General features: G+C 57.0%; 104 protein-coding genes, 1 tRNA gene, 2 other RNA genes and 1 pseudogene (2 of these 108 cut by a window edge). 56 read left to right on the forward strand and 52 right to left on the reverse strand.

Annotation, left to right across the window (positions count from 1 at the left end; genetic code table 11):
- The 3 genes in view from spoT to gmk are tightly spaced (at most 54 nt apart) and all read right to left on the reverse strand, a layout consistent with a single transcriptional unit that may run on beyond the window.
- A protein-coding gene (gene spoT, locus SP68_RS00515; RefSeq protein WP_008806818.1) for a bifunctional GTP diphosphokinase/guanosine-3',5'-bis pyrophosphate 3'-pyrophosphohydrolase crosses the window boundary here: on the reverse strand, positions 1–1,935 show its 5' portion. It extends 186 nt beyond the left edge of the window; only the first 1,935 of its 2,121 coding nucleotides appear in the window; it begins with the start codon at positions 1,933–1,935; its stop codon lies beyond the left edge, outside the window.
- 18 nt (positions 1,936–1,953) lie between these two features.
- Positions 1,954–2,229, reverse strand: coding sequence for a DNA-directed RNA polymerase subunit omega (gene rpoZ / locus SP68_RS00520; protein WP_000135058.1), 276 nt, complete (start codon positions 2,227–2,229; stop codon positions 1,954–1,956).
- A 54-nt stretch (positions 2,230–2,283) separates the two neighbouring features.
- Entirely contained in the window at positions 2,284–2,907 is a 624-nt protein-coding gene (gene gmk / locus SP68_RS00525; RefSeq protein ID WP_002922664.1) for a guanylate kinase, read from the reverse strand.
- 257 nt (positions 2,908–3,164) lie between these two features.
- Between gmk and ligB the strand changes: the two genes are divergently transcribed.
- Positions 3,165–4,841, forward strand: coding sequence for an NAD-dependent DNA ligase LigB (gene ligB / locus SP68_RS00535; protein ID WP_040969250.1), 1,677 nt, complete (start codon positions 3,165–3,167; stop codon positions 4,839–4,841).
- Positions 4,842–4,846: 5 nt separating this feature from the next.
- Here the strand turns inward: ligB and SP68_RS00540 are convergent, their stop codons facing one another.
- On the reverse strand, positions 4,847–5,464 hold the full coding sequence (locus SP68_RS00540; protein ID WP_012540300.1) for a trimeric intracellular cation channel family protein: 618 nt from the start codon (positions 5,462–5,464) through the stop codon (positions 4,847–4,849).
- A 275-nt stretch (positions 5,465–5,739) separates the two neighbouring features.
- Here SP68_RS00540 and SP68_RS00545 point away from each other — a divergent pair, with 275 nt between their 5' ends.
- Positions 5,740–6,990 (forward strand): chloride channel protein, encoded by a 1,251-nt coding sequence (locus tag SP68_RS00545; protein ID WP_032756021.1) that lies wholly within the window; start codon positions 5,740–5,742, stop codon positions 6,988–6,990.
- A 57-nt stretch (positions 6,991–7,047) separates the two neighbouring features.
- On the opposite strand, the gene SP68_RS00550 is transcribed toward SP68_RS00545, so the two are convergent.
- The 3 genes from SP68_RS00550 to SP68_RS00560 all read right to left on the reverse strand — a co-directional run bounded on the left by SP68_RS00550 (position 7,048) and on the right by SP68_RS00560 (position 9,901).
- A complete protein-coding gene (locus SP68_RS00550; protein WP_012967052.1) occupies positions 7,048–8,106 on the reverse strand; it encodes a bifunctional transcriptional activator/DNA repair enzyme AdaA in 1,059 nt (352 codons plus the stop codon).
- A gap of 2 nt (positions 8,107–8,108) precedes the next feature.
- Entirely contained in the window at positions 8,109–8,855 is a 747-nt protein-coding gene (locus SP68_RS00555; protein WP_012967053.1) for an isocitrate lyase/PEP mutase family protein, read from the reverse strand.
- Positions 8,856–9,037: 182 nt separating this feature from the next.
- The gene (locus SP68_RS00560) at positions 9,038–9,901 is read right to left on the reverse strand and encodes a YicC/YloC family endoribonuclease (RefSeq protein WP_008806823.1); all 864 of its coding nucleotides are present in this window, start codon (positions 9,899–9,901) and stop codon (positions 9,038–9,040) included.
- Positions 9,902–10,544: 643 nt separating this feature from the next.
- Between SP68_RS00560 and SP68_RS00565 the strand changes: the two genes are divergently transcribed.
- The 6 genes from SP68_RS00565 (at position 10,545) to pyrE (ending at position 16,898) form a co-directional block, all read left to right on the forward strand.
- Positions 10,545–12,245, forward strand: a complete 1,701-nt coding sequence (locus SP68_RS00565; protein ID WP_040969248.1) for a lysophospholipid acyltransferase family protein — start codon at positions 10,545–10,547, stop codon at positions 12,243–12,245.
- Between the two features lie 86 nt (positions 12,246–12,331).
- The gene (locus tag SP68_RS00570; RefSeq protein ID WP_012967055.1) at positions 12,332–13,297 is read left to right on the forward strand and encodes an HlyD family secretion protein; all 966 of its coding nucleotides are present in this window, start codon (positions 12,332–12,334) and stop codon (positions 13,295–13,297) included.
- The gene (locus SP68_RS00575; protein WP_016161962.1) at positions 13,290–14,207 is read left to right on the forward strand and encodes an ABC transporter ATP-binding protein; all 918 of its coding nucleotides are present in this window, start codon (positions 13,290–13,292) and stop codon (positions 14,205–14,207) included. Before SP68_RS00570 ends, SP68_RS00575 begins: the two co-directional genes overlap by 8 nt.
- On the forward strand, positions 14,194–15,333 hold the full coding sequence (locus tag SP68_RS00580) for an ABC transporter permease (protein WP_023340831.1): 1,140 nt from the start codon (positions 14,194–14,196) through the stop codon (positions 15,331–15,333). Before SP68_RS00575 ends, SP68_RS00580 begins: the two co-directional genes overlap by 14 nt.
- Before the next feature lie 95 nt (positions 15,334–15,428).
- The gene (gene rph / locus SP68_RS00585) at positions 15,429–16,145 is read left to right on the forward strand and encodes a ribonuclease PH (protein ID WP_002922602.1); all 717 of its coding nucleotides are present in this window, start codon (positions 15,429–15,431) and stop codon (positions 16,143–16,145) included.
- Between the two features lie 111 nt (positions 16,146–16,256).
- Positions 16,257–16,898, forward strand: a complete 642-nt coding sequence (gene pyrE / locus SP68_RS00590) for an orotate phosphoribosyltransferase (protein ID WP_008806829.1) — start codon at positions 16,257–16,259, stop codon at positions 16,896–16,898.
- A gap of 37 nt (positions 16,899–16,935) precedes the next feature.
- On the opposite strand, the gene SP68_RS00595 is transcribed toward pyrE, so the two are convergent.
- From SP68_RS00595 to coaBC, 4 genes are all read right to left on the reverse strand, one after another.
- Positions 16,936–17,952 carry an SMP-30/gluconolactonase/LRE family protein gene (locus SP68_RS00595; protein WP_040969240.1) on the reverse strand — a complete coding sequence of 339 codons (1,017 nt, stop codon included), beginning with the start codon at positions 17,950–17,952 and terminating at the stop codon, positions 16,936–16,938.
- Between the two features lie 175 nt (positions 17,953–18,127).
- On the reverse strand, positions 18,128–18,724 hold the full coding sequence (gene slmA / locus SP68_RS00600; protein WP_008806831.1) for a nucleoid occlusion factor SlmA: 597 nt from the start codon (positions 18,722–18,724) through the stop codon (positions 18,128–18,130).
- 124 nt (positions 18,725–18,848) lie between these two features.
- Positions 18,849–19,307 carry a dUTP diphosphatase gene (gene dut / locus SP68_RS00605; RefSeq protein ID WP_012540306.1) on the reverse strand — a complete coding sequence of 153 codons (459 nt, stop codon included), beginning with the start codon at positions 19,305–19,307 and terminating at the stop codon, positions 18,849–18,851.
- Complete coding sequence (coaBC, locus tag SP68_RS00610) at positions 19,285–20,499, reverse strand: bifunctional phosphopantothenoylcysteine decarboxylase/phosphopantothenate--cysteine ligase CoaBC (protein ID WP_032740382.1); 1,215 nt, start codon at positions 20,497–20,499, stop codon at positions 19,285–19,287. The genes dut and coaBC overlap by 23 nt, the downstream gene beginning before the upstream one ends.
- A gap of 172 nt (positions 20,500–20,671) precedes the next feature.
- Between coaBC and radC the strand changes: the two genes are divergently transcribed.
- From radC to mutM, 8 genes are all read left to right on the forward strand, one after another.
- The gene (gene radC / locus SP68_RS00615; protein WP_008806834.1) at positions 20,672–21,337 is read left to right on the forward strand and encodes a RadC family protein; all 666 of its coding nucleotides are present in this window, start codon (positions 20,672–20,674) and stop codon (positions 21,335–21,337) included.
- Positions 21,338–21,553: 216 nt separating this feature from the next.
- Positions 21,554–21,790, forward strand: a complete 237-nt coding sequence (rpmB, locus tag SP68_RS00620; RefSeq protein WP_002436699.1) for a 50S ribosomal protein L28 — start codon at positions 21,554–21,556, stop codon at positions 21,788–21,790.
- A 20-nt stretch (positions 21,791–21,810) separates the two neighbouring features.
- Positions 21,811–21,978, forward strand: coding sequence for a 50S ribosomal protein L33 (gene rpmG, locus SP68_RS00625; RefSeq protein WP_002922510.1), 168 nt, complete (start codon positions 21,811–21,813; stop codon positions 21,976–21,978).
- Positions 21,979–22,184: 206 nt separating this feature from the next.
- Entirely contained in the window at positions 22,185–22,862 is a 678-nt protein-coding gene (locus tag SP68_RS00630) for a vWA domain-containing protein (protein WP_032740337.1), read from the forward strand.
- A 4-nt stretch (positions 22,863–22,866) separates the two neighbouring features.
- Positions 22,867–23,592, forward strand: coding sequence for a PP2C family serine/threonine-protein phosphatase (locus SP68_RS00635; protein ID WP_032740336.1), 726 nt, complete (start codon positions 22,867–22,869; stop codon positions 23,590–23,592).
- Positions 23,582–24,955 carry a DNA-binding protein gene (locus tag SP68_RS00640; protein ID WP_040969187.1) on the forward strand — a complete coding sequence of 458 codons (1,374 nt, stop codon included), beginning with the start codon at positions 23,582–23,584 and terminating at the stop codon, positions 24,953–24,955. The genes SP68_RS00635 and SP68_RS00640 overlap by 11 nt, the downstream gene beginning before the upstream one ends.
- Positions 24,956–27,289, forward strand: a complete 2,334-nt coding sequence (locus tag SP68_RS00645) for an energy transducer TonB (RefSeq protein ID WP_040969185.1) — start codon at positions 24,956–24,958, stop codon at positions 27,287–27,289.
- A gap of 63 nt (positions 27,290–27,352) precedes the next feature.
- Entirely contained in the window at positions 27,353–28,162 is an 810-nt protein-coding gene (gene mutM, locus SP68_RS00650; protein ID WP_039102646.1) for a bifunctional DNA-formamidopyrimidine glycosylase/DNA-(apurinic or apyrimidinic site) lyase, read from the forward strand.
- A gap of 135 nt (positions 28,163–28,297) precedes the next feature.
- Here mutM and coaD read toward each other — a convergent pair whose 3' ends face one another.
- From coaD to rfaQ, 7 genes are all read right to left on the reverse strand, one after another.
- The gene (gene coaD, locus SP68_RS00655; RefSeq protein ID WP_032733942.1) at positions 28,298–28,777 is read right to left on the reverse strand and encodes a pantetheine-phosphate adenylyltransferase; all 480 of its coding nucleotides are present in this window, start codon (positions 28,775–28,777) and stop codon (positions 28,298–28,300) included.
- A 2-nt stretch (positions 28,778–28,779) separates the two neighbouring features.
- Positions 28,780–29,550 (reverse strand): glycosyltransferase family 2 protein, encoded by a 771-nt coding sequence (locus SP68_RS00660; RefSeq protein ID WP_008806837.1) that lies wholly within the window; start codon positions 29,548–29,550, stop codon positions 28,780–28,782.
- Complete coding sequence (gene waaA / locus SP68_RS00665) at positions 29,550–30,824, reverse strand: lipid IV(A) 3-deoxy-D-manno-octulosonic acid transferase (protein ID WP_008806838.1); 1,275 nt, start codon at positions 30,822–30,824, stop codon at positions 29,550–29,552. The genes SP68_RS00660 and waaA overlap by 1 nt, the downstream gene beginning before the upstream one ends.
- A 91-nt stretch (positions 30,825–30,915) precedes the next feature.
- Positions 30,916–31,905 (reverse strand): glycosyltransferase, encoded by a 990-nt coding sequence (locus SP68_RS00670; RefSeq protein WP_008806839.1) that lies wholly within the window; start codon positions 31,903–31,905, stop codon positions 30,916–30,918.
- Positions 31,906–31,934: 29 nt separating this feature from the next.
- A complete protein-coding gene (locus SP68_RS00675; RefSeq protein ID WP_012967059.1) occupies positions 31,935–33,029 on the reverse strand; it encodes a glycosyltransferase in 1,095 nt (364 codons plus the stop codon).
- A gap of 2 nt (positions 33,030–33,031) precedes the next feature.
- Positions 33,032–34,159: a glycosyltransferase family 4 protein gene (locus tag SP68_RS00680; RefSeq protein ID WP_040969183.1), complete on the reverse strand. Its 1,128-nt coding sequence runs from the start codon at positions 34,157–34,159 to the stop codon at positions 33,032–33,034.
- The gene (gene rfaQ, locus SP68_RS00685; protein WP_016161955.1) at positions 34,156–35,232 is read right to left on the reverse strand and encodes a putative lipopolysaccharide heptosyltransferase III; all 1,077 of its coding nucleotides are present in this window, start codon (positions 35,230–35,232) and stop codon (positions 34,156–34,158) included. The genes SP68_RS00680 and rfaQ overlap by 4 nt, the downstream gene beginning before the upstream one ends.
- Positions 35,233–35,343: 111 nt before the next feature.
- On the opposite strand from rfaQ, the gene SP68_RS00690 reads away from it, so the two are divergent.
- Together SP68_RS00690 and SP68_RS00695 are read left to right on the forward strand one after the other, a co-directional pair.
- On the forward strand, positions 35,344–36,306 hold the full coding sequence (locus SP68_RS00690; protein WP_012540311.1) for a polysaccharide deacetylase family protein: 963 nt from the start codon (positions 35,344–35,346) through the stop codon (positions 36,304–36,306).
- An 18-nt stretch (positions 36,307–36,324) separates the two neighbouring features.
- Positions 36,325–37,404, forward strand: coding sequence for a glycosyltransferase family 9 protein (locus SP68_RS00695; RefSeq protein WP_008806844.1), 1,080 nt, complete (start codon positions 36,325–36,327; stop codon positions 37,402–37,404).
- A gap of 43 nt (positions 37,405–37,447) precedes the next feature.
- Here SP68_RS00695 and SP68_RS00700 read toward each other — a convergent pair whose 3' ends face one another.
- From SP68_RS00700 to rfaD, 5 genes are read right to left on the reverse strand one after another with little or no spacing between them, the layout of a single operon-like run.
- Positions 37,448–38,617 carry an O-antigen ligase family protein gene (locus tag SP68_RS00700; protein ID WP_039102644.1) on the reverse strand — a complete coding sequence of 390 codons (1,170 nt, stop codon included), beginning with the start codon at positions 38,615–38,617 and terminating at the stop codon, positions 37,448–37,450.
- The gene (locus SP68_RS00705; RefSeq protein WP_012540313.1) at positions 38,595–39,503 is read right to left on the reverse strand and encodes a sugar glycosyltransferase; all 909 of its coding nucleotides are present in this window, start codon (positions 39,501–39,503) and stop codon (positions 38,595–38,597) included. The genes SP68_RS00700 and SP68_RS00705 overlap by 23 nt, the downstream gene beginning before the upstream one ends.
- Positions 39,503–40,474: a lipopolysaccharide heptosyltransferase RfaC gene (gene rfaC / locus SP68_RS00710; protein ID WP_040969181.1), complete on the reverse strand. Its 972-nt coding sequence runs from the start codon at positions 40,472–40,474 to the stop codon at positions 39,503–39,505. Before rfaC ends, SP68_RS00705 begins: the two co-directional genes overlap by 1 nt.
- 3 nt (positions 40,475–40,477) lie before the next feature.
- Positions 40,478–41,536 (reverse strand): ADP-heptose--LPS heptosyltransferase RfaF, encoded by a 1,059-nt coding sequence (gene rfaF / locus SP68_RS00715; protein ID WP_008806848.1) that lies wholly within the window; start codon positions 41,534–41,536, stop codon positions 40,478–40,480.
- 8 nt (positions 41,537–41,544) lie between these two features.
- Entirely contained in the window at positions 41,545–42,477 is a 933-nt protein-coding gene (rfaD, locus tag SP68_RS00720; protein WP_008806849.1) for an ADP-glyceromanno-heptose 6-epimerase, read from the reverse strand.
- A 213-nt stretch (positions 42,478–42,690) separates the two neighbouring features.
- Between rfaD and kbl the strand changes: the two genes are divergently transcribed.
- The 3 genes from kbl (at position 42,691) to SP68_RS00735 (ending at position 45,880) form a co-directional block, all read left to right on the forward strand.
- Positions 42,691–43,884, forward strand: coding sequence for a glycine C-acetyltransferase (gene kbl / locus SP68_RS00725; RefSeq protein ID WP_008806850.1), 1,194 nt, complete (start codon positions 42,691–42,693; stop codon positions 43,882–43,884).
- A gap of 12 nt (positions 43,885–43,896) precedes the next feature.
- The gene (gene tdh, locus SP68_RS00730; protein ID WP_004205051.1) at positions 43,897–44,922 is read left to right on the forward strand and encodes an L-threonine 3-dehydrogenase; all 1,026 of its coding nucleotides are present in this window, start codon (positions 43,897–43,899) and stop codon (positions 44,920–44,922) included.
- A gap of 220 nt (positions 44,923–45,142) precedes the next feature.
- Positions 45,143–45,880 (forward strand): glycosyltransferase family 2 protein, encoded by a 738-nt coding sequence (locus SP68_RS00735; protein WP_230131485.1) that lies wholly within the window; start codon positions 45,143–45,145, stop codon positions 45,878–45,880.
- A gap of 5 nt (positions 45,881–45,885) precedes the next feature.
- Here SP68_RS00735 and SP68_RS00740 read toward each other — a convergent pair whose 3' ends face one another.
- From SP68_RS00740 to gpmM, 3 genes are read right to left on the reverse strand one after another with little or no spacing between them, the layout of a single operon-like run.
- A complete protein-coding gene (locus SP68_RS00740; protein ID WP_040969180.1) occupies positions 45,886–46,842 on the reverse strand; it encodes a divergent polysaccharide deacetylase family protein in 957 nt (318 codons plus the stop codon).
- Between the two features lie 3 nt (positions 46,843–46,845).
- Positions 46,846–48,117: a murein hydrolase activator EnvC gene (gene envC, locus SP68_RS00745; protein WP_008806853.1), complete on the reverse strand. Its 1,272-nt coding sequence runs from the start codon at positions 48,115–48,117 to the stop codon at positions 46,846–46,848.
- 9 nt (positions 48,118–48,126) lie between these two features.
- A complete protein-coding gene (gene gpmM / locus SP68_RS00750) occupies positions 48,127–49,671 on the reverse strand; it encodes a 2,3-bisphosphoglycerate-independent phosphoglycerate mutase (RefSeq protein WP_008806854.1) in 1,545 nt (514 codons plus the stop codon).
- Positions 49,672–49,916: 245 nt separating this feature from the next.
- Here gpmM and SP68_RS00755 point away from each other — a divergent pair, with 245 nt between their 5' ends.
- The 5 genes from SP68_RS00755 to cysE all read left to right on the forward strand — a co-directional run bounded on the left by SP68_RS00755 (position 49,917) and on the right by cysE (position 53,146).
- Positions 49,917–50,348, forward strand: coding sequence for a rhodanese-like domain-containing protein (locus tag SP68_RS00755; protein WP_008806855.1), 432 nt, complete (start codon positions 49,917–49,919; stop codon positions 50,346–50,348).
- Positions 50,349–50,452: 104 nt separating this feature from the next.
- Complete coding sequence (grxC, locus tag SP68_RS00760; protein ID WP_008806856.1) at positions 50,453–50,704, forward strand: glutaredoxin 3; 252 nt, start codon at positions 50,453–50,455, stop codon at positions 50,702–50,704.
- Between the two features lie 60 nt (positions 50,705–50,764).
- A complete protein-coding gene (gene secB / locus SP68_RS00765; protein WP_002922428.1) occupies positions 50,765–51,232 on the forward strand; it encodes a protein-export chaperone SecB in 468 nt (155 codons plus the stop codon).
- Positions 51,232–52,251 carry an NAD(P)H-dependent glycerol-3-phosphate dehydrogenase gene (gene gpsA, locus SP68_RS00770; protein ID WP_008806857.1) on the forward strand — a complete coding sequence of 340 codons (1,020 nt, stop codon included), beginning with the start codon at positions 51,232–51,234 and terminating at the stop codon, positions 52,249–52,251. Before secB ends, gpsA begins: the two co-directional genes overlap by 1 nt.
- 73 nt (positions 52,252–52,324) lie before the next feature.
- Entirely contained in the window at positions 52,325–53,146 is an 822-nt protein-coding gene (cysE, locus tag SP68_RS00775) for a serine O-acetyltransferase (protein ID WP_002922426.1), read from the forward strand.
- Positions 53,147–53,227: 81 nt separating this feature from the next.
- Here cysE and trmL read toward each other — a convergent pair whose 3' ends face one another.
- The 5 genes from trmL to SP68_RS00800 all read right to left on the reverse strand — a co-directional run bounded on the left by trmL (position 53,228) and on the right by SP68_RS00800 (position 58,209).
- Entirely contained in the window at positions 53,228–53,701 is a 474-nt protein-coding gene (gene trmL, locus SP68_RS00780) for a tRNA (uridine(34)/cytosine(34)/5-carboxymethylaminomethyluridine(34)-2'-O)-methyltransferase TrmL (RefSeq protein ID WP_004205043.1), read from the reverse strand.
- A 251-nt stretch (positions 53,702–53,952) separates the two neighbouring features.
- Positions 53,953–55,137: an FMN-dependent L-lactate dehydrogenase LldD gene (gene lldD / locus SP68_RS00785; protein WP_008806858.1), complete on the reverse strand. Its 1,185-nt coding sequence runs from the start codon at positions 55,135–55,137 to the stop codon at positions 53,953–53,955.
- Positions 55,137–55,910, reverse strand: coding sequence for a transcriptional regulator LldR (gene lldR / locus SP68_RS00790; protein ID WP_040969179.1), 774 nt, complete (start codon positions 55,908–55,910; stop codon positions 55,137–55,139). The genes lldD and lldR overlap by 1 nt, the downstream gene beginning before the upstream one ends.
- Positions 55,907–57,562: an L-lactate permease gene (gene lldP / locus SP68_RS00795; protein ID WP_008806860.1), complete on the reverse strand. Its 1,656-nt coding sequence runs from the start codon at positions 57,560–57,562 to the stop codon at positions 55,907–55,909. The genes lldR and lldP overlap by 4 nt, the downstream gene beginning before the upstream one ends.
- Positions 57,563–57,846: 284 nt before the next feature.
- The gene (locus SP68_RS00800; protein WP_008806861.1) at positions 57,847–58,209 is read right to left on the reverse strand and encodes a YibL family ribosome-associated protein; all 363 of its coding nucleotides are present in this window, start codon (positions 58,207–58,209) and stop codon (positions 57,847–57,849) included.
- 272 nt (positions 58,210–58,481) lie between these two features.
- Between SP68_RS00800 and SP68_RS00805 the strand changes: the two genes are divergently transcribed.
- Positions 58,482–58,706: a hypothetical protein gene (locus SP68_RS00805; RefSeq protein WP_012540317.1), complete on the forward strand. Its 225-nt coding sequence runs from the start codon at positions 58,482–58,484 to the stop codon at positions 58,704–58,706.
- Here the strand turns inward: SP68_RS00805 and mtlR are convergent.
- The 3 genes from mtlR to mtlA form a co-directional block, all read right to left on the reverse strand.
- Positions 58,695–59,291 (reverse strand): mannitol operon repressor MtlR, encoded by a 597-nt coding sequence (mtlR, locus tag SP68_RS00810; RefSeq protein WP_002922401.1) that lies wholly within the window; start codon positions 59,289–59,291, stop codon positions 58,695–58,697. The two genes, SP68_RS00805 and mtlR, sit on opposite strands and share 12 nt — an antisense overlap.
- On the reverse strand, positions 59,291–60,439 hold the full coding sequence (gene mtlD / locus SP68_RS00815; RefSeq protein ID WP_008806863.1) for a mannitol-1-phosphate 5-dehydrogenase: 1,149 nt from the start codon (positions 60,437–60,439) through the stop codon (positions 59,291–59,293). Before mtlD ends, mtlR begins: the two co-directional genes overlap by 1 nt.
- A gap of 102 nt (positions 60,440–60,541) precedes the next feature.
- Complete coding sequence (mtlA, locus tag SP68_RS00820; protein WP_004173919.1) at positions 60,542–62,449, reverse strand: PTS mannitol transporter subunit IICBA; 1,908 nt, start codon at positions 62,447–62,449, stop codon at positions 60,542–60,544.
- A gap of 538 nt (positions 62,450–62,987) precedes the next feature.
- Between mtlA and SP68_RS00825 the strand changes: the two genes are divergently transcribed.
- The 7 genes and pseudogenes from SP68_RS00825 to SP68_RS00850 all read left to right on the forward strand — a co-directional run bounded on the left by SP68_RS00825 (position 62,988) and on the right by SP68_RS00850 (position 69,273).
- The gene (locus SP68_RS00825; protein WP_040969177.1) at positions 62,988–63,356 is read left to right on the forward strand and encodes a DUF3302 domain-containing protein; all 369 of its coding nucleotides are present in this window, start codon (positions 62,988–62,990) and stop codon (positions 63,354–63,356) included.
- A 3-nt stretch (positions 63,357–63,359) separates the two neighbouring features.
- Positions 63,360–64,496 carry an HlyD family secretion protein gene (locus SP68_RS00830; protein ID WP_009484617.1) on the forward strand — a complete coding sequence of 379 codons (1,137 nt, stop codon included), beginning with the start codon at positions 63,360–63,362 and terminating at the stop codon, positions 64,494–64,496.
- Between the two features lie 106 nt (positions 64,497–64,602).
- Positions 64,603–65,211, forward strand: a complete 609-nt coding sequence (locus tag SP68_RS00835; protein WP_004145238.1) for a glutathione S-transferase — start codon at positions 64,603–64,605, stop codon at positions 65,209–65,211.
- A 105-nt stretch (positions 65,212–65,316) separates the two neighbouring features.
- The gene (gene selA / locus SP68_RS00840) at positions 65,317–66,705 is read left to right on the forward strand and encodes an L-seryl-tRNA(Sec) selenium transferase (protein ID WP_008806866.1); all 1,389 of its coding nucleotides are present in this window, start codon (positions 65,317–65,319) and stop codon (positions 66,703–66,705) included.
- The gene (gene selB / locus SP68_RS00845; RefSeq protein WP_040969169.1) at positions 66,702–68,543 is read left to right on the forward strand and encodes a selenocysteine-specific translation elongation factor; all 1,842 of its coding nucleotides are present in this window, start codon (positions 66,702–66,704) and stop codon (positions 68,541–68,543) included. The genes selA and selB overlap by 4 nt, the downstream gene beginning before the upstream one ends.
- 42 nt (positions 68,544–68,585) lie before the next feature.
- A pseudogene (locus SP68_RS27230) lies at positions 68,586–68,678 on the forward strand (IclR family transcriptional regulator); the annotation flags it as partial.
- A gap of 109 nt (positions 68,679–68,787) precedes the next feature.
- On the forward strand, positions 68,788–69,273 hold the full coding sequence (locus SP68_RS00850; RefSeq protein ID WP_008806868.1) for a 4Fe-4S dicluster domain-containing protein: 486 nt from the start codon (positions 68,788–68,790) through the stop codon (positions 69,271–69,273).
- A gap of 42 nt (positions 69,274–69,315) precedes the next feature.
- On the opposite strand, the gene avtA is transcribed toward SP68_RS00850, so the two are convergent.
- Entirely contained in the window at positions 69,316–70,572 is a 1,257-nt protein-coding gene (gene avtA / locus SP68_RS00855) for a valine--pyruvate transaminase (protein ID WP_008806869.1), read from the reverse strand.
- A 168-nt stretch (positions 70,573–70,740) separates the two neighbouring features.
- The gene (locus SP68_RS00860) at positions 70,741–72,774 is read right to left on the reverse strand and encodes an alpha-amylase (protein WP_008806870.1); all 2,034 of its coding nucleotides are present in this window, start codon (positions 72,772–72,774) and stop codon (positions 70,741–70,743) included.
- 314 nt (positions 72,775–73,088) lie between these two features.
- On the opposite strand from SP68_RS00860, the gene SP68_RS00865 reads away from it, so the two are divergent.
- Positions 73,089–73,907: a protein bax gene (locus SP68_RS00865; protein WP_008806871.1), complete on the forward strand. Its 819-nt coding sequence runs from the start codon at positions 73,089–73,091 to the stop codon at positions 73,905–73,907.
- A 38-nt stretch (positions 73,908–73,945) separates the two neighbouring features.
- Here the strand turns inward: SP68_RS00865 and xylR are convergent, their stop codons facing one another.
- The 4 genes from xylR to xylF form a co-directional block, all read right to left on the reverse strand.
- The gene (xylR, locus tag SP68_RS00870) at positions 73,946–75,124 is read right to left on the reverse strand and encodes a D-xylose utilization transcriptional activator XylR (protein WP_008806872.1); all 1,179 of its coding nucleotides are present in this window, start codon (positions 75,122–75,124) and stop codon (positions 73,946–73,948) included.
- A gap of 234 nt (positions 75,125–75,358) precedes the next feature.
- A complete protein-coding gene (gene xylH / locus SP68_RS00875) occupies positions 75,359–76,540 on the reverse strand; it encodes a xylose ABC transporter permease XylH (protein ID WP_008806873.1) in 1,182 nt (393 codons plus the stop codon).
- Complete coding sequence (locus SP68_RS00880) at positions 76,518–78,059, reverse strand: xylose ABC transporter ATP-binding protein (protein WP_040969166.1); 1,542 nt, start codon at positions 78,057–78,059, stop codon at positions 76,518–76,520. Before SP68_RS00880 ends, xylH begins: the two co-directional genes overlap by 23 nt.
- Before the next feature lie 64 nt (positions 78,060–78,123).
- Positions 78,124–79,119: a D-xylose ABC transporter substrate-binding protein gene (xylF, locus tag SP68_RS00885; RefSeq protein ID WP_004210164.1), complete on the reverse strand. Its 996-nt coding sequence runs from the start codon at positions 79,117–79,119 to the stop codon at positions 78,124–78,126.
- 506 nt (positions 79,120–79,625) lie between these two features.
- On the opposite strand from xylF, the gene xylA reads away from it, so the two are divergent.
- From xylA to yiaA, 4 genes are all read left to right on the forward strand, one after another.
- Positions 79,626–80,948: a xylose isomerase gene (xylA, locus tag SP68_RS00890; RefSeq protein WP_008806876.1), complete on the forward strand. Its 1,323-nt coding sequence runs from the start codon at positions 79,626–79,628 to the stop codon at positions 80,946–80,948.
- Between the two features lie 92 nt (positions 80,949–81,040).
- On the forward strand, positions 81,041–82,495 hold the full coding sequence (gene xylB / locus SP68_RS00895) for a xylulokinase (RefSeq protein ID WP_040969160.1): 1,455 nt from the start codon (positions 81,041–81,043) through the stop codon (positions 82,493–82,495).
- A 168-nt stretch (positions 82,496–82,663) separates the two neighbouring features.
- Positions 82,664–83,035: an inner membrane protein YiaB gene (yiaB, locus tag SP68_RS00900; RefSeq protein WP_008806878.1), complete on the forward strand. Its 372-nt coding sequence runs from the start codon at positions 82,664–82,666 to the stop codon at positions 83,033–83,035.
- Between the two features lie 31 nt (positions 83,036–83,066).
- The gene (gene yiaA, locus SP68_RS00905; protein ID WP_008806879.1) at positions 83,067–83,513 is read left to right on the forward strand and encodes an inner membrane protein YiaA; all 447 of its coding nucleotides are present in this window, start codon (positions 83,067–83,069) and stop codon (positions 83,511–83,513) included.
- 26 nt (positions 83,514–83,539) lie between these two features.
- Here the strand turns inward: yiaA and SP68_RS00910 are convergent, their stop codons facing one another.
- Positions 83,540–84,535, reverse strand: coding sequence for an acyltransferase (locus SP68_RS00910; RefSeq protein ID WP_040969158.1), 996 nt, complete (start codon positions 84,533–84,535; stop codon positions 83,540–83,542).
- Between the two features lie 179 nt (positions 84,536–84,714).
- Here SP68_RS00910 and SP68_RS00915 point away from each other — a divergent pair, with 179 nt between their 5' ends.
- The 5 genes from SP68_RS00915 to SP68_RS00935 all read left to right on the forward strand — a co-directional run bounded on the left by SP68_RS00915 (position 84,715) and on the right by SP68_RS00935 (position 90,531).
- The gene (locus SP68_RS00915; RefSeq protein WP_077598891.1) at positions 84,715–85,014 is read left to right on the forward strand and encodes a YsaB family lipoprotein; all 300 of its coding nucleotides are present in this window, start codon (positions 84,715–84,717) and stop codon (positions 85,012–85,014) included.
- Between the two features lie 127 nt (positions 85,015–85,141).
- Positions 85,142–86,053: a glycine--tRNA ligase subunit alpha gene (gene glyQ / locus SP68_RS00920; RefSeq protein WP_040969156.1), complete on the forward strand. Its 912-nt coding sequence runs from the start codon at positions 85,142–85,144 to the stop codon at positions 86,051–86,053.
- A 9-nt stretch (positions 86,054–86,062) separates the two neighbouring features.
- A complete protein-coding gene (gene glyS, locus SP68_RS00925) occupies positions 86,063–88,132 on the forward strand; it encodes a glycine--tRNA ligase subunit beta (protein WP_012967074.1) in 2,070 nt (689 codons plus the stop codon).
- A gap of 326 nt (positions 88,133–88,458) precedes the next feature.
- Positions 88,459–88,611 (forward strand): type I toxin-antitoxin system toxin HokA, encoded by a 153-nt coding sequence (hokA, locus tag SP68_RS00930; RefSeq protein ID WP_012967075.1) that lies wholly within the window; start codon positions 88,459–88,461, stop codon positions 88,609–88,611.
- Positions 88,612–88,911: 300 nt separating this feature from the next.
- Positions 88,912–90,531, forward strand: coding sequence for an ATP-binding cassette domain-containing protein (locus tag SP68_RS00935; RefSeq protein ID WP_040969155.1), 1,620 nt, complete (start codon positions 88,912–88,914; stop codon positions 90,529–90,531).
- Positions 90,532–90,629: 98 nt separating this feature from the next.
- Here the strand turns inward: SP68_RS00935 and cspE are convergent, their stop codons facing one another.
- The 3 genes from cspE to SP68_RS00950 form a co-directional block, all read right to left on the reverse strand.
- Complete coding sequence (gene cspE, locus SP68_RS00940; RefSeq protein ID WP_000014594.1) at positions 90,630–90,842, reverse strand: transcription antiterminator/RNA stability regulator CspE; 213 nt, start codon at positions 90,840–90,842, stop codon at positions 90,630–90,632.
- Between the two features lie 251 nt (positions 90,843–91,093).
- Positions 91,094–91,384 (reverse strand): HTH-type transcriptional regulator, encoded by a 291-nt coding sequence (locus SP68_RS00945; protein WP_002921931.1) that lies wholly within the window; start codon positions 91,382–91,384, stop codon positions 91,094–91,096.
- Between the two features lie 245 nt (positions 91,385–91,629).
- A complete protein-coding gene (locus tag SP68_RS00950) occupies positions 91,630–92,985 on the reverse strand; it encodes an MFS transporter (protein ID WP_008806885.1) in 1,356 nt (451 codons plus the stop codon).
- A 441-nt stretch (positions 92,986–93,426) separates the two neighbouring features.
- Here SP68_RS00950 and SP68_RS00955 point away from each other — a divergent pair, with 441 nt between their 5' ends.
- Complete coding sequence (locus tag SP68_RS00955) at positions 93,427–94,137, forward strand: DUF3053 domain-containing protein (protein ID WP_012540337.1); 711 nt, start codon at positions 93,427–93,429, stop codon at positions 94,135–94,137.
- Positions 94,138–94,245: 108 nt separating this feature from the next.
- On the opposite strand, the gene ghrB is transcribed toward SP68_RS00955, so the two are convergent.
- The 6 genes from ghrB to SP68_RS00985 form a co-directional block, all read right to left on the reverse strand.
- The gene (gene ghrB / locus SP68_RS00960; RefSeq protein ID WP_012540338.1) at positions 94,246–95,217 is read right to left on the reverse strand and encodes a glyoxylate/hydroxypyruvate reductase GhrB; all 972 of its coding nucleotides are present in this window, start codon (positions 95,215–95,217) and stop codon (positions 94,246–94,248) included.
- A gap of 24 nt (positions 95,218–95,241) precedes the next feature.
- A complete protein-coding gene (locus tag SP68_RS00965; protein WP_008806888.1) occupies positions 95,242–96,522 on the reverse strand; it encodes an MFS transporter in 1,281 nt (426 codons plus the stop codon).
- Between the two features lie 104 nt (positions 96,523–96,626).
- Entirely contained in the window at positions 96,627–97,562 is a 936-nt protein-coding gene (locus SP68_RS00970; RefSeq protein ID WP_008806889.1) for a sugar kinase, read from the reverse strand.
- A gap of 3 nt (positions 97,563–97,565) precedes the next feature.
- The gene (locus SP68_RS00975) at positions 97,566–98,315 is read right to left on the reverse strand and encodes a sugar phosphate isomerase/epimerase family protein (RefSeq protein WP_008806890.1); all 750 of its coding nucleotides are present in this window, start codon (positions 98,313–98,315) and stop codon (positions 97,566–97,568) included.
- Positions 98,316–98,426: 111 nt separating this feature from the next.
- Positions 98,427–99,443, reverse strand: coding sequence for a LacI family DNA-binding transcriptional regulator (locus SP68_RS00980; protein ID WP_008806891.1), 1,017 nt, complete (start codon positions 99,441–99,443; stop codon positions 98,427–98,429).
- Between the two features lie 103 nt (positions 99,444–99,546).
- Entirely contained in the window at positions 99,547–100,209 is a 663-nt protein-coding gene (locus SP68_RS00985) for an OmpA family lipoprotein (RefSeq protein ID WP_002921917.1), read from the reverse strand.
- A 167-nt stretch (positions 100,210–100,376) separates the two neighbouring features.
- Between SP68_RS00985 and SP68_RS00990 the strand changes: the two genes are divergently transcribed.
- On the forward strand, positions 100,377–102,707 hold the full coding sequence (locus SP68_RS00990) for a molybdopterin guanine dinucleotide-containing S/N-oxide reductase (RefSeq protein WP_040968942.1): 2,331 nt from the start codon (positions 100,377–100,379) through the stop codon (positions 102,705–102,707).
- On the opposite strand, the gene SP68_RS00995 is transcribed toward SP68_RS00990, so the two are convergent.
- Both SP68_RS00995 and tag read right to left on the reverse strand, forming a co-directional pair.
- On the reverse strand, positions 102,676–103,116 hold the full coding sequence (locus tag SP68_RS00995) for an N-acetyltransferase (RefSeq protein ID WP_038421889.1): 441 nt from the start codon (positions 103,114–103,116) through the stop codon (positions 102,676–102,678). The genes SP68_RS00990 and SP68_RS00995 overlap by 32 nt on opposite strands.
- Entirely contained in the window at positions 103,094–103,675 is a 582-nt protein-coding gene (tag, locus tag SP68_RS01000) for a DNA-3-methyladenine glycosylase I (protein WP_012540342.1), read from the reverse strand. Before tag ends, SP68_RS00995 begins: the two co-directional genes overlap by 23 nt.
- Positions 103,676–103,881: 206 nt before the next feature.
- Between tag and SP68_RS01005 the strand changes: the two genes are divergently transcribed.
- From SP68_RS01005 to dppC, 10 genes are all read left to right on the forward strand, one after another.
- Positions 103,882–104,463 (forward strand): autotransporter outer membrane beta-barrel domain-containing protein, encoded by a 582-nt coding sequence (locus tag SP68_RS01005; protein WP_162499950.1) that lies wholly within the window; start codon positions 103,882–103,884, stop codon positions 104,461–104,463.
- A 239-nt stretch (positions 104,464–104,702) separates the two neighbouring features.
- Positions 104,703–105,908, forward strand: coding sequence for an L-lactate MFS transporter (locus SP68_RS01010; RefSeq protein ID WP_012540343.1), 1,206 nt, complete (start codon positions 104,703–104,705; stop codon positions 105,906–105,908).
- Between the two features lie 242 nt (positions 105,909–106,150).
- A complete protein-coding gene (eptB, locus tag SP68_RS01015) occupies positions 106,151–107,824 on the forward strand; it encodes a kdo(2)-lipid A phosphoethanolamine 7''-transferase (RefSeq protein WP_040968940.1) in 1,674 nt (557 codons plus the stop codon).
- Positions 107,825–108,020: 196 nt separating this feature from the next.
- Positions 108,021–109,415: an ankyrin repeat domain-containing protein gene (locus SP68_RS01020; RefSeq protein WP_040968939.1), complete on the forward strand. Its 1,395-nt coding sequence runs from the start codon at positions 108,021–108,023 to the stop codon at positions 109,413–109,415.
- Positions 109,416–109,534: 119 nt separating this feature from the next.
- Positions 109,535–109,611, forward strand: a tRNA-Pro gene (locus SP68_RS01025).
- Positions 109,612–109,645: 34 nt separating this feature from the next.
- Positions 109,646–109,778: non-coding RNA, RtT sRNA (locus tag SP68_RS01030), on the forward strand.
- A gap of 34 nt (positions 109,779–109,812) precedes the next feature.
- Positions 109,813–109,945, forward strand: a non-coding RNA gene (locus SP68_RS01035) — RtT sRNA.
- Positions 109,946–110,781: 836 nt separating this feature from the next.
- On the forward strand, positions 110,782–112,389 hold the full coding sequence (gene dppA, locus SP68_RS01045; RefSeq protein WP_012540345.1) for a dipeptide ABC transporter periplasmic-binding protein DppA: 1,608 nt from the start codon (positions 110,782–110,784) through the stop codon (positions 112,387–112,389).
- 134 nt (positions 112,390–112,523) lie between these two features.
- Positions 112,524–113,543 (forward strand): dipeptide ABC transporter permease DppB, encoded by a 1,020-nt coding sequence (gene dppB, locus SP68_RS01050; protein ID WP_008806900.1) that lies wholly within the window; start codon positions 112,524–112,526, stop codon positions 113,541–113,543.
- Positions 113,544–113,552: 9 nt separating this feature from the next.
- Positions 113,553–114,027 carry the 5' portion of a dipeptide ABC transporter permease DppC gene (gene dppC, locus SP68_RS01055; RefSeq protein ID WP_032733925.1) on the forward strand. 428 nt of this gene lie beyond the right edge of the window, so only the first 475 of its 903 coding nucleotides appear in the window; its start codon is at positions 113,553–113,555; its stop codon lies beyond the right edge, outside the window.

Here is a 114,027-nt window from a genome sequence, read left to right on the forward strand (position 1 = left end):
AGCCAGCGCGCCCTGGTGGTTAAACATGTCCACCTTAATTTCGGTGATGAACTCCTGAGCGGTCTCTTTATCCCACTCAACCGCCATAAATTTCTCCGGCTCTTTCTGGTAGCCGCGAATGTTACGACAGGATTCATGGTGGATAACCAGCCCTTTACCCGGACTGACGTGGGCGATAATCGGGTCACCTGGGATCGGGCGACAGCACTTGGCGAAGGTGATCAACACGCCATCGGCGCCTTTGATCGGCAGATGGCCGTGGTTCGACGCGTTAGCCGGTACCGGCGCCGCAGCGGCTTCGCCCTGCTGCAGGTTTTTCGCCACCACGACGCTCATGGCGTTGCCCAGACCGATTTCCGCCAGCAGATCGTCAAGCGTGGCCAGCTTCATGCGATCAAGTTCGCGCTGGATATTCTCCGGCGGGATCTCGGCGAGTTTGCGGCTTCCGCCCAGCGCGTGATTGAGCAGACGACGGCCAAGGCTGACCGAATCGTCGCGCTTAAGGTTTTTCAGCAGCTGACGGATCTTGGCGCGCGCTTTCGAGCTGACGACAAAGTTCAGCCAGGCGGCATTCGGGCGTGCGCCCGGCGCGGTGATAATTTCGACAGTCTGGCCGCTGGAGAGCGGCTGCGACAGCGGATAAGGCTGGCGATCGACGCGCGCGCCAACGCAGGCATGGCCGATATCGGTATGCACCGCGTAGGCGAAGTCCACCGGCGTGGCGCCAGCGGGCAGTTCGACAATGCGACCTTCCGGGGTGAAAACGTAAATCTCATCCGGGAACAGATCGGATTTTACGCTCTCGATAAATTCAAACGAGCTGCCGGCGCTCTGCTGCAGCTCCAGCAGGCTTTGCATCCAGCGCTGAGCGCGGATTTGCGCGGTGGTGCTGCTTTCGCCGCCGTGCTCTTTATAAGCCCAGTGCGCCGCAACCCCCATCTCCGCCATCTGGTCCATGTCTTCGGTACGAATTTGTACCTCGACCGGGACGCCGTGGGGGCCGATCATCGAGGTATGCAAAGACTGATAGCCGTTCGCTTTCGGAATGGCGATGTAATCTTTGAAACGACCTGGACGCGGTTTGTAGAGGCTGTGCATCTGGCCGAGCACGCGATAGCAGATATCGGCATCATGGACGATAACGCGGAAGGCGTAGATATCCATGATCGAGTGAAAACGCTGCTCTTTAAGCACCATTTTGCAGTAGATGGAGTACAGATGCTTTTCGCGACCGCTGACGCGGCAGGGGATCCCCGCTTCCTGCAAACGCCCTTCGATTTCAGAGAGGATCTTTTGGATCATCTCCTTACGGTTGCCGCGCGCCGCTTTGACCACCTCTTTAATGACGCGGTAGCGGTTAGGGTACAGCGCTTCAAAGCCCAGCTCTTCGAGCTCGGTCTTGATGTGATGGATACCTAAACGGTGCGCCAGCGGGCTGTAAATTTCCAGCGTTTCGCGGGCGATGCGGCGGCGTTTATCCGGGCGTAACGAGCCCAGAGTACGCATGTTGTGGGTGCGGTCGGCAAGCTTGATGAGGATGACGCGGATGTCCTGCACCATCGCCATGATCATTTTGCGAAAGTTTTCGGCCTGCGCCTCTTTCTTATCGCGAAACTTGAGCTTATCAAGTTTCGACACCCCCTCTACCAGTTCGGCAACGCTTTTACCAAAAAGCTGTTCCATGTCCTGGTAGGTGGCGGGGGTATCTTCAATCACATCATGCAGCAGCGCGGCCATCAGCGTTTCATAGTCGAGCTTCATCTCGGCCAGAATGCAGGCTACCGCGACCGGGTGCGTGATATAGGGTTCACCGCTTGAACGTGTCTGACCCTCGTGAGCGTCACGTGCAACGAGATACGCCTGCCGAAGGCGCTTGATTTGCTCTTCCGGCAGGTAGTTTTGAATCAGCTGATTCAGGCTTTCAAACAGATACAAGGGCGACCCGCTGTGTGATTAACGACGACCTTCAGCAATCGCGGTAACGGCTTGTAATTCAGCGGCTTCCTGCTCTTGCTGTTCCTGGCGCTCACGTACGTCGAGGATCTGGTTGTTGATCAGACCTTCTTCGATTTCGCGCAGTGCGATAACGGTGGTTTTATCGTTTTCTTCCGGTACCAGCGGATCCTTTCCGCCTACCTGCATCTGACGAGCGCGACGCGCGGCGACCAGTACCAGGTCAAAACGGTTACCAATTTTCTCTACAGCGTCCTGAACAGTTACGCGTGCCATACTTAAAATGCTCCACAGGTGAAGAAATGACTGGGCATGATACTGAATGTGGGTTCAGTCTGCCAATAGTTTGGTGATTAAAGCGCCATGTCGCTGCTTTTGGCGGCTCATGCGCAGACGTTCAGCGCGGATGATATTTTTCAGGTCGCTCAGGGCGGTGTCAAAATCATCGTTCACAATCAGGTAATCATATTCCGCGTAATGGCTCATTTCCGCAACGGCCTGGGCCATCCGTTTCGCGATCACCTCTTCGCTGTCCTGGCCGCGGCCGCGCAGGCGACGGTCCAGTTCATCTTTTGACGGCGGCAGAATAAAAATGCTGCGTGCGCCGGGCATGCTTTTACGGATCTGCTGCGCACCTTGCCAGTCGATATCGAGGAAGACATCGACGCCAGTCGCCAGCACCTGCTCGATCGCTTTACGCGACGTGCCGTAATAGTTGCCAAAGACCTCTGCATGTTCCAGAAACGCGTTTTCGCCAATCATCGAGCGGAATTCGTCGTGATTCACGAAGAAATAGTGTTCGCCGTGCACTTCACCCGGACGCGGCGCCCGCGTGGTATGGGAGACCGATACCTGGGTGTCATACAACGGTTGGGTTTTTAATAAAGCCTGAATCAGGCTGGATTTACCCGCGCCGCTAGGGGCGGAAACAATATAAAGCGTGCCTTGAGCCATGAGTGTCTTTTGTATGTGGTTATCGAAAGAGGTCCTACATACGAGCCTATTATACACGTCGCCGCGGCGTGACGCAGTCATTGTCACACTTTTTGCCGCTGTTTCTTTCATTTTGCCTGCCGTTTTCCTGAATTCGCTAGCCGTTGCTGCAATGAAGCGTAAATCCTGGAAGACGCTTCGCAAGGCGAAAAAGTACCCGTCGCGGCTCGCGGTGTTCTACAGCAGACTCTCCGCCAGGTGATGAAGGAGGGACTGCAATGCGTAAAGGAGGGTGGTGGCTGGCGCTAGGGATGTTCTCTGCCAGCGCGCTGGCGACGTGTCCGGACTGGCCGCCGGCCAGAGGAAGGCAGGAGATTTCACGCCTTCATCAGCAAATTGTCGCCTGGAAAGAGGACTACTGGCGACAAGGCGCCAGCGAAGTGAGCGATGAGGTTTACGACCAGCTCACCCTGCGCCTGACGCAGTGGCGACAATGCTTTCCGGGCGCGACGCCTGAAGATGACGATCTGCCTCCGCCCACCGGCGATGCGCGTCATCCGGTGGCCCATACCGGCGTGCGCAAGCTGGCGGATGAGGTCAGCGTGGCCCACTGGATTAAAAATAAAACCGACCTGTGGATACAGCCTAAAGTGGACGGCGTGGCGGTGACCCTGGTCTATCGCCAGGGGAGTTTGGTTCAGGCCATTAGCCGCGGCGATGGTCTGCGCGGTGAGGCATGGACCGCCCGAGCGCGGCAGATCCCGGCGCTGGCGAAAGTGACGACCGGTGAACTGGCCAACAGCGTGCTGCAGGGGGAGCTGTTTCTGCGCCGGGACGGCCATGTTCAGCAGCAGGCTGGGGGGATGAACGCGCGGGCGAAAGTCGCCGGGTTGATGATGCGAGCCGACGCGGCGGCGGCGCTCAGTCAACTGGACGTTTTTATCTGGGCCTGGCCAGACGGCCCGTCGGATATGCGCCGTCGACAGCAGCTGCTGACGCAGGCGGGGTTTAAGTACAGCGGGCAATATACCCACCCGGTGACGCGCGTCGAACAGGTGGCGCAGTGGCGCCAGCGCTGGTATCGCTCGCCGCTTCCCTTCGTCAGCGATGGCGTGATTGTGCGCGAAGGGCGCGAACCGCCGGGACGTGCCTGGTCTCCCGGAAAGGGAGAGTGGCTGGCGGCCTGGAAGTATCCTCCGGCCTCGCAAGTGATGGAGGTACGGGCGATCCATTTCAGCACTGGCCGCAGCGGCAGGCTCAACGTCGTGGCCCAGCTTGAGCCCCAGCGGCTGGATGATAAACGCGTGCAGCGGGTTAATGTTGGCTCTGTGGCCCGCTGGCAGGCGCTGGATATTGGGGTTGGCGATCAGCTGCAGATCAGTCTGGCAGGGCAGGGTATTCCTCGGATCGACGCCGTCGTCTGGCGGACGGCCGAGCGCCATAAACCGACGCCGCCGGCGGCGAAATTCAATGCGCTAACCTGCTATTTCGCCACCCCTGAGTGCAGCGAACAGTTTCTTTCCCGGCTGATCTGGCTGTCATCAAAGTCCGCGCTGGATGTCGATGGCGTGGGGGAAAATTTATGGCGCGCCATTCAGCAGCAAAACCCGATGACGCATATTTTTTCCTGGCTGGCGCTTACGGTGGAGCAGCTGCAGGCGGTGCCAGGGATCTCCGCCGCCCGCGGGCAGCACCTCTGGCATCAATTTGATCTCGTTCGCAAACGGCCTTTTATCCGCTGGGTGCTGGCGATGGGGCTCCCGGTGCCTCAGGGGGCGCTGGCGCAGCTCGAAAGCGAGAACTGGCATCTGCTGGCGGCAAAAAGTGAAGCGCAATGGCGTGCGCTGCCGGGCGTGGGGGAGATCAGAGCCCGCCAGTTGGTGGCCTTCCTGCACCATCCGGATGTGGTGGCGCTGGCGCAATGGCTCAGTGGGCAGCGCATCCCCGGATTTTGAGGCGGTTAGTGGCTATCATGGGTGTAGTGGAAGACCGGTAGCCCCAGTTTCCAGCGCAGTGCCAGCATGCGGGCGGTAAAGCCGAACAGCAGCGTAGCCAGCACCACCACATCGTGGCTGCTGACGTAATGTTGCAGGGCAATATAGAGTACGGCTGCGGCAAACGAGATCCCGGCGTACAGCTCTTTCTGGAAGACCAGCGGAATGCGTTTGCAGAACATATCGCGCAGTACGCCGCCAAAAACGCCGGTGATGACCGCGGCGATAGAGGCGATGATCGGACCTTCGCCCATATCCAGGGCGATCTGCGCGCCGATGATGGAAAACACGATCAGCCCCAGCGCGTCCAGCACCAGAAACAGCCGGCGAAGGTGAGGCATCACTGGAGCGGCAATGGTGGTGAGGACGGCGGCGACAGCGACAATAATGACATATTCCGGATGTTTCACCCAGCCGAGAGGATAATGTCCCAGCAGGATATCGCGAACGGAACCCCCGCCCAGCGCGGTCGCGGTGGCGATAATGATGACGCCAAACGTGTCCATCCGCCGGCGCCCGGCAGCCAGCGCGCCGGTCATGGCTTCCGCGGTGATACCGATTAAATACAGAACATGAAGCAGCATAGATCCCCCCAGATAATGGCGGGCAGGTTAACGATTTGTGCGCAGGATCACGATTGAGATTTTCTAAAGCGAATCATTTACGCCAGGAAAAATTAATGGAAGTAGTATCTGTGATGGCTTGATTTAAAGGTTTATTGATTTTTTAGGTGTTTTTATTGATTAGAAAAAGTAATGCTAAGTGAAGCGACGGGTATCACTATCGAAGACACTATGATTACGCAATGTTTAAGTCTCGTCCTTTATTCTTTTATTTTTCCTTTTCAAGGGCTGAGAAAATGAGCGTCGCCGCCGGGAATAAAAACAATCTGACCCGCCTGATAGCCGTGGTATTAACCGGGATTCTGGCTGGCCTGGCCGGCATGGTGCTGGCGCTGATTTTACATGCGATACAGCACCTGGCTTTTGGCTACAGTGCCGGGCAGATCGTCGGTTCGGTGTCATTTTTACAGGGCGTCACGGAGTCGTCCTGGCCACGCCGCATCGCGGCAATCGTGGCCGGCGGCGTCGTCGCCGGATTTGGCTGGTGGCTGCTTGGTCGCTATGGGCAGAAGCGGGTTTCCATTGCGGCGGCGGTGGCCAACCCTTCCGTACCCATGCCAGCAGGCACCACGACGATCCACGCCCTGCTGCAGATCGTCACCGTAGCGCTGGGTTCCCCGCTTGGCCGCGAAGTGGCGCCCCGGGAAATGGGCGCGCTGGGGGCGGGGATGGTGGCGCGTAAGCTGGGCCTGCTGGAAGATGAAACCCGCACCCTGATCGCCTGTGGGGCGGGCGCCGGTCTGGCGGCGGTCTATAACGTCCCGCTGGCAGGGGCGTTGTTCAGCCTTGAGGTCATGCTGCTGTCGTTTAGCTGGGAAAAAACGCTGGCGGCGATAATGACCTCGGCGATTGCCGCGTGGACGGCTACCCTGGGGTTAGGGGATGAATCGCAATACCATTTTGTTTCCAGCACGCTTCCGCATTCCTTTCTCTGGTGGGCGATTCTGGCGGGCCCGATTCTTGGCACCGGCGCCTGGCTCTTTCGTAAAGCGACCAGCGCAGCGCGTTCACGCGTCCGAAGTAACTGGCAGATGCCGGTGTTCTGTCTGCTGGGGTTTTCCCTTCTTGCCATCCTGAGCCTTTATTTCCCGGAACTTCCGGGCAACGGCAAGGGACCAATGCAGCTGGCGCTCAGCGACGGGCTGCCTCTCTCTATGGTCGCTATCCTGTTAGTGTTGAAGATGGTGGTGATCCTGGCGGTGCTGCGCGGCGGCGCGGAGGGTGGATTGTTAACCCCGGGGCTGGCGGTAGGCGGACTGGTCAGTCTGCTGCTCTGCGCGCTCTGGCAGCTCGGCTTCCCTGGCGGAGATAAAAGCAGCTTCGCTCTGGTGGGGGCGGCCGCGTTTCTCGCCGCCTCCATGCAGATGCCGCTGACTGCGGTGGTGCTGGTGATGGAGTTCACCCACATGGATCACAGCTATCTGGCTCCGGCGCTGCTGTGCGCGGCAGGGGCGTTTTTAACCTGCCGGGCGCTGGACAAAAAATAGGTTTACCGAGCCGCAGTGAAAGTGAACAGGGAGGGGCCCTTCATCCGGGAAGTAAAATCAGCCGCATTTTTCCCTGATGGTTGCCTCATGGTTAATAAGCCATTTTTTACGTGCAACGCCGCCGCCGTAACCGGTCATCGAACCATCTTTGCCGATAATTCGATGGCAGGGGATGATAATCGCGACGCGGTTAGCGCCGTTTGCTGCAGCCACCGCGCGCGTGGCCGTTGGTTTACCTATATCCATCGCAATCGATTGATAATGCGTCGTCTCACCGAAGCTAACGTACTGTAAATGGCGCCAGACCGCTCGCTGGAATTCGCTGCCTGGGGTATCAAGCGCCACCTCGAACGATTGACGCCGCCCGGCAAAATACTCCGTTATTTCCTGTTGCGCCTGCCGGGTGTGGGCGTTTTCACCAGCGATGATGCTGGCGTCGAACCGTCGCTGCAGGTCGCTGAATTCTGTCTCCAGCGCTCGTCTGTCGACAAACTCCAGCAGACAAATCCCCCGCTGCGTTGCACAAACAAACATTGGCCCTAACGGGGTGGTAAAACGATGAATTAAAACAACCTGGCGTTGCGCGCTGGGTGCGGAACCGGTCAATTTTTTGCAGGTATAGCCGAAACCGCTTAAGGACTCATAGCCGCTATCGAAAGCGACATCGGTGGTTGATCGGCCTGCTTTCAGCTCCTGAAGCGCCATATTAACGCGCTGCATCCGTTGAAAAGCCTGAAAGGTGATCCCGTGGTTTTGCAGGAACCAGCGGCGAACGCGTTCCGGGCTAATATCGTGCTGACGTAGTTCGCTATCACTGAGGCGAACCTTCGGGTCTTCTCGCAGCAGGCGGAGCGCTTGCTCAACAAAGGCGGGGGCTGTCCGGGCATTCTCCGTCGGGCGACAGACTTTGCATGGCCGGAACCCGGCATCCAGCGCGGATTTAACGTCATTATAGAATTCGACGTTTTCCCGCCTGGGTTTTCGCGCCCGACAGACCGAGATACAAAATACGCCGGTGGTTTTCACGCCAACGAAAAAGACGCCGGTAAACTCCACAGCGCGTTCAAGCAGCGCCTGATACCAGATATCGCACTGGATGCTGTCGGTAATTTTCATGGTCAAAAAACACCCGAGAAAGAGTAGTTAGCTTGCACCTGACATAATAAGTCTTTCAGTCTGGCCTGTGTGGCAGCATGAATAAAATTGCCCATCGAAATTCGTTTTACGCCCAGTGCCGATAAGGTACTGAAGTCCGCCAGCTCAGGCATACACATTACGTTTAAGGGTAAAGGCACGTGGCGGACAATGGCGGTAATATCTTCCGCGCGGGTGACGCAAGGCACAAAAAAACCGCATCCGCCATGGTTAGCGTATAACTGACCGCGATAGAGCGTCTCATCCAGTGCATTTGGTACGTTGAGAAGAAAGGTATCGGTGCGGACATTAACAAACATATCGGGACAAGCGTGGGTGATTTCCTGGATTTTGGCGGCAAAGACCACGGCATCGTCAAGACGACGCGTATTATTCACCACATGACTATCCTCGAGGTTTATTCCGCTCACGCCGAGATGCGCCAGACGCTGGATATTGTCAATGATGTGGCTGGTTGTGGCGCTGTAGCCCGCCTCTAAATCGACGCTTAACGGCAGTTCGCTAACAGCTTTGATGCGTGAGACGATATATAACAGCTCGTCAAAACTCATCTCTTCGCCATCTTCATACCCTAACATTGCGGCGATAGCAGCGCTGGAGGAGCCCAGCGCCTGATAACCGGCCTGCTGAGCGGCCTGAGCGCTGCTGGCATCCCAGGCGTTGGCAAGCAACAACGGTTGGTTTTGCTGGTGAAGCGCGTTGAAGTTCATTCTTTTCTCCCGCGGTGGTGTGTCCCCAGACTGTGCCGCGTTGGGCTCATTTGCCACAACCGAAAACTGGACGACTATTTTTATACGTAGATTCTTATCGTCAGCCGGCGGGAGAGATAAATAAAAAGGCCATGATTGATCATGGCCTTTTATACGGTAGTGCCTGGATGGGTGAGAAAGCGTTACTCGATATTCTGTATCTGTTCGCGCATTTGCTCGATCAGTACCTTCAGCTCAATCGCGGAGTTGGTGACCTCGGCGTTAATCGATTTTGACGCCAGGGTGTTCGACTCACGGTTGAACTCCTGCATCATAAAGTCGAGACGGCGACCCACAGCCTCTTTCTTTTTCAGAATGTTGTAGGTCTCTTTAACGTGCGCTTCGAGGCGGTCCAGCTCTTCGGCAACGTCGATACGCTGCGCCATCAGCACCAGCTCTTGCTCAAGACGGTTATTTTCCAGCTGCACTTCCGCGTCTTCCAGTTTGGCAACCAGACGCTCGCGCTGCCACTGGAGGATTTCCGGCATATGGGCGCGAACTTTGGTCACTTCGCCGCTCACCCCTTCAAGCCGCTGCTCGATAAGCGCTTTCAGGGCCTGGCCTTCCGTTTCGCGGGCGACGATGAAGTCGTCCAGCGCGCCATCAAGAGCGGCCAGAATGTCGGCGGCGATGGCGTCGAGATCCTGCTCTTTGGCGGCCATCACGCCCGGCCAGCGCAGGATATCAACCGGGTTGATTTCCCCTTCATCGCTCTGCATTTTCACCCAGTTGGCAGCGTTGACCAGCTGTTTAGCCAGCTTTTCGTTGAGGATAAGTTCACCCTGAGCGCTGGGATCTTGTTCAAAACGCAGGGTGCATTCGACTTTACCGCGAGTCAGGCGGGCGCGAATGCGCTCGCGTACCACGGGCTCCAGACTACGGAACTGCTCCGGCAGGCGGAAGTACGTTTCCAGATAGCGCTGGTTTACCGAGCGCAGCTCCCATGCGGCGCTACCCCAGTCACCCTTGATTTCACGGCGGGCATAGGCGGTCATACTGCGGATCATAGACGTTCCTGTTTTCGTAATAATGAATGCAAGGATTATAGCTATGCGGGCGGTGACTTAACAGGAATAGTGATGAAATACCTGGATGGCGATTGTTTTGAGGGGCATAGCCACAATCTATTTCATGCAATTACTAAGTTAAGCGAGCGGTATGCTTCTGTTGTGGATAAAAATAAGACGTTTTGTATTGGCAATTTTACGTCCATGATGCTGTTAAGTCATATGTGGTTAATTATTTTGGCTTACTGAAGAAATAGTTTTTCTGCGCTTTGTTGACCGCGGGGAGATATTACTTTTTGCTGTAGTTAATGGTTTTATGTTATTTGGCGTGAGCATCAAATACAGATGATGCTATACGAGCTAGTTTCTTGGCGGAAAATCTGATCAGAGTGATGCTTTCGTGCCAAATATAACCACTGGAAATACTATGGTCTATTATCTTTAAGTATTATGTATGCTTTTTTTGAATTTATTACGGCGAATATATTAAACCTGCTATTGTTTATATTGTCTTCATGAATATTATCACTTCAACTATATTCATTAATTTTGTATTAGTGGGTTTTCATTTTGGGCGGTATTGTCCGACAGAAGGATCACGAGTATAGTCGTTTTAGATTAGTTCTATAAAAAGGATTTTAATATGAACGCTATCTTTGACAGAGTCATTAGAGAGTTTTTCCCGGATACCAATATTCCACACTGGAAAAAATGGGTTTTCAGAGCCGCATTTGGCAATAAGATATTCTCTCGTTTAATAAACGACGAACGGTTAATTGATAAAAATGGTGTGCATTGGGTTAGTTCGGTCGTTGATTTTTTTAACGTCCGATGTGAAACGGAATGCTCTGACTTTAATAATATACCCCGACAGGGTGCTACAGTTGTTATTTCAAATCATCCGACGGTAATGGATGGTATTGCTTTAATACATACTATCGCTCAGGTCAGGAAAGATATAAAAATAGTGGCTAACCATATTTTGCCAATGATATTCCCACAGGTGGCAGAACTTACCATTGGTATTGAGAATATGGCTGGTAAGATGAGCCATAAGAAATTCAGGGAAATGAACGATCACCTGAAGAACGGTGGTGTGTTGATTATTTGTCCTGCAGGTAAGTTGGCTAGCTGGTCTCTTTCAGGTTTACAGGAACATCAATGGAATCCCGGTTTTTTACAGCTGGCGATGAGAAACAACGCGGCGCTGGTACCTGTTCATATTACGGGATCAAACAGCAAAACTTATTATTTAGCTGCGACGGTCTGGCGGCAACTGTCAAATATAATGATTATTCGTGAAGCGCTACGCCATCGTGGTAAGACCATGAAAATCAAAGTAGGGCAGCAAATAGCCTTATCCTCGTTTAATCGATTTAATAAAGATCTGTCTGCCGCGTCAAGTGTATGCTTGATGCATCTCCAGAGCATCGGAGAGAATGGCCCGGCGCTGGTAGATACGGTTTCTCCGCAACAATTAACAGGTAGTCGAGAGAGTTTAATAAACGCAATAGAAGAGTGCGAAGTATTAAGACAATTTGATGATGGTAGAAAATTATTGATATTTCGCTGCAATACCCTCGGAGACTCACCCATTATTGATGAGCTAGGGCGCTTACGCGAGCGCTGTTATCGCGATATTGGCGCCGGATCCGGTAAAGACAGAGATAATGATGTTTTTGATGAAACCTATTACCATGTCATTTTATGGGATCCTTCTGATGAAGAAATACTGGGTGCCTATCGTCTAATACCCGTTGGTGAGCAGTTAGCGCAACATGGAATAACAGGCCTCTATAGCAACAGCCTGTTCAAGTACCATAATAATGCCTATTCCTGTTTAAGCCAGTGTGTGGAAATCGGCCGTGGATTTATCCAGAAGCCTTATCAAAAAAGTAATGTTCTTGATTATTTATGGCGCGGGATATTTGATTTTATAAAAAGATATCCAGACTATAAATATTTGTTAGGTGTGTTGACGATTCCCGGCTCTTTTCCTGAAGAGGTACAGAAACTCATTGTAAGCTTTTATAATATGTACTTTCCCAGTTCGGTTAACTTTTGTACGCCAATTCAATTATTCACTGCAGAAGGTGCACAAAGTGATAGCCCATTTTCCGGAAATGATTTTAGAGACGACTGGCGTGTGCTTAACGATTTACTGAGAGAAAAAGGTTATGAACTACCATGGCCTTTTAAACAGAGCGCTAAATGGTTTTCTCCAGGCGGGTCGTCGATTCTTGCATTCACAAAAGATGATGCTTTTCACTCGATCGCTGGTTTAAACCTGAGTGCTCTCGATAAATTGAATGAAATATACTTTAAGCATTATTTAAAGGATTAAACTGACGATAACGTTAGGGTTTGGAATGAGAATAATTCAATCCAGACATCAGTAATGAAAAACTCTATGCGTACGGATGCGTTTTAATGCAAAAACCAGTAAATATATTTATTGTTGTGATAGCGATGCTGATGATAACGGGGTGTGATAACAAACCGGAGAACAGGTTATCTGGTTATTCACATGGCGAATTTGTCTATCTTTCTTATTCTTCCACTGCAAAAATTGAACAGCTATTCATTAAGAAAGGAGATAATGTCACGCCTGGACAAGAGTTAGTGAAAATTGAGTCCTTTGATGCGCAAAATATTTTCCTGCGAGCTGAGGAAAAACTTTCTGCAGAGAGCGCATTATTGCGAAATCTGGAGTCGGGAGAACGGCCTGAAGAGCTGGATATTATTCGTGCCCAGATTAAAAAAGCGCGATCGGCGGAATCCCAGGTAAAGCGTCAGCTTGAGCGGTATCGTAATCTTTACGCCAGTCGCGCCATCTCACTCGCAGAATGGGAGGATATCCGGGATGAGTTAACGCAAAAAGGCGCGCAGGTTGAAGAGTTAATTAATCAACTCAAAGCGCGGCAACTGCCTGCCCGTCAGGATGAGATTAGCAAACAGCTCTCGATGGTGGCCGCGGCAAAACTCGAACGTGATAAGGCGCTTTGGGATGTCCAGCAAACGACGATTGTTTCTCCGGTCAATGCTAAAGTCTTCGATATTATTTATCGTGCCGGGGAACGGCCCACTGCCGGCAGACCAATAATTAGTCTGTTACCTCCTGAGAATATAAAAGTACGCTTTTTTATACCCGAGGCGATGCTTGGTAAATTTAAAATCGGAACTAAGGTAAAACTGATATGCGATGGTTGCGCTGAGCCCATTGCTGGCGTGATTAACTACATCAGTCCTGAAGCGGAATTTACGCCTCCGGTTATTTATAGTACGAAACGCCGGGAGAAACTCATTTTTATGGCTGAGGCTGTTCCTGCCCGGAAGCAGGCTGAGCGGATGAAAATCGGCCAGCCGTTTGATGTGGAGGTTATTGGTAATGAATAATCTTTGTATTGATGTAAAAAATCTCAATAAGTATTTTGGTGAGCATCACGTCGTAAAGGATTTCTCTTTGCAGGTGGCCAAAGGCGAAATTTATGGTTTTCTTGGGCCGAACGGTAGCGGGAAAACAACATCGATTCGGATGATGTGTGGTTTGATTACCCCGGATTCAGGTGAAGGCTCTTGTCTGGGCATGGACATCTTTACGCAGCGGGAAAAAATAAAAAAAAAGATAGGTTATATGACCCAGTATTTCTCAATGTGGGGAAATTTAACCATCCGGGAAAACTTACTTTTTATCGCGCGGTTGTATAGCCTCGACCAACGTAAAGCCCGGGTTGAACGCGCGCTTTCAGAGTTAGGCCTCACTACCCGACAGCATCAGCAGGCCAGGGAGCTTTCTGGCGGCTGGAAGCAAAGAATGGCCCTCGCCGCTTGCATGTTGCATGAACCCGTTTTGTTGTTTCTCGATGAACCAACCGCCGGCGTGGATCCGAAAGCGCGGCGAGAGTTCTGGCAAATGCTGCATCAGTTATCGGACAGAGGGATCTCAATCCTGGTGAGCACGCATTATATGGATGAGGCCGAGCGCTGCCATAAGGTTGCCTATCTGTCTTATGGCCGTCTGTTGGCGAATGGCACTATTTCGTCGATTATCGCGTCCCAGAATCTGATCACCATGCGAACCAGTGGCACCGGTCTGACGCTGCTTGAAAACCAGCTACAACGCTTGCCGGATATTGAGCAAACGGTCATTTTTGGCAATCAGCTTTATATTACTTCCAGAGATGAAGCCAAATTAAAGTCCACGCTTTTTGCATTTACACAACAGGGCTATGAGTTCTGTCAGGTGGCTACCAATCTGGAAGATGCATTTACCTACTTGATGAAAAACGATTGTGAAAAAAATTAATTTAAGCTTCTCCTTTACCCGTTGGATCGGCGTGGTTATTAAGGAAATCCACGAATTACGTCGTGATAAAGTCAGCATTAGTATGGTGCTCCTGACACCTATTTTTCAGCTGATCATTCTTGGCTATGCGATCAATATGGATCCCCATAATCTTCCTACCGCGTTATTAAATTACGATACCGAACGCATGAGTCATATTTTTGTGACGGAAGCGCAAAATACAGGGTATTTTTCAATGATTCCTGTCGATTCAGAAGAGGCGGCGCAGAAAGCTTTCGTTCGGGGAGATGTCACTTTTATCGTGACAATTCCTGAGGGGTTTACGCGCAAGATGCTGCGTGGAGAAAAGCCTCAGCTGTTAATTCAGGGGGATGCCATCGATCCGATAACCACGGGGAATGCGCTAAGTGCCCTTGTACAGGTGGCGAAATCGATGTTTCAACACGATTTGCCGGGCGACATGCGTGTCTCGCAAAAAGAGGATGATTTCGAGCTTATTATCCATCGGATGTTTAACCCTGAGGGGATTACCCAGTTTAATACTATTCCAGGTATTATGGGATCGATACTCAGTACCACCTTGATCCTGATGACCGCCCTGTCTATTACCCGTGAGCGAGAAAACGGGGCGTTAGAAAATTTACTGGTCTCTCCTTTGACCGGGTTTGAGGTCATTGTCGGGAAGATAACGCCTTTTGTTGTCATCGGTTTGTTCCAGGCGACGTTAATTCTGATTGCCGCTGTGCTATTGTTCAATATTCCCCTTCATGGTAGCGTTTTTCTGCTTTTTTTTGTGCTGTTAATATATGTTTTCCTCTGCCTGTCAATTGGCATTGGTATTTCTGGCCTGGCACAAAACCAACTGCAGGCGCTGCAAATGTCGTCATTTTACTTTATTCCTTCCATTATGCTTTCCGGCTTTATCAGCCCCTTTATTAGTATGCCTGACTGGGCGAAAGCCATTGGCTCCTGTTTACCGCTGACCTATTTCATCCGACTGGTTAAGGGCATCATGCTGAAAGGCTATTCTGCGATGGCATTATTACCCGACCTTTTGCCACTGATCGGCCTGGCGGTGATAGTGATTGGCGTGGGGTTGAAATCTTATCGTAAAACACTGGACTGACATTATGTGCGTGCCCGGCACGTGTTGGCATAGGCTTTTCGCCATGAAATTCGTATAATGCGCCCCACATTCGTTTCAAGCCGGAGATTTCTATCATGCGTCCAGCAGGCCGTAGCGCTAATCAGGTGCGTCCCGTCACCCTGACCCGTAATTACACAAAACACGCTGAAGGCTCCGTGCTGGTCGAATTCGGTGATACCAAAGTGTTGTGCACCGCTTCCATTGACGAAGGCGTTCCGCGTTTCCTGAAAGGACAGGGGCAGGGCTGGATCACCGCTGAATATGGCATGCTGCCGCGCTCAACGCACACGCGTAACGCGCGTGAAGCAGCAAAAGGCAAGCAGGGCGGCCGGACGATGGAAATTCAGCGTCTGATCGCTCGCGCGCTGCGCGCGGCGGTTGACCTGAAAGCGCTGGGTGAATTCACCATCACACTCGACTGCGATGTGCTGCAGGCCGATGGCGGCACCCGTACGGCGTCGATTACCGGGGCCTGCGTGGCGCTGGCCGATGCGCTGAACAAACTGGTGGCAGCCGGCAAGCTGAAAACCAACCCAATGAAGGGGATGGTTGCCGCGGTGTCCGTTGGTATCGTTAACGGCGAAGCCATTTGCGATCTGGAGTACATCGAAGATTCCGCAGCGGAAACCGACATGAACGTGGTGATGACCGAAGATGGCCGCATTATTGAGGTGCAGGGGACGGCAGAAGGCGAGCCGTTCACCCATGAAGAGCTCCTCACTCTCCTGGCGTTAGCCCGAGGGGGGATTGAATCCATTATCACGACGCAGAAGGCGGCGTTAGAAAATTAATGATTAAGGCGACTGAGAAGTCGCCTTTATTTTGCGCTTCATCCTTCATTACAACTGCGAAGGATGAGCGCGTAGTCTGACAATGATGAAAGTACCAAAAGGAGCGAATCCATGAAGCCGTATCAGCGCCAGTTTATTGAGTTTGCGCTTAGCAAGCAGGTTCTTAAGTTTGGCGAGTTCACGCTGAAATCCGGGCGCAAGAGCCCCTATTTCTTCAACGCCGGCCTGTTTAACACCGGGCGCGATCTGGCACTGCTGGGCCGTTTTTATGCCGAGGCGCTGGTGGATTCCGGGATTGAGTTCGACCTGCTGTTTGGCCCGGCCTATAAAGGTATTCCGATCGCCACCACCACCGCGGTGGCGTTAGCCGAGCATCATGACCGCGATCTGCCTTACTGCTTTAACCGCAAAGAGGCAAAAACCCACGGCGAAGGCGGCAACCTGGTCGGTAGCCCGCTGCAGGGGCGTGTGATGCTGGTGGATGACGTGATCACCGCCGGTACGGCGATCCGCGAATCCATGGAGATTATCCAGGCCCAGGGCGCCCAGCTGGCGGGCGTACTGATCTCCCTGGATCGTCAGGAGCGCGGCCGCGGCGAGATTTCAGCTATTCAGGAAGTGGAGCGGGATTACGGCTGCCAGGTTATCTCAATCATCACTCTGAAAGAGCTGATTGCTTATCTGGAAGAGAAACCCGAGATGGCGGAATATCTGGCGTCAGTTCGTGCCTATCGTGAAGCCTACGGCATCTGATGATGCATCCGGCAGCCTCGGCTGCCGGATATTTCCTCTATACCAGCTTAGCGCCCTGCGCATTGACGTACAGCGAATAGATTGACGTACTGGACGCCATAAACAGCCGATTGCGCTGTTCGCCGCCAAAACACAAGTTCGCGCAGCGCTCCGGCAGTTGAATGGTGCCGATATGCTTACCCTGAGGGTTAAAGATCCGCACGCCGTCGAGTTCTTCGTTTCCGCTTCCCCATCCGCACCACAGATTGCCGTCTGTGTCGCAGGCGATCCCATCGGCGGTACCGTTGCCACAGTCGAGATACACCCGTTTATTTTTCAGCGTATTGCCTTCCACGTCCCACGCCAGAATTAAGCGGTTCGGTGTCGCCCGGCTTTCCACCACGTACAGGGTCTTTTCGTCCGGCGAGAAACACAAACCATTTGGCCCTTTTATGTCGCCCAATACCACGCTTAGTTTGCGGCTTTCCGGCTCCAGGCAATAGACGTTTTGCGGCAATTCTGGCGTTGCTTTGTGGCCTTCGTAAAAGCCGCTGATGCCAAATGGCGGGTCGGTAAACCAGATGGTACCGTCTGACTTCACAACGATATCGTTTGGGGAATTGAGGCGCTTATCTTGGTAGCTATCGGCCAGTACGGTGACAGATCCATCGTATTCGGTACGCGTAATGCGGCGGGTGTCGTGCTCGCAACTGATTAAGCGCCCCTGTCTGTCGCGGGCGTGGCCATTGCTATAATTGGCCGGGTAGCGAAAGACGCTGGTTTCTCCACTGATTTCATCCCAGCGCATGATGGCGTTATTCGGAATGTCGCTCCACAGCAGCATTCGCATGTCGCCGAACCAGACCGGGCCTTCCGCCCAACGGAAGCCGCTGGCGATGCGTTCAACCTTTGCGCTGGCAAGCATATAGCGACGAAAGCTGTCATCGACGGCCACGATGCGTGGGTCAGGATAGCGTTCAGAAGGGGCCCATGCTGCGAAGCTTTTTTGACTGACTAGTAGCGATGCGGTTGCCAACCCGCCTATCTTCAATAAATCCCGCCGTGACGTCGCCATCAAATCTCTCCTTGTCGGGTGGTGTTGGGGGAGGGTGAAACGATCAGCAAGCTGGATAGTAGGAAAGGAAAGCGGAAACGCGCATTGGGCTATTCAACCAATGGCCCTGGGATTTGCAACAAACTTACGCAGATTGCGAGGAGAATCATGCAGCCTGGCGGCTGCATGTGAGGATTTACTGCAGCTGTGCGGCGACCAGCGGCCAGCGGGCTTCGAAATCATCCGTCGGACGATATTTGAACTCGCTGCGCACAAAGCGCGACAGCATACCCTCGCAGAAGGCCAGCAGCTGGCTGGCCAGCAGGGTTTCGTCGAGGGTGTAGCCTTCGCCTTCACGCATTTTTTTCTCGCGCATCACCTGACGCAGCTGCACTTCGATGCGCTCAAAAAGCTGGTTGATGCGGCCCTGTAGCCGGTCCTGTTCGAACATTAGCGCGTGCCCGGTGAGGATACGCGTCAGCCCAGGATTACGCTCGCCAAACCCAAGAATCAACAGAACGATCAGGCGCAGGCGCGCGGTCGTGTCCTTTTCATCTTTCAAAATCAAATTGATGCGCGTAATCAGACTGTCTTCAATGAACTCGATCAGGCTGTCAAACATGCGGGTTTTGCTGGGAAAATGGCGATACAGCGCGGCTTCGGAGACGCCGACGGAAGCCGCCAGTTTCGCGGTGGTAATACGTTGACTACCATCGCTGGATTCCAGCATGAGCGCCAGAGATTGAAGTATTTCTTCGCGACGATTCCGTTTCGCAGTTTGCTTTTCTGCCATGTTTTAAAATACCCCTGAAAATAAGCACTTGTCAGGCAGACATCCACAACGCGACCGCAAACCGGAGTTTGCGGTGATGTTATTGCGTTATGCGCGTTGGGATGCAGGTTCCGTGTTGCTGGGCTTATTTACGCCCTGAGTGACCGAAGCCGCCTTCGCCGCGGTCGGTGGCGTCAAACTCTTCCACCAGGTTAAATTCCGCCTGCACGACCGGCACAAAGACCATCTGCGCGATACGTTCGCCCGGCTCGATAATAAAGCTCTGCTGACCGCGGTTCCAGACGGACACCATCAGTTGCCCCTGGTAATCGGAGTCGATGAGGCCCACCAGATTGCCCAGTACTACGCCATGCTTATGGCCCAGGCCGGAGCGTGGCAGAATTACCGCCGCCAGAGAGGGATCGGCGATATGAATCGCAAGGCCCGTCGGCAACAGCGTGGTTGCACCCGGCGCCAGCTCTACGGCGTCGTCGAGACAGGCTCGCAGGTCAAGTCCGGCGGAGCCGGAGGTGGCATAGGTCGGCAGCGGAAATTGCTGGCCGACACGCGGGTCCAGAATCTTAACGTCGATTTTTTTCATCATAACGGGTCACGATCTCGTCGAGTAATAATTGGCCCAGGAGTTCCTTGCGCTCAAGTGGTAAGCGCTTTTCCCCATCCTGCCAGAAAAGGTGTAATGCGTTGTTATCGCTATTAAAGCCCTGATCAGGCTGAGAAACATCGTTAGCGCAAATCAGGTCGAGGTTTTTGCGGGCACGTTTTTGCCGCGCATATTCTTCCACATTATTCGTTTCGGCGGCAAACCCAACGACGTAAGGGCGATGGGCTTTTAGCGCCGCAACCCCGGCCACGATATCCGGGTTTTTAATCATTTTTATTGTTAATTCATCACCTTGTTTTTTAATTTTATCTTCGGCGATGACGGCGGCGCGGTAATCCGCCACTGCGGCGCAGCCAATAAAAATATGCTGCTGCTGAGCGCCGGCCTGGACGGCGGCTTCCATTTCCAGTGCGGTAGTGACATCAATGCGCTGCACAAACGGCGGTGTCGGTAGTGATACCGGGCCGCTGACCAGGGTCACGTTCGCGCCCCGCTGCGCGGCGGCGGCGGCAATCGCGAAGCCCATTTTGCCTGAGCTGTGGTTGCTGATGTAACGCACCGGATCCAACGGCTCACGGGTCGGGCCCGCGGTAATCATGAGGTTGAGATGTTGCAAATCTTTGACAGGGGAGGCGAAATGCTGCGCGGCCATCTCCACGATGGTTAACGGATCGAGCATTCTCCCCGGGCCGACGTCGCCGCAGGCCTGGCTGCCGCTGTCCGGTCCCCACAGCAGCAGGCCGCGGGAAGCCAGCGTCCGCAGATTCTGCTGGGTGGCCTGCGCGCGATACATCTGCTGGTTCATGGCGGGCACCACGGCAACCGGGGAAGGGGTGGCAAGACAGATCGTCGACACCAGGTCGTTGGCCATGCCGGCCGCCACGCGGGCGATTAAATCAGCGGTTGCCGGGGCGAGGATCACCAGGTCGGCCCATTTCCCGAGCTCAATATGGCCCATAGCCGCTTCCGCCGCCGGATCGAGCAGGCTGTCGGAAACCGGATAGCCGGATACCGCCTGCAGGCTGAGTGGGGTGATGAACGCTTTTGCCGCCTCCGTCATCGCGACACGCACCTCCGCGCCGCGTTCGCGCAGTCGGCGCACCAGTTCCGGGGTTTTATACGCCGCGATACCGCCGCTGACGCCCAGGACGATTTTTTTACCCGCCAGAGTCATCATGATGTCTTCCTGTTGCCGTAGACCAGAATCCGCGCATCTTATCACAATCCTGTCGTCGTCGTGCCTCTGGTGGGCATTCACTTTGCGAGCGGCTACGCAGGGTGAAAAGCAGTGGGTCGGCAGCGCCGTCAGGCTGTGCCAGGATAGGCAAATTCACCCAGGAGGGCGCATGGACGAAACGGAAAATCTGATGCCACGAGAAAAGATGTTGCAGTACGGCATCGAAGCGCTAACGGATGTTGAGCTGCTGGCGCTGTTTCTGCGCGTCGGCACGCGTCGTCAGGATGTGCTCGGCTATGCGCAGGCGTTACTGCAGCGTTTTGGCTCGCTCTACGCTCTGCTTTCCGCGGATAAAGCGCAGCTGATTGCCGTGGATGGACTGGGGCTGGCGAAATATGCGCAACTGAAGGGTATTGCCGAGCTGGCGCGACGCTATTTTAGCTCACAGCTGGTCGAGGAGGCTGCGCTGGTCAGTCCCTCGACGACGCGGGAATTTTTACAAAGCCAGCTTACGGAAGAAGAGCGCGAGATCTTTATGGTGATCTTTTTAGATAATCAGAACCGGGTGTTGAAACATAGTCGCCTTTTTTCTGGTACTCTTAGCCACGTTGAGGTGCATCCGCGAGAAATTGTACGCGAAGCCATCAAAGTGAACGCTGCCGCCGTGATCCTTGCGCATAATCATCCCTCCGGTAGTCCGGAGCCGAGCCAGGCAGACAGGCTGATTACCGAAAGGGTGGTAAAATGTTGTCGATTCATGGAGATACGCGTGCTTGACCATCTGGTTATCGGCCGCGGTGCGTATGTATCTTTTGCCGAGCGTGGCTGGATTTAGCCCCGAACTGGCGATCCTTCGGGATCTTTGTCTGTTCGGGACTTGAGCACATCGCCGAGTCAGCGTATACTACGCCACCTTTGAGAATCTCGGGTTTGGCATTTGGGCCTGGCAGTCGAGAGTTCACATTGAACTGCGATGACCAGGCTGTAAAGCCTGACGAGGCGCCAATACCCCATACGAAGCTCGAGCTAATTTGATTTTTGGAGAATAGACATGTCCCGAGTCTGCCAAGTTACTGGCAAGCGTCCGGTGACCGGTAACAACCGTTCCCACGCACTGAACGCGACTAAACGCCGTTTCCTGCCGAACCTGCACTCTCACCGTTTCTGGGTTGAGAGCGAGAAGCGTTTTGTCACCCTGCGCGTATCTGCTAAAGGTATGCGTGTAATCGATAAGAAAGGCATCGATACAGTTCTGTCTGAACTGCGTGCCCGTGGCGAAAAGTACTAAGTACTTAGAGGAAATAAATCATGGCTAAAGGTATTCGTGAGAAAATCAAGCTGGTTTCTTCCGCTGGTACTGGTCACTTCTACACCACCACGAAGAACAAGCGTACCAAACCGGAAAAAATGGAACTGAAAAAGTACGATCCGGTTGTACGTCAGCACGTTATCTACAAAGAAGCTAAAATCAAATAATTTTCGCTTTCTTGTAATGAAAACCCCGCCCCGGCGGGGTTTTTTATTGCCATTATTCAGGCAAAACACCTTCAAAACTTATCATATATCCCTCTTTTAATTATTTACTACAAATCAATTAACATAATGAATATAAAGGTTTTTCTTGTCTTGCTTGTATAGTCTGTCTATTCTTCCGGTACAGAAAACCAGCGACAGGGATTGTTATGGCCTCTTTTATTCCAGATGTTTCATTTATCGATAACAGCGAACAGCGCACACCGTTAATTTTGGTCCTCGATTGCTCAGGCAGCATGCAGGGCCAGCCAATCGCCCAGCTGAATCAGGGATTAAAGCTGCTGGAAGAGGAACTTAAGCAGGATGTCATCGCCGCTAAGCGCGTTCGCCTGCTGGTGATCAAATACGGCGGCTATGATGAATGCGAGCTGTATGGCGACTGGTGTGATGCGATGGACTTCATTGCCCCCGAGCTTGAGGCCAGTGGCCTGACGCCCACCGGGCAGGCCGTTAGCCTGGCGCTGGGCGAAATTGAAGCGGAAAAACAGCGCCTGAAAGCGGCTGGCGTCCCCTATACCCGGCCATGGCTGTTTTTAATGTCGGATGGCGAGCCCACCGACAACTGGCAGGCGGCAGCGCAGGCGTGCCGTGATGCGCAGGCGGCAAATAAAGTCGCTGTGTTTCCGATTAGCGTAGGACACGAAGCAACTGAGTCGATGGGGCAGTTCAGCCGTAGCGGCATTAACGGCGTGAAGCAGCTGAAGGGATTGCAGTTCCGCGAGCTATTCCTCTGGCTCAGCGCCAGTATGCAGGTGGTGTCGCAGTCGACACCGGGCGGTAAAGCACAGCTACCGCCGACGGATAGCTGGTCCGAAATTTCGGTCTGACACCATGAACTGGCGCGTATACGCAGCGTCGGTCATGGGTAGCAGCCACCGACAAAATCAACTTCCCTGCCAGGATGCCTTTTGCTATCGCCATCTGGGCGATCGGCTTGTCGCCGTGGTATGCGATGGCGCAGGCTCTGCCGCGTATAGCGAGCAGGGCGCAGCGTTGGTCGCGCATGCGCTGGCCGATCGCCTGGCGACATTCATCACGGCGCCGGATGAAAATCAGCTGGCGACGCTGCTCGGTAGTGTGCGCGAGACCGTGCTGCTACAGGCGCAGGAGCGGGAAATTTCCGCGGGCGATTTTGCCTGTACCGTTCTGGCTGCCTGGCTGGGAGAGACCGCCTCTGTGATAGTGCATATTGGCGATGGCGCTGCGGCGTTAAGCCTGGATGCCGAACAGCACTTCTCCCTGCCTGAAAACGGCGAATACGCTAACCAGACCTGGTTCCTGACCAGCGACGACTGGCGGGAGCATTTACATATCAGCCAGTTTTCTGGCAGAGCCACGAGACTGGTGATGATGACTGACGGCGTGCAGCCGTTCGCGCTCAATCGGCGTGGGGATGCGCTGTTCTCTCCGTTTATCGATCCGGTTTTGCGTTATGTGCAGCAGGTTTCAGAGGCTGAAGGAAGCGAAGCGCTGCGCGCCACGCTGGACGACCCGCGCACCTGGGCGATAACCGGTGATGACAAGACACTTCTGGTAGCCCTGCGTCATGAAGCATAAAAAGCTGCCAGCCTGCTATGACGGACAGCGCCGCACGGTACGTCTGGGGAAACTGATCAAGAGCGGCGGCGCGGGGAGTGTTTATTTCCTGGCGGATGACCCTTCCCGCGTTGCTAAACTTTACCATCCGCAGACCGATACCGCTTACTACCAACGCAAGCTCAGCGCCATGCTGGCGCAGCGGCCTGAGATCCCCGCCCCCGCGGAAGGTGAGTCGATTGTCCAGCTGGCATGGCCCGACTATTTGCTCTACGACGAGCGCAAGCGCGTAGTGGGCTTTGTCATGCCGGTTCTCGACACCCAGCGCACCATTGAGCTGGAGTATATTTTACAGGCGCGGCAGGCGAAGGCGCACCATCTGCCGGAAGGCATCGGTGCGAAAGTGAGCCTGGCTTGTAACCTTGCTACCCTGGTCTCTACGCTGCATGCGCGACAGCACCGGGTTATCGACATGAAGCCAGTCAACCTGCGGTTCTATCGCGACAGCCTTTATATCGCGCTGCTGGACTGCGATGGCTTTAGCATTCAGGGCGAGGGAGAGCGTTTCCCTGCAGGGCAGTTCACGCCGGATTATCTGGCGCCGGAGTTTCAGCGTATTGGGCAGGTGCCCGGTGAGCAGGAAGAAGCGCAGGATCGTTTCTCGCTGGCGGTGATCATTTTCCAACTGCTCAACCATGGTATTCATCCCTACAGCGGTCGCTCGCAAATGGCGAAGGTACCGGATGATTTACCCGGCCGTATCGCCGCTGGCTGCTACGCCTACGGGATCAACGCAGCAACGACTATCTCACCGGTGCCGGCAAGTACCCACCATTTGCTGCCGGTTGAGCTGCGTAAGCTATTCGATCGCGCATTTAGCGATTCGCCCGCCCGACGACCTTCCGCCGATGAATGGGCGCAGGTGCTGCGTCCTTATGCGCTACGTAGCACGCAAAAAATTATTCTTTGTCATCAAAAACACCAGCATTTCGCCGGGATGCCATGCCTGGTCTGCGCGCGGAAAAAACAGGTTGTTGCGGGAATAAAGCAGGCAAAGCAGCGTAAGCAAGCGGAAACCGTGCGCCCGCGGGTCGCACCGGTAATGCAGAAGCCTCGCAGGGCGCCAGCCGCCGCCGTACCTCGTCAACCTACCGGGCCGGGGCCGTTAACCCTGCTGTGGCGCAGTATTCGCAGCAACGTTCCTTCATTTGCCTGGCATGGCGCGCTGGCGCTGATGAGTACGCTGATTATTGGGGGGCTGGCGCGCAGTTTTGCCCGGCTCAACGGCTCTGGTCCAGCATGGTTCGATATTGCGGCGTTACTGATTATTTTTATCTGGGTGGCGGCGCTGATACTCCGGTCCATTATTCGGAGTCAGCCATAAATGACGCTGAAATTAAGATATCTCATTCTCTTTTTCGCGTTGTTGATGGCTTTTGTGGCGCCGGATTTAGTCTCCTTGCTGTGGTCCGCACCGTTCCGCTTAATGGATACACTGCCGCTGTTACCTGCCGCGCTCAATGATCCCCAGCGTTTATATCTCTATGGCCTGTGGCTGGGGGGAACGATCTATTTTTCCGCTCTGATGTGGGTGGCGGTTACCCGACACAATAAAGGCTATCTGATTGTTGCTGTGGCGCAGATTGTTTTTGTCATCGGCATTACCTTATGCAAGGTGCCTTTTGGCGAACAAAACCAGCGGCGCTGGCAGAGTATGAATCAGCTGGAAACACCCGCCTGGAGCGATTTTCTCTATGACCGCCATGCTCGTTTTATTCAGATAGCGCTGCGTGGGGGGCCGTTGAATCAGCACAACATCACCGAGCAATTTCTCGCGCAGAAAAAACCGCTGGCGGCGCTGCCGCTTGGCTGGAATGAAGAAGATGCCGCCGCCGCGGATGCGCTCTGGCAGCAGGCGCTGGGCTATCGTGAACGGGAAGCGAAAGCATTACCTAAAATGATGGAGTATCTGGCCTGGATGCCGGACCGGGGCGATCTGACGCTGGCCACGGCCATCCTGACGCTGACGAGCGAGGCGGATAAAGCGCAGGCGGAAACGGCGTTTCGCCGGGCCATCGCCATTGCGCCGGAAAACCCGGATGCCTGGCTGGGCTGGGCAGTCGCGCTGATCCAGGCCCGCGATGATGAGCGGGTGCGAAAATCGCAGTTTCAGCCGTTCACAAAGAGCATTACGACCGGATTGTTAATGGCGGAGGGTCTGAAGGAGAGCCCGCGGCAGCCTGCGCTACAGCAGCGGCTGGCAGCATACATCGCGCAAATGCCGGTGGAAGATCGGCAAATCCTGCTCATTTTGCAGGCGCGGATGCAGACGCGCTCCTGCGACTTGCCGTTGGATAAGTATGCAACAGAACAGGGTGAAGCGAGCAAGGTGCTGCCTTTGGCAAAATCAATCGTGTTTAAAACTGCCCCCGTGCGTAGCGTCAGCCCGATTAACGAACGCTTTCCTGGCCATGTCAGCATTGATACGGAGCGCTATGGCATCAGGAAAGAGAGTTTGCAGGCGATGCTGTATCCGGCGATACATAAATATATCAAGTCAGCGACGACCATACTCTCGCTGGATACCGACGCCAGCGGCGAGCTGTTAAACGTGGTCGTTGAATGCAGCAGTGGCGTTCCCGAGTTCGACCAGGCGGCGCTGCACTATGCACAGGAGTGGCGTTTTGGTTCTCACCGGCAGGGAAAACGCGTGTTGATGCCAGTGAGCTTTATCAGCGATCGCGTACCGCCGGAAGAATACTATGGGGAGATGGAGGCGCGGGCGATGCGCATTTCCCGGCTGGCCGCTCGCCATAATAAAACGGGGATGGAAAGCGCCTCGAAGGAAATGGTTGCGCGATTTACGCGAATGAAAGCGCTGTTTCCGCAACAGAGACTGAGCGCGGAAGAGGCGCATCAGTTACAGCTTATCTACCTAAAAAAACGCGATAAAACGCCCAAAGGCAGAATGGAAAGCTTTACTGAAATGACGGAGGCGATGGAAGCCCTGGTGGAGACGCACCCGTACTACGCGCCGCTACTCAAAGATCTGGCGTTCAGAAAAAGTTACGCTTCCTTTGAGGAGAAGCGGGCAGCATGGTCGCAGCTGCTGGCGCTGGCGCCAGAGGATCCGCAGGTGTGGATGGCCTGGGGGAGCGTGTGGGCCGAGCGCGATCCTGAGCTGTATATGGGCGCGATGATCGCTTCCATGCTGCTACAGCCGCTTACCGAGGATACCGAGCAGAAAATAGCGAATATCAAAACGAAGCTACTGATGCGGGTTGGCATGGGGCCACGTAAGGCGATTCTTTCGGCAAAGGTCTACGCCGACTATGGCGATATCCTTGGGGAAAGAGCGAAAGGGGAAGATACGGCGAAGGCCGCGGCGATCTTACCTGCCAGTAAAAAACTGGATCGTCAGGAAACCATCACTCCCCTGGATCCAGCGCCGCGCATGACGGTTGATATCGATCGGGATGAGGTGTTGAACGCCGCTCTCTTCAACGTGGAGTGGAAGGCGCCGCAGAGGCCGGACGAACGGCGGGCGGAACTGACCGTTGATATCGATGATACTGGCATGCCGACGCTGGTTCTCATCAGCAAAAGCAGCGAAGTGGAACAGTATGATGCGCAGGCGGTCAATATGCTGTGGCGCTGGAACTTTAAACCGCAGCCTGATGGCAGGCGGATGACCGTTGGCGTGAATTTTCTCCACTAATCGCGTCGTTGCCTCCTGAACGAGGTAAAATAGTGACGCCTGCCTATGTAGATGAGGAAAATCATGCCTGAATTACCAGAGGTTGAAACCAGCCGCCGCGGCATCGAGCCGCACCTGGTTGGCGCAACCATTCTGCACGCCGTCGTGCGCAACGGACGGCTGCGCTGGCCGGTTTCCGAAGAGATTTATCGCCTGAGCGACGTTCCGGTGCTCAGCGTGCGGCGTCGTGCCAAATACCTGCTTCTGGAACTGCCGGACGGCTGGATCATCGTCCATCTCGGGATGTCTGGAAGCCTGCGTATCCTGAGCGAAGAGCTACCGGCCGAAAAACACGATCACGTTGACCTGGTCATGAGTAATGGCAAGGTGCTGCGCTATACCGATCCGCGCCGCTTTGGCGCCTGGCTGTGGACCAAAACGCTGGAAGACCATCCGGTACTGGCCCACCTTGGCCCGGAGCCGCTCAGCGATGAATTTAACGCCGACTATCTTCAGCAGAAATGCGCGAAGAAAAAAACTGCGATCAAACCCTGGCTGATGGATAACAAGCTGGTGGTAGGGGTCGGCAATATCTACGCCAGCGAGTCGCTGTTCTCGGCCGGGATCCATCCCGACAGGTTGGCTTCTTCACTGTCGCGGGAAGAGTGTGAGCAGCTGGTGAAAGTGATTAAGCTGGTCCTGCTGCGTTCGATAGAGCAGGGCGGCACCACGCTGAAGGATTTCCTGCAAAGCGATGGCAAGCCGGGCTATTTTGCCCAGGAGCTGCAGGTCTATGGCCGCAAGGGCGAACCGTGCCGGATCTGCGGCACGCCGGTTGTCGGGACCAAACATGCCCAGCGGGCGACCTTTTATTGCCGTCAGTGCCAGAAGTAGTTCTCAGGAACAGGAACGTTTGTAGGCCAGGTCAGCGTAGCGCCACCTGGCACAAAGACCGGGACAGAGCCGGTGTGGATGGGCGGCGCAGTGCAGCGCCAGCCTGCGTGGCTCATGCCCCAGCAGATAGATGCGTTACTTCAGCTTATTCAACAGCGCCTGGTGGACGTTAGCTGGCAGGAAATGAGAAACGTCGCCCTGGTGACGCGCCACTTCCTTCACCAGTGAGGAAGAGATAAACGACCACTCTTTGCACGGCATCAGGAACACGCTCTCCAGCGTTGGCATCAGGTGGCGGTTCATGTGGGCCAGCTGCATCTCATACTCGAAATCCGCCACCGCCCGCAGGCCGCGAATTAAAATATTGGCCTGCTGCGCGCGGGCGAAACTGGCCATCAGGTCGCTAAAGCCGATAACCTCCACGTTAACCAGATGCGCTGTTGCCTGAGTGGCCAGCGTGATACGCTCGTCGAGGGTAAACATCGGCTTTTTGCTCGGGCTCGCGGCGATAGCCAGCACCACTTTATCGAACATGCTCGCCGCGCGGGTGACAATGTCGATATGACCGTTGGTGATGGGATCAAAGGTACCCGGATAGATCGCTTTTGTGCTCATGATTACCCTTTCTCCGAGTAGCCGTGGCTCAGCGCCCACAGCTCGGTATATTTCGTAAACGTATACTGCGCGTTGACCATCGCCAGTAACCAGCCCTGCTTACCGTCCAGCACCCCACCGCGCAGCAGCAGCGTTTTCAGGAACGCGCCCAGGGTATGGCTGAAAATCCCCGCCATCGAGGTCTTCTTACCCTTACGGTGGCGCTCAAGCGCCCACGCTGCAGCATACGCCAGCTGTTTTTGCTGGAAGCCAGCGAAGTCGCGGCAGGTCAGATGCAGGAGATCGCCGGTTAGCGGAATGACCTCTGCGCCCAGGCTATCCAGCGATTCATGGACCAGATTATCGTTATAGCGGTAACGGGCGCGTTCGTACAGGCGCAGCACGCGATCGGGATACCAACCGCTGTGGCGCATAAAGCGTCCGAGAAAGTAGTTGCGACGAGCGATGCTGTAGATAGCGCCGCGCTGCGGCGCTGCCAGCACCTTAAGAATAGCCTGCCTGAGTTCTGGCGTGACGCGCTCATCGGTATCGATCATCAACACCCAGTCGCCGGTGGCATAGTCCTGCGCGCGCTGGCGCTGAATACCATAGCCTCGCCAGTCGGTATGGGTATAGACCTGGGCGCCGAGGCGGCGGGCCAGCTCGACGGTGTTGTCGGTACTGCCAGAGTCGAGGACGATGATTTCATCTGCCCAGCTAACGGAGTCCAGACAATCCGGCAGCAGGTCCGCTGCATCTTTGGCGATCATCACCACGGAAAGCCGGTTCGACATTAATGACTCCGTTGCGGCATGTAAGGTTGCAGTAACTTGAGCAGACGCGACAGCGCGCCCTGGTTCTGGTGCAGCACTTCCACCGCGTGACGGCCATACCACAGGCGGTAGTCTTCATCGGTCAGGAGCGTGGACACTTCCCTGACCAGCGAGTCGGCGTCGGTGACCGTGATCAGGCCATCATCCTGCTGCAGCTTGGCGCAGATATCTTTGAAGTTGAAGGTATGCGGCCCCATCAGCACCGGAATGGCATGCGCCGCCGGCTCGAGCGGGTTATGGCCGCCGCGCTCCACCAGGCTGCCGCCAACGAAGGCGAGGTCGGCAATGCCGTAGAGCAGCATCAGTTCACCCATGGTATCGCCAATCACCACCTGGGTACTGGAGGAGGGGATCTCGCCGGTGCTGCGCAGAGTAAAGCTCATTCCGGCCTTTTGCACCATCTCACGCGCGTCGGGGAAGCGCTCCGGATGCCGGGGAACGAGGATCAGCAGCAGGTTCGGGAAGGTCTCCAGCAGTTTTTTATGCGCCTGCAGGATGATTTGTTCTTCGCCGTCGTGAGTGCTGGTGGCAATCCAGACCTTGCGGTGTGGCGCCCATTGGCGGCGCAACGTAATCGCGCGGGCCGCCAGCTCCGGGGTGACAGAGATATCGAATTTCAGACTTCCGGTGACCGCCAGCTGGTTGCGCTTCAGTCCGAGAGCAAGGAAGCGGTTGCCATCCTCTTCATTCTGCGCGGCGATAAGCGTAATACGGCTTAACAGGCGGCGCATAAAACCGCCCAGTTTGGCATAGCCTTTGGCGGAACGTTCAGAAAGGCGGGCGTTGGCGATCACCAGCGGGATCTTACGCTTATGCAGCGCGGCCACCATATTCGGCCATAGCTCGGTTTCCATCACGATAACCAGCTTCGGCTGAACGGTATTCAGGAAGCGGTTCATGGCGCCGGGCAGATCGTAGGGCAGATAGACGTGATGGACATCTTTGCCGAACGCCGACATGGCGCGCTCGGAGCCGGTCGGCGTCATGGTGGTGACGGTGATCGGCATCGAAGGGTAGCGGTGGCGCAGAGCGCGAACCAGCGGAATGGCGGCCAGGGTTTCTCCGACGGAAACGGAGTGCAGCAGAATGCCATCCGGCTCTACCTTGTTCTGACAGAAGCCATAGCGTTCCGCCCAGCGTTTACGATAGGCAGGAGCCTTACGACTGCGCAGCAGCAGCCGCAGCCACACCAGCGGCTGAATAAGGTAAAGTAGGGTGGTATAAAGCAATTCCAAACTATTTATCCGTTCTCTGTTTTGGCGGGCAAATTCTAAGCATTTAGCCCGCGTAAAGCTATCTCTTTGGCGGAAACAGCGGGTTTTTGGTCTATACCGCGTGGCGATAACGCTTAATACGCAGATAACGGCGTCCCAGGCGCCAGCGTAAACGGAAAGTACAGGCGTTTTTCCAGATTAACCGCCAGATACCGCGGTCGAAGAATTCTTTAATAATAACATGCTTTTTCGACTCATCTTTCATGCTGTCGAAGGTGTGGATGATCCCCAGACCTTCTTTGGCGATCTGCCAGCGACAGGCGGCGATATGGCGCACTTTATCCGGGTAGCGCTGGTTGATCGCCTCCAGCATCTCCAAAATCTTCATATAGTGGCGCGCCGAACGCATCAGCGTGTCGTCGTTGTCCGGCTTATGCGACACCGACTCAGAGTGGATGTAGTAATCATAGAACTGCTGGCTGGTGTACTGCACGCGCTCCGCGGCCAGCAGCGCCTCTGTCGTCCACGGGATATCCTGATGGCGCAGGCCGGGTTCGAAATGGAAGTGATGCTGGCGGATAAAGTCGTGGCGATAGATGTTGAGCCAGGTGACGTGTAGAAACTTCCGCGAGTCCAGGGCCTGCTTGAGCCAGACATGACCCGGCAGCACGCCGGTCGAGGGCAGGCGATCCAGCGGGAAGATCGGGTGGCTCTCGCGGCGCTTTTCATACACGTAGGTGCCGTTGCAGGTCGCGATATCGAGATGTTCTTTCTCGGCCATCTCCAGCAGCGTGCGATACATGCCCGGATAGAGTTTGTCGTCGATATCCGGAAACGCCAGATATTTGCCGCTGGCGGCGGCGAGGCCGGTATTGCGCGCGACCGAGACGCCCTGGTTTTCCTGCTCCAGTACCTGGACGTTCTGCAGCCGATCCCGCCATTCGGCGATCACCGCCAGGCTGTTGTCTGTCGAACCATCGTTCACCAGGATCAGTTCATAGCTTTCCAGCTGCTGCTGTTCAAGGCACTCAAAGAACTGCGCAAGAAATTTCTCACCGTTGTAGACGGCAGCCACGATGCTCAATAAAGGCGTTTGACTCATAAATCTTCGATCCTGGTTAACTAACGGCGTCAGGTGCGCTGCAACTGACGGTACTGCTGACAAATGGACACGACGCTGAATTTTTCCAGCGCGGCGTCGTCGATAGTCGGCGGGTTATGGTAAATGCTTTGCATCGTCTGAGCCAGCGCCGGACTGGTCAGATCCGCCAGACCGCGGGCAAGTTCGCCGGTGAGGATCTCGGTGACGCCGCCGGGGCAGCGGGTGCTGGCAACCGGCGTATGCAACAGCAGCGCTTCCACCACCACATTGCCGAATCCTTCGCTATCGGAGCTTAAAACCAGCATCCGTGCGCCTTTGATCCACGGTAAGGGGTTTTTCTGAAAACCCTTGAACCACACCCGATCGTCAACCTGCAGCGTTTTGGCCAGCTGGCGCAGGCGCTGCTCTTGCTCCGGTTTTCCCTGGCCTAACAGCACCAGCGGCGCGTCAATGCCGCTTTGCGCATAGGCTTCGAGCAGGCGGTCGTGGCGTTTGCCCGGATGGAAGCGGCCGACGTGAATCAGATAGTCACCGGCCGGTCGCTCACTGTCGGCTTCCGCCTCGGCGCGCAGAGTGGCGATATCGAAGGGGTTGTAGATAGTTTTCAGCTGTGCCGGACGCAGGGCGAAGGCTTCCACCAGATCGCGTCCCACGGCGTCGGAAACCGCCACCACGTTGCGACCCTGGTAAATTCGCTTAATTTTCTGCTGCTTCATCCAGCGGTCAAAGCCGGTGCGGTGCCCGAGATAGGAGGCAGAGAATACGCCGTGCAGGCAGAACCAGACGTTACGCTCGCGCAGCGCCCGGCTGCGGGCGACGATGCGGTCGGTTTTGTGCAGGTTGGAAAGCACGAGGTCAAATTGCCCCTGCTGTTCGGCCCGGATGACCGCGGCGTCCAGCTGGCGGGCGCGGCGGGACAGCTCGGTCAGCTTGCGCCACGGTTTACGGCAGCGATCGGCCACCACCTGATAGTCGAGACCCTCGGGCAACGGATACTCGCAGACATCGCGCAGCGAAATGAGCGACACCCGATCGCCGTCGCGCAGGAACTGTGCCGCCAGGGTCAGGACCACTTTTTCCGCGCCGCCGCCGGGTAAACCGTCAATCACAAATAAGATGCGCATCGTTATTTCACCAGATCCTGATAAAGAGAAAGCAGCTGGGTTGAGAGTCGCTCGCTGGTGCAGGCCATGATGCGCTCGCGGGCGCGACCACCTTGCGCGGAGCCCAGCGCGCGGGGAGGCAGGGCCATCACCGCCTGCTGCAGCGCCGGGATATCCAGGGCGTCGCAGACGTAACCGTTGTGGCCGTCGACGATAAACTCCGCCCCGCCGCAGCCGGTGGTGGTGATCACCGGCAGACCGCAGGCCATCGCTTCGAGAATGACGTTGGGGAACGGATCGTAGAGGGTGGGCAGCAGCAGACCATCGGCTATCTGATAGAAGGGCAGCGTCTCCGACTGCATGCCGAAGAAGCGCACCCGCGCTTCGCAGCCGAGACTCTTCGCCAGCGCCTGATAGCGCGACTGATCCTTATCTTTGCCAACCACCAGCAGATAGCGATCGGTGGGGGCGATGGCGCGGATTGCCGCCGCCAGTCCCTTGCGCTCAAAGCCGGAGCCGACGTAAATCAGGCAGGTTGCCTGCAGCGGTAGCTGCCATTTGGCGCGTAAGGCGGCAAAGGTGTCTTCGCCCGGCGGTAGAAAACGCTGGTTATCAATGGCGTTATAAATAACGTGGATCTTCTCCGCCGGCAGGCCAAAGTCTTCGATAATTTCGCGCTTGATCATCTCGGCGTTGCAGATCACCCCGCGCAGGTGTGAGTCTTCATACATCTCGCGCTCCGCCTGCATGACGTAGCGGTGGTAACGGTCGGCGAACAGCAGGCGGCTTTTCCAGGCCGGTAAAATGCGCGAGCGCTGCTGCAGCCAGCGGCGATGAACGCCATCGCCAGCGCGGTAGAGATCGCAGCCGGGAATACGTTCATGGCTCTGCACCAGGTCAAAAGACTCACGCTGCCAGAGCGCACGCGCGGCGTTGGCAAAGCCGCGCTCGCGGCTGATGCGCCCCCATTTACGTGGGTTACAGATATGGATCTGCCAGTCCGGTTTCACCGGCCCCTGCCATTCGCGGGTGATGACGTTCAGCTGCAGATGACTGCTGTCGAGGGCTTCCAGCGCGCGGGAGACAAACCGTTCTGCGCCGCCGTCCGGGCGGTACTTCTGCCGCACCAGAGCCAGCCTGAATTTACTCATGCCAGTACCTTTTTCGCCGCCGCGATCACGGCGTCGGTAGGAATTAAATCGAGATAACGTTCTTCGGTGTTGGTGTTGATGGCGTCCGGGTCGGGCAGCGGACCGAAGTCGCCGGCCCAGATCACCTCGCCTTTCGCCTGCCACGGACGCCAGAAGGTCAGCTTCGAGGGGCCGAACAGGGCGACCAGCGGAGTGCCAAGAGCCGCAGCCATATGCATCGGCACCGAGTCGACGCCGATAAACAGGCGGGCGTGATCGATCACCGCCGCCAGCTGGCGCAGCGTTAACTGGCCGGCTAGAGAGTGCAGACGCGCCTGCGGGCAGCCGGCGATGATGGTGTCCACCATCTTCTTCTCTCGATCGTCGGGGCCGGAGGTGAGCACCACCGCGTACCCCTCGGCGGACAGCGCGTTGATCAGCGCACTCATACGATCTTCGCGCCAGCATTTAAAGAACCAGCGCGACGTTGGCTGGATGACGATGTAGTTTTCCCGGAACTCCTCCGGCAGCAGGGCGCGGCTGGTGGCCCAGTCTGCTTCGCTGTAGCCCATCCGCGCCGGCGCGTCGTTCAACGGGAGACCGAGCGGAGCGAGAATAGAGAGATTCTGCTGTACCGTATGCAGCTGGTTGTGCTGTTGGGTGGAGGCCAGCGCGGTGTGGCAATAGCGCCAGACCGGGTGGCGGCGCTTCGGAAAATCAAAACCAATCCGCGTCGCGGCGCCGGTCAGTTTGCTGATAATCGCGCTCGGCCACTGGTCAGCAAGGTTAAGCACCATATCGTATCGCTGCTGACGCAGCGTCTGAATGAGCTGCCATTGCATCTTCAACTGATGCCTTTTTCCCTGCTTTTTCCAGCGGCGATCGAGACCATAAATATGATGGATATCGGGGTTGGCGGCGAGCATATCCCGGGTCTCTTCATACAGCAGCACATCCACGCTGGCGGCGGGATACTGCTGTTTCAGCGCGTGAATAAGCGGCGTGATCAACAGCATGTCGCCATGATGGCGCAGCTTAATGACCAGGATCCGCGCCGGGTTCAACGGGCCGCGGGAGAGGGTTTCAGGCGTCATACTCTGTTCTTCATCCAGGATAAGGGTTCCGATTCTAGGGGATCAGACAGATTGAGAGAAGCGTTGTATTGCTCTACCATGACCCGATACGTATGGCCTGAGGACGTTTTCGTGCACAATCCCGCATTTCTCATCACGATTGATACAGAGGGCGATAACCTCTGGCAAAAACATGACAGCATCACCACCGAGAATGCGCGTTATCTCCCGCGTTTTCAGCAGCTTTGCGAAAAGTATGGCTTTAAACCGGTCTATTTGACCAACTATGAAATGGCCATCGACCCCTTTTATATCGAATTCGCCAGAGACGTGATTGCCCGCGGCACCGCGGAAGTCGGCATGCATCTGCATGCGTGGAACAGCCCGCCGACCGAGCCGCTGACCGCCGATGACTGGCGGCATAAGCCTTATCTCATTGAATACAGCGATGCCATGATGCGTGAGAAGGTCGACTATATGACGCATCTGCTGGAGGATACTTTCCAGACCAAAATGGTCAGCCATCGCGCCGGGCGCTGGGCCTTTGACGAGCGCTATGCGCGTCTGCTGGTGGAGCACGGTTATCAGGTGGATTGCTCGGTGACCCCGCGGGTGAACTGGAAGACCGCCAAGGGAGCGCCGCAGGGCGATGGCGGGACCGATTATCGCCGCTTCCCGCAGCATGCCTATTTTCTCGATGAAAATGATATCAGCCGCGAAGGCCACTCTCCGCTGCTGGAAGTGCCGATGAGCATTCAGTACAAGCACTCAGCGTGGATGAACAGCGTGAAGCAGGGCTACGATCGCCTGCGGGGTAAAGTGCGTTCCCCCTCCGTACACTGGCTGCGTCCGATGGGCGGCAACGTGGAGACGATGAAAAAAGTCGTCGAACAAACGTTGACGCAGGGCAATGACTACGTGGAATATATGCTCCACTCTTCAGAGTATATGCCCGGCGGCAGCCCCACGTTCCAGAATGAACGGGATATTGAGCGTTTATACGCTGACCTTGAAGCCTTTTTTAGCTGGCTGGCGCCGCAGGTGAAGGGCATGACGTTGGCAGAATATTACCAGCGGAAAATCACACAGCGCTAACACAGCTCAAGGTACCGTATGCGTATCCTTAAACAATTAACGCGGAAAAAGAATGCTTTTTTCCGCGGCATTAAATTTAATTTAATTAACTATCGATACAGAAATAAGCCGGCGCGTAAAGCCTTCGACCCAGCGGCTGTCCGCCGCGTACTGCTATTGCGCCTGGACGATAAAGTCGGGGATATGGTGGTCACGACCGGCTGCGCCAGAATACTGGCCGAACGGGGATATCAGGTTTCGGTGTTAACCGGACCAATATGCTGCGAAATATTAGCAGGCTCAGAATTCATTCAGCAAGTATATTTATATCGGCCGCGCATGTCCTTAAATACGTTGCGGGCGGTAGGTTTTGATGCAGTTATCGATTTTGATGACGTCACCAGCTATGAACGCTTTAAATTACTCGCCGATTTACGGGCGGCCAGCGTGATTGGTTTTAATAAAGATCAATATAAACTTTACGATCATTCGATCGCTTTTTTTGACAGCAACAGCCATATTTCCCAGCGCTATAAACAGGTGGTGAAACTGTTTGGCATCGTTGACGACCACCCGTATCACTATCATCTCCCCGGCTGCCGCCATGAGCGGGAGAAAGTGGCTCGCTTGCTTTCCCAGGCCGGAGAGGTCGAACTGCGTATCGCCATTAACCCTTTTACCGCGTCTGAGGATAAAGACTTCTGTCGTCACCAGGTGGCGACCCTGGTCGAGCGGTTACGCGCCCTACCTTACCGGGTCTGTATCGTGATGGTGGGGCGTAGTGAGAAAATCCGCCAGCTGGGGCTGGATATGGCGCTGTATATCGCCGACAGCACCATCAACTCCGCCGTCGAAGTGATCCGCAGCTGTGATTTAGTCATTACGCCAGACACCTCGATCGTGCATATCGCCCGGGCCTTCGATAAACCGATGGTGGCGGTCTATAACAAGCGCAAACTCAAGGATACCGGGCTGCCCGGCTATCACATCTGGGCGCCGGGCTATGACAAGGCGAAACAGATCGTCTGTGAAGAAGCGAATGTCGCCGATGTGGCGATTGAGTCGGTGTGGCCCGTGATTAAAGAGCAGGCCGACCGGCTGGTCGCCGCCCGCAGTTGATTTAAAAGTGAATATAAAAAAGGGCCGCTGACGGCCCTTTTTGTTAGCGTTTTTCCGCCAGCCCTTTGCTGAGCGCGATGCCCAGCGGCAGCCAGAACAGCACCCAGGTTTCCCGGGGGTTGCTGATGATAAACATTCCCTGCGAGGCCATAAACACCAGCGCGTAAAACAGGATCGCCAGACTGTAGCGGCTGTCGGTGTGGCGCTTGCGCCACGCCTGCCATAGCCCGCAGGCAATGACCGCCAGCAGCAGCAGTAACCCCAGGATGCCGCCTTTCAGCAGGGCGCCCATATACACGCTGTGGGTGGTGGTGATGTGCTCGCCGCTGTAGTTGATGAAATCCAGTTCATAGCTGAAACCGCGCCCCAGCCACGGCTGGCTGGCCATCTCCGACAGCGTATGGTGCCAGATGCTCAGGCGCAGCCCGCTTTGGGTACCAAGCTCCTCGAAACGGGCGAGCAGCATGTCGCCCACCGGCGTCATGACCAAAAGCAGCGCTACCAGCACAGCCAGCGCCGCGGCGATCAGCAGGTTGCGGCGGGTGAAGACGTGCAGGTGCAACGTGCAGCCGACCGCCAGCACCAGGGCGATGATCGGCCCACGGCTTTGGGTGAGCAGCAGCATCACCAGCATGATGACCACCGGCAGATAGAGCCAGTGGCTGGCTTTTTCTTTCAGTAGCATGCCGCAGATTAAAATGCCGATGCCGCAGTAACCGGCAAGGTCGATAACGTTCGTTGGTCCGGGGTTCTCGGGGGAGACCGCTCGTGCAGTGAGGACCAGCGTATGGTCGATAATCAGCGTCCACAGGGAGAGCACGGTGATCCCGCCAACCACCGCCAGCATGGCCAGGCGGCGGGTTCGTTCGTCGCTGAGCAGCATCGTCATCAGCAACAGATACCCCGTCAGATACACGCCGTGGGTGATCGGCGAGTCAATATGCTGCGGCGTATGTCCCCACAGGTTACTGAGGGCGTAATAGATAAAGAAAGCCGCCAGCAGCGTCCAGGTCTGCCACTGCTCGCGTAACACCCCGGCCAGCGCCTGGCGGTTTTCCTGGCGTACCAGCGACAGCAATAGCAGCAGGATGGATAAATGCAGCAGATTATTGGTCCGGGTGGACATGCAAAAAATCGCGCTGAAAAATAAAAACAAAGGAAAGACAATCGAGTAGCCCTGTCTGGCGAAGTTACTCACTTTTAAAGTACTCATTAAACGCAACCTTTTCGAAGATAGTATCCGGCACAGCGCTTTCTGGGGAAAAATTAATCACCCGAATCTGACGTTGCTGCAGTACCTGCGCGGCATGCGCAAAGGAGGGCATGACGAGGGTATCCACTTTTGTTGCCAGGTAAGAAGGCAATTTTTCTTGTTGTGTTTCGTAGAATCGCGGCTGGTTAAAGTTGGTCATATCCAGGCCGCTCACCAGGATAGTATTGAAGCCCAGCCAGGCGAGAATTTGCAGCGCCCAGTAGACCACCGTGCCGGCATCAAAGATGCCCTGGCGAATATCGGTGCTAAAACAGATATCCGGGCGCTGAGGATGAAAGCACATCGCCGCATTCTGCTGGTAAGTGCGCTTTATCGCTTCGCTGGCGACTTTCGGCTGGTAAATCTTATAGCAACCGTCCTCAATCAACGCCAAACGGCAGCGTAGTGCGTCCCCATAGCGATCGAGAATTTTGGCGATCCCGTGCATGGTGGTGAACAGCAGAATCTCCGGCTGGCTGACAATGGCGCGGATAATATCAGGCTTCTTATCGAAAAATTCCATGTCGACGATGGTATAGAGCGAAAAGTGCAGCCGGTCGGCAAGATGCCAGGCGCCATTGACGCCCATCACCGGGATCGTTTTCGACAACAGGGAAAAATCGATATTGCGGGTTGAGGGGCCGGTGGCGGTCAGCAGGACTTCGCCCTGCATGCTGTTTTTCAGCGCGCTCAGGCTGACCAGCGGCACCGTTTTCCCTTTATAGCGTAACGCGCTGATTTCGCCGCTTGGCGCGCGCGTAATACGGGTAAAAGGCCACAGATTTTCATTGTGGCGATAAGCGCGAGGGCGCGTATAGCGGTAGATCTGTTTAAACAGGGATCCCATCAGCGCAGCCCCTGATTTTGCAGGAGAAGATGAACCCGGCTGGCCGGAATATCGCTGGTGCTGGTGCTGTTTTCCGGCCTGACGATATGCTGGTTTTTACCGTATCCGCCAATCAGCCCCGGATCGGTCGGGCCGTAGAGCGTGAAGTTCGGTTTATCCAGCGCGGCGGTCAAATGACTCAGTCCGGTATCGACCGAGACGACAGCCCGGGCGCTGGCCAGAACCTGCGCCACCTGCTCAAGGCTCATGCGCGGCAGCACTTCAACATACTCCCGGCCTTCCGCCAGTCGTTTTGCCCGCGCCTCTTCGTGCGGGGCGCCCCACGGCAGCTTAATGCGGACGCTGCTGTCGGCCAGCAGATCGAGAAGCTCCTGCCAGCGGGTTTCCGGCCAGTGCTTATCATCGCGGGTGGTGGCGTGCAGAAACACCAGATAGGGCGCGGCAGCGCTAGCCTCGTGCTGCAGGAAATGGCGCGCAATGGCGTAATCCCCCTGGGTCTGGGGTTTCGCGTAGCCAAGGCTTTTGGCGAACAGCTCGCGGGTACGCTCCACCGCGTGCTGCTGTTTCGCGATATGGTGGCGGCGGTTGTAAAACAGGCTGGCCAGCGGCTCGCGGGCCGTTTGCCAGTCCATACCGTGCTTGACGCCGTGCGCCAGGCGAGTAACCAGCGCGGCGCTTTTCACCAGCCCCTGGGCGTCGATGATGGCGTCATACTTTACCGCCTGAACGGCCTCGCGGAAGGCTTGACGCTCCGCTTTAATCGGCGCGGAAAACCAGGCTTTACGCCAGCGGCGAATCGCCACCGGGATCACCCGCTCGACGCTTTCATGCCAGGAGGGGATCTGCGCGAAACCCTCTTCAACCACCCAGTCGAAGCGAATGCCGGGGATGGCCTGCGCAGCGTCGGTTAGCGCGGGCAGCGTGTGTAGCACGTCGCCCATGGACGAGGTTTTTACGATCAATACCCGCATCCGTTACGCTTCCTCGTGCTCGGTTTTTTCCGCTAACAGTTCGTTCAGCTCTTGCAGGACGCGTTCTGGGGTGATGTCGATCAGGCTCTGATGATAGCCTTCCGCGGCATCGCCTTTGCGCACCTTGTGGTAGCCGCTAATCAGGCGGATAACCCGCGCTTTATGCGACAGCGGCGGGGTGAAGTCCGGGCTGCTCGGGCCATACAGCGCCACCAGCGGGCGGTCCAGCGCGGCGGCGACGTGCATCAGCCCCGAATCGTTAGTCACTACAGCTTTACAGGCGGCGATCAGAATGACCGCCTGCTCCAGCTGGGTTTCACCCGCCAGATTACGACACCAGGCCTGCTGCTCGCTGCTGAGGGCGGCGATGATCTCTTTGCCGGCCTCGTTATCTTTCGCCGAGCCGAATAACGCAATCTGATAGCCATCGTCGATAAGCTTTTTAGCCAGCGCAGCATAGTGATAGTGCGGCCAGCGCTTTGCCGGTCCGAATTCCGCGCCGGGGCAGAAACCGATGATCGGCCGCTCGTTTGAGAGATTAAAGGCGTTGCAGGCCTGTGATTTTTCGCCATCGTTGACCTGCAGCTGCGGCCACAGCAGCGGCTGCGGTAGATCTTTGGCGCAGCGCATCACGCCGTTGTCGTAGGCCAGCGCCACGTAGCGTTCCACCATCAGCGGCCAGGCGTCTTTGTCCAGTACCCGGGCGTCGTTGAGCAGACCGTAGCGCATCTCGCCGCGCCAGCCGGTGCGCAGCGGGATGTTGGCAAAGAAGGGGACTAATGCCGATTTAAACGAGTTCGGCAGCACGTAAGCGCGATCGTAGCGACGCTCGCGCAGGCTGTGGCCGAGCTTGCGGCGTTCGCCGATAGCCAGCGCGCCGTGGCCCAGCGGCATCGGGATCGCTTCATTCACTTCCGGCATGCGCGATAGCAACGGACGGCACCAGGCTGGCGCCATCACGTCGATAATCGCCTGGGGATAGCGCGCCCTGAGCGTACGATAAAGACTTTGCGACATCATCATGTCGCCCACCCAAGACGGGCCTACCACCAGAATTTTCATGTTATCTCTTACGCATCCCGATTCAGCCAGGCCATATATTCCGTTACGCCTTCGGCAACGGTTTTGAACGGTTTGTCATAGCCCGCTTTGCGCAGGTTAGTCAGATCGGCCTGGGTGAATGCCTGGTAGCGGCCTTTCAGTTTGTCCGGGAACGGGATGTACTCAATGCTGCCTTTTTTATGGAAAGCCAGGGTCGCATCGGCAACCGCCTGGAAGGATTCCGCGCGGCCGGTGCCAAGGTTGAAGATCCCGGACACGCCGTTTTCCCAGAACCACAGGTTGACGTCTGCCACGTCGCCCACGTAGACGAAGTCGCGCTTGAAGCCGTCGCTGCCTTCGAACAGTTTCGGACTTTCGCCATTATTCAGCTGGGTGTTGAGGTGGAAAGCGACGCTCGCCATGCTGCCTTTGTGGCCTTCGCGCGGCCCGTAGACGTTGAAGTAGCGGAAGCCGACGATCTGCGAATTGGCTTCCGGCAGGATCTGGCGGACGTATTCGTCGAACAGGAATTTGGAGTAGCCGTAGACGTTCAGCGGCTGTTCGTACTCACGGGACTCGATGAAGTCGCTGGTGCGTCCGCCGTAGGTGGCGGCGGAAGAGGCGTACAGGAACGGGATTTCGCGCTCCAGGCAGTAGTGCAGCAGCTCTTTAGAGTACTGATAGTTGTTATCCATCATGTACTTGCCATCCCACTCTGTGGTGGAAGAGCACGCGCCTTCGTGGAAGATCGCTTCGATTTCACCGAACTCTTCACCCGCCATTATCTGGATCAGAAAGTCTTCTTTATCCATGTAGTCAGCGATGTTCAGGTCAACCAGATTCACAAACTTGGTGCCGTCTTTCAGATTGTCGACAACCAGAATGTCGGTGATGCCTTTGTCATTCAGCGCTTTAACGATGTTGCTGCCGATAAAGCCTGCGCCGCCGGTAACGATGATCATAACTGTACCTTTGAAGTTGGGAGCCCGAAGACAATCCGGGCATGAATGCTCATATCATATCACCACATGAGCAAGCCTACAGCCATTCGCAGAATAAGGTGCTGGGCTGACGTGATTTATGCTGCAAATAATTCATTCAGGCCTGCATCATCTCGTATCAGCGTATAGCTTTGGGTAATATGTGCCAAATTTTGCCGAATCTGGAGAGTTGCAATGCGTGGTGATTTCTACAAACAGTTAACGAGTAATCTGGAAACCGCTCGGGCCGAAGGCTTGTTCAAAGAAGAGCGGATCATCACCTCGGCGCAGCAGGCGGACATTACCGTCGGCGACAGCCATGTGATTAACTTCTGCGCCAATAACTATCTGGGTCTGGCGAACCACCCGGAACTGATTGCCGCAGCGAAATCCGGTATGGACAGCCACGGCTTCGGGATGGCCTCGGTGCGCTTCATCTGCGGTACCCAGGACACGCATAAGCAGCTGGAGAAGAAGCTGGCCGATTTCCTCGGTATGGAAGACGCGATCCTCTACTCCTCCTGCTTTGACGCCAACGGCGGCCTGTTTGAAACGCTGCTCGGGCCGGAAGACGCCATTATCTCCGACGCCCTGAACCATGCCTCGATCATCGACGGCGTGCGCCTGTGTAAAGCGAAGCGCTTCCGCTATGCCAACAACGACATGCAGGAGCTGGAAGCGTGTCTGAAAGAAGCGCGCGAGGCCGGCGCGCGTCACGTGCTGATCGCCACCGATGGCGTCTTCTCGATGGATGGCGTGATCGCCAACCTGAAAGGCGTTTGCGACCTGGCGGATAAATACGATGCGTTGGTGATGGTCGATGACTCCCACGCCGTCGGCTTCGTCGGCGAAAACGGCCGCGGCTCTCATGAATATTGCGACGTGATGGGTCGCGTCGACATCATCACCGGCACGCTGGGTAAAGCGCTGGGCGGCGCCTCCGGGGGCTACACCGCCGCACGCAAAGAGGTGGTTGAGTGGCTGCGCCAGCGTTCCCGTCCGTATCTGTTCTCCAACTCTCTGGCGCCGGCCATTGTGGCCGCCTCCATCAAAGTGCTGGAGATGGTTGAAGAGGGTGCAGACCTGCGCGATCGGCTGTGGGCTAACGCGCGTCTGTTCCGCGAAAAAATGACCGCGGCAGGCTTCACGCTGGCGGGCGCCGACCACGCCATCATTCCGGTGATGCTGGGTGAAGCGGTGGTGGCGCAGAACTTTGCCCGCGAGCTGCAGAAAGAAGGGATCTATGTCACCGGCTTCTTCTATCCGGTGGTACCGAAAGGCCAGGCGCGTATTCGCACCCAGATGTCGGCGGCGCATACCCCTGAACAAATTGAGCGTGCGGTGGAAGCCTTTACCCGCATCGGCAAACAACTGGGCGTCATCGCCTAATAAGGGTGTGAGATGAAAGCGTTATCCAAACTGAAAGCGGAAGAAGGCATCTGGATGACCGACGTACCGGAACCGGAAGTCGGCCATAACGATCTGCTGATTAAAATCCGCAAGACTGCTATTTGCGGAACCGACGTGCACATCTACAACTGGGATGAGTGGTCGCAGAAGACCATTCCGGTGCCGATGGTGGTCGGTCACGAATACGTCGGCGAAGTGGTGGGGATTGGTCAGGAAGTGCGCGGCTTTAAGATTGGCGACCGCGTCTCCGGCGAAGGGCATATCACCTGCGGCCACTGCCGCAACTGCCGCGCGGGCCGCACCCATTTGTGCCGCAACACCATCGGCGTGGGCGTTAACCGCCCGGGCTGCTTTGCCGAGTATCTGGTGATCCCGGCTTTTAACGCCTTTAAAATCCCCGACAATATCTCTGATGACCTGGCGTCTATCTTCGACCCGTTCGGCAACGCGGTGCACACCGCGCTCTCCTTCGATCTGGTCGGGGAAGATGTACTGGTTTCCGGCGCCGGTCCGATCGGCGTGATGGCGGCGGCGGTGGCGAAACACGTCGGCGCGCGTAACGTGGTGATCACCGACGTCAACGAGTACCGTCTGGAGCTGGCGCGCAAAATGGGCGTCACCCGCGCGGTGAACGTGGCGAAAGAGAACCTCAACGACGTGATGGCCGAGCTGGGCATGACCGAAGGTTTCGACGTGGGCCTGGAGATGTCCGGCGCGCCGCCGGCGTTTCGCAGCATGCTCGATACCATGAACCACGGCGGCCGTATCGCGATGCTGGGTATCCCGCCGTCGGATATGTCCATCGACTGGACCAAGGTCATCTTCAAAGGGCTGTTTATTAAAGGGATCTATGGTCGCGAAATGTTCGAAACCTGGTACAAAATGGCGGCGCTGATCCAGTCTGGTCTGGACCTTTCACCGATCATCACCCACCGCTTCGGCATTGATGATTTCCAGAAAGGTTTTGACGCGATGCGCTCCGGCCAGTCCGGTAAAGTGGTTCTGAGCTGGGAATAACGCCTCCGGGCTGTTGTAAAAATCAGCAAAAAAGGCGCCTGCGGGCGCCTTAATTTAGATTTGGATAACATTTTTAGCCTGCTTAATATTAAGCGCACAATTTCTACATCGATTTTACGGTTATTCGCTTATACAGTGTGTTTAGTCGCGGTTTAACTTTGTAACTATCATGCTTAAACTCTCCGTATGCTTACTGACCTGTAACTCTGCGCGCCTGCTGATGGAGGTGCTGCCGCCGCTGCTGAAGGTGGCCGATGAATGTATCGTCGTCGACTCCGGCAGCACCGACGAAACGGTCTCTATTTGTCAGCAGTTTGGCCTCACCGTCCATCATCATGCCTATAAAGCCCACGGCGCCCAGATGAACTACGCCATCGGGCTGGCCAGCCATGACTGGGTGCTGTGTATGGATAGCGATGAGATTCTTGATAATGACGTAGTGGCGGCCATTCAGGCGCTAAAAGCGGGGGAGGAGCCGGACCCAACCTGCGCCTGGCGTCTGCCGCGCTACTGGTTTGTGCTCGGCACGCAGGTGCGAACGATCTACCCTATTTCTTCGCCGGATTACCCGGTGCGTCTCTTTAACCGCCAGCAGGCGCGGTTTAACGACCGGCCGGTGGATGACCAGGTGGTCGGACACGCACGCTCCGTCAGGCTGCCGGGCTTTGTACGCCATGACACCTTTTATTCGCTGCATGAAGTGTTTAATAAGCTGAACAGCTATACCACCCGGCTGGTGAAGTACCAGCAGATCAAACCTTCGCTGACGCGGGGGATCGTCAGCGCCATTGGCGCTTTCTTTAAGTGGTATCTCTTTAGCGGAGCGTGGCGCTTTGGCAAAGTCGGCGTGGTCACCGGCCTGTACGCCACGTTTTACAGCTTTCTCAAATATTTTAAGGCGTGGTACGCCCACGAAGATAACCAGGCGCCCGTCGCGCAAAAGCGAACGGACCCCTGAGTGGTCTAGTTGCCGGGATTGTCCCAGCCTTGCCATTTGAGGCGATAGTACTGGACCAGCGCGCTCTGGCTGATGCTGTCGCTGAGGATAGTGAAGAAGCGGCTGGCGTTCACGGGCTCCAGCGGGCGCTTCGGCTTGCAATACTTCACGCCGTGGAACGGATTGCGCGGTTTCTGCGGCGTTGGCAGCGTTTGTTGCGCAGGCGGCTGAGCATAGTTTGGCGTCGAGTTGTCGACCTGTGGCTCGTTGAGCAGGCTGCTCGGGCGCACCAGCGTGATATCCGGCGGCAGGTTATAGACCATCTGCTGCAGCACCCGCACCGTTGTCGGATGCGGATGGCCAATGGCTATCGCCGAACCGTTGCGCCGCGCCAGGGCGATGGCGCGATTGAACTGGTTGCGGATATCGGCTTCATTCTGCGTATCGTCAAGAAACACCTTGCGCTTAATCACCTTCACCCCGGTGCCCTGCGCGGCGCGCATGGCTTGGGTGTTGCCGATGGTGACGCTATCGAGAAAATAGAGATTGTAGCGCTCCAGGGCCTGCATCACCTTCTGCATACCAAACAGGTTGGAGGTCATCGCGCTGCCCATATGGTTATTCAGCCCGACGGCGTAGGGAACTTTGCCGTAAGCCTCGCGAATGATGCGCTCGATCTCCTCGCTGCTCATTTCGGGACGCAGGGTGTCTTTTTCCAGCGGCTGTTTGCTGAGCGGCGCCATCGGCAGGTGGATGAGCACTTCATGGCCCAGATTATGCGCTTTCGTGGCCATTTCCCGGGCGTGCGGCGCGTTCGGCAGCACGGCGACGGAGATAGTTGACGGCAGCGCCAGCACCTGATTCTCGGTCTGCGGGCGGTAGCCAAAATCGTCAATAACGATGGAGAGTTTGCCAGCGAACGCTGGCGCCGCCAGAGCCAGCGAACCGGCTACGGCAAGAGCAATTGCGCGAAATTGAAGCAAAACTTATCTTCCCAACCACGGCTGTGGATTGACCGCCTGACCCTGGCGGCGAATTTCGAAATAGAGCGACGGACGGCCCTGACCGCCGCTGCTGCCTACGAGCGCGATAGGCTGACCAGCACGAACCTGCGTACCGACGCTGACCAGCGCGCTTTGGTTATAGCCATACAGGCTCATGTCGCCTTTGCCATGTTCGACCACCACCACCAGACCATAGCCCTGCAGCCAGTCGGCCAGAATGACCCGACCATCGGCAATGGCTCTGACTTCGGTGCCTTCAGACGCGGCGATAACCATCCCTTTCCAACGTAGTTCACCTTGCAGCTGTTCGCCATATCGATGAAGGAGCGGACCGCGAACCGGCCAGAACGCCTGGCCGCGCGGCGAGCCCAGCCCGCCGGTGCGTGACATCAGCGAACGCTCGCTTTCCGTTGGTTTATAGGTGGTGCCTTTGCGCGATGCTTCCTGCTGGCGGTCGCGCACCGCCTGCGCATCGCGAGCTTCCCGATCGGCTCGGGCTTTGGCGGCAGCCTCCGCCTGGGCGATACGACCGCGTAGGCGCGATTCGTTAGCCCGCAATTCACTTAACTGTTGCTGACCCTGCTGAATGGCGGACTCCAGACCGGAAAGGGTCTTTTTCCGTTCGTTACGCGCCTGCTCCAGCTTCGCCTGCTGGGCTTTTTGCTCGTAGACCAGCGTCTGCTGCTGGCTCTGCTTCTCTTCGAGCATCGACTTTTGCACCGCCATCTCTTCGCGCGTTTTCTTCAGCTCCGCAATAGTCTCCTGACGGGCCTGGTTGAAATAGCTGAAGTAGACCTGCATCCGCTGATTGCGCTGGCCCTCTTCACCGCTCAGCACCATCTGGATGCCGGTATGCGGCCCCTGGCGGAACGCGGCGTCAAGCTGCGCAGCGAGGTTACGCTCCTGAGACGCGCGCTGACGCTCCAGCTTCGCGAGAGAAGCGTTCATCTCGTCAATCTGCTTATTGAGCTGGTTCAGGCTGTCCTGGGTTTCACGCAGTTTGCGGGCCGCGGCGGCGATCGCCTCTTCCTGCGCTTTGAGCTGGGCGAGCAGGCTTGCGCGCTGCTGCTGCTGTTGCTTAATCGCCCGCTGCCTGGCGGCGATGTCGGCCTGGATGGACTTTAGCTGATCGCGATCGTCGGCGTGCGCAGATGACGCGCACAGCAATACGCCAGCGCTGAGCGCGCTGGCGTAAAGGACGGATCGAACTGCCGTTGCGATCCATGTAGTTGAATACGTCGCCTTTCCCCTCATGGGGAAGGATTATTCCACGATGAACAGCGGCTTGCCAGTCATCTCTTGCGGGATTTCCATTCCCATCAGCGACAGCATGGTCGGGGCGATGTCGGAAAGTTTACCGCCATTGACCGCTTTGACCGCTTTGTTACCGACGTAGATCAGCGGAACCGGCAGGTTGGTATGGGCGGTGTGCGCCTGACCGGTGGCCGGGTCGCGCATCTGCTCGGCGTTGCCGTGGTCGGCGGTGATCAGCAACTGGCCGCCAACGGATTCCACTGCCTGAGTCACCTGGTCGATGCAGTGATCCAGCGCTTCAACCGCTTTCACTGCCGCTTCCATCACCCCGGTATGGCCAACCATATCGCCGTTCGGGTAGTTACAGATGATGGTGTCGTATTTGCCACCTTTGATGGCGGCGACCAGTTTCTCGGTCAGCTCGGCGGAGCTCATTTCTGGCTGCAGATCGTAGGTTGCCACTTTTGGTGAGTTAATCAGAATACGCTCTTCGCCTTTAAACGGCTCTTCTACGCCGCCGTTGAAGAAGAAAGTCACGTGAGCGTATTTCTCGGTTTCGGAGATGCGCAGCTGGGTTTTATCGTGCTTCGCCATCCACTCGCCGAAGGTGTTAGCGAGTGAGGCGGGCGGATAAGCGCAGGCGACTTTGATGTCGGCGGCGTATTCGGTGAGCATCACGAAGTCGAGGTTAACCACTTTCTTACGCGCGAAGCCGTCGAAGTCGGCGTTGACGAAGGCGCGGGTGATTTCACGCGCGCGGTCAGCACGGAAGTTCATGAAGATCAGCGCGTCGCCGTCTTCCATCGCGGCATCGGCCTGGCCGGCGGCGCGGATAACGGTGGCTTTGACGAATTCGTCGTTTTCGTCACGGGCGTAGGCGGCCTGCAGACCCGCGACGGCGGTATCGGCCTGGAATTCGCCTTTCGCCAGGGTCATCAGATCATAAGCTTGTTCCACGCGATCCCAGCGGTTATCGCGATCCATGGCATAGTAGCGGCCAATAATAGACGCGATGCGGCCTTTGCCCAGCGCGGCAAATTTGGCTTCGAATGTCGCCAGCGTTTTTTCCGCGCTGCGCGGCGGCGTATCACGGCCATCAAGGAAGGCGTGCAGATAGATTTTCTCAGCGCCGCGCTCTGCTGCCAGCTCCACCATCGCCATGATGTGATCTTCGTGGCTGTGGACGCCGCCCGGAGACATCAGGCCCATGATGTGGACCGCTTTACCGGCGGCAACCGCTTTGTCGACCGCGGCGGTGAGTACCGGGTTGGCGAAGAAGGTGCGTTCTTTAATTTCAACATCGAGACGGGTCAGGTCCTGGTAGACGATACGACCGGCGCCCAGGTTGACGTGGCCTACTTCGGAGTTCCCCATCTGACGGTCCGGCAGGCCGACTTCCAGGCCAGATGCATCGATCAGGGTATGCGGACGTTTGGCCCACAGGGCGTCCATTACCGGCGTTTTAGCGCTGTAAATGGCGTTATCCTGTTGGTCTTCGCGATAGCCGTAGCCATCCAGAATCACCAGTACCATAGGTTTTTTAGAAACCGACATTGCGACAACCTCATGCTCAAAGACAGAAATTTTGCGTAATTTTACTACAGCTGAATCGTTTAAATCCCCGTGAAAGATCAAAGAAAGGGAAGGGGCGGCGTCAGAGGCGATGATGAAGGCGGCTTTTTTTTCGTGACCGCCCGCAGAAAATACATTACATCGCGCTCACTGGCTGTATTTGCCGCAATGCACAGGTATACTCCTTCCCTGGTTTTTTATCACTTAGTCGGGAGTTGTAACCCCCCATGCAAGAAATTATGCAATTCATCGGCCGTCACCCGGTCCTGAGCATCGCGTGGATCGCGCTGCTGGGTGCGGTACTGTTCACCACCTTTAAAGGGTTGATGTCGAAAGTTAAAGTCATCACCCGTGGTGAAGCGACGCGTCTTATCAATAAAGAAGATGCGGTGGTGGTCGACCTGCGTCAGCGTGACGATTTCCGTAAAGGCCATATTGCCGGCGCCATCAACCTGCTGCCTGCCGATATCAAAGCCAATAACGTCGGCGAGTTGGAAAAACACAAATCGCAACCCATTATTGTGGTAGACGGTTCCGGCATGCAGGCGCAAGAGCCAGCCAGCGCGCTGAACAAAGCCGGGTTTGAAAAAGTCTTTGTACTGAAAGAGGGCATCGCAGGCTGGAGCGGCGAAAACCTTCCTCTGGTACGCGGCAAATAACTTACCTCGCGTGGTAATGCCGCCGCGCTTTCCCCTTCATGCCTGACGTGAGGGGAAGCTCAGGCTGCGGCGTAAAACCCCAGGGTAAAAACAGGAGTAAAGTCATGGCCAATATTGAGATCTACACCAAAGCGACCTGCCCGTTCTGCGTACGCGCGAAAGCGCTGTTGAACAGCAAAGGCGTAACGTTCCATGAGTTGCCGATCGATGGCGATGCCGCGAAGCGTGAGGAGATGATCCAGCGCAGCGGACGGACGACGGTTCCGCAGATTTTTATTGATGCGCAGCACATTGGCGGCTGTGACGACTTGTATGCGCTTGATTCACGTGGTGGACTTGATCCCCTCTTGCGCTAATTTTTGCGCGCTTTCCCTGGCGGAAGCGCGTATTTAAGGACAACACGAAAGGGTTTTACTATGTCAGAACAAAACAGCACCGAAATGACCTTCCAGATCCAGCGTATCTATACCAAAGATATCTCTTTTGAAGCGCCGAACGCGCCGCAAGTTTTCCAGAAAGACTGGCAGCCGGAAGTTAAACTTGATCTGGATACCGCCTCCACCCAGCTGGCTGAAGGCGTTTATGAAGTGGTGCTGCGTGTGACCGTGACCGCCGCGCTGGGCGAAGAAACCGCGTTCCTCTGTGAAGTACAGCAGGGCGGTATTTTCTCCATCGACGGCATCGAAGGCACCCAGATGGCGCACTGCCTCGGCGCATACTGCCCGAACATTCTGTTCCCGTACGCGCGTGAGTGCATCACCAGCCTGGTTTCCCGCGGCACCTTCCCGCAACTTAACCTTGCGCCAGTGAACTTCGACGCGCTGTTTATGAACTATCTGCAGCAGCAGGCTGGCGAAGGTGCTGAACAACATCAGGATGCCTGATGAACGCACTTAATGCTGCAATGACTGTGATCGGTGCCGGCTCTTACGGCACCGCTCTTGCCATCACCCTGGCAAGAAATGGCCACCACGTTGTGCTCTGGGGCCATGACCCGAAACATATCGCGACGCTGCAACACGATCGCTGCAACGCCGCGTTCCTTCCCGATGTGCCTTTCCCGGATACGCTGCATCTTGAGAGCGACCTGGCCACCGCGCTGGCCGCCAGCCGCGACATCCTTGTCGTGGTGCCAAGCCATGTGTTCGGCCAGGTATTACGTCAGATTAAACCGCTGATGCGTCCCGACGCACGTCTGGTGTGGGCGACCAAAGGCCTCGAGGCTGAAACCGGCCGCCTGCTGCAGGACGTAGCGCGTGAAGCGCTGGGCGATGATATCCCGCTGGCGGTGATCTCGGGGCCAACCTTCGCCAAGGAGCTGGCCGCCGGTCTGCCGACGGCGATTTCGCTGGCAGCGACGGATCCGCAGTTTGCCGAGGATCTGCAGCACCTGCTGCACTGCGGCAAAAGTTTCCGCGTCTACATCAATCCGGACTTTATCGGCGTGCAGCTCGGCGGCGCGGTGAAAAACGTCATTGCCATCGGGGCCGGTATGTCGGATGGCATCGGCTTCGGCGCCAATGCGCGTACGGCGCTGATTACCCGTGGGCTGGTGGAAATGTCCCGTCTCGGCGCGGCGCTGGGCGCCGATCCGGAAACCTTTATGGGCATGGCCGGTCTCGGTGACCTGGTGCTCACCTGCACCGACAACCAGTCCCGTAACCGTCGCTTCGGCATGATGCTCGGCCAGGGTATGGACGTGCAGAGCGCCCAGGACAAGATTGGCCAGGTGGTCGAAGGCTACCGCAATACCAAGGAGGTTCGTGTTTTGGCACAGCGTTTAGGTGTCGAAATGCCAATAACCGAGGAAATTTATCAGGTATTGTATTGCGGAAAAATTGCGCGCGAGGCAGCATTGACCTTATTGGGTCGCGCCCGCAAGGACGAGCGCAGCAGCAATTAGCTTTCCTTTGTCACCTGAATGACCCTGCCAGCGCAGAACTGGCAGGTCATTATCATATCGTCTGGAGTATGCAATGCCGTGTGAAGAACTGGATATCGTCTGGAATAATATTAAAGCCGAAGCCCGGGCTCTGGCTGACTGTGAGCCGATGCTCGCCAGTTTTTACCACGCTACGCTACTCAAGCATGAAAATCTGGGCAGTGCGCTGAGCTATATGCTGGCCAACAAGCTGGCCTCGCCGATTATGCCAGCGATCGCCATTCGCGAAGTGGTGGAAGAGGCCTATGCCGCCGATCCGGAAATGATCGCCTCCGCCGCCTGCGATATTCAGGCGGTGCGCACGCGCGACCCGGCGGTGGATAAATACTCCACGCCGCTGCTCTACCTGAAGGGTTTCCATGCGCTGCAGGCCTACCGTATCGGCCACTGGCTGTGGACTCAGGGCCGACGTGCGCTGGCGATTTTCCTGCAAAATCAGGTCTCCGTCTCCTTCCAGGTGGATATCCACCCGGCGGCGAAAATCGGCCGCGGGATCATGCTCGACCACGCCACCGGCATTGTGGTCGGCGAAACGGCGGTGATTGAAGATGACGTCTCTATCCTGCAGTCGGTCACCCTCGGCGGTACCGGTAAAACCAGCGGCGACCGTCACCCGAAAATTCGCGAAGGCGTGATGATTGGCGCCGGGGCGAAGATCCTCGGTAATATCGAAGTGGGACGTGGGGCGAAGATTGGCGCCGGTTCGGTGGTATTGCAGCCGGTTCCGCCGCACACCACCGCGGCGGGCGTACCGGCGCGCATCGTTGGCAAGCCGGAGAGCGACAAGCCGGCGATGGACATGGATCAGCATTTCAACGGCATCCACCACACCTTCGAGTACGGCGACGGGATTTGATGTATTGCCATTTGCCGCTGTTAAGCTTAGATATGTAGCCCGGATAAGGCGCGGTGCGCCGCCATCCGGGAATGGCTCAGGTTAGCTGCGCAACACGGCGCCCGGATACCCCAGCTGGCGCCAGGCTTCATACACCACCACCGACACCGCGTTGGACAGGTTCATGCTGCGGCTGTCCGGCATCATCGGAATACGGATTTTCTGCTCTGGCGGCAGGGCATCGAGGATGCTGGCCGGCAGACCGCGGGTTTCCGGGCCAAACATCAAGAAATCGCCATCCTGATAGCTCACTGCGCTGTGCGCCGGCGTGCCTTTGGTGGTCAGGGCGAACAACCGCTGTGGCTGCGCGCTGGCGAGAAACGCCGCGTAATCCGCATGGCGCTGCACGGCAGTGAACTCGTGATAGTCCAGTCCGGCGCGTCTCAGGCGTTTATCGTCCCAGGTAAAGCCCATCGGCTCAATGATATGCAGACTGAAGCCCGTGTTGGCGCACAGGCGGATAATATTCCCGGTGTTCGGCGGGATCTCTGGTTCGAATAACACGATGTTCAGCATACTGCCCCCTTAATTGCGGGGGGCAGAATAGCAGATATTTGGCGAACCCTCACCCCGGCCCTCTCCCTGAGGGAGAGGGGGAAAACCGGCGCCGGTCGGTGGATCGGAGGGTGCGGGTAAAGGACTCACCCATCAGTCGATACTTCTCGTGGACAGAGGCTCAGGGAAACGCCGCCGCTAACCTGTCTGCCGGACAGTCCCCTCTCCCTTTGGGAGAGGGTTAGGGTGAGGGGAGAGAATGACGCCGCCGCCTACGCGGCGTTATTCTGCTTGAGCGCATCGAAGGTCTGCAGCGCTTCGGCGTTCTGCACCAGCGAATCACGGCTGATTTCACGGATGGTTTTCGCCCCGGTCAGGGTCATCGCCACTTTCATTTCTTTTTCGATCAGGTTCAGCAGATTCGCCACGCCCTGCTTACCGTGGGTCGCCAGGGCGTACAGGTAAGCGCGGCCCAGTAGCACGCTGTCGGCGCCCAGGGCGATCATCCGCACCACGTCGAGCCCGTTGCGGATGCCGCTGTCGGCGAGAATGGTAATGTCGCCTTTCACCGCGTCGGCAATTGCCGGCAGGGCGCGGGCCGAGGAGAGCACGCCATCGAGCTGGCGGCCGCCGTGGTTAGAGACCACAATGCCGTCAGCGCCGAAGCGCACCGCGTCGCGGGCGTCCTCCGGATCGAGGATCCCTTTGATCACCATCGGACCGTCCCAGAAATCGCGGATCCACTCGAGGTCTTTCCATGAAATCGACGGATCGAAGTTATTCGCCAGCCAGCCGATGTAATCCTCCAGACCGGTCGGTTGGCCGAGATAGGCGGAGATATTGCCCAGATCGTGCGGGCGACCGTTAAGGCCGACGTCCCACGCCCACTGCGGATGAGTCACCGCCTGCCAGTAGCGGCGCAGGGCGGCGTTCGGGCCGCTCATGCCGGAATGGGCGTCGCGGTAGCGGGCGCCAGGGGTCGGCATATCGACGGTAAAGACCAGCGTCGAGCAGCCGGCGGCCTTGGCGCGCTCCAGCGCATTGCGCATAAAGCCGCGGTCGCGCAGGACGTATAACTGGAACCACATCGGGCGTTTGATGGTCGGGGCGACCTCTTCAATCGGGCAAACGGAAACGGTAGAGAGGGTGAACGGAATGCCTTTGTCGTCCGCCGCGCCGGCGGCCTGCACTTCGCCGCGGCGAGCGTACATGCCGCACAGCCCGACCGGCGCCAGCGCCGTCGGCATCGCCAGCTTCTCATTGAACAGAGTGGTCTCGAGACTCAGATCCGACATATTGCGCAAAATACGCTGGCGCAAGGCCACATCGGACAGGTCCTCGACGTTACGGCGCAGGGTATGTTCGGCGTAGGCGCCGCCGTCGATATAGTGGAACAGAAACGGCGGCAGGATACGCTGTGCGGCGGCGCGATAGTCGCTGGCGGCGGAAATAATCATCACGAGTTCTCCCTGGAATTTTCATTGTGGTCACCGGGCAGGCGGGTAATTCGCGCCTGGCGGGCCTGGTCTTCATCAAAACGTTTAATCGTGGCGTGGACAAAACCTAAGTGGCCCATCATCGCCTGGCGCGCCGCCTCGGCGTCACCGGCAACAATAGCCTCCATAACGGCCTGGTGCTGTTCAGTCAGGCGGGCAAACACCGGCGGCACCAGATACATGCGCTGGCGGCTCTGCTTAACGGAGGAGTGCAGCAGGTCGAAAAAACCGCGCATGGTTTGCAGGTGCACCACGTTATGCGAGGCTTCGGCGATGGCCAGATGGAAGCGGACATCCGCCTGCGAGGCGATATCCGGATCTTCACTCTGGGTCGCTTCAAAGCACAGACGAATTTTTTCTTTATCGGCGTCGGTGGCCCGCATCGCTGCGTGCCACGCGGTGCTGGCCTCGATGGCGTGGCGGGCTTCGAGGATGTCGAAGCTGTAGTCCGGGTCATCGGCCAGCAGCGTCTTCAGCGGCTGGACGATGTTTTGCTCCGACCACGGTTCATGCTGCCAGCGGACGAAGGTGCCGCCGCCGCGACGGCTCAGCAGCACGCCTTCATTGACCAGCATCGCCAGCGCTTCGCGCAGGGAATTGCGCGAGACGCCGAGCTGGGCGGCGAGCTGGCGTTCAGCGGGCAGTCGCATGCCCGCCTCCAGCTGTTGTTCTTCAATCAGCGCCCGGACGCGACGCGCCACGTCGTCGGCCAGGCGTTTAGGCATCACTATCACGGGATCATCCAGGTTAAAACGTAGGCCTGCAGCGTGGTGATCAGGCCCACCATGCAGGTGAAGATCAGGCTGTGTTTGACGGTAAAGCGGAACAGATCCGACTCTTTACCCACCAGGCCTACCGCGGCGCAGGCGATGGCGATCGACTGAGGGGAAATCATCTTGCCGGTGACACCGCCGGTGGTGTTGGCCGCGACCAGCAGAATATCGGAGACGCCAATCTGCTGCGCGGCCGTTGCCTGCAGTGCGGCGAACAGGGCGTTAGACGAGGTGTCCGAACCGGTCAGGAATACCCCCAGCCAGCCAAGGAACGGCGAGAAGAAGGTAAACGCGTGGCCGGTATGCGCCAGCGCCAGGGCCAGGGTCGACGACAGCCCGGAGTAGTTGGAGATAAAGGCGAACGCCAGCACCATGCCGATAGAGTAGATCGGCAGCGCCAGATCCTTCAGCGTCCCGGCGAAGGTGGTCAGCGCGTCTTTTGGCTTCATGCGCAGCCAGACGATGGACAGCAGGGCGGCGAACAGAATGGCGGTGCCGGTTGCCGACAGCCAGTCGAATTTATACACCGCGGCGTATGGCGTCGCGGCGCTAACTACCGGCGGCATACGGGCAACCATTTTGTCGAGGAACGGCACCGAAATATTGATGACGAAGTCATACATTGCGCCGCCCGGTGCGAACAGCGCTTTAAACGGCGGTACGCTCCACAGGGTCACGGTGGCGGTCAGGAACAGGAACGGCGACCAGGCGCGGATCACTTGTCCCGCCGTGTAGCGGGTGCGGGCCAGCGTCATATCCACCTGCGAGGCGCCGATATCGCCGAAGCGGAAGATGCGTACCGGCTGCCAGCGTTTGAGGAACAGGGTCAGACAGACCAGGGAGACCAGCGACGAGATGATGTCCGGCAGCTCCGGGCCAAGGAAGTTAGAGCTGAGGTACTGGGCAATAGCGAACGAACCGCCTGCCACCATCACCGCCGGCCAGGTCTCTTTGATGCCGCGCCAGCCATCCATGATGGCCATGATCCAGAACAGGACGATAATGGTCAGGAACGGCAGCTGGCGGCCCACCATCTGGCCGATAGCAAAGCTGTCGATACCGGTCACCTGGCCGGCGACCAGGATCGGGATGCCCATCGCGCCAAAGGCCACCGGCGCGGTGTTGACGATCAGGCACAGGCCAGCCGCATACAGCGGGTTAAACCCAAGGCCGACCAGCAGCGCGGCGGTAATCGCCACCGGCGCGCCGAAACCCGCCGCCCCTTCGAGAAAGGCGCCGAACGAGAAGCCGACGATCAGCATCTGCAGGCGCTGGTCCGGCGTAATCGACAGAATCGATGAGCGGATGATGTCGAACTGCCCGGTCTTCACCGAGATTTTATAGACGAAGACCGCGGCGATAATAATCCACGCGATAGGCCACAGGCCGTAGAAGAAGCCGTAGACCACCGAGGCTAAGGCGCGGTCCACCGGCATTTTATAGAACAGCAAGGCGACGGCCAGCGCAATAGCGACGGTCCAGGTGGCTGCGAGGTAGCCTTTCAGTTTGAGCTTAATCAGCGCAAAAAAGAAAAACAGAATCGGTAGCGATGCGATAAGACTGGATAACCAGATATTACCGGCGGGATCGTAGTTTTGTTGCCAGAGATTCATGCAGGGTCTCCATCGGGCCGCCAGGAGAGGAGGGCTGAGTCTGCGCTCATTGCCGATCCCATCGTAGGTAAAATTGGCCCGGCCAATTAAGGGTGTCAGGGTTGATGACAACGAATGGTTAATCAGATGTTGCTCTTAAGCAACGTATTTGTGATGTATTTTGATGGATTTGTGAACTGCTGGGGGGTAGATGTAATTATTGGTTGGACCAATCGACCTGGCTGAGGGTAAAAATGTGGGAAGTGAAGACAGAATGACCCTCTCCGGGCGGAGAGGGCAGGGGATCAGAATTCGCTGCGGGCGAAACCGGTCATCTCTTTCAGACCCATTTCCCGGCCCAGGGCGGTCATCGGATGGACGACCACCAGACCGCGAACGCTTTTCTTCAGCTTGCCCATATCGGCCTGCTCTTTTTTGGTGATCGCGCGGCGGAACGGCAGGCTCATTAGTTTCTGCGCCTCTTTGCTCAGCTTCTGGCTCTGGACGGAACGCAGACGTTCAATCTCCGCTTCCAGGGTGGCTTTTTCTTTTTCCAGCTCGGCGTATTTGTCGGCGGCTTCCACCAGCGACAGCTCGGCCTGCTGATGGCGGATGGCGTCGAGACGGTCGCTCAGGCGCTTGATTTCATTCTTTTCGACTTCTTTCATGATAACTTAATCTGTTAATAAAGGGGCTTCATTCGCCTATAGTATGTGCTGTGACCGTCATTGTTGATAGCTATTTATCAAAAATTCGCCGTTTATCGCCCGCAGAATGCTATACCAGCGATCGCTAATAATTTGAATTTTATTAATATTCCGCCTAATACCCGTTCTAATTTCATTTCTGTGAAGCCCGTCGGCAGATAAGCACGTTTTCCTTAACCCGCGCTGGTGATTTGGCTAATGCTTAATCAGATTATTCCCAAAAGGAGGACGTGATGGCAAAGATCGGCGACGGCGTACCACGTTTAATCGATAAAGCGGTTGATTTTATGGCTTCCAGTCAGGCGTTTATGGAGTATTTGAAAAAATCTCCGCGTCTGCAGCATATACCGCGAGATATTCCCCAGGATAAGGAAGCGTTGTTTCTGCAGCGTCTGGAATATTATCGTCAGCTTTACCGGCCGACCTGCGACCAGACGGAGCCGGAGTCAGAGCGTTGATTTCTGGAAGGCTTTTTTTAAGCTGATTCGCGAAATCAGCTCAGTCAGGGACAACACCATTGTTGAGCGCACCATCTGCTGGTAACGCAGCTTCTGCATTGCCAGCAGTTCGGCATCGCTGTCATCAAACTGCGGCGTTGGCGGCAGGGCGGCGACGCAGTGCAGCTCGCCGAACGGACCGATAATTTCGTCGTCGGTAAAGCTGTACTCATTGCCGTCGTGGTTAAGCTCTTCGCGCAGGGCCATCAGAAGTTCGGCGTCTTCATATTCGGCACGACTTATCACCCCAAGGCCATAAATCAGCTTCAGGCGTACAGAGAGATCGCCGAGCGGCCCGCTGCCCTCCAGCAAGGGCTCGACGGCGTATTTCACCGCGTAGTCGTCTTTACGGAACACCTGAAGCACCAGAATATTGACCGCTTCCGTTAACAGTTCGACGGTGGCGATCAGGAAGCTTCGTACGGTTTTGCCAGCATTCAGACGCTCAAGCACACGGTTTTCAAATGCTTGTGTTTCTTCCATCATTGCCTGCATATCTGACAGGAGTCGTAATGGGCGCGACGTTGGTCGCGCCAGGTTGTGCATCATTTTTCCGCGTTGTAGTCGTTAACGGCCTCCGCGACGACATCACTTGCGGCATCCAGGCCGGAAATCTGCGCCAGCGCGGCCTGCGGCCCCTTGTCGGCGATCAGTGCCGCCAGCTCCTGCGCCTGCGGATCGTCTTCGCTACGGAAATGCATCGCCGCTGCAATCCCTTTCACCAGGTTGCGGTGCGGCAGACCGTATTCCAGGGTACCCAGCAGCGGCTTAATTAAACGGTCGCCAGCGCTCAGTTTGCGCAGCGGCTGACGGCCAACGCGCTCAACATCGTCTTTCAGGTACGGGTTCTCGAAACGTCCAAGAATTTTCTGGATATAAGCCGCGTGTTTCTGCGGGTCAAAGGCGTAACGTTTGATCAGCACCGCGCCGCTCTCTTCCATCGCGCCCTGCACGACGGCACGAATTTTCTCGTCGAGGATCGCGTCGCGAATCGTCTGGTGGCCCGCCAGTTTTCCGAGGTAGGCGGTTATAGCATGCCCGGTGTTCAAGGTGAAGAGCTTGCGTTCGACAAATGCCATCAGGTTATCAGTTAATTCCATTCCCGGGATAGTCGGCAGCGCTCCTTTGAACTGCGTCTTATCGACAATCCACTCGCTGAAGGTTTCCACGGTGACTTCCAGCGGGTCATGGGTGGCGGAAGCCGATGGCGGCACAATACGGTCAACGGCTGAGTCGACAAAGCCGATATGGGCTTCAACCCACGCTTTATCTTCTTCCGCCAGCGCGTTAAACACGTGGCCTTTTAACTGCGTGGTGCCGCGCACCATATTTTCGCAGGCGATAATGTTCAGCGGACGTTCGCTGCCCTGCGCTTTGCGCTTCGCCAGTCCTTTGGCGATGGCCGGGGCGATGCGCTCAAGTACGACGGGACCGACGGCGGTGGTGACCAGATCCACCTCAGCGATCAGGTCCACAACCTCATCGCCGATGCTGCTGACGGCATTGACGCCGGAGACAGTATCCACCTGCTCGTTCTCACCGACGACGTGAACCTGATAGCTATGACGGGCATTCAGGGCATCAAGTACGGTCTGATTGACATCGGCGAACGTCAGTTCAATGCCCGCGTCGGCCAGCAATTTACCGATAAAGCCACGTCCGATATTACCTGCGCCAAAATGTAATGCTTTCATAGTATTAACCTTCAATTAATGTTTTTACCTGAGAGGGCTGGGGTGAGGCTTTTCCCCTCACCCAAACCCTCTCCCAAAGGGAGAGGGAATGGACCGTTTTGGTTATTTATTCAACAGTGCCAGAACTTCGTCGACGCTGGTGGTTTTCGCCAGGCGCTCAATCACGGTTTCGTCATCCAGGGCGTTAGTCAGGCTGGTGATAACCTGAATATGCTCGTTGTTGCGGGCCGCGATGCCGATGACCAGACGGGCGACATCGTCTTCATCTTCCCCAAAGCGCACGCCTTCCGGGTACTGGCAGAAGACGACGCCGGTTTTCAGCACACGGTCTTTCGCTTCGATGGTGCCGTGCGGTACCGCGATGGACTCGCCGAGATAGGTCGAGGTCAGTTTTTCGCGGTCCAGCATCGCCTGCACATATTCCGGCTCGACGTAGCCGCCTTTCACCAGCTGCTCGCCGGCGAAGCGAATGGCTTCTTCTTTGGTGGCTGCTTTGCGCCCGAGGAAGATGTTATCCGCACCCAACTGGAACAGGTTTTTGTCGCCATCATCAAAGCTGTCTTTCAGGCTATCGGTAACTTTCACTTCATTCTCGATGTGGCGCTGGGCCGCGACCAGACGCTCAGTCAGGCTGGTGTACAGACCGCTGTCGAGGAAGTTGGTCAGCGAAATATGCTGCGCCTGTGGTACCTGGCGCATCGCCCGCTCGGTCAGGTCACGGTGAGTGATGACCAGGTCAACATCCGGCGGCAGGTTATTGATCGCGCTGTTGGTAACCGAGATGTTACTCAGTCCGGCATCCTGCACTTTCTTGCGCAGCACCCCGGCACCCATGGCGCTGGAACCCATCCCGGCGTCGCAGGCGACGATGATTTTACGCACATGGCTCAGGTCGTTGGTGACATTACCGGCCGCCAGCGGGCTGGCGCCTTTGGATTCCGCTTTCATGTCATGCATACGACGCGTCGCGGCTTCGATATCGTCTTCTTCTTTTACCTTGCTGGTCTTCAGCAGAACCGCAGAGACCACGAAGGAGACCGCCATCGCTGCGATAATCGCGGCGATGTTAGCGAAGTAGGCGCCTTTCGGCGTCATCGCCAGCACCGCCAGGATAGAGCCTGGGGAAGCCGGAGAGACCAGACCGCCATTGAGGATGGTCAGGGTGAAGACACCGGTCATCCCGCCGAGGATAACGGCCAGGATCAGACGTGGGTTCATCAGCACGTACGGGAAGTAGATTTCATGGATACCCCCCAGGAAGTGGATGATAGCCGCCCCGCCTGCTGACTGTTTTGCGCTGCCGCGACCAAAGAACATGTACGCCAGCAGTACGCCCATCCCCGGGCCCGGGTTAGCTTCAATCAGGAAGAAGATAGATTTACCCAGCTCGTGGGACTGCTGAATACCCAGCGGCGAGAAGATACCGTGGTTAATGGCGTTATTGAGGAACAGGATTTTTGCCGGTTCCACGAAGATAGACGCCAGCGGCAGCATGTCGTGCGCCACCATAAAGTTAACGCCAGCCGCCAGAATTTTCGACAGAACTTCAACCGCCGGGCCAATGCCGAGGAAGGCCAGAATGGCGAGGATCATCCCGATGATGCCAGCGGAGAAGTTATTCACCAGCATTTCAAAACCGGATTTGATCTTACCGTCTACCCAGTTATCGAACTTCTTGATGCAGTAGCCGCCCAGCGGGCCGGCAATCATTGAGCCGAGGAACATCGGCATATCCGCGCCGACGATAACGCCCATGGTGGTGATCGCCCCGACCACGCCACCACGTTCGCCGCCGACTAATTTACCGCCGGTGTAACCGATCAGCAGCGGCAGCAGGTAGGTGATCATCGGACCGACCAGCTTCGCCAGCGTTTCGTTTGGCAACCACCCTGTCGGAATGAAAAGCGCGGTGATGATACCCCACGCGATAAACGCGCCGATATTCGGCATCACCATATTGCTGAGGAAACGACCAAAGCTTTGCACCTTGATCTTGATATCGGATGACATAAAACACCCCTTCTTCTGTTTTGCGTATCGCGCAGGCTTAAAGCCCGAGGTTTGTTGTTAATGTGGCGGCAGAGGTAGCCGGGCCCTGATTGATAGTGCGAAATCTGGCACTGAATCGTTTAGCTGTCCAGCCAGCGCCCTTTTGTGTGACACGGATCACATGAATATAGGGGGCAAAGCGCTTTTTGTAGTGATGTTGATCACATAATTCCTGTGTAAAAAAACAACACAGCGCCTTTTTAGCCGCTGATCTACCTTTTTATGTGATATTTGTCACAATTTTGTTTCGGGTTTTTGTTGTTTGTTTGTGATTTTGATCACAAAGAATTTCACGGTGGATTTTTGCTGCTGTGATCTCGGCCCGGTTTTGCGGCCAGGGCGAGATGGCTCTGTAACTAAGCAACCTTAACTGCCGAATAACTTTTTTACGCCGGATGGCAAAAATGAAAGGCGTGAATTATGCTCAAAATAGCGGCCCGAATGTCAGTGGGTCGTGAATAAAATTCATATAAATTATTAGCGTAAAGCCGAGGGAATTATGTTTCTCAATTATTTTGCGCTGGGCGTTCTGATCTTCGTTTTTCTGGTCATTTTTTATGGGATTATCATTATTCACGATATTCCTTATTTGATCGCCAAAAAACGCAACCACCCTCATTCCGATGCTATTCATGTCGCCGGATGGGTCAGTCTTTTTACTCTCCACGTCATCTGGCCGTTTTTATGGATTTGGGCCACGTTGTACCAGCCTGAGCGCGGCTGGGGCATGCAGCATAAGGCGAATACGGCCCCTGACGAACCTGAAAAAGAGACCGATATACAACAGCTTCGCCAACGACTGAGCGACCTTGAACACCAGGTGGCGGCCATCCAGCGGCCGCAGTCCACCTCTGCGGCGGAGACATAATCTATGGATCTGTTGATAATTTTGACCTACGTGGCCATCGCCTGGTCGATATTTAAAATCTTCAAAATACCGGTAAATAAATGGACGGTACCTACCGCGGCGCTGGGGGGCGTATTTATTGTTAGCGCGCTTATTTTATTAATGAACTATAACCACCCTTACACCTTTCTGGCGCAAAAGGCGGTGATATCTATTCCTATTACGCCGCAGGTTACCGGAGTGGTTAACAGCGTCACCGACAAAGCGAATCAGCGCGTCAAAAAGGGTGAGGTGCTTTTTACCATTGACCCGGCGCGCTATCAGGCGCGGGTCGACCGTCTGCAGGCCGACCTGGTGACGGCGCTGCACAGTATTAACACCCTCAAAGCGCAGCTCTCTGAAGCCCAGGCCAACACCACCCGCGTGTCGGCGGAGCGCGATCGCTTATACAAGGACTATCAGCGCTACCTGAAAGGGAGCCAGGCGCGGGTGAACCCGTTCTCGGAAAGCGACATCGATAACGCCAGGCAGAATTACCTTGCCCAGGACGCGCTGGTCAAGGCGTCGGTGGCGGAGCAGGCGCAGATCCAGAGCCAGCTGGACAGCATGATCAACGGCGAGCAGTCGCAAGTGGCCAGCCTGCGCGCCCAGCTGGCGGAGGCGAAATATAATCTCGATCAGACCACCGTGCGGGCGCCAAGCGATGGGTATATCACCCAGGTGCTGATCCGTCCGGGGACCTATGCCGCCTCGCTGCCGCTGCGTCCGGTGATGGTGTTTATCCCCGAGCAAAAACGGCTGATCGTCGCCCAGTTTCGGCAAAATTCCCTGTTAAGGCTGGAGAAAGGCGACGACGCGGAAGCGGTGTTTAACGCCCTGCCCGGGCAGGTGTTCCACGGCAAACTGGTGAGTATTTTACCGGTGGTGCCGGGAGGAAGTTATCAGGCGCAAGGGGCGTTACAGTCGCTGACCGTGACGCCGGGCAGCGATGGCGTGCTGGCGACCATCGAGCTCGACCCCAATGCCGAAATTGATGCGCTACCCGATGGTATCTACGCGCAGGTGGCGGTCTACTCCGACCATTTCGCCCACGTCTCGGTGATGCGTAAAGTGCTGCTGCGGATGACCAGCTGGATGCACTACCTCTATCTCGATCATTAATGCGATCGGCGGCAGGTTGAGCGGGACGCTCACCTGCCTTTTGTCCTGCCCTGAGCCATACTCATATCTTTGTTGGCGATAATTTGTTGGCGATAAGGAGCAGCTTATGAAACTGATCGGCAGCTACACCAGTCCCTTTGTGCGCAAAATCTCCGTGATCCTGCTGGAAAAGCGCATCCCTTTTGAGTTTGTCAACGAATCCCCCTACAGCGAAAGCAACGGTGTGGCGCGCTATAACCCGCTGGGCAAGGTACCGGCGCTGGTGACGGACGACGGTGAGTGCTGGTTTGACTCCCCGGTCATCGCCCAGTATCTGGAGCTGCTGGGCGTGGCGCCGCCGATGATCCCCGCCGACCCCAGAGCCGCTCTCAGGATGCGTCAGCTAGAGGCGCTTGCGGATGGGGTGATGGAGGCCGCCCAGGCGCTGGTGCGTGAAAAGGCTCGCCCGGGCGCGCAACAGTCAGAGCAAGAGCTGCTCCGCCAGCGGGAGAAAGTGGCTCGCGGCCTCGACCGGCTGGAAGCCTGCGCGGCAGACGGAACGCTGCGCGGCGACGAGGTTAATCTGGCGACCATTTCAACGGCCTGCGCCATTGCTTATCTGAACTTTCGCCGGGTCGCGCCCGGCTGGTGCGCCACCCGGCCGCAACTGGTGAAGCTGGTGGATGCGTTGTTCCAGCGCGCCAGCTTTGCGCGTACCGAACCGCCGCGGACTTGACCCAGGCAGGTAACAGTTTGCGCAAGGAGGCGTTACAATCGCCGCTGATTGTTGACTCCCTCTCCCGTCGGGAGGGGGGAAAATAACTTACCGCCAGGCCCATTCATGACTACCGATATTCGTGCGCTTTATACCCGGCTCCCGGCCATTGACCGCTTACTACGCGACCCCGCTTTTTCTCCCCTGCTGGCGCAGCACGGCCATTCGCAGGTGGTGGCGCAGCTGCGCCAGATGCTGGATGAGGCGCGGGAACAGATTAGCCAACGGCAGACGCTCCCTGACTGGAGCCATGACTGGCTGCACGCCTGTGAGCAGCGGCTCACCGCCGGCCAGCGGAGCGCCCTGCGTCCGGTGTTTAATCTCACCGGTACGGTATTGCATACCAATCTGGGGCGCGCCATCCAGGCGGAGTCGGCTGTGGAGGCGGTTGCCAGCGCGATGCGCGCGCCGGTGACGCTCGAATATGATCTCGACGACGCCGGGCGCGGCCATCGCGATCGCGCCATTGCCGATCTGCTGTGCCAGATCACCGGCGCGGAAGATGCCTGTATCGTGAACAACAACGCGGCGGCCGTTCTGCTGATGCTGGCGGCCACCGCCAGCGGCCGCGAAGTGGTGGTTTCCCGCGGCGAACTGGTGGAGATCGGCGGCGCATTTCGCATTCCTGATGTGATGCGTCAGGCGGGTTGTCAGCTGCACGAAGTGGGTACCACCAACCGCACCCATGCCAAAGACTATCGTCAGGCGGTGAATGACAATACCGCGCTGCTGATGAAGGTTCACACCAGCAACTACAGCATTGAAGGCTTTACTAAAGCCGTCGACGAAGCGGAGCTGGCGGCCATTGGCCGCGAACTGGACATCCCGGTGGTGGCCGACCTGGGCAGCGGGTCGCTGGTGGATCTCAGCCAGTATGGCCTGCCGAAGGAGCCGATGCCGCAGGAGATGATCGCCGCCGGGGTGAGCCTGGTCAGTTTCTCTGGCGACAAGCTGCTCGGCGGCCCGCAGGCCGGAATTATCGTCGGCAAACGCGCGCTGATTGCCCGGCTGCAAAGCCATCCGCTGAAGCGGGCCCTGCGCGCGGATAAAATGACCCTCGCGGCGCTGGAAGCCACGCTGCGCCTCTATCAGCACCCGGAGGTGCTGACGGAGAGATTACCGACGCTGCGCTTGCTCACCCGTCCGGCGGAAGAGATCCGCCGGCTGGCTGAACGCCTGCTGCCTGACCTGGCGGCACACTATGCTGACTTTGCCGTCAGCGTGGCAGCCTGCCAGTCGCAGATTGGCAGCGGTTCGTTACCCGTTGACCGCCTGCCCAGCGCGGCGTTGACCTTTACCCCGCATGACGGCCGCGGCAGCCGGCTGGAGGCGCTGGCTGCCCGCTGGCGCGCGCTGCCGTGTCCGGTGATTGGCCGCATTGATGATGGTCGGCTCTGGCTGGACCTGCGCTGTCTGGAAGATGAAACCCGGTTTATGGAGATGTTGTTACGATGATTATTGCCACCGCTGGACATGTTGACCACGGCAAAACGACGCTGCTGCAGGCGATAACCGGCGTAAACGCCGATCGTCTGCCGGAAGAGAAAGCGCGGGGAATGACGATCGATCTCGGCTATGCCTACTGGCCGCAGCCGGACGGGCGGGTGCTGGGATTTATTGACGTTCCCGGACACGAAAAGTTTTTGTCCAACATGCTGGCGGGGGTGGGGGGTATTGACCATGCGCTGCTGGTGGTGGCCTGCGATGACGGGGTGATGGCGCAAACCCGCGAACACCTGGCGATCCTGCAGTTGACCGGAAAGCCGACGCTGACCGTGGCGCTCACCAAAACGGACCGCGTGGCGGCCACCAGGGTGGAGGAGGTCCGGGCGGAGGTCGAGCAGACTCTGCGCGAGCTGGGCTTTGACGCCGTCGCTTTCTTTCCCACCGCGGCGGCGGAAAACATCGGTATTGCCGAACTGCGCAGCCATCTGCTGCAGCTTGCGGAGCGCCCCCGCCCGCAGCAGCAGCGGTTTCGCCTGGCGCTGGACCGCGCTTTTACCGTCAAAGGGGCAGGGCTGGTGGTCACCGGGACGGCGCTCTCCGGTGAAGTACGGGTCGGGGATACTCTGTGGCTCACCGGCGTCAACACGCCGATGCGCGTGCGGGGTCTGCATGCCCAGAATCAAGCGGTTGAGCAGGCGCACGCCGGGCAGCGCATTGCGCTGAATATTGTCGGCGATGCACAGAAAGAGGCAGTGCACCGCGGCGACTGGCTGTTGTCCTCACCGCCGCCGGAGCCTGCGGAACGGGTGATTGTCGAGCTGCGGTGCCATACGCCGCTCAGCCAGTGGCAACCGCTGCATATTCACCATGCTGCCAGCCACATTACCGGCCGGGTGTCGCTCCTCGAGGACAACCTGGCGGAGCTGGTGCTGGATACCCCGCTGTGGCTGGCGGATAACGACCGGTTGGTGCTCCGCGATATCTCTGCGCGTATGACGCTGGCCGGCGCACGGGTGGTGACGCTGGATCCCCCGCGCCGCGGCAAACGTAAACCGGAATATCTGCAGTGGCTGCACGCCCTGGCGGCGGTCGGCGCTGACGATGCGCAGGCGCTTGAGCTGCATCTGCAGCGGGATGCCGTCCGGCTTGAGCGCTTCGCCTGGGCACGGCAGCTCAGCGAAGCCGGAATGGCCGCCCTGATCCAGCGACCAGACTATCTGCAGGCCGGACAGCGCCTGCTCAGTGCCCCGCTTGCCGCCCGCTGGCAGCGAAAATTGCTGGATGCTCTGGCGCGTTACCATGAGCAGCATCGCGATGAGCCCGGGCCGGGCCGGGAGCGCCTGCGCCGCATCGCGCTGCCGATGGAAGATGAAGCGCTGGTGCTGCTGCTGATTGAGCAGATGCGCGAGAGCGGCTTAGTCCACAGCCATCACGGCTGGCTGCATTTGCCGGAGCATAAAGCCGGGTTTACCGACGAGCAGCAGGCGGTCTGGCAGAAGGTGGAAACCCTGTTCGGCGACGATCCGTGGTGGGTGCGCGATCTCGCGCGCGAAGTCCATGTCGAAGAGTCGCTGATGCGCGCGGTGCTGCGCCAGGCGGCGCAGCAGGGGATGATTACTGCGATCGTCAAGGATCGTTACTACCGCAACGATCGCATTGTGCAATTCGCCCAACGGGTGCGCGAGCTGGATCAGCTGCGCGGATCAACCTGCGCCGCGGATTTCCGCGATACCTTAAACGTCGGGCGCAAGCTGGCGATCCAGATCCTGGAGTATTTCGATCGGATTGGCTTCACCCGCCGTCGCGGTAACGATCATATCCTGCGCGATAAGGCGTTGTTTCTGTAATCATTCACGCCAGCTCCCCGGCGGACTTCGTGCAGGGGAGCTGGCGAAAAGAACTTGTTAAAACCGCTGCGTGAGACCGCCGAAGCAATTTCGCGTGAGCTGGGTTTCACGGTGCGTGAAGCGTCAGGCAAATGACCACATCCTGCAGGCCATCTGACAAAAAACAGCGCTGATTCCATTCAGGATCAAAGCGCGGGCAGGGACTATTCTGGCACCCTGCGGTTTTATCCCCAGGGAGCAGAGGATGAACCAGTTTCTTATTGCCAATGCCCAGCGGTGTATTGGCTGTCGTACCTGTGAAGTGGCTTGTGCGGTGGCGCACCAGCAGGCGCAGGATGTCGCCGCCCTGTCGACGAACCATTTCGCGCCGCGTATCCGGGTGGTGAAAAGCGGTGACATATCGACGGCGACGGCGTGCCGGCAATGCGAGGATGCGCCCTGCGCCAGCGTTTGCCCGCAAGGGGCGATTCAGCGCGACAATGACGTCTGGTGGGTCGATCAGCGGCGCTGCATCGGCTGCAAAAGTTGCATGGTGGCCTGCCCGTACGGCGCGATGACCGTTACGGTAGTGAACGAGCAGGCGCAGGCGCTGAAATGCGATTTATGCCATCACCGCGCTGAAGGACCAGCCTGCGTGGCCGCCTGCCCGACGCAGGCGCTGCGGGTGATGGTTCCCGCGGAGCTGGAGGCGCTATGTGCGCAAAAACGCCAGCGGCTGGCGCTGGCGTGAGTGGGGACGCTGACGGGCGTTAACCGCCCGTGGCGTCAGAGGCTATGCTTCCTGTTCGCGCCAGGCGAATTCAATCTCTTCGGCGAGAATTTTCACCCCGGCCTCAATTTTTTGCGGGTCTGGCACATAGTTCATGCGCATACACTGGTGAGTGTGCGGCCACGGCTTATCCAGACCCGGGAAGAAGTAATCCCCCGGCACCATCAGCACGCCGCGCTTTTTCAGCCGCTGATACAGCAGCTCGGTGGAGACCGGCAGGTCCTTAAACCACAGCCAGAGGAAAATGGCTCCCTCCGGTTTGTGGATCAGGCAGCGCTCCTCCGGTAAATAACGGCGAATAATGGCGATGGTTTCCTGCACCCGCTGGTAATAGAAGGGCTTGATCACCGTCTCTGACAGGCGCAGCAGATCCTGTCGTTTAATCATTTCGCACATCATTGCCGGCCCAATGCCGCCAGGGGCGAGGCTGATAATGCCGTTCATGTTGCTGATGGCGGTGATGATTTTCTCGTTGGCGATGATAATCCCGCAGCGGCTGCCCGGCAGGCCCAGTTTGGACAGGCTCATACACAGCACGATGTTTGGATTCCACAGCGGTCGGGCATCGCTAAAGATAATGCCCGGGAACGGTACGCCGTAGGCGTTATCAATCACCAGCGGGACCCCGTGCTGATTCGCCAGCGCATCCAGTTTGATCAGCTCTTCATCAGTGATGACGTTGCCGGTCGGGTTGGTGGGGCGCGAGACGCAGATCATCCCGGTCTCTTCCGTCACCTGCAGATGTTCAAAATCAACGTGGTATTTGAACTGGCCTTCCGGCAGCAGTTCGATGTTCGGCCGGGTGGCAACGAACAGATCCTCTTCCAGACCGGCATCGGCGTAACCAATATATTCCGGCGTCAGTGGGAACAGTACCTTACGCGTGGTGCCATCTGCCCGACGGCCTGCAAACAGATTAAATAAGTAGAAAAATGCGCTCTGACTGCCGTTTGTTAGCGCAATATTCTGTGGTTCGATCTCCCAGCCCAGCTCGTCGCGCAGCATGTTCGCCAGCAGGCTCAGCAGCTCGCTTTTGCCCTGCGGCCCATCATAATTACAAAGCGCATCAAGGGCTTTGCCATTATCCAGCATGTCGGACAGCAGCTGCTGGAAGTAGTCATTCATTTCCGGGATCTGAGCGGGGTTGCCGCCGCCCAGCATAATAGCGCCCGGCGTGCGCAGACCGTCATTAAGGTCTTCCATCAAGCGGGTGATGCCTGAATGACGGGTGAATTTGTCGCCGAAAAGGGAAAATGTCATCGCGAATAGTCTATCGGTGGTTCTGGAAAGTGGCTAACCATAACGCCAGCGCTAGCGTGGTGCAAATCGGCGGGAGGAGACGGCTTTTTATCTTTATCCTGTAAATTGCTATTTTGTTAGCGTTTTGTTCTGAATGGCTCCCCGCCAGGGCGGAGAGCCACCTGTGGATTACTGCTGTTGTCCGGCCCAGATGACCATCACTTTGTCTTCACCGCTCTCACGCACGAACCCGTAACCACGCGGCATCGACAGCGTTGTCTGTTTGCCCATGCCGATTGCCGGATGGCGAGCGCGGAACTGACCGATCTTCTGCCAGTGAGTGACGCTGCGGGCCGCCTTGCCGTTAACATCCTGCCAGTTCATCTGCGAACGGGTGCCCTGTAGCGGGTCCGAGCCGGTGGGGCCGAACGGACGTGATGATTCGTCACCATAGAAAATCTGCACGGCGCCAGGGGCCAGCAGCAACAGCTCCGCCGCAGTGGTGCCGCCTTCGCGGAACAGGCGCGTATCGTGCGAGGAGAGGTAACTCAGGACGTTAAAGCTCTGCAGCTTGTCCGCCATTTGCTGCCAGGTGAGGTCAATATTGGCCATACAGGTCGCCGCTTTCGCCGCCTGGTCCTGGTAGTCGAAATTGATCATCGCATCAAAACCGTGGCGATAATAATCGCTCTGCATCACCCCATGTCCCCAGGCTTCGCCGGTCATCCAGAACGGCGCCGCATCCAGCGCTTTATCCGGATTGGCTTTCTTCCACTCCGCCAGCGCGGCGGTGGCCTGGGTTTTTAACTGCTGCCAGGCGTCCATCTCCACATGTTTGGCGGTATCGACGCGGAAGCCATCGATGCCGTAGTCGCGCACCCACTGGCTTAGCCAGTGGGTCAGGTAGTCGCGCGGCGTATAGCCCGGGATCGCCTTCGCCGCGGTGTCCGGTTTATGGCTATAGAAGTTCGGCAGGCCTGAGGCTTCCTTCGATTCGGTTTTCAGGTCCGGCAGGAAGGCCAGCGACATGGTGAGATCGTCATAGCCTGGGTTGTCATAATCGCCGATATCGGTGCGGATCCACTTCTTGCCCCACCATTTCTCCCAGCCGGCTTTGTCGCTGAAGTTGATATAGTCGTTAAAGCTATGCCAGGTCTGGCCCGCGCCCGGTTTCCAGTCCGTCCAGCGCTCGCCAAGGGTTTTTTTCAGCTCATCGCCTTGCAGATACAGGGCACCGAACTGGAACTCCTGCATGTCGGCCAGGGTGGCGTAACCGGTATGGTTCATCACCACGTCAAACAGGATGCGTATGCCGCGCTTATGCGCTTCATCCACCAGCCGGCGGAGATCCGCTTCGGTCCCCATGTTGGCGTCCAGTTTCGACCAGTCCTGGGTGTAATAGCCGTGGTAGGCGTAGTGCGGGAAATCGCCCTTCGTGCCGCCGCCGACCCAGCCGTGGATCTGCTCGAGCGGGGAGCTGATCCACAGGGCGTTAACCCCCATCTGCTGCAGATAATCCAGCTTGCTGGTTAATCCCTGCAGGTCGCCGCCGTGGAAGGTGCCGATCTCCTGCATGCCGTCTTTATGACGGCCATAGCTGTTGTCGTTGGCCGGGTTGCCGTTTACAAAGCGATCGGTCAGGACGAAGTAGACAGTGGCGTTGTGCCAGTCAAACGGCGCCGGGGCGGCGGTCTCGGCACGCTCGAGCAGCAGCAGGCCATTGCTGCCGAAGGCGGGCTGCAGGGTGATTTTGCCGCCGCTGACGGTCGCGACATTGCCGCTGTAGAAATCGCGGACCTTGCTGCCCTCGGCGAAGGTTTTGCTGACGTCGATGGTCAGCGGTTTTCCATCCCACTTCGGACACTGACGGATCTGCGGCGCCGCGGCGCTGGCCTCTTTTTCCTCCAGCGAAATCATCATTGTCGGTGTGCCGGAGCGGGTATCCACCTCCAGGGTATACAACCCCTGGCGGAAGATACGCCATTGCGGCGGGGTGCCACGGCAGGGCTCCATGGACAGCATCTGGTTGAGCTTAATGCCGCCGGAAGGCTGCCAGCACTGCTGGTCAAAATTTAGCTGCAGAGGACGTGTACCCTTCTCAACCACTTTCTGGCTGATGAATCGGCCCGTCCCTTCTTCGGTAAAGGCAGGGAAGTCGGTAGTAGTCCAGGCGGCAAAGGCCATCCCAGGCACGAATAACGTGGCAAGCGCAGCGAGTTTCATTGCGGGATCCTGTGAGCGGTTTTTATCTAGTGTGCCTTGTTGCCGCACGGGTGAACTCCTCCTGGCCGGCGTTTTACCAGGAGGATGAAAAGGGGTGAGTGACACCGCTCAAAAAATAGGCTAAAAATGAGACGAAGCTAGCATTTTCGCACTGGCGATGCGGCGCAGAAACCGATTTCAGATGACACCAATTCGGAATTGGACTATTTCTGTTGATGCTCTCATTGCGTATTTTTGATACTATTAGCGATTCAGCTATCGTTTTTTTGTGAAAAACAAGGTGTTGGAATGCATATATCCGACCAGGAGACCTGATGATATCGAATCCCATACGACGATATGGGGCCGCCATACTTATGTTACTAACCTGTGTATTTTCAGGTAGTGTGTTGGCAACAACGCACACAGCAACAAAGAGTCATAAAGCCCCAACGGTTAAGAAGATCAGTAGTACTAAGGTAAGCAGTAAACAAGAGTATTCTCGCAATAGTGTAAAGAGCAGTTCACTTCCTGACTTGCGAAAATACCCTTCCGGAACACCAAGGAAAAAAGCGTTTCTCCGGACGGTCATGCCTTATATTACCAAGCAGAATCAGGCGATTACTGCGGATCGTAACTGGCTTGTTTCCAAGCAGTACGATGCTCGCTGGTCGCCGACTGAGAAGGCGCGCCTGAAAGATATCGCTGCCCGTTATAAGGTGAAGTGGTCAGGCAATACGCGTCATGTGCCCTGGAACGCGCTGCTTGAGCGTGTCGACATTATTCCGAACAGCATGGTAGCGACCATGGCGGCGGCGGAAAGTGGCTGGGGTACCTCCAAGCTGGCGCGTGAGAACAACAACCTGTTTGGCATGAAGTGCGGCGCTGGTCGCTGCCGCGGGGCGATGAAAGGCTACTCGCAGTTCGAATCAGTGGAGCAGTCGGTGCAGGCTTATGTCACCAACCTGAACACCCACCCGGCTTATTCTTCATTCCGCAAATCGCGCCTGCAGCTGCGCAAGGCGGATCAGGAAGTGACGGCCAGTACCATGATTCATAAGCTGAAGGGTTATTCGACCAAAGGGTCGAGCTACAACAACTATCTCTTCGCGATGTATCAGGACAATCAGCGGCTCATCGCCGCCCATCTGTAATCCGGATGCCCGGCCTTGTCGCCGGGCATTTTTTTGCCCTACAGCATCACCTCGCTGTGCCGGTCACGGTACTCCTTCGGCGTCACGTCGTACTCCTTCTTAAACACCGAATAAAAATATTGCAGCGATGGGTAGCCGCACATCTGTGAAATCTCATTGATCGACAGGCTGGTGGACACCAGCAGGCTGCGCGCCTTTTCCAGTTTCTCGCTGTGGATCACCGTGTGGATGGTCTCCCCGACTTCCTCTTTGAAGCGTTTCTCCAGATTGGAGCGAGAGATGCCCACGGCGTCGAGCACCTGTTCCACCTTGATGCCTTTGCAGGCGTTGTTGCGAATGTAATGCATCGCCTGAATCACGGAGGGATCGTTCAATGACCGGTAGTCGGTGGAGCGTCGCTCAACGACGCGCATCGGCGGGATCAGCTGGCGCTGCAGCGGGAGCACCTCGTTATTCAGCAGCCGGTGGAGTAATTTTGCCGCCTGATAACCCATCTGGCGGGTGCCCTGGGCGACGGAGGAGAGGGCGACGCGAGAGAGATAGCGGGTCAGCTCCTCGTTATCGATGCCAATAACGCACAGTTTCTCTGGCACCGGGATATGCAGCAGCTCGCAGGCCTGCAGGACGTGGCGGGCGCGGGCGTCGGTGACGGCGATGATGCCGGTTTGCGGCGGCAGGGTTTGCAGCCAGTCGGCGAGCCGGTTTTGCGCGTGCTGCCAGTTTTCCGGCGCCGTCTCCAGCCCCTGGTAGACCACGCCGCGATACTTCTCCTTCGCGACCAGCTGGCAGAAGGCATACTCGCGCTCTACCGCCCAGCGTTTACCGCTGGAGGTGGGGAGTCCGTAAAACGCGAAGCGGTGCACCCCTTTTTCCTTCAAATGAAGAAAGGCGCTTTCCACCAGCGCGGCGTTGTCCGTGGCAATATAGTGGACCGGCGGGTACTGCTCTGGCTGATGATAAGAGCCGCCGACGCCGACGATGGGCACGTGGACATCGGCCAGCAGCTTTTCAATTTCGGGATCGTCATAGTCGGCGATAACGCCATCGCCCAACCACTCTTTGATGTTTTCGATTCGTGCCCGAAAATCCTCTTCAATAAAGATATCCCACTCCAGCTGGGAGGCTTGCAGATACTCGCCGACGCCCTCAACCACCTGGCGGTCATAAGCTTTGTTGGCATTGAATAACAGCGTAATACGGTGACGCTTTTCAAACATAGATAATGTTCCTGCTCTAACCCCGGTCATACCCCTTCATTCATGATGTTGCCGATGGCCTGGCTTCCTCACTCACCCGGGCCACGTACGCCGGTACGCAGCCCGGGGGCGCCGTCTGCAACCCGAATGCTGTTGGGTATACACTACCGGCTAATGCCCGAGATATTTCAAGCGCCTTGTGGCGAAGTTTGGCGGTAGCGCAAAGAATTCAGACATTCTTAAGAAAGTCTCTCCTCACGCGCGCCGCTTGGTGGCGGAGTCCATCCACACCGCCAGCAGCAAAATGGCGCCTTTAACGATATATTGCCAGAAGGTGGCGACGTCCATCATGCTCATGCCGTTATCCAGGGCTGACATAATAAACGCCCCCATTACCGCTCCGGCGACGCTGCCGATGCCGCCCGCCAGGCTGGTGCCGCCGATGACGCAGGCGGCGATGGCGTCCAGTTCGGCGATGTTACCCGCCGAGGGCGACCCCGCGCCGAGGCGCGAGCTGAGGATCAGCCCGGCAATGGCGACCATCAGGCCGTTAATGGCAAACACCGCCAGCTTGGTACGCTCGACGTTGATCCCTGAGAGGCGGGCCGCCTCCAGGTTGCCGCCGATGGCATAGATGCGACGACCAAAAGCGGTGCGGGTGGCCATAAACAGGCCTGCCAGCAGCAGGGCAGCGAGGATCAGCACCGGGGTCGGCACGCCACGATAGTCATTGAGCAGCCAGATTGCGCCCAGCACAATTACCGCGGTAATGGCCTGACGGCCAACGGCGGCGGTGGAGGATGAGGTCGCCAGACCTAACGCCTGACGGCGCATCCGCCCGCGCCACTGCCAGACAATAAACGCCGCCATGCCGACCACGCCGATGCCAAACCCAATACCGTCTGGCAGATAGCTTTGGCCGATCTGCGCCATCGCCGGGCTGGTGGGCGAGACGGTGGTCCCGTTGGTGATGCCGATCAGAATGCCGCGAAACGCCAGCATCCCGGCGAGGGTGACGATAAACGAGGGAACCTTGCGATAGGCCACCCACCATCCGTTCCACGCCCCGAGCAGCAGGCCCATCACCAGGGTCACCAGGATGGTGAGCGGCAGCGGCCAGCCGAGCCAGACGTCAAAGATTGCCGCGGCGCCGCCCAGCAGCCCCATCATCGAGCCGACGGACAGGTCGATTTCTGCCGAAATAATCACAAACACCATGCCAACGGCGAGGATGCCGGTGATGGCCGTCTGGCGCAGCAGGTTGGAGATATTGCGTGCGCTCAGGTAGGCGCCATCGGTAACCCAGGTGAAAAACAGCATAATGACGACGATGGCGGCGATCATCACAAAGACCTGGAGATTCAGCCCCTTCAGCGCCGGCAAGGCGGCGGGGGCGGTTGGGGTGAGTTTGATTTCAGACGACGTGTTCTTCGACATGGCGTTCGCTCCTCAGCGCGGCTTCCATCACCTGCTCCTGGGTCAGATGTTGATTAACCAAATTGGCTTTTAGTCTGCCTTCGTGCATAACCAGCACCCGATCGCTGAGACCGAGCACCTCGGGCAGTTCTGATGAAATGACAATGACCGCGATGCCCTGCTGCACCAGCTGGTTAATCAGTTTATAAATTTCATACTTTGCCCCGATATCGATGCCACGGGTGGGTTCGTCGAGGATCAGAATGCGCGGATTGAGCAGCAGACAGCGCGCGAGTATCGCCTTTTGCTGGTTGCCGCCGCTCAGGCGGCCAATCGCCAGTTCCGGCGAAGAGGTTTTAATTTTCAAACGCTGAATGGACTGCTGAATGCAGTGCTGCTCGGCGGCGTCGTCCAGGCTGCTCATCGCGCCGGTGAACTGGTTGAGCGCCGCCAGGGTAATGTTTTTGCCCACCGCCATCACCGGCACGATGCCGTCTTTTTTGCGGTCTTCCGGCACCATGGCGATGTCGTGGGCAATGGCCTGCTGGCAGTTAGTGATGCTCACCGGCTGGCCATCAATAAAGATCTCCCCTTGCCAGCGCCCCGGCCAGACGCCGAACAGGCACTGTACCGCCTCGGTACGTCCGGCGCCGACCAACCCGGCGATGCCGAGGATTTCCCCGCGACGCAGGGAAAACGAGACGTCATTGACGCGTTTAATATGGCGGTTTACCGGGTGCCAGGCGGTTAAATGTTCGACCCGCAGGATCTCCTCGCCGTGGGCGTGCGGCTCGCTGGGATAGAGCGCGGTGAGCTCGCGGCCGACCATCATGGTGATGATATCGTCTTCGCTCATGCCGCTGGCGTCGCGGGTGCCGATGTGCTGGCCATCGCGGATCACGCAGATCGTGTCGGAGATCGCTTTGACCTCATTGAGCTTGTGAGAAATATAAATGCAGGCGATACCGTGGTTTTGCAGATCGCGAATGATCGTCAGCAGCGTCGCGGTCTCTTGTTCGGTTAAGGAAGCGGTCGGTTCGTCGAGGATCAGCAGACGAACCTGTTTATTCAGCGCCTTGGCGATCTCCACCAGCTGCTGCTGGCCAAGGCCGAGGTCGCCGACGCGGGTGTCGGGCGAAATGGGCAGATTGACCTGCGCCAACAGCTTCTGACAGCGCAGCGTCATGGTTTCATAATCCAGCAGACCGTGGCGGGAGATCTCGGCGCCGAGGAAAATATTCTCCAGCACGGTGAGATGTTTCACCAGCGCCAGCTCCTGATGAATGATGGCGATGCCTTTACGTTCGGTATCGCGAATATGGTTTGCCTGCAGCGTTTCGCCGGCAAAAATAATCTCGCCCTCATAGCTTCCGTGCGGATAGATACCGCACAGCACCTTCATCAGCGTCGATTTTCCCGACCCATTTTCACCGCATAACGAGACCACTTCGCCAGCGTTCAGACGCAGGCTGACGTTATCCACGGCTTTAACGGCGCCGAAGGTTTTGGTGATGTTCTTCATTTCGAGTAGCCAGGCCATAAAGACTCCGCAAAAGTGATATCCGGCGGGATGAAAATGACGCCCCGGAGCGGGGCGTCAGCCATTACAATTCACTCTTTTTATGGAAACCGTCTTTAATCACCGTGGCGTCAATATTCTCTTTATTCACCTCAATGGGCGTTAACAGGCGCGAAGGGACATCTTTTAAGCCGTTATTCAGCGTGGTATCGGCCTTCGGCTGCTTATCGTTACCCAGCTCAACGGCGATTTCAGCGGCGTTGGTGGCCAGGGTGGTAATCGGTTTATAGACGGTCATCGTCTGAGTACCGGAAATAATGCGCTTCACACCCGCCAGATCAGCATCCTGACCGGAGATCGCCACTTTACCGGCCAGCCCCTGGGCGGTTAAGGCCTGGATGGCGCCGCCGGCGGTGGCGTCATTGGAGGCGACCACGGCATCGATCTTGTTATTATTCGCCGTCAGCGCGTTTTCCATTATTTTCAGCGCGTTCTCCGGCAGCCAGCCGTCAACCCACTGATCGCCGACAATCTTAATTTTGCCTTCATCCACATACGGTTTGAGGACCTTCATCTGCCCGGCGCGGAACAGTTTGGCGTTATTATCCACCGGCGAGCCGCCCATCAGGAAATAATTACCCTGCGGCACTTTGTCGACCAGACTTTGCGCCTGCATTTCACCAACTTTTTCATTGTCGAAAGAAATATAGAAATCAATATCAGCATTATTAATCATACGGTCATAGGCCAGGACTTTAATACCTTCCTGCTTGGCTTCTTTAATCACGTTGCTGAGTACCTGACCGTTATAAGGAATAATGACTAACACATCGACGCCGCGGTTGATCATATTTTCAATTTGCGACATCTGCGTTTCTTCATTGCCGTTGGCGGATTGGACAAAAACTTTGGCGCCTAAGGATTCCGCTTTATTGACGAAAATATCACGGTCTTTCTGCCAGCGCTCCAGACGCAGATCGTCGATGGCCATGCCAATCTTCACTTCTTTCGCCATCCCCGCCATGCTGGCGAGCAGGAGGGAGCTGGCGCAAAGTGTAAGGCAAAGGTTCTTTATCTTCATAATAATGATACCTTTTTTGTAAGGGTAGATAAGACGAACGGAAAAATAATGTTTGATACATGAGGTTGCGGATACGTTACAGATTCTTAACGCGGAAAGCAGGGCTGGCAATTACCGGTTCTTATTTTGCCGTTATGAAATTTCGTTTAATGTGCAAATTATGACGGCGATCGTATTTTATTCATGCACACTCTTATTATTGCACTGGACTTGTCCGACAAGGCACGGAGAAGGCGGAAGTATATTATTTTTTGCGAGCTGGCGCACGTTTGTGGATTCTCTCAATGGCGGTGTGAAATAACGTAATTGAGGAGATGGAAAGTGAAATTCTATATTGGCTTAAACCCGTCATACTTCAAGTTGTAGGTGGGTTGGTGACATTCGTTGCTCCGACCTCTTGCTGGTACCAGCGCCTGGAGGTTCACGCTCTTGCCGCCTTCCTGCAACTCGAATTATTTAGGGTATCTGATTGGTTATTCGCCGCATCTCTGAATATGGAGTTCTCTATGCAGACCTATTTCGATCAACTCGATCGCGTTCGTTACGAAGGCCCGAAATCCACTAACCCGCTGGCTTTCCGTCACTACAACCCGGATGAACTGGTGCTGGGCAAACGGATGGAAGATCATCTGCGTTTTGCGGCCTGTTACTGGCATACCTTCTGCTGGAATGGCGCCGATATGTTTGGCGTGGGCTCCTTCGACCGTCCATGGCAGCAGCCTGGCGACGCCCTGGAAATGGCCAAACGTAAAGCCGATGTGGCGTTTGAATTCTTCCACAAACTCAACGTGCCTTACTACTGCTTCCACGATGTCGATGTCTCGCCGGAAGGCGCCTCGCTGCAGGAGTACAGCAATAACTTCGCCCGCATGGTCGAGGTGCTGGCAGAGAAACAGCAGCAGAGCGGCGTGAAGCTTCTGTGGGGGACCGCAAACTGCTTTACCAACCCGCGCTACGGCGCTGGCGCGGCCACCAACCCGGATCCGGAAGTGTTTAGCTGGGCGGCCACCCAGGTGGTCACCGCGATGAATGCCACTCATCAGTTGGGAGGCGAAAACTATGTGCTGTGGGGCGGTCGCGAGGGCTATGAAACCCTGCTGAATACCGACCTGCGCCAGGAGCGTGAACAGATTGGCCGCTTCATGCAACTGGTGGTGGAGCATAAGCATAAAATTGGCTTTAAAGGCACGCTGCTGATTGAGCCCAAACCGCAGGAACCGACCAAGCATCAGTATGACTATGATGCCTCTACCGTTTACGGCTTCCTCAAACAGTTTGGTCTGGAAAAAGAGATTAAACTGAATATTGAAGCTAACCATGCCACGCTCGCCGGCCATTCGTTCCATCATGAAATTGCGACGGCCATTGCGCTGGGGCTGTTCGGCTCCGTCGACGCCAACCGCGGCGATCCGCAGCTGGGCTGGGATACCGACCAGTTCCCGAACAGCGTCGAAGAGAATGCGCTGGTGATGTATGAAATTCTTAAAGCGGGCGGCTTCACCACCGGCGGCCTCAACTTTGATGCGAAAGTGCGCCGGCAGAGCACCGACAAATACGACCTGTTCTATGGTCATATTGGCGCGATGGATACCATGGCGCTGTCGCTGAAAGTTGCGGCGCGGATGATTGAGGACGGTGAGCTGGATAAACGCGTGGCCAGACGCTACGCCGGCTGGAACGGTGAGCTGGGGCAGCAGATCCTTAACGGGCAGATGACCCTCAGCGACATTGCCCAGTATGCCACTCAGCATCAGCTGGCGCCGCAGCATCGCAGCGGCCAGCAGGAACAACTGGAAAACCTGGTCAACCATTATCTGTTTGATAAGTAATCATGCGGCGGCGCCCGGCATGACCGGCGTCGCAACCAGGATGCTCTGTTCGCGCCACGCTTAGCCGTGGCGCGCGTTTAAGGAGAGGTAGTATGTATATCGGCATCGATCTGGGAACATCGGGCGTCAAAGCCATTCTGCTGAATGAGCAGGGTGAGGTAGTGGCATCGCATACCGAAAAACTCACCGTCTCGCGTCCGCATCCGCTGTGGTCGGAACAAGATCCCGAACAGTGGTGGCTGGCGACAGACACGGCGATGAAAGCCCTGGGCGCGCAGCATAGCCTGCGCGACGTGAAGGCGCTGGGCATCGCCGGGCAGATGCACGGCGCCACGTTGCTGGATAAATCGTTACAGGTGCTGCGTCCGGCCATTTTATGGAATGACGGCCGCTGCGCCGAAGAGTGCCAGCTGCTGGAGGAAAAAGTCAGCGCTTCCCGGCAGATCACCGGCAACCTGATGATGCCGGGCTTTACGGCGCCGAAGTTACTCTGGGTGCAGCGCCACGAGGCGGCGGTGTTCAACCAGGTCGATAAAGTGCTGCTGCCGAAGGACTATCTGCGCCTGCGCATGACCGGCGAGCTTGCCAGCGACATGTCTGACGCCGCCGGTACGATGTGGCTGGACGTCGCCCGGCGTGACTGGAGCGATGAGATGCTCGCCGCCTGCGATCTCAGTCGGGATGCGATGCCGGCGCTGTTTGAAGGCAGCGACGTCACCGGACAACTGCGACCTGAGGTGGCGCGGGCGTGGAATATGCCGCAGGCGCTGGTGGTGGGCGGCGGCGGCGACAACGCCGCAGGCGCGGTCGGGGTCGGAATGGCCGACGCCGGGCAGGCAATGCTGTCGCTGGGCACCTCAGGCGTCTACTTCGCCGTCAGCGAAGGGTTCCTCAGCAAACCCGAAAGCGCGGTGCACAGCTTCTGCCATGCGCTGCCGGGCCGTTGGCATCTGATGTCGGTGATGCTCAGCGCGGCCTCCTGCCTGGACTGGGCGGCGAAATTAACCGGCCTGGCCAGCGTGCCGGCGCTGATCGCGGCGGCGCAGACGGCGGATGAAAGCGCCGGTCCGGTGTGGTTCCTGCCCTATCTGTCGGGCGAACGCACGCCGCACAACAACCCGCAGGCCAAGGGCGTCTTTTTTGGCCTGACGCATCAGCATGGGCCGGCAGAGCTGGCGCGGGCGGTGCTGGAGGGAGTGGGCTATGCGCTGGCGGATGGCATGGACGTGGTACACGCCTGCGGCATCAAGCCGCAGAGCATCACGCTTATCGGCGGCGGGGCGCGCAGCGCTTACTGGCGGCAAATGCTGGCGGATATTAGCGGCCTGCAGCTCGATTACCGTACCGGGGGCGATGTCGGCCCGGCGCTGGGGGCGGCCCGGCTGGCGCAGCTGGCGGTGCACGACGAGGCAGACCGCGCCGGGCTGCTGAAGCCGCTGCCGCTTGAACAAGCCCATCGCCCGGACGATCGCCGTGTGGCCCACTATGCGCCACAGCGGGAAACCTTCCGCCAGATTTATCAGCAGCTGAAATCGCTGATGTCTTAGCCTCAGTCCGTCCGGCAGCGCCGGGCGGATTCCCTCCCTGAATGTCCCGGCTACATCCATCCAAAAAAGCGTATTTGTTTATTCCGAAATCTCCGCTTTCCGGTGCGTAACCTGCGGCATCGCCGGGGGAGTCGGTCATAATCAGCCCCTGTCGACCAGGGAGGTGAGATGAACACAAAACGCAACATTGCCAGGGTGATGATGGCAGCAGGATCGCTGGTTTATCTGCTCGGTATCTGGCGAACCTGCCCGTTGTTTAGCGGTAAAGGTTATTTTCTCGGCGTACTGGTGATGGGGATGTTTGCCGTCCTCGCCCATCAGCGCGCCAGCCAGTGGCAGGAACAGGACGACGGCTTTATTGCCTTATGTCGGCTGGTGCTGTTGCTATCGGTCGGCCTGCTGCTGGTTGGCGCCTGGTATGTGCCGGCAGACTGGCATGAAAAAGCCGTCTATATCGCGGCGTGGTTTGTCTGCTTATATGGCGCATCGGCAACCCCCGAACGGACCCGCGTCGCCCGGGCGATGCAAAAAACGGAATAAGCGCCGCCCCGAGGCGCGTAAAAGGTAAAAAGTGATGGAAAACAAGCACGCGACGTATTCTCCGGCGTTTCATTTGATCTCCTGGATTGCCCTGATCGGCGGCATCGTCACCTATCTGGTGGGGCTGTGGAATGCCGATATGCAGTTGAATGAGAAAGGCTATTATTTTGCTGTCCTGGTACTGGGGCTGTTTGCCGCGGCATCTTATCAAAAGACGGTGCGCGATAAGTATGAAGCCATTCCGACCACCGCGCTGTACTACACCACCTGCCTGGTGGTCTTCGTTATCGCTGTAGGTCTGCTGGTTATCGGACTGTGGAATGCCACTCTGCTGCTCAGCGAGAAAGGGTTCTATGGGCTGGCGTACTTTTTGAGCCTGTTTGGCGCTGTTGCGGTGCAGAAAAACGTGCGTGATGCCTGGGACCCGACGCGCTTACGGGAACCTCTCAGCGTGACGGAAGAGGGGCCTGAGTCGTAAGTCGGGCCCCTCCGGGTGGCGGACCGTTAGCTGACCAGCCGGCGGCTATCAATCCGCTGCACCAGGCCTGACAGCAGCAGGCTGCCGAGCAGGGCGGCGCTAAATATCCACACAATGTCCAGCAGCGGCCAGCGGGACAGCTCCAGATGGCTGGCGCGCAGCGCATGCACTATCAGGGCATGGAAACCGTAGATCCCCAGTGAATGTCGCGCAATGCAGGCGATACCGGGCAGGGGACGTGCGTTAAGCCAGTTTTTGGCCAGCGTCAGCAGGGCGACCGCGCAAACGAACACCGCCGGCCCGCAGTAGAGATACCAGGTGTCGCCAAAGTCTCCGCGCCAGCGCAGCTCATGCAACGTGCCGCGGGAGATAACCCACACGGCGGCGATGAACAGCGCGGCGCAGAGCGGGGTCAGCCATTTTTTATCGGTGTCCAGGGTGCCAATGGCTCTGCCCAGCACGCCGTAGAGCACGTAGTAGAAGGTATCGCCGTTGATATAGAGGTTGACTGGCAGCCACTCAATCCCGGCGGCTTTGACGCTGACCATATTGGGGTTGGCCAGAATACCGAGGATCGCCATCAGCGCCAGCAGCATTTTGCCGCTGACGGACTTAACCTGAATCAGCGGTGAGAGCAGGTAGATGACGGCGATAGCAAAGAAAAACCACAGGTGGTAGAAGACGGGCTTCTGCAGCAAATTCTTTAACGATAGCTCGACGTTGATATGGGTAAACAGCGCGATATACAGCAGAGACAGCGCGCTATAGAACGCAATGCACAAACCAATTCGCCAGAAATGGCGCGGCTGGGCGCTGCGCTCGCCAAAAAACAGGTATCCCGAGATCATAAAAAACAGCGGCACGCTGACGCGGGAGGCGGAATTGAGCAGATTAGCGATGTCCCATTCCATAAGGGTGATGGCATGCGGATGAGTGATATACCAACTGGTACTGTGGATCATCACCACCATCATGCAGGCGATACCGCGCAGGTTGGTGATCCAGTGTATCTTTTCTTGCATCAGTCCCTCAAAGTCTGCTGGCGAAATAAGGTCTGACCCGCCTTATGTCCCGGTGTCGCAATAGATTAGTCTGAGTTTTCGGTCACAGACTTGTCGCGGTTTTATGATATTCGCAAAATACCTGTAATACTGAATCTTTACGATAACAACTTGCTAACAAGGCGGTGGAGGAGTACGTGGTGAAAGGTGTTGTTTCCGTTATGCTGGTGCTGCTCCTCGCGGGCTGCAGCGAGACCATTTCTCCCCCGGCGCAAAAAGCGCAGCGCGCACGCATTACTCCGCAAACGACGCTCAATATGGCCCAGCTTTGCAAGGATCAGGCCGCTATTCGCTACAACACGCAAACGCAGCTCGTTGACGTGAACCATTTTGAACAATTCCAGGCGAGCTATGAGCTTTCGGGGCGGACCGGCAAGAATGAGCGTTTCATCTGTTCCTTTGACCCGGACGGCCAGTTTATGCATCTTTCGATGCGCTGAATCGACCCCGGCTGGCGTAAATTTCGTCCGTTTTCCTGAAACAACGCCGTTTCGTACTGTATATCTCGCAGCCAGCGGGTATACTGACTCCTTCCTTTAAATCCACACGTATCCAGCACGAAATCATATGCAAAAGTTTGATACCAGGACCTTCCAGGGCCTGATCCTGACCTTACAGGATTACTGGGCTCGTCAGGGCTGCACCATTGTTCAACCACTGGACATGGAAGTCGGCGCCGGCACCTCTCACCCGATGACCTGCCTGCGCGCGTTAGGGCCGGAGCCAATGGCGACCGCCTACGTGCAGCCTTCCCGTCGTCCAACCGATGGCCGCTATGGCGAAAACCCGAACCGTTTACAGCACTACTATCAGTTCCAGGTGGTGATTAAGCCCTCGCCGGACAACATTCAGGAGCTGTACCTCGGATCGCTGAAAGAGCTGGGTATGGACCCGACCATTCACGATATTCGTTTTGTCGAAGACAACTGGGAAAACCCGACGCTGGGCGCCTGGGGTCTGGGCTGGGAAGTGTGGCTCAACGGCATGGAAGTGACGCAGTTCACCTACTTCCAGCAGGTGGGCGGCCTCGAGTGTAAGCCGGTGACCGGCGAGATCACCTACGGTCTGGAGCGTCTGGCGATGTACATCCAGGGCGTGGACAGCGTTTATGACCTGGTCTGGAGCAATGGCCCACTGGGTAAAACCACTTACGGCGACGTGTTCCACCAGAATGAAGTGGAGCAGTCCACCTATAACTTCGAATACGCCGACGTCGACTTCCTGTTCTCCTGCTTTGAGCAGTATGAGAAAGAGGCCCAGCAGCTGCTGGCGCTGGAGACCCCGCTGCCGCTGCCGGCCTATGAACGTATTTTGAAAGCGGCTCACAGCTTTAACCTGCTGGATGCGCGTAAAGCCATCTCCGTCACCGAGCGTCAGCGCTATATTCTGCGCATTCGCACCCTGACTAAAGCAGTGGCGGAAGCGTACTACGCTTCCCGTGAAGCGCTCGGCTTCCCGATGTGCAACAAGAATAAATAAGAGGCGGCCATGTCTGAGAATACTTTTCTGGTGGAAATCGGCACTGAAGAGCTGCCACCAAAAGCGCTGCGCAGCCTGGCGGAATCTTTTGCTGCGAACGTGACCGCGGAGCTGGATAACGCCGGCCTCGCGCACGGTAAAGTGGAATGGTTTGCCGCCCCGCGTCGTCTGGCGCTGAAGGTAGCCAACCTGGCGGCGGCGCAAGCCGATCGCGAAGTGGAAAAACGCGGCCCGGCTATTGCCCAGGCGTTCGATGCCGAAGGCAAGCCAAGCAAAGCGGCCGAAGGCTGGGCGCGCGGCTGCGGTATCACCGTCGATCAGGCCGAACGTCTGACCACCGACAAAGGCGAGTGGCTGCTGTATCGCGCCCATGTAAAGGGCGAAAGCACTGAAGCGCTGCTGCCGAACATGATTGCCAGCTCGCTGGCGAAGCTGCCGATCCCGAAACTGATGCGCTGGGGCGCGTCTGACGTCCACTTCGTGCGTCCGGTTCACACGGTGACTTTGCTGCTGGGTGACAAAGTGATCCCGGCCACTATCCTCGGTATTCCGTCCGATCGCGTGATTCGCGGGCATCGCTTTATGGGTGAGCCGGAGTTCACTATCGATCATGCCGACCAGTACCCGCAGATCCTGCTGGAGCGCGGTAAAGTCATCGCCGATTACGAACAGCGTAAAGCCAAAATCAAAGCCGATGCGGAAGAGGCGGCGCGTAAGATTGGCGGTCAAGCCGATCTGAGCGAAAGCCTGCTGGAAGAAGTCACCTCGCTGGTGGAATGGCCGGTGGTGCTGACGGCGAAGTTCGAAGAAAAATTCCTCGCGGTGCCGTCCGAAGCGCTGGTTTACACCATGAAGGGCGACCAGAAGTACTTCCCGGTCTACGACAATGCCGGCAAACTGCTGCCGAACTTTATCTTCGTAGCCAACATCGAGTCCAAAGATCCGCAGCAGATCATCTCCGGTAACGAGAAGGTGGTTCGTCCGCGTCTGGCCGATGCTGAATTCTTCTTCAACACCGACCGTAAAAAACGTCTGGAAGATAACCTGCCGCGTCTGGAAACCGTGCTGTTCCAACAGCAACTTGGGACCCTGCGCGACAAGACCGATCGCATTCAGGCGCTGGCGGGCTGGATTGCCGGGCAGATTGGCGCTGATGTGAACCATGCGACCCGCGCGGGCCTGCTGTCCAAGTGCGACCTGATGACCAACATGGTCTTCGAGTTCACCGACACCCAGGGCGTGATGGGGATGCACTACGCGCGCCATGATGGCGAAGCGGAAGATGTGGCCGTGGCGCTGAACGAACAGTATCAGCCGCGCTTTGCCGGCGACGCGCTGCCGTCTAACCCGGTTGCCTGCGCGGTGGCGATTGCCGATAAGATGGACACCCTGGCGGGTATCTTTGGTATCGGGCAGCATCCGAAAGGCGATAAAGACCCGTTTGCGCTGCGCCGCGCCGCGCTGGGCGTGCTGCGTATCATTGTTGAGAAGAACCTGAATCTCGATCTGCAAACGCTGACCGAAGAAGCGGTGCGTCTGTACGGTGAGAAGCTGACCAACGCCAACGTGGTTGATGATGTGATCGACTTTATGCTGGGCCGCTTCCGCGCCTGGTATCAGGACGAAGGTTACGGCGTCGACACGATCCAGGCGGTACTGGCGCGTCGTCCAACCCGCCCGGCGGATTTTGATGCGCGCATGAAAGCCGTATCGCACTTCCGTACCCTGGAAGAGTCCTCCGCGCTGGCGGCGGCAAACAAACGTGTCTCCAACATCCTCGCGAAATCCGACGAGACGCTGAACGACATCGTTCACGCTTCAGTGCTGAAAGAAGCGGCGGAAATCAAGCTGGCGGGCAATCTGGTGGTGCTGCGCGACAAACTGCAGCCGTATTTCGCCGCAGGCCGTTATCAGGATGCGTTGATCGAGCTGGCTGCGCTGCGCGAGCCGGTGGATGAATTCTTCGAGAACGTGATGGTTAACGCTGAAGACAAAGATGTTCGCATCAACCGTCTGACGCTGCTGTCCAAACTGCGTGAACTGTTCCTGCAGGTCGCGGATATTTCTCTGCTGCAGTAAGCGTATCGGTAATAATAAAAGACCTGCCTCAGGGCAGGTTTTTTTATACGTGAAATATAAATAGATGAACCGTTAATAATTCTGTCATTGATATCTTCATTATTTACATTCATCGATAAGAAATGTTTTAGGAATATATAAACATAATTCCGTGAGGTATTTACGCTAGAATGGCGGCGGGTGCTTGAGACTGTGTGTCTCAGGTATTCAGCGGGAGACAGACAGAGAAAAGCCCCACCTGATAGTAATCAAAGTGAGGCTCCCCTATGCATGAACACCATAAGAGTAGCCTCTTACTTGTTGAAAATCAACACTGGAGGCGAGGAATGCCGCAAAAGTATTTGTTGTTTGGCTTAGTAGTGATTTGCTTCACTATTTTATTATTGACCTGGATGGTTCGTGATTCGCTATGTGAATTACAGCTCAGGCAGGGAAATATTGAGCTGGTGGCATTCTTAGCCTGTGATATTAAACAGTAAGAGCATCTGGTGGGGATCTATCCCCACCATGCTTGCAGTGTCAGGCATTCTCAATGCACCCTTTCATTGTTCACCAAATAAATCATTTGCCTCCTGATATCAGGAGGCCTTTTTATTTTTACACGATCGTTGAATAAACAGGCTTGCAACGCATACCGGAGTGTGGCTATCCTATGTCCCGACGAATTCCTCGTCTCACCGGAGCGCGCCCCACAAATGAACAAACACGACTGATGAATTTCACGCCTTACCTCGCAGATGTTGCGGGTAGGGGAGTATTGATTTCATTCAGGAGTGCTTATGGCTCATTGCGCCCATATCCCCGCTTTTGTTTTACATCAGGTCACCTGTCAGTTTGCGACGGGAGATACGCTATTTGGTCCGCTGAATTTATCGCTGGAATCGTCGCTTTGCGGCCTGGTCGGCCGGAACGGCGTCGGCAAGACGCGTCTGCTACGTCTGCTGGCCGGTCTGGATTCCCCCGCCGACGGTCATATTGAACGCGCGGCTTCCATTGCCTGGGTGGCGCAGCAGCCGAACGTCACGCCAGAGATGACCCTCGCGGCGCTGCTGGGCTATGCGCCGATATTTGATGCCTTGTCTCGCCTTGAACAGGGTCAAGTGCTGGCTGCCGATTTCGATCTATTGGATGGCCACTGGGATCTCCCCGATCGCCTGAGTTTAGCTTTCCGTGAAGCCGATCTCCCGCCGTTCTCTGCCGATCGTCCCGTTTTTTCACTCAGCGGCGGCGAGCGGATGAAGGCTCTGCTGTGCGGCGCCTTTGTCTCCGGCGCCGATTATCTGCTGCTGGATGAGCCCACCAACCATCTGGACCGCCAGGGGCGGGAGTGGCTCTATCACCAACTGGAAAGCTGGCAGGGTGGGGCTCTGATCGCCAGCCACGACCGCGAGTTACTGACGCGGATGCCGAGGATTATTGAGCTGACGCCGACGGCGCTGCGCAGCTACGGCGGCAACTATGATGAATATCAGCGCCAGCGTATGGCGGAGCAGCAGGCTGCGCGCGCGGCGCTGGAGCATGCTGTGACCGAGCGACGGCGCACCCGCGCGCGAATGCAAAAGGAGCATGACGCCGCCCAGCGGCGCTCGGCTCAGACGCTGCGGACCGTTGATACGCTAAATATTGCCTCGTTTGAACGTGTGAAGTACAAAGGTGCGGCAAAAGAGCGCCCGGGAACGCTGCGCCGTCAGCATCGTGAACAGAACAGCAGTCTGAATGCCGCCGTGCAGCAGGCACGGGAGCGGGTAGAAGACGACAATCCGGTGATGTTTACCCTGCCGGGTAGCGAAGTGGCCGCCGGCAAGCAGGTTCTGGTGGTGGAAGCATTGCAGCTCGCCCATTCACCCGCTGCACCTCTGGACTGGCGTATGGATGGTCCGATGCGTATTGCGCTAAAGGGACCGAACGGCTGTGGCAAAACCACTTTGCTGAAAACGCTGCTGGGACTGGAGCAGGCCCTCTCAGGCGATGTCCGGCTGTCGGTGAGCGCGGCTTATCTGGATCAACATCTGACACAGCTGGATCTGTCGTTATCGGTCATGGCGCACCTGAGCCTGGACGATACCCCGCTGGATGAGGGCCTTCTGCGCACCCGTCTGGCGCAGCTCCAGCTTGGCGCGGATAAGGTCACTCTGCCGTTGGCGACGCTCAGCGGCGGTGAGCGTCTGAAAGCGGCCCTGGCGTGCGTGCTCTGGCGACGCGATCCCGCTCAGCTGCTTTTGCTGGATGAGCCGACCAACCATCTCGATTTAGCATCGACACAGGCTATTGAAAGCGCGCTGGCGGCGTTTCCAGGCGCGATGCTGGTGGTGTCACATGATGAGGCTTTTTTACACGGTCTGAAGCTGACCCATAGCCTGGCGTGGCGGGAGACGGGCTGGCACTTTTCCCTGCTCTGAATGCCCAACAGCCGCCATCGTATGCTGGCGGCTGTTGGCGACAGATAAAAAAAATCCCCGCCATCAGGCAGGGATTCTCGATTCTTAGCGGCTTGAACTTACAGAGAAGTTACGTTGCCAGCTGCCGGGCCTTTAGCGCCGCTTTCGATGGTGAAGGAAACTTTCTGACCTTCGTCCAGGGATTTGTAGCCATCGTTCTGGATAGCAGAGAAGTGTACGAACACGTCTTTAGAGCCATCGTCAGGAGTGATGAAGCCGAAGCCTTTGTCAGCGTTGAACCATTTTACGATACCAGTCATTTTACCGGACATAGTGAATTACCTTTAAAAAAATAAGTGAGCCTTGCGGCGTAGCGGTCTGGACTACAGATTTAAAGCGATAAAGGGAAAGTTCACTACGGGGGTATCTTTGGATAACCTTAGAAGGACTGCTCTATTCGACTGCTCTGTGGTCTGTACATCAAACCTGCGAGCATTAACGCACGTTCAGCACCTGATAGCAAACTTTTTTTACGGTGCAGCGGCAAAAGCCCCCTTACTGACCCATGCCGCTGCGCGCTGGATTAATCGAGTAACTGTCGTGAAAGCTGTGGATTGGCCTGAATCAGGCGCATCAATTTCAGCTCGGTGGGAGACGGTCTAACCCGTCTCGACTCCCACTCTCTTACCATGGCGACGCTCACGCCCATGACGTTGGCAAAGTCGTCAATCTTAAGTCCAGTGCCTTTACGCAGTTGCTCAAATTCACTAAACACAGTGGACTTACGGTTTGAGGTAAGTTTCTGATTATCATCCTTAAATACGATGTGTTCCAGGCTGCTCAGCAGTTCAAACACGGGATCTTTATATTCCATTGAGAACTCCTTTTATCACACAGCGGAAGAGATTTTTTATAAAGCTCTTTAAGAATAGTCAGAAAATCGTGCAGCGGATGGTAACGTCCGTGATTATTTGCCAACAGGCTATCGAATCGGCCCCGGCAGCCAAACGGCAGTGGAGCCTAAGAGAATGATTACTAACGCGATGAGATGGCTTCGAAAATTTTTGTAAACGGATAAGAAAAAAGCGGCAAAGCCGGCGCGGGCCGCCGGCTTAACAATCAGGCTTTCTGCAGACCTCTCGCGTCGTCTTTCGTCGCCGGCGCGGATTTACTGACCCGGTATTTGATCAGCAGCGCGAGGGCTGACAGGAACGCCGGGATGGCCAGCAGAGTGAAGATGGTTTCAAAGGAGAGCTGCGCCTGCATCAGGAAGGCGCCGCTGAACGCGCCGAGGATCCCGCCGAAGCGGCCGATACCCAGCATCCAGGCGACGCCGGTGGCGCGCCCCTGCGTCGGGTAGAAGCCTGCCGCCAGCGCGGGCATCGACGACTGCGCGCCATTCATAATACTACCGGCGATAAACACCATCACCCCCATCAGCACCAGGCTGCTGGTGGAGAAACCCACCAGGCAGACGCAAACGCCGGTCAGCAACCAGCCGACGGCCACCACCTTGTTGGGATTGATCTTGTCCATCAGGGCGCCAAGGATCAGTACGCCAATCCCGCCGCCCAGCGGGAACAGGGCGGTGATGATGGAGGCCTGACTCATCGAGGCGCCGGTTTCGCGGATCAGCAGCGGCAGCCAGCTGGTCAGGAGGTAGAAAATCAGCAGGCCCATAAAGTAGGTCAGGCACAACATCACGGTACCCACCGCGTAGCGTGGGGAGAAAATGACGCCGATGGCCGATTTCTCTTTCACCTGGCCTGCTTCGCGCAGCTCAAATTCCACCGCCTCCGGCAGCGGCGCGATGCGTTTCAGGATGGCGGCAATGCGCTGCGCCGGCTGCTGCTTCACCACCAGATAGCGGGCTGACTCCGGCAGCAGAAAAATTAACGCTACGGCCAGCAGGAGGGGCATCACGCCGCCCAGCACCAGCACACTCTGCCAGCCATAGTGCGGGATCATCCAGGCGGATAAAAAGCCACCCAGCGATGATCCCATCGGAAAGCCGACGAACATCAGGTTCACCAGCAGCGCCCGACGGCGCTCCGGCGCATATTCGCTCATCAGGGTGGCCGCATTCGGCATCGCCGCGCCGAGTCCGAGACCGGTCAGGAAACGCAGCAGCGTCAGCTGATTAAGGCTGGTGGCGAAGGCGGTAAGCAGGCTGAATCCGCCGAACACCACGATCGACATAATCAGCACTTTTTTGCGGCCGATGCGGTCAGCCAGCGGCCCCGCGGTTAAGGCGCCGACCGCCAGGCCCACCAGCGCGGCGCTCATCACCGGGCCGAGCGCCGATTTTTCCACGCCCCATTCCTGTACCAGGTCGGAGGCGATAAATCCGATGATCGCGGTGTCGAATCCGTCCATCGCGACGGTGATAAAGCAGAGCGCAAGGATCATCCACTGGTAGCGGGTGAAGGGGTGCTCGTTGATAAAGGCCTGAATGTCGATGGTTGTCTTAGTCATACGGCTTTCCTGGCAGACTGAGCGAGGGACAGAGGTCTGTTTTTATCGTCGTCCTCGCGTCATTGAGTTTGATTTGTGCGATAATCGAACGTATCGCCGTTAATCGCTCATTCATCAAATCATTGAAGTGGGGGGCAGGCAATGCAGGCGCGCGCCAAAGCGTGCGATTATCGTCCGTTTTAGGACGCCACGTCGTACGGAAACTTTTTTAGTGCCATAAAAATCAGATGGTTATATAAACTTCGCTCGCAGAATGTGATGACTATATTTGTGATGTGCATAACAGACGTTCTACACCGCGACGATGGCGTGCGAAATGGCGTTTTTCCTGCGTAAGATTAGCAGTAAAGGGTATCCTGCGAGGCCGAGCTGGACTATCCTTGTCAGCGTCTGGCACGTGTGTGTCGTTGTGCGCTTTTTTTGGCTGAAAGGAGTAAAAAAATGGCGACAGGAAAGTCCTGCTCTCGCTGGTTTGCGGCTATGGCGGCCTTATTGATGGTGGTTAGCCTGAGTGGGTGTTTTGATAAAGAAGGCGATCAGCGCAAAGCGTTTATCGACTTCCTGCAGAATACGGCGATGCGTAGCGGTGAACGTCTGCCGACGCTGACCGCCGATCAGAAAAAACAGTTTGGGCCTTTTGTCTCTGACTACGCGGTGATCTACGGTTACTCGCAGCAGGTGAGCCAGGCGATGGACGCTGGTCTGCGCCCGGTGGTGGACAGCGTCAATGCTATCCGCGTCCCGCAGGACTATATGACCCAGCGTGAGCCGCTGCGTCAGGCGAACGGCGCGCTGGGCGTGCTCAGCCAGCAGCTGCAGAATGCGAAAATGCAGGCCGATGCCGCGCATAGCGCTCTGAAGCAGGCTGACGATCTTAAGCCGGTCTTCGATCAGGTTTACGCCAAGGTGGTGACCGCGCCAGCTGACGCGCTGCAGCCGCTGATCCCGGCCGCGCAAATCTTTACCCAGCAGCTGGTTCAGGTGGGGGATTTTGTCGCTCAGCAGGGGACCCAGGTGAGCTTTGTGGCCAACGGCATTCAGTTCCCCACCTCGCAGCAGGCCAGCCAGTACAATGCGCTGATTGGGCCGCTGGCGGCGCAGCATCAGGCGTTTAATCAGGCATGGACGGCAGCGGTGAACGCCACCCGTTAATGTCTCATCTGGCTGACGTTGGCTGCGGCGAACGAGCAGGATGATGGATAAGATGCAAAAAGAACCCGGGGAGGGCGATTGCCGCCGCTACCCGGGTTTTTTTATGGCTTATTTGACCTGCGGGTTAACGCAGTTTTTCTCTACATTACCGTTCAGGGCATCGATCAGGTTGTCCACCGCGCAGGCCGCCATGTTGTAGCGCGTCTCATGGGTGGCAGAGCCGATATGCGGCAGCGCGACAACGTTTGGTAGGGTTAACAGCGGCGAGTCTTTTGCCAGCGGTTCGTGTTCGAAGACATCAAGGCCGGCAGCATGAATTTCACCCGCCTGCAGAGCAGCGATCAGCGCCTGCTCGTCCACCACCGGGCCACGTCCGGCGTTAATGAAGATGGCGGAAGATTTCATTTTGGCAAACTGCGCCTGACCGAACAGATGGTGGGTCTCTTCGCTCAGGGGCAGGATCAGGCAGACGAAATCGGCTTCCTGCAGCAGGGTATCGAGATCGCAATAGCGGGCATTGAAGCGCTCTTCCGCCTGCGGATGCTGGCGGCGCGCGTTATACAGGATCGGCATGCCGAACCCGAAGTGGGCGCGCTGCGCCAGCGCCATACCGATGCGGCCCATGCCGACGATACCTAAGGTTTTATGGTGCACGTCGCTGCCGAACCAGTCCGGGCCAATGCTCTTCGTCCACTCGCCCGCTTTGACGCGCTCCGCCACTTCCACTACCCGGCGCGCGGTGCTCAGCACCAGCGCCATGACCGTATCGGCGACGGTCTCGGTCAGTACGGTCGGGGTATGCATCAGCAGCACCCGGCGAGCGTTCAGCGCCTCGACGTCAAAGTTGTCATAGCCAACGGAAACGGTAGAGGTCGCACGCAGCTTCGGCATCTTCTCCAGCAGCGCGGCGTCAACCTTTTCGCTGGAGCCCAGGAGGCCTTCAGCCTGGGCGAAGGCCTCTGCATGCTGCGAAACGGTCTCCGGCCGCAGGTTTTTTACCTGAGTGACGGAAAAGTGCTCCTCCAGGCGCTGTAGCAGGTCGTCGGGAAGCGTTTTATAGAGAATGACAGACGGCTTCATGCGAATCTCCGTAGTAGAAATAGTTCAGGCGTGGTGAGCGCCAAGCGGAATGTTTTGATTATTAGCAGGCTTAACAATCAAAGTCAGCAATACTGAGGCGAAAAGCGCCACCCCCATAAAAATATAGGAGGCTGCGGGGCTGCCGGTGGCACCGTTCAGGTAGCCGACAAACCACGAGCCGCAGAAGGAGCCCAGAGCGCCCATACTGTTGATCAGCGCCATGGCGCCTCCGGCGACGTTACGCGGCAGCATTTCCGGAATAATGGCGAAGAAGGGGCCGTAAGGCGCATACATTGCCGCACCGGCCACCACCAGCAGGGTATAAGACACCCAGAAGTGGTTGGCGCCGACCGCCCAGGAGCCGATGAAGGCCAGTCCGCCAATCAGCAGCAGCGGCCAGACGAACAGCTTACGGTTCTGCATTTTATCGGAGGCCCAGGAGACCACGATCATGGCGATAGTGGCCGCCAGGTACGGAACCGAAGAGAGCCAGCCCACTTCCACCATCCCCATATTTTCACCGCCGCTGCGGATAATCGACGGCAGCCACAGTACAAAACCGTACACGCCGATACTCCAGGCAAAGTACTGCGCGCAGAGCAGGATCACGTTGCGGGAGCGGAAGGCTTCGCCATAGTTACGTACCGCTTTGATGCCCTGCTGTTCACGATCCAGTTGTTCCTGCAGCGCGGCTTTTTCACTCTCCGCCAGCCAGTTAACCTGCGACGGTTTGTCTTTTACCAGCACCCACCAGCAGAAGGCCCAGATCACTGCCGGCACCCCTTCGATGATGAACATTTCCCGCCAGCCGAAGGCCTGAATCAGGTAGCCGGAGACCACCGACATCCACAGGACCGTCACCGGGTTACCGAGGATCAGGAAGGTGTTGGCGCGAGAGCGCTCTGATTTGGTGAACCAGTTGCTGATATAGATCAGCATCGCCGGCATCACCGCCGCTTCGACGACGCCGAGGATAAAGCGAATGGCCGCCAGCGCCGGGATATTATGCACAACACCGGTCAGCGAGGCGCAGCCGCCCCAGAGGATCAGGCAGATAAAGATCAGTTTGCGAACGCTGCGGCGCTCCGCATAGATAGCGCCGGGGATCTGGAAGAAGAAGTAGCCGAGGAAGAACAGGGCCCCCAGCAGGGAGGAGATCCCCTTGGTGATGCCCAGGTCTTCGGTAATGCCTGCCGCGGAGGCGAAGCTGAAGTTGGCACGGTCGAGGTACGCCAGGCTATACGTGATAAACACGATAGGCATGATGTACCACCAGCGTTTCGTTGCATTTGTTGAGCTATTCATAGGCTTGCCTCTATCAATGAGGTGACATCCGTCCGTCGAAACGGACGCTGCTGTGCCGCGCTGCAGGTAGGGTACAGGACGGCTGTTATTGTTGCGTATAAATGTTATTCGCCCAGCGCATCGCGGGTGGGGAGCCCCTCGCTGTCGCCCTGGACCTGAATCGCCAGCGAACCGATTTTATTGCCGCGGTTCACCGCCTGAAGCAGGGTTTTGCCTTCCAGCAGGGCGCTAATCACCCCGACGGCAAAGCCGTCGCCGGCGCCGACGGTATCGACGACGTTTTCGACTTTAATGGCATCAACCGTTCCCTGTTCGCCGCTGGCGCTCTTGAACCAGGCGCCGTCGCAGCCGGTTTTAATGACTACCGCCTTGACGCCGCGGGAGAGATAAAAATCGGCGATCCCTTCCGGGGTCTGCTGGCCGGTGAGAATCACGCCCTCTTTTAAGCCTGGCAAAACCCAGTCAGCCTGGAAGGCGAGACGGTTGAGTTTCTCCACCATCTCGGCTTCGCTTTTCCACAGCACCGGGCGCAGATTAGGGTCGAAAGAGAGGGTTTTTCCCTCGGCTTTCATCACCTTCGCCGCATGCTCCAGCAGCGCATATGAGCTTTCAGAGAGCGCGGCGGCCACGCCGCTCAGGTGCAGATGGCGGGCGCTGGTGAAGTAGTCGGCGCGAAAATCGTCCGGCGACAGATGGCTGGCGGCAGAGCCTTTGCGGAAATACTCCACAATGGGATCGGTTCCATTTTCGACTTTCGATTTCATCTGGAAACCGGTAGCGAAGCGGTTGTCGATGGCGACAGCGTGGCTATCGATCCCCTCTTTCGCCAGCGATTGCAGTACGAAGCGGCCAAAGCTGTCGTTGCCGACGCGGCTGACCCAGCCGACCTTCAGACCCAGGCGCGCCAGGCCGGTGGCGACGTTCAGTTCGGCGCCGGCGACACGCTTCATGAAATGCTCCACCTCGGCCAGATCGCCGGTTTCGGTGGCGACAAACATGGCCATGGCTTCGCCGATGGTGATGACATCTAAATTTTCCACGACTTAATCCTCGCGTAACAGGTTGACGTAGCGGCGGGTCACGGCCGTCAGGTCATGGCCAGTCAGCGGGAACTCGATTCCACGCGGCGCGTCGGCAGGAAGATTATCGAGCAGGGCCAGCCAGCGATCGGCGGCCTGATCCGGCGGTACCGCGCGGAATTTCTCATGATGAGGCTCCGCCGCTTTCACATGAATATAGCTGACCGCCGGCGCAAGGTGGCGTGCCGCCTCTTCCGGCGAGTCGCCGACCCACAGCCAGTTGCCCATATCAAACGTTAAGGTGACCGGCAACTGATGGACCCTGCAGGCGGCTTTGAAGCGCTGCATCGGCGCCAGCTGGCCGCAGTCGGTCTGGTCATTCTCTACCACCAACGCCATGCCGCTATCGCGGAGGATCTCGCGCAGCTCATCCAACTGCTGATTGTGAAGGAAATGGCCAAGGGAGAGCTTTAGCCACAGGGCGTTAAGGGTTTGCGCTTCCGCGAGCAGCGCCGGGAGTTCCGGGTTGAGCTCGCCGTTATCGGCGAACAGCGCCTGCGGCGCGGAGTAGCAGGCCAGCAGGCCGTGGCGCTCAATGGTGGCCGCCAGCGACGGCAGAGCGTTGAGCTCTTCCGCACTGCACAGCTCGCGGCGGATTTCGACACCGTCCGCACCGGCGTCGGCGATGAACGGCAGGACAGCGGCCTGGCCGCCTAAGGATTTAACATGGTCATTACCATACGCAGCGGTAACGACAATAATTTTTCTGGCCATCGCGCTCTTACTCCCGGTGTTTGTTGCTTAATCTCCTTAATACGCTAGATGGTATCGGTTCCATAAGAAAGGGCGAGATGTTTAATTTATGATCGGCATCACGAAGGATCGTTAACGAGAGGTTGATCCGCGGACGATAAGCTCGCCGGAGAAGACCCGCTCGCGGATGGGGTCGTTAGTGCCGGCAATGCGCCGAATCACCTGTTCGACCGCGGCGTAGCCGATCTGCCACGTCGGCTGTTTGAGGGTGGTAATACCGACGCCAGCCAGCTCCGCCCACTCCAGTTCGTCGAAGCCCAGCAGGCCGATATCGCTCCCCCAGATCAGGCCGACGCGCTTCAGAGCGCGGGCCACCTGCAGCGTCAGGGCGCCGTTGGCGGAGATGACCGCTTTGCGCATCCCGCGGTGACGGGCGTGGAACTGGCGCAGGACGTTGTCCATCATCGCGCCGTCGTTGAGCTGCACTTCGGCGTTTTCAGCCACCACGCCGTGGTGACGAGTGAGGGTAGCGCGAAAAGCGCTCAGACGCTCGCGGCGGGTATTCACCGAGCCCAGCGGTTCGCTGAGAAACAGGATGGCCTCAAACCCTTTCTCCACCAGGTGTTCGGTGGCGGTGGTGGCGGCCTGGGCGTTATCAAGCCCGACCACATCGCAGGCGAAATCGGGGATTTTACGGTCAATCAGCACCATCGGCAGGGCCGACTGCTGCAGGCGGTTCAGGCCATCCTCCCGCATACCGACTGCGTTGACCACGATGCCTTCCACCTGGTAGCTGCGCAGCAGGTCCAGGTAGTGCAGTTCCTGATCCAGCTCGTTATTGGTATTGCACACCAGCAGGGTGAAGCCTTTTTCCCGGCAGGCCGCTTCAATGCCGCTCATGACATTGACCGAGTAGGGGTTGGTGATATCGGCGATGATCAGGCCAATAAGGCGGGTTCGGCCGTGTTTGAGGCCGCGGGCCATCAGGCTGGGGCGGTAGTCGAGTTCGGCAATGGCTTTTTCAATACGTGATAACAGATCGTCGGAAAGCAGATGCTTCTCGCCGTTAAGATAACGTGAAATGCTGGTTTTGCCGGTCTTTGCGGCTTTCGCCACATCGCTGATAGTTGCACGCGCCGCTTTCGCCATGGTGGCTTCCTTTGCTGAAAATCTGCCAACACCTTAGCGCGAAAAATAGCGATATCAAGCATTTTGCCCGGCAGAGCGGCTGCCGGGCGTCATGAGGATGCGCTTACTGTAGCGGGCTGAGGGTAATTTCCACGCGACGGTTCTGCGCTTTGCCTTCCGCCGTGCTGTTGCTGGCGATAGGATTCGCCGGCCCCATGCCGGTGGTGCGAATGCGATTGGCCGCCACGCCCTGAGTGATCAGCGCGCTGGCGACGCTGTCTGCACGCTGTTGCGACAGACGCATATTCAGATCCTTGCTGCCGGTGCTGTCGGTGTAGCCGACGACGTTAACAGCGGTTTTCTCGTACTCTTTCAGCACCATGGCCACGCCGGTCAGGGTGTTGGCGCCGGCCGGCTTCAGGTTGGCGCTATTGCTGTCGAAGGTGACGTTATTCGGCATGTTCAGCACGATATTGTCGCCATTTCGCGTCACGCTGACCCCGGTTCCCTGCATTTTGTCACGCAGCTTCGCTTCCTGCACGTCCATGTAGTAACCAATGCCGCCGCCGAGCGCCGCGCCGGCCGCTGCGCCAATCAGCGCGCCTTTGCCGCGGTCATGTTTGGAAGAGGAGAGCGCGCCGACGCCAGCGCCCACTAAGGAGCCAATACCTGCGCCAATACCGGATTTACCTGCTTCACGTTCACCGGTATAGGGGTTGGTGGTGCAGCCAGAAATGGCCAGAGTGCCGCTGACCAGCGCCGCAATCATAAGTACGCGTTTTTTCATTTAATGTCCTTAATCCTTTTTATTCTTTGTCACAGCGAACGTGACGGTTGATTATGACGCGTGATTACGTAGAAAATTCCCCGGATACCATCTCATTTTGTAAATAACATTGAACGGTTGCCCATCACGCCGTCATGACACCTGCATTCGCTGACCAGGAGCCGCCCTTGCCAACCTCATCTGCAACCAAAACCATCTTAACCGCCGCCCACTGGGGACCGATGCTGGTGGAAACGGACGGTGAAAACGTCCTCTCTTCCCGCGGCGCGCTGGCGACACCGTTTGCCAACTCGCTGCAAACGGCGGTGCGCGATCAGGTCCACAGCAAAACCCGCGTGCGCTATCCGATGGTGCGCAAAGGCTTCCTTGCTTCACCGGACAAGCCCCAGGGGGTCCGCGGTCAGGATGAATTCGTGCGGGTGAGCTGGGATCAGGCGCTGGATTTAATTGACGCCCAGCATCGGCGGATCCGCGAAAGCTACGGTCCGCAGTCGATTTTCGCCGGCTCCTACGGCTGGCGCTCTAACGGCGTCCTGCATAAGGCGGCCACCCTGCTGCAGCGCTACATGAGCCTGGCGGGCGGCTATACCGGCCATCTTGGCGATTACTCCACTGGCGCGGCGCAGGCGATCATGCCTTACGTCGTGGGCGGGAATGAGGTGTATCAGCAGCAGACCAGCTGGCCGCTGGTGCTCGAGCACAGCGAAGTGGTGGTGCTGTGGAGCGCCAACCCGCTGAACACCCTGAAAATTGCCTGGAACGCCTCCGACGAGCAGGGGATCCCGTGGTTCGACCGGCTGCGCCAGAGCGGTAAGCGCCTGATCTGCATCGATCCGATGCGATCGGAAACCGTCGATTTCTTTGGCGATTCGATGGAATGGATCGCGCCGCATATGGGCACCGATGTCGCGCTGATGCTGGGGATCGCCCATACGCTGGTGGAGAATAGCTGGCAGGATGATGCGTTTCTTACCCGCTGCACCAGCGGCTACGATATTTTTGCCCGCTATCTGACCGGCGAAAGCGACGGCGTAGCGAAAACCGCTGACTGGGCGGCGGCGATCTGCGGCGTGAAAGCGGATAAGATCCGTGAACTGGCGAAAATTTTCCATGAAAATACCACCATGCTGATGTCTGGCTGGGGCATGCAGCGCCAGCAGTATGGCGAGCAGAAGCACTGGATGCTGGTCACCCTGGCCGCCATGCTGGGGCAGATTGGCACCCCGGGAGGCGGGTTTGGTCTTTCCTATCATTTCGCCAACGGCGGCAACCCGACGCGCCGCGCGGCGGTACTGGGCTCGATGCAGGGAAGCGTCGCCGGGGGCGTGGACGCGGTGGAGAAGATCCCGGTCGCGCGGATCGTCGAGGCGCTGGAGAATCCGGGGGCAGAGTATCAGCACAACGGCATGGCGCGTCGCTTCCCCGATATTCGCTTTATCTGGTGGGCCGGCGGGGCCAACTTTACTCATCATCAGGACACCAACCGCCTGATTCAGGCCTGGCAGAAGCCGGAGCTGATCGTCATCTCCGAATGCTTCTGGACCGCCGCCGCGCGCCATGCCGATATCGTCCTGCCGGCGACCACCTCGTTTGAGCGCAACGATCTGACCATGACTGGAGATTACAGCAATCAGCATCTGGTGCCGATGAAGCAGGTGGTCGCCCCGCGAGATGAAGCGCGCGACGATTTCACGGTCTTTGCCGACCTCAGCGAACGCTGGGAGGTGGGCGGCCGCGAGCGCTTCACCGAAGGGAAGAGTGATTTGCAGTGGCTGGAGACCTTCTATCAGATCGCCGCCCAGCGCGGGGCTCACCAGCAGGTGACGCTGCCGCCGTTTGCCGAATTCTGGCAGGCTAACCAGCTGATTGAGATGCCAGAGGAGCCGGAGAATGCCCGTTTTGCGCGCTTCGCCGCCTTCCGCGCCGATCCGCAGGCTAATCCGCTGAAAACGGCGAGCGGTAAAATTGAGATCCACTCGCCGACCATCGCCGCCTTTGGCTACGCCGATTGCCCGCCGCACCCGATGTGGCTGGAGCCCGACGAGTGGCATGGCAACGCTGAGGCGGGGCAGCTGCAGCTGCTGTCGGCCCATCCGGCCCACCGTCTGCACAGTCAACTGAACCACACCGCGCTGCGCGAACGCTATGCTGTCGCCGGACGCGAACCGGTGACTATTCATCCGCAGGATGCCCGGGCCCGGGGAATTGCCGATGGCGATCTGGTGCGGGTGTGGAACGCCCGTGGTCAGGTGCTGGCCGGCGCGGTGGTGACGGAGGGGATCCGCCCGGGGGTGATTTGCCTGCATGAAGGGGCATGGCCCGACCTGGATCCGCTGGTGGGCATCTGCAAAAACGGGGCGGTGAATGTCTTAACCAAAGATATCCCGACATCCCGGCTGGGCAACGGCTGTGCCGGAAACACCGCCCTGGCGTGGCTGGAGAAATATACCGGCCCGACGCTGCCGCTTACAGCATTTGATCCGCCGGCCAACGCATAATCCACGTCGGGTGCTGAGTGTCGTCCTGCCATGCGCAGTCTTCAATCCGGAAGCCCTGCGCATGGTAGAAACTGACCGCCGATTCGTTCTTCTGGTAAACCTCGAGACTAAGCCAGGCGTAGTGCTGTTTGACTTCATCCAGCAGCGCCCGGCCAATGCCCTGGCGGATGGCGTCCGGCGCGACAAACAGCGCGCCGACGAAGCGGGAGTCCAGCACGCTAACAAAGCCTTTTAATTCCCCATCGCGTTCCCAGACCCAGGTGCTGGCGGCGGGAAGATAGACATCCCGTACCACCGCGACGCTGTCGCGCCAGTAACTTTCGCCGATAAAAGGGTGGGCATGAATCGTGCTGTCCAGCCACAGGGCCAGCAGCGGCGCGGTATCTTTAGTGTCCCACTTGCGGATCATCCTGACCTCCAGGGTGACAGAAGCAGCCGGTGATATGGTCGTTGACCAGCCCACAGGCCTGCATAAAGGAATAACAGATTGTCGAGCCGACAAATTTAAAGCCGCGTTTTTTCAATGCCTTCGACAGCGCATCGGAGGCCGGCGTCGTGGTGGGGATCTCCGCCAGCGTCGCGGCGCAGGTCACCTGCGGCTCATTGTTGACGAAGGACCAGACAAAATCAGTGAACGACTCGCCATTTTCTTCCATCGCCAGATAGGCGCGGGCGTTGCCGATAATGGCCTGGATTTTTCCCCGATGGCGAATGATGCCGGCATTCTGCAGCAACTGCTCGACATCGTCTTCCCCCATCGCTGCCACGCGCACCGGGTCGAAGTGGTGAAAAGCCTGACGGTAGTTCTGCCGTTTTTTTAACACCGTGATCCATGACAAACCGGCCTGCTGGCCCTCCAGGCAGATCATTTCAAACAGCTGGCGGCCCTCTTTTTGCGCCACACCCCATTCGGTATCGTGATATTCGATATATAACGGATCCTGACTCACCCATCCGCAACGTTGCATAGCTATTTCTCCCTCTGCGCTAAAAAAGTGGACGCCCCGGCTTGACGGCTGAAAGATAAAGATAATAGTTAATACAGGGAAATCGTATCCCCAAAAAAAACACAGCAATATCGCCGATTCGGCTCTTTTCTGGAGTCGCATTAATGATAATAAAGAAATGCAATGGCCTCCGGGGCTTCTTGTTCCCGGCGAGCGTATCCGTCTGGATGACGTGTGTCTCTGGAGCGAATGCCTGGCAACAGGAATATATCGCTATCGATACAAAAAGTAATACGCCGGAACGCTATACATGGGATAGCGATCACCAACCACGTTACGAAGATATTCTCGCTGAGCGGATGAAGTCCTCAGAGACGCCTGGCGGGCTGGCATTAAACCAGGCGCTGGCGCCACCGGACAGCAGCCGTGGTCAGAGCGTTGGCTGGAATTATCTGCTGGCAAATGGCATGACCTCCGGGCCGGTGGCCAGCCTGCGCAGTGACGTCACCGCGCCAGTGACGAGAAGCGCTGGCGAGACGGGGTATGTCAACACGCTCGGCTGGCGCATGGATTATCAGTCGCTGTGGGGCGTGCATTCCTGGGCTCAGGTGAGCTATAACCAGTCGCTTACCAGCGATGCCTGGTCGCCGACGACCCGCGCCAGAGAGGGCGGCTGGAGTGATGTCACCCTGGGCGCCGATATGCGGTTGGGATCCCATGTTGCGGCATGGGCGACGCTGTCGCAGGCGGACAATGTCCCATCCGGGGAAAATACGCTCTATTTGATGGGCGTCAGCGCCAACTTTTGACCGATATTGTTACGCGTTTGAAACGACGCGGTTATTGTTAAATCTCAGTAAGGGCGCATTTCTGTGAGATAGCGCACACTAACTTTTTTCCTGAAATTCGCGGAATGAATGTTTTGCAATGTCATTCGTTCCGCCATTAATGCATTTCATTCCCTGCTGGTGGCAGTTCATGCCTTTTTCCCCACAGGATGAGGGGCCTTCGCTATTGTGGCGGCAGTTAATTTATCAGGACAACTGCTATGAACGCTGCAAACCGTCAATCGACCCGCTGGCTTACGCTAATCGGCACCATCATCACCCAATTTGCTCTCGGTTCGGTCTATACCTGGAGCCTGTTTAATAGTTCGCTGTCTGACAAACTGGGCGAGCCGGTCAGCCAGGTGGCTTTCTCCTTTGGCCTGCTGAGCCTCGGGCTGGCGCTCTCCTCGTCGGTCGCCGGGAAGTTGCAGGAACGCTTTGGCGTTAAGCGTGTGACCATGGCCTCCGGGATACTGCTCGGTTTGGGCTTCTTCCTGACCGCGCACTCCAACAGCCTGATGATGCTGTGGCTGAGCGCGGGCGTGCTGGTGGGGCTGGCGGACGGCGCCGGCTATCTGCTGACCCTGTCGAACTGCGTGAAGTGGTTCCCGGAGCGTAAAGGGCTGATCTCTGCTTTCTCCATTGGTTCCTATGGGCTCGGCAGCCTGGGGTTCAAATTCATTGATTCCCATCTGCTGGCCACCGTCGGCCTGGAAAAAACCTTCGTCATCTGGGGCGCTATCGTGCTGGTGATGATCGTCTTTGGCGCGACCCTGATGAAAGATGCGCCGAATCATACGGCGACCACCGCGGCCAACGGCGTCGTGGAAAATGACTTTACTCTCGCCGAATCGATGCGCAAACCGCAGTACTGGATGCTGGCGGTGATGTTCCTGACGGCCTGCATGAGCGGACTGTACGTGATTGGCGTGGCGAAAGATATTGCCCAGGGGATGGTCCACCTGGATGTCGCCACGGCGGCAAACGCGGTAACCGTTATCTCGATTGCTAACCTTAGCGGCCGCCTGGTGTTAGGCATCCTGTCCGACAAGATCTCCCGCATTCGTGTGATTACCCTCGGTCAGATCGTGTCGCTGGTAGGGATGGCCGCGCTGCTGTTCGCCCCGCTGAATGCCATGACTTTCTTCGCCGCCATCGCCTGCGTCGCCTTTAACTTCGGCGGCACCATCACCGTCTTCCCGTCGCTGGTGAGTGAGTTCTTTGGCCTGAACAATCTGGCGAAAAACTACGGCGTGATTTATCTGGGCTTTGGTATCGGCAGCATCTGCGGCTCTCTCATCGCTTCGCTGTTCGGCGGCTTCTACGTGACCTTCTGCGTGATCTTCGCCCTGCTGATTCTGTCGCTGGCGCTGTCCACCACCATCCGTCAGCCGAAAGGCAGTGTTTATAGCGAGGCGCACGCCTGAAACCTGCAGCGCGAAACGTGCCCCTGGTTAATCCCCTAAGCAAATAGTGCCAATCCAGCCAAATGTTTTGTAAATGTTTGGCTGGATCACATTCCCTCCTGATACTTTTCCCGTTCCCTGTGGTCTACTTATCGCGCTTTGTAGAGGTTTCTGATAACCAACCCTAACGCACCCTATTAGCCTACTGACTCGTGCCACAGCGTCAGGCGGTGTTTTATTCTTCTTTTTCCAGGTTTGCTTGCATGAAATATATTAGAACGATGACGCAGCAGAAGCTTAGTTTTTGGCTGGCGCTGTACATCGGCTGGTTTATGAACATCGCCGTTTTTTTCCGGCGTTTCGATGGTTATGCTCAAGAGTTCACTTTCTGGAAAGGGCTTTCCGGTGTCGTTGAACTGGTCGCCACGGTCTTTGTCACCTTCTTCCTGTTACGTCTGCTGTCACTGTTTGGTCGCCGCATCTGGCGCATTCTGGCGACGCTGATTGTCCTGTTTTCCGCCGCCGCCAGTTACTACATGACGTTCCTCAATGTGGTGATTGGCTACGGAATTATCGCTTCGGTGATGACCACCGATATCGACCTGTCGAAAGAGGTCATTGGCTGGCACCTGATCCTCTGGCTGGTGGTGGTGAGCGCGCCGCCGCTGCTGTTCATCTGGAGCAACCGCTGCCGCCATACGCTGCTGCGCCAACTGCGCACCCCGGGTCAGCGGGTTAAAAACGTATTGATCGTCGTGCTGGCCGGACTCATTGTCTGGGGTCCCATCCGCCTGCTTGAGCTGCGTCAGCATGATGTGGAGCGCCATTCGGAAGTGGATATGCCGAGCTATGGCGGGGTGATCGCCAACTCCTATCTGCCATCAAACTGGCTGTCGGCGCTGGGGCTGTACGCCTGGGCGCAGGTGGATGAATCCTCGGATAATAAATCGCTGATTAACCCGGCGAAGAAGTTTACCTACGTCGCGCCGGAAGGCCTGGATGACACCTACGTGGTGTTTATCATTGGCGAAACGACCCGCTGGGACCATATGGGTATCCTCGGCTATAGGCGCAATACCACGCCAGAGCTGGAGAAAGAGAAGAATCTTGTCGCTTTCCGCGGCTACTCCTGCGATACCGCCACCAAGCTGTCGTTACGCTGTATGTTTGTGCGTCAGGGCGGGGCGGAGGATAACCCGCAGCGAACGCTCAAAGAGCAGAACGTCTTTGCCGTGCTTCATCAGTTGGGCTTCAACGGCAATCTCTATGCCATGCAGAGCGAGATGTGGTTCTACAGCAACACGATGGCCAACAATATCGCCTACCGCGAGCAAATTGGCGCCGAGCCGCGCAACCGTGGTAAGAGCGTTGACGATATGCTGCTGGTGGATGAGATGAAGCGCGGTATGGCGCAGGGCAACGCCTCCGGTAAGCATCTGATCATTCTCCACACCAAAGGCTCCCACTTTAACTACACCCAACGCTACCCGCGCAGCTTCGCCCAGTGGAAGCCGGAGTGCGTCGGCGTCGACAACAAGTGCTCGAAAGCGGAGCTGATTAACTCCTACGATAACAGCGTGACCTACGTCGATCACTTTATCGTCAGCGTCCTCGACCAGCTGCGGGATAAGAAAGCGATTGTGTTCTATGCCGCCGATCATGGGGAGTCGATTAATGAACGCGAACACCTGCACGGAACGCCGCGCAAGATGGCGCCGCCGGAGCAGTTCCGCGTGCCGATGATGGTGTGGATGTCGGATAAATACCTGGAGAACCCCGATCATGCCGCCGCGTTTGCCCATCTGCAGCAGCAGGCTGCGATGAAGGTGCCGCGCCGTCACGTCGAGCTGTATGACACCATTATGGGCTGTCTCGGTTATACCTCGCCGGATGGCGGGATCAATGAGAATAACAACTGGTGCCGGTGGAAAAAGTAAGGCACGGGGTTTATTTTCAGATTCTCGGGTCTGTTCTCCCTTCCTGAGCCCAGGATAAGCTAATCCCTCGCCGGCTGACGCCGCGCGAGGGATTTTTTTCGCACAGTGGATGTGTCTGGCAGGTTGCCTCTTCTTCTTTGATTACCCTCCAGTTTTCTCGCTCCCCCTGTGCACGAACTTTTCATGGAGAGAAAGGATGAAGGTGATAAAGGGGTTGGCCTTACTGTGCCTGTTGATGCTCGCGGGCTGCCAGTCTGAGGAAGAGACCAGCCAGTTCCTGCTGGCCTGTAAATACGATGCGCCAGCGACGATCGAAGCCATGCTGAATAACGGCATTGATGTGGATGGTCAGGATAAAACCGGCTTAAGTGGCCTGATGGTCGCTGCCGCGGAAAATCGTCGTGATGTGGTAGCGTTACTGCTTAAGCGTCAGGCGAAGCCGAATCTCCAGACGCGCCAGGGCGTCACGGCGCTGATGCTGGCGGCGGCGCGCGGCAGCGATGCCGCGATTATCGGCGATCTTCTCCAGGCCGGCGCGTCGGTAAATCAGACCAGCGTCGAGAAGAGTACGGCATTGATGTCCGCCATTGCCGACGGCGGGGATGTCAGAAACGACTATCAGCATATTCTGGCGATGAAAAAGCCCGATGCGCCTGTCGAGAAGGAGAGCGCGCTGGATAAAATTGTCGGCGCAACGGCGGCGAAATCGCTGGCGACGGGTAACCGCGCGCTGATGACCGAAGACATGGCGTTACAACTGGCGCCCGGCGCGTTTAAGAAGAACGTCGACGAGATCGTGGCGCTGCTGATCAGGCACGGGGCGGACGTGAAGGCCGTCAATGCGTCAGGGGAATCGGCCTTTTTCCTCGCGGTCGATCACGCGCGTTCGGCGGAAACCATCACGACGCTGGCCAACGCCGGGGCGGACACCAGCCTGGCGGATAAATCCGGCACCACCCCGCTGATGCTGGCGGCGGCGGGGGATGATCCCAATCTGGTGCTGGCGCTGTCGGCCTCCGGTGTGGAGGTGGATAAGCCGAACCGTGAAGGACTCACGGCGCTGCAGGTGGCGGCGGGTCAGGGGTCGCCTGCGGTGATCGCGGCGCTGGTGCAGCGCGGCGCAAAGGTGGACCAGCTCTCCGCCAACGACCTCAGCCCGCTGATGCTGGCGGTCAAAATGAATAATAAAGCCAATGTTGAGGCGCTGCTTGAGGCTGGCGCCAGCGTCAACCTCAGCAATAAGGCCGGCTATTCGGCGATCGGTTACAGCCGGGCCGGCGAGGTTCGCCAGCTGCTGCTGGCGCAGCATGCCGAGCTGAAAGGGCAGGCCGCGCATATGGCGCAAAGCGAACTGCAGTTTTGTGCTAATGCCTTTGCCGACAAGCTGGCATACAGCGACATCGCCCGCGCGGTGAATAACGATACCCGCCCGGATATTATGCGTCATCAGCAATCCTGCCCGGAGCTGGGGGAACTGACGATGCTGCTGGGGGAATTTAAATTCAACCCGGCGGGCTCGACCTATCTCGGTGAGCCGGTGACCTGTAAGGTATCCGAGTATCGCAAAGCGTTTGAGGTGACCTGCCGCTGAAAACGATGACCAACCGGCGATTCGCTGCTCAGGCTGCTGAGTTTCTCGCCGGTTGAGCGATTTTTTGAAAATAAGGCATTGACGGGTAGGCATCCCAGCAGTAAGATGCGCCCCGCATTCGGTGATTGGCGCAGCCTGGTAGCGCACTTCGTTCGGGACGAAGGGGTCGGAGGTTCGAATCCTCTATCACCGACCAAATTCGAAAAGCCTGCTCAATGAGCAGGCTTTTTTGCATCTGTGGCCTGTGAGGATGAGAACCTCCGGGGGCAGGAGGTTCGACTCGAGCGAAGCGAGAGAACGTTGCGTCAGCAACGGCCCGCAGGGCGAGCCACGAAGTGGTGAGTCATCCTCTATCACCGACCAAATTCGAAAAGCCTGCTCAACGAGCAGGCTTTTTTGCATCTGTGGCCTGTGAGGATGAGAACCTCCGGGGGCAGGAGGTTCGACTCGAGCGAAGCGAGAGAACGTTGCGTCAGCAACGGCCCGCAGGGCGAGCCACGAAGTGGTGAGTCATCCTCTATCACCGACCAAATTCGAAAAGCCTGCTCAACGAGCAGGCTTTTTTGCATCTGAGGCCTGTGAGGATGAGAACCTCCGGGGGCAGAGTTCGACTTGTGTTCCGTAGGCCCGCGCAATCGCAGCGCCGCCGGGCATCATCAGTGCGCCACTGGCCAAAAATTCCACCAAAATCACAATAAACGACTTTACCCACGTTTCCAGCCAGCTATTCGCTATTTTGTGACATCTTCCATTGCATTTTTTTATCGATGAACAGATCTTTTTTCGCGAAGCTTATGGCTAAATGTAGCATTTTCCGCTGTGCGCTTTAACGTTCGCGCTATTAATCGCTCACATATTGGTCACACGGCAAGAAATTTTTCTCATTTGTTGGAATTGTTTCCCTCTGCGTGTTGCAAATTATTAAGGTCATTATTCTGCTTATTGACCCGTAGCATAAATTTCTCTGCTGAAAATAGCGCCTTGAAGTTTTTTTAATCTTTGCCTGCCGTTTCTCACGCTGGATGTAAAACCCGGCTGGCTGTATTGACGTTTCCCCATTCTGTTGACAGATTGTAGGGCATGAGGGGCATTTCATGGAGAATCCGTACTGCAACTCAGTCGTTTTTGCGAAAGGAATCCCCATCTCTCTCTACGCCTTCGGGCACCACCGACTGGACCGGGTATATTCTAAATAGTTCGAGCTGCGGAAAGGCGGCAAGTGTACGAGCTCCCCTGAGCATAGATAACGATGTGACTGGGATGATCGAGCGCAGCCAACGCATCCGTTGTTTGAAATAGGACGAATAAAAATAAATAAAGGTCCGGCGGATATATGCAAACAACATCACAGTTTTGGAGCAGAATAATGAGTATTTCCTTGAAGAAATCAGGGATGCTGAAGCTTGGTCTGAGCCTGGTCGCCATGACCGTCGCCGCCAGCGTGCAAGCGAAAACCCTGGTTTATTGTTCTGAAGGCTCGCCGGAAGGCTTTAACCCACAGCTCTTCACCTCTGGCACCACCTATGACGCCAGTTCCGTACCGATCTATAACCGCCTGGTCGAATTTAAAACCGGTACGACGGAAGTTATTCCAGGGCTTGCTGAGAAATGGGAAGTCAGTCCTGATGGCAAAACCTATACTTTCCATCTGCGCCAGGGCGTGAAGTGGCAAGATAATAAAGACTTCAAACCCACCCGTGACCTGAACGCCGATGACATCGTGTTCTCCTTCGATCGCCAGAAGAATACCAATAACCCGTACCATAAAGTTTCTGGCGGCAGCTATGAATACTTTGAAGGGATGGGGTTACCGGACCTGATTAGCGAAGTGAAGAAAGTGGACGATAAAACCGTCCAGTTCGTCCTGACTCGCCCGGAAGCGCCGTTCCTCGCTGACCTGGCCATGGACTTCGCCTCTATCCTGTCGAAAGAGTATGCCGATAACATGCTGAAAGCCGGCACGCCGGAAAAAGTGGACCTCAATCCTATCGGTACCGGCCCATTCCAGCTGCTGCAGTACCAGAAAGATTCCCGCATTCTGTATAAAGCCTTCCCGGGCTACTGGGGTACCAAGCCGAAGATCGATCGTCTGGTCTTCTCCATCACCCCGGACGCTTCCGTGCGCTATGCCAAACTGCAGAAAAATGAGTGCCAGGTGATGCCGTACCCGAACCCGGCGGACATCGCGCGCATGAAGGAAGATAAGAACATTACCCTGCTGGAACAGCCGGGCCTGAACGTCGGTTATCTCTCCTTCAACACCGAGAAGAAACCGCTGGACGACGTCAAAGTTCGTCAGGCGCTGACCTACGCGGTGAACAAAGAAGCGATCATCAAAGCCGTTTACCAGGGCGCAGGCCAGGCGGCGAAGAACCTGATCCCGCCGACTATGTGGGGCTATAACGACGACGTTAAGGACTACACCTACGATCCGGAGAAGGCGAAACAGCTGCTGAAAGAAGCGGGCCTGGAAAAAGGCTTCACCATCGACCTGTGGGCAATGCCAGTACAGCGTCCGTACAACCCGAATGCTCGCCGTATGGCTGAAATGATCCAGGCCGACTGGGCGAAAGTCGGGGTCCAGGCCAAGATTGTTACCTATGAGTGGGGTGAATATCTGAAGCGGGCGAAAGCGGGCGAGCACCAGACCGTAATGATGGGCTGGACCGGCGACAACGGGGATCCGGATAACTTCTTCGCGACCCTGTTCAGCTGCGCCGCAGCGAAAGACGGCTCCAACTACTCGCGCTGGTGCTATAAGCCGTTTGAAGATTTGATTCAGCCGGCCCGCGCTACCGACGACCACAACAAGCGTATTGAACTGTACAAACAGGCTCAGGTAGTGATGCATGATCAGGCTCCAGCGCTGATCATCGCCCACTCCACCGTCTATGAGCCGGTGCGTAAAGAAGTCAAAGGCTATGTGGTGGATCCGCTGGGCAAACACCACTTCGATAACGTCTCCGTCGAATAATAAGCACGATGCCTGACCTCCTCTCCCCTTGCGGGAGAGGTAGGGGGCGTATTCCCGCTATTCCGGGGAATGCTTTTGTGAGCAATACAGACGCCCTGTCGCCAGGCGGGGCGTCACTAGAGAGAATCCGGGTTATGTTGCAGTTTATTCTCCGACGTCTGGGACTCGTCATCCCGACATTTATCGGTATCACCCTTCTCACCTTTGCCTTCGTCCATATGATCCCCGGCGATCCGGTGATGATTATGGCGGGTGAACGTGGTATTTCCCCCGAGCGTCACGCGCAGCTGCTGGCCGAAATGGGCCTTGATAAGCCGCTGTGGCAGCAATATGCCCATTACATTTGGGGCGTACTGCACGGCGATTTAGGCATCTCGCTGAAAAGCCGCATTCCCGTGTGGCAAGAGTTTGTCCCGCGCTTTAAAGCCACCCTTGAGCTGGGCGTTTGCGCGATGATTTTCGCTGTCGCCGTCGGTATTCCGGTGGGCGTGCTGGCTGCGGTAAAACGCGGATCCATCTTTGACCACACCGCCGTGGGTCTGGCGCTGACCGGCTACTCCATGCCTATCTTCTGGTGGGGCATGATGCTGATTATGCTGGTTTCGGTGCAGCTGAACCTGACGCCGGTCTCCGGGCGTATCAGCGATACGGTGTTCCTTGACGATACTCTGCCGCTGACCGGCTTCATGCTGATCGACACCGCCATCTGGGGCGAGCAGGGCGACTTTATTGACGCCTTAATGCATATGATCCTGCCGGCTATCGTGCTGGGCACCATCCCGCTGGCGGTGATTGTGCGTATGACCCGTTCGTCGATGCTGGAAGTGCTCGGCGAAGACTACATTCGTACCGCGCGCGCCAAAGGGCTGACCCGGATGCGAGTGATTGTGGTCCATGCGCTGCGCAACGCGATGCTGCCAGTGGTCACGGTCATTGGCCTGCAGGTGGGCACGCTGCTGGCGGGCGCCATCCTGACGGAAACCATTTTCTCATGGCCTGGTTTAGGCCGCTGGCTGATCGACGCGCTGCAGCGTCGCGATTATCCGGTGGTGCAGGGCGGGGTGCTGCTGGTGGCGACGATGATTATCCTCGTCAACCTGCTGGTCGACCTGCTGTATGGCGTGGTGAACCCGCGTATCCGGCATAAGAAGTAAGGGGCCATCATGTCACAAGTTACTGAGAATAAAGCGATTGCTGCACCGGTGCCAATGACCCCGTTGCAGGAGTTCTGGCACTATTTCAAACGCAACAAAGGCGCGGTCGTCGGTCTGGTGTACGTGGCGGTGATGATTATCATCGCGGTGTTCGCCAACTTCCTCGCCCCGTATAACCCGGCGGATCAGTTCCGTGATTCGCTGCTGGCGCCGCCGTTCTGGCAGGATGGCGGCAGCCTGGCGCATCTGCTCGGCACCGACGACGTGGGCCGCGATATTCTGTCGCGTCTGATGTACGGTGCCCGCCTGTCGCTGCTGGTGGGCTGCCTGGTGGTGGTCCTGTCGTTGATCCTTGGCGTGGTGCTCGGTCTGGTGGCGGGCTATTTCGGCGGGGTGGTGGATTCCATCATTATGCGCGTCGTCGATATTATGCTGGCGCTGCCGAGCCTGCTGCTGGCGCTGGTGCTGGTGGCTATCTTCGGGC

It is taken from the genome of Klebsiella variicola, from assembly GCF_000828055.2.
In the GTDB taxonomy this organism is placed as follows: Bacteria; Pseudomonadota; Gammaproteobacteria; order Enterobacterales; family Enterobacteriaceae; genus Klebsiella; species Klebsiella variicola.

What these genes read in the sequence shown, in the direction of transcription:
- SP68_RS00640 (WP_040969187.1), top strand. Translation starts at nt 23,582, where the DNA reads ATGAAGCATAAAAAGCTGCCAGCCTGCTATGACGGACAGCGCCGCACG.
- dut (WP_012540306.1), bottom strand. Translation starts at nt 19,307, where the DNA reads ATGATGAAAAAAATCGACGTTAAGATTCTGGACCCGCGTGTCGGCCAG.
- secB (WP_002922428.1), top strand. Translation starts at nt 50,765, where the DNA reads ATGTCAGAACAAAACAGCACCGAAATGACCTTCCAGATCCAGCGTATC.
- SP68_RS00630 (WP_032740337.1), top strand. Translation starts at nt 22,185, where the DNA reads ATGGCCTCTTTTATTCCAGATGTTTCATTTATCGATAACAGCGAACAG.
- radC (WP_008806834.1), top strand. Translation starts at nt 20,672, where the DNA reads ATGGACGAAACGGAAAATCTGATGCCACGAGAAAAGATGTTGCAGTAC.
- SP68_RS00670 (WP_008806839.1), bottom strand. Translation starts at nt 31,905, where the DNA reads ATGAGTCAAACGCCTTTATTGAGCATCGTGGCTGCCGTCTACAACGGT.
- SP68_RS00700 (WP_039102644.1), bottom strand. Translation starts at nt 38,617, where the DNA reads ATGAGTACTTTAAAAGTGAGTAACTTCGCCAGACAGGGCTACTCGATT.
- rpmB (WP_002436699.1), top strand. Translation starts at nt 21,554, where the DNA reads ATGTCCCGAGTCTGCCAAGTTACTGGCAAGCGTCCGGTGACCGGTAAC.
- SP68_RS00965 (WP_008806888.1), bottom strand. Translation starts at nt 96,522, where the DNA reads ATGAATAGCTCAACAAATGCAACGAAACGCTGGTGGTACATCATGCCT.
- xylB (WP_040969160.1), top strand. Translation starts at nt 81,041, where the DNA reads ATGTATATCGGCATCGATCTGGGAACATCGGGCGTCAAAGCCATTCTG.
- SP68_RS00830 (WP_009484617.1), top strand. Translation starts at nt 63,360, where the DNA reads ATGGATCTGTTGATAATTTTGACCTACGTGGCCATCGCCTGGTCGATA.
- SP68_RS00805 (WP_012540317.1), top strand. Translation starts at nt 58,482, where the DNA reads ATGGCAAAGATCGGCGACGGCGTACCACGTTTAATCGATAAAGCGGTT.
- SP68_RS00945 (WP_002921931.1), bottom strand. Translation starts at nt 91,384, where the DNA reads ATGGAATATAAAGATCCCGTGTTTGAACTGCTGAGCAGCCTGGAACAC.
- SP68_RS00800 (WP_008806861.1), bottom strand. Translation starts at nt 58,209, where the DNA reads ATGAAAGAAGTCGAAAAGAATGAAATCAAGCGCCTGAGCGACCGTCTC.
- SP68_RS00975 (WP_008806890.1), bottom strand. Translation starts at nt 98,315, where the DNA reads ATGGCCAGAAAAATTATTGTCGTTACCGCTGCGTATGGTAATGACCAT.
- SP68_RS01010 (WP_012540343.1), top strand. Translation starts at nt 104,703, where the DNA reads ATGAACGCTGCAAACCGTCAATCGACCCGCTGGCTTACGCTAATCGGC.
- SP68_RS00695 (WP_008806844.1), top strand. Translation starts at nt 36,325, where the DNA reads ATGCGTATCCTTAAACAATTAACGCGGAAAAAGAATGCTTTTTTCCGC.
- SP68_RS00910 (WP_040969158.1), bottom strand. Translation starts at nt 84,535, where the DNA reads ATGCAAGAAAAGATACACTGGATCACCAACCTGCGCGGTATCGCCTGC.
- rph (WP_002922602.1), top strand. Translation starts at nt 15,429, where the DNA reads ATGCGTCCAGCAGGCCGTAGCGCTAATCAGGTGCGTCCCGTCACCCTG.
- rpoZ (WP_000135058.1), bottom strand. Translation starts at nt 2,229, where the DNA reads ATGGCACGCGTAACTGTTCAGGACGCTGTAGAGAAAATTGGTAACCGT.
- gpmM (WP_008806854.1), bottom strand. Translation starts at nt 49,671, where the DNA reads ATGTCGGTTTCTAAAAAACCTATGGTACTGGTGATTCTGGATGGCTAC.
- SP68_RS00835 (WP_004145238.1), top strand. Translation starts at nt 64,603, where the DNA reads ATGAAACTGATCGGCAGCTACACCAGTCCCTTTGTGCGCAAAATCTCC.
- rfaC (WP_040969181.1), bottom strand. Translation starts at nt 40,474, where the DNA reads ATGCGGGTATTGATCGTAAAAACCTCGTCCATGGGCGACGTGCTACAC.
- eptB (WP_040968940.1), top strand. Translation starts at nt 106,151, where the DNA reads ATGAAATATATTAGAACGATGACGCAGCAGAAGCTTAGTTTTTGGCTG.
- SP68_RS00560 (WP_008806823.1), bottom strand. Translation starts at nt 9,901, where the DNA reads ATGATCCGCAGTATGACCGCCTATGCCCGCCGTGAAATCAAGGGTGAC.
- rfaD (WP_008806849.1), bottom strand. Translation starts at nt 42,477, where the DNA reads ATGATCATCGTTACCGGCGGCGCAGGCTTTATCGGCAGCAACATCGTT.
- xylF (WP_004210164.1), bottom strand. Translation starts at nt 79,119, where the DNA reads ATGAAGATAAAGAACCTTTGCCTTACACTTTGCGCCAGCTCCCTCCTG.
- SP68_RS00635 (WP_032740336.1), top strand. Translation starts at nt 22,867, where the DNA reads ATGAACTGGCGCGTATACGCAGCGTCGGTCATGGGTAGCAGCCACCGA.
- SP68_RS00995 (WP_038421889.1), bottom strand. Translation starts at nt 103,116, where the DNA reads ATGATCCGCAAGTGGGACACTAAAGATACCGCGCCGCTGCTGGCCCTG.
- SP68_RS00860 (WP_008806870.1), bottom strand. Translation starts at nt 72,774, where the DNA reads ATGAAACTCGCTGCGCTTGCCACGTTATTCGTGCCTGGGATGGCCTTT.
- xylA (WP_008806876.1), top strand. Translation starts at nt 79,626, where the DNA reads ATGCAGACCTATTTCGATCAACTCGATCGCGTTCGTTACGAAGGCCCG.
- ghrB (WP_012540338.1), bottom strand. Translation starts at nt 95,217, where the DNA reads ATGAAGCCGTCTGTCATTCTCTATAAAACGCTTCCCGACGACCTGCTA.
- SP68_RS00980 (WP_008806891.1), bottom strand. Translation starts at nt 99,443, where the DNA reads ATGGCGAAAGCGGCGCGTGCAACTATCAGCGATGTGGCGAAAGCCGCA.
- SP68_RS00735 (WP_230131485.1), top strand. Translation starts at nt 45,143, where the DNA reads ATGGAGGTGCTGCCGCCGCTGCTGAAGGTGGCCGATGAATGTATCGTC.
- SP68_RS00755 (WP_008806855.1), top strand. Translation starts at nt 49,917, where the DNA reads ATGCAAGAAATTATGCAATTCATCGGCCGTCACCCGGTCCTGAGCATC.
- envC (WP_008806853.1), bottom strand. Translation starts at nt 48,117, where the DNA reads ATGAGGGGAAAGGCGACGTATTCAACTACATGGATCGCAACGGCAGTT.
- SP68_RS00680 (WP_040969183.1), bottom strand. Translation starts at nt 34,159, where the DNA reads ATGAGTAAATTCAGGCTGGCTCTGGTGCGGCAGAAGTACCGCCCGGAC.
- cysE (WP_002922426.1), top strand. Translation starts at nt 52,325, where the DNA reads ATGCCGTGTGAAGAACTGGATATCGTCTGGAATAATATTAAAGCCGAA.
- coaBC (WP_032740382.1), bottom strand. Translation starts at nt 20,499, where the DNA reads ATGACTCTGGCGGGTAAAAAAATCGTCCTGGGCGTCAGCGGCGGTATC.
- SP68_RS00935 (WP_040969155.1), top strand. Translation starts at nt 88,912, where the DNA reads ATGGCTCATTGCGCCCATATCCCCGCTTTTGTTTTACATCAGGTCACC.
- lldD (WP_008806858.1), bottom strand. Translation starts at nt 55,137, where the DNA reads ATGATTATTTCCGCCGCCAGCGACTATCGCGCCGCCGCACAGCGTATC.
- mtlR (WP_002922401.1), bottom strand. Translation starts at nt 59,291, where the DNA reads ATGCACAACCTGGCGCGACCAACGTCGCGCCCATTACGACTCCTGTCA.
- SP68_RS00865 (WP_008806871.1), top strand. Translation starts at nt 73,089, where the DNA reads ATGATATCGAATCCCATACGACGATATGGGGCCGCCATACTTATGTTA.
- SP68_RS00950 (WP_008806885.1), bottom strand. Translation starts at nt 92,985, where the DNA reads ATGACTAAGACAACCATCGACATTCAGGCCTTTATCAACGAGCACCCC.
- pyrE (WP_008806829.1), top strand. Translation starts at nt 16,257, where the DNA reads ATGAAGCCGTATCAGCGCCAGTTTATTGAGTTTGCGCTTAGCAAGCAG.
- glyQ (WP_040969156.1), top strand. Translation starts at nt 85,142, where the DNA reads ATGCAAAAGTTTGATACCAGGACCTTCCAGGGCCTGATCCTGACCTTA.
- SP68_RS01005 (WP_162499950.1), top strand. Translation starts at nt 103,882, where the DNA reads ATGACGTGTGTCTCTGGAGCGAATGCCTGGCAACAGGAATATATCGCT.
- glyS (WP_012967074.1), top strand. Translation starts at nt 86,063, where the DNA reads ATGTCTGAGAATACTTTTCTGGTGGAAATCGGCACTGAAGAGCTGCCA.
- SP68_RS00555 (WP_012967053.1), bottom strand. Translation starts at nt 8,855, where the DNA reads ATGAACTTCAACGCGCTTCACCAGCAAAACCAACCGTTGTTGCTTGCC.
- rfaQ (WP_016161955.1), bottom strand. Translation starts at nt 35,232, where the DNA reads ATGACGCCTGAAACCCTCTCCCGCGGCCCGTTGAACCCGGCGCGGATC.
- SP68_RS00850 (WP_008806868.1), top strand. Translation starts at nt 68,788, where the DNA reads ATGAACCAGTTTCTTATTGCCAATGCCCAGCGGTGTATTGGCTGTCGT.
- rfaF (WP_008806848.1), bottom strand. Translation starts at nt 41,536, where the DNA reads ATGAAAATTCTGGTGGTAGGCCCGTCTTGGGTGGGCGACATGATGATG.
- dppB (WP_008806900.1), top strand. Translation starts at nt 112,524, where the DNA reads ATGTTGCAGTTTATTCTCCGACGTCTGGGACTCGTCATCCCGACATTT.
- SP68_RS00545 (WP_032756021.1), top strand. Translation starts at nt 5,740, where the DNA reads ATGAGCGTCGCCGCCGGGAATAAAAACAATCTGACCCGCCTGATAGCC.
- mtlA (WP_004173919.1), bottom strand. Translation starts at nt 62,449, where the DNA reads ATGTCATCCGATATCAAGATCAAGGTGCAAAGCTTTGGTCGTTTCCTC.
- ligB (WP_040969250.1), top strand. Translation starts at nt 3,165, where the DNA reads ATGCGTAAAGGAGGGTGGTGGCTGGCGCTAGGGATGTTCTCTGCCAGC.
- trmL (WP_004205043.1), bottom strand. Translation starts at nt 53,701, where the DNA reads ATGCTGAACATCGTGTTATTCGAACCAGAGATCCCGCCGAACACCGGG.
- SP68_RS00575 (WP_016161962.1), top strand. Translation starts at nt 13,290, where the DNA reads ATGAATAATCTTTGTATTGATGTAAAAAATCTCAATAAGTATTTTGGT.
- rpmG (WP_002922510.1), top strand. Translation starts at nt 21,811, where the DNA reads ATGGCTAAAGGTATTCGTGAGAAAATCAAGCTGGTTTCTTCCGCTGGT.
- cspE (WP_000014594.1), bottom strand. Translation starts at nt 90,842, where the DNA reads ATGTCCGGTAAAATGACTGGTATCGTAAAATGGTTCAACGCTGACAAA.
- kbl (WP_008806850.1), top strand. Translation starts at nt 42,691, where the DNA reads ATGCGTGGTGATTTCTACAAACAGTTAACGAGTAATCTGGAAACCGCT.
- SP68_RS00675 (WP_012967059.1), bottom strand. Translation starts at nt 33,029, where the DNA reads ATGCGCATCTTATTTGTGATTGACGGTTTACCCGGCGGCGGCGCGGAA.
- SP68_RS00880 (WP_040969166.1), bottom strand. Translation starts at nt 78,059, where the DNA reads ATGGCCTGGCTACTCGAAATGAAGAACATCACCAAAACCTTCGGCGCC.
- SP68_RS00645 (WP_040969185.1), top strand. Translation starts at nt 24,956, where the DNA reads ATGACGCTGAAATTAAGATATCTCATTCTCTTTTTCGCGTTGTTGATG.
- mtlD (WP_008806863.1), bottom strand. Translation starts at nt 60,439, where the DNA reads ATGAAAGCATTACATTTTGGCGCAGGTAATATCGGACGTGGCTTTATC.
- selA (WP_008806866.1), top strand. Translation starts at nt 65,317, where the DNA reads ATGACTACCGATATTCGTGCGCTTTATACCCGGCTCCCGGCCATTGAC.
- gmk (WP_002922664.1), bottom strand. Translation starts at nt 2,907, where the DNA reads ATGGCTCAAGGCACGCTTTATATTGTTTCCGCCCCTAGCGGCGCGGGT.
- SP68_RS00705 (WP_012540313.1), bottom strand. Translation starts at nt 39,503, where the DNA reads ATGGGATCCCTGTTTAAACAGATCTACCGCTATACGCGCCCTCGCGCT.
- SP68_RS00595 (WP_040969240.1), bottom strand. Translation starts at nt 17,952, where the DNA reads ATGGCGACGTCACGGCGGGATTTATTGAAGATAGGCGGGTTGGCAACC.
- grxC (WP_008806856.1), top strand. Translation starts at nt 50,453, where the DNA reads ATGGCCAATATTGAGATCTACACCAAAGCGACCTGCCCGTTCTGCGTA.
- xylR (WP_008806872.1), bottom strand. Translation starts at nt 75,124, where the DNA reads ATGTTTGAAAAGCGTCACCGTATTACGCTGTTATTCAATGCCAACAAA.
- hokA (WP_012967075.1), top strand. Translation starts at nt 88,459, where the DNA reads ATGCCGCAAAAGTATTTGTTGTTTGGCTTAGTAGTGATTTGCTTCACT.
- selB (WP_040969169.1), top strand. Translation starts at nt 66,702, where the DNA reads ATGATTATTGCCACCGCTGGACATGTTGACCACGGCAAAACGACGCTG.
- tag (WP_012540342.1), bottom strand. Translation starts at nt 103,675, where the DNA reads ATGCAACGTTGCGGATGGGTGAGTCAGGATCCGTTATATATCGAATAT.
- SP68_RS00985 (WP_002921917.1), bottom strand. Translation starts at nt 100,209, where the DNA reads ATGAAAAAACGCGTACTTATGATTGCGGCGCTGGTCAGCGGCACTCTG.
- xylH (WP_008806873.1), bottom strand. Translation starts at nt 76,540, where the DNA reads ATGTCGAAGAACACGTCGTCTGAAATCAAACTCACCCCAACCGCCCCC.
- lldP (WP_008806860.1), bottom strand. Translation starts at nt 57,562, where the DNA reads ATGAATCTCTGGCAACAAAACTACGATCCCGCCGGTAATATCTGGTTA.
- SP68_RS00550 (WP_012967052.1), bottom strand. Translation starts at nt 8,106, where the DNA reads ATGAAAATTACCGACAGCATCCAGTGCGATATCTGGTATCAGGCGCTG.
- SP68_RS00660 (WP_008806837.1), bottom strand. Translation starts at nt 29,550, where the DNA reads ATGTCGAACCGGCTTTCCGTGGTGATGATCGCCAAAGATGCAGCGGAC.
- avtA (WP_008806869.1), bottom strand. Translation starts at nt 70,572, where the DNA reads ATGACATTTTCCCTTTTCGGCGACAAATTCACCCGTCATTCAGGCATC.
- slmA (WP_008806831.1), bottom strand. Translation starts at nt 18,724, where the DNA reads ATGGCAGAAAAGCAAACTGCGAAACGGAATCGTCGCGAAGAAATACTT.
- SP68_RS00565 (WP_040969248.1), top strand. Translation starts at nt 10,545, where the DNA reads ATGAACGCTATCTTTGACAGAGTCATTAGAGAGTTTTTCCCGGATACC.
- SP68_RS00955 (WP_012540337.1), top strand. Translation starts at nt 93,427, where the DNA reads ATGGCGACAGGAAAGTCCTGCTCTCGCTGGTTTGCGGCTATGGCGGCC.
- gpsA (WP_008806857.1), top strand. Translation starts at nt 51,232, where the DNA reads ATGAACGCACTTAATGCTGCAATGACTGTGATCGGTGCCGGCTCTTAC.
- SP68_RS01020 (WP_040968939.1), top strand. Translation starts at nt 108,021, where the DNA reads ATGAAGGTGATAAAGGGGTTGGCCTTACTGTGCCTGTTGATGCTCGCG.
- coaD (WP_032733942.1), bottom strand. Translation starts at nt 28,777, where the DNA reads ATGAGCACAAAAGCGATCTATCCGGGTACCTTTGATCCCATCACCAAC.
- SP68_RS00825 (WP_040969177.1), top strand. Translation starts at nt 62,988, where the DNA reads ATGTTTCTCAATTATTTTGCGCTGGGCGTTCTGATCTTCGTTTTTCTG.
- dppA (WP_012540345.1), top strand. Translation starts at nt 110,782, where the DNA reads ATGAGTATTTCCTTGAAGAAATCAGGGATGCTGAAGCTTGGTCTGAGC.
- SP68_RS00570 (WP_012967055.1), top strand. Translation starts at nt 12,332, where the DNA reads ATGCAAAAACCAGTAAATATATTTATTGTTGTGATAGCGATGCTGATG.
- mutM (WP_039102646.1), top strand. Translation starts at nt 27,353, where the DNA reads ATGCCTGAATTACCAGAGGTTGAAACCAGCCGCCGCGGCATCGAGCCG.
- yiaB (WP_008806878.1), top strand. Translation starts at nt 82,664, where the DNA reads ATGAACACAAAACGCAACATTGCCAGGGTGATGATGGCAGCAGGATCG.
- SP68_RS00540 (WP_012540300.1), bottom strand. Translation starts at nt 5,464, where the DNA reads ATGCTGCTTCATGTTCTGTATTTAATCGGTATCACCGCGGAAGCCATG.
- tdh (WP_004205051.1), top strand. Translation starts at nt 43,897, where the DNA reads ATGAAAGCGTTATCCAAACTGAAAGCGGAAGAAGGCATCTGGATGACC.